The sequence below is a fragment of the Streptomyces sp. NPDC085932 genome (assembly GCF_044540525.1).
Lineage (GTDB): Bacteria > Actinomycetota > Actinomycetes > Streptomycetales > Streptomycetaceae > Streptomyces > Streptomyces levis.
In genome coordinates this window covers 54,752-148,431 of sequence record NZ_JBITSJ010000003.1, presented here as the reverse complement: position 1 = coordinate 148,431, position 93,680 = coordinate 54,752, and the positions used below count along the sequence as shown (strand labels likewise).

The following is a 93,680-nucleotide window of genomic DNA, read 5'->3' as shown; positions in this document are numbered from 1 at the left end:
CGGCGGTCTTGCGCGTCCGTCGCGGCTTGGCCTCCGTGGCCTCGGCCGTGTCGACCGCGGCCTCTGCCTCGGCGGCCGCGGTCTTGCGGGTGCGGCGGGGCTTGGCCTCGGTGGCTTCACCGTCCGCCTCCACGGCGGCGGTCTTGCGCGTCCGTCGCGGCTTGGCCTCCGTGGCCTCGGCCGTGTCGACGGCGGTCTCCGCCGCGGCAGCCGTCTTGCGGGTGCGGCGCGGCTCGGTCTCCGTGGCCTCGGCGGTGTCGACGGCGGCCTCGGCCGCGGGCGACGTGGCCTTGCGGGTGCGGCGGCGCGGCGTCGTGGCCTCGGGCTCCGGGGTCACCGGAGCTGCCTCCGTGACGACCGCGGGCTCCGTGGCCGACGGCGTCACCGCGGCCTCGGTCTCGACCGCCGGGGTCTGCGTCGCCGGGGTCTCCACGACCGCGGTCTCCGACCGGCGCGTACGGCGCCGGCGCGGCTTCGCGGCCGTCTCGGGCGCCTCCGTGGTGCCCTCGGCCGTCGCCACGGCGTCCTCCGCCGGTGCGGACGAGGACGTCTCGACGGCCGTGACCGGCGTGGCCTCGGCCGGCGCACCGCCGCGCGTACGGCGACGGCGACGCGGCGTGCGCGGAGCCGTGACGGCCTCCGCCTCGGCCGCACCACCGGCGACGGGAGCCGTGGCCCCGGTCTCCGGCGCGGTGACGCCGGCGGAACCCGGCGCGTCCAGCGGGGTCCCGCCCCGCGTGCGGCGACGGCGACGCGGCGTACGCGCGGAACGCTCGCGGTCGGCCGAGCGGGACTCGTCCCGGTCGTCGCCGCGGCCACCCCGGCCGCCACGTCCGCGCGGCCCGCGGCCGCCCGTCTCGCCCAGGTCCTCCAGCTCCTCCGCGTCCAGCCCGGCGCGGGTGCGCTCGGAGCGCGGCAGGATGCCCTTCGTGCCCTCGGGGATGCCGAGGTCGGAGAAGAGGTGCGGGGACGTGGAGTACGTCTCCGGCGGGTCGCTGAAGCCCAGGTCCAGCGCCTTGTTGATCAGCTGCCAGCGCGGGATGTCGTCCCAGTCGACGAGCGTGATCGCCGTACCCTTCGCGCCCGCGCGGCCCGTACGGCCGATGCGGTGCAGGTACGTCTTCTCCTCTTCCGGCGACTGGTAGTTGATGACGTGCGTGACGCCTTCGACGTCGATGCCGCGGGCGGCGACGTCGGTGCAGACGAGCACGTCCACCTTGCCGTTGCGGAAGGCGCGCAGGGCCTGCTCGCGGGCACCCTGGCCGAGGTCGCCGTGGACCGCGCCGGAGGCGAAGCCGCGCTGCTTGAGCTGGTCGGCGAGGTCGGCCGCGGTGCGCTTGGTACGGCAGAACACCATGACCAGGCCCCGGCCCTCGGCCTGCAGGATGCGCGCGACCATCTCGGGCTTGTCCATGTTGTGCGCGCGGTAGACGAACTGCTTCGTGTTCGCGACCGTCGCGCCCGCGTCGTCCGGGGAGGTGGCGCTGATGTGCGTGGGCTGCGACATGTAGCGGCGGGCCAGGCCGATGACCGCGCCCGGCATGGTGGCCGAGAACAGCATGGTCTGACGGCGCACCGGCAGCATGTTGATGATCTTCTCGACGTCGGGCAGGAAGCCCAGGTCGAGCATCTCGTCGGCCTCGTCGAGGACCAGGCACCGGACGTGCTTCAGGTTCAGCTTCTTCTGCCCGGCGAGGTCGAGCAGCCGGCCCGGGGTGCCGACGACCACGTCGACGCCCTTCTTGAGGGCCTCGACCTGGGGCTCGTAGGCCCGGCCGCCGTAGATCGCGAGGACGCGCACGTTGCGCACCTTGCCCGCGGTCAGCAGGTCGTTGGTGACCTGCGTGCACAGCTCACGCGTGGGGACGACGACGAGGGCCTGCGGGGCGTCGGTGAGGTCCTCGGGCTCGGCGCGTCCGGCCTCGACGTCGGCGGGGACGGTGACGCGCTCGAGGAGCGGGAGGCCGAAGCCCAGCGTCTTGCCGGTGCCGGTCTTGGCCTGGCCGATGACGTCGGAGCCCGACAGGGCCACCGGGAGCGTCATCTCCTGGATGGGGAAGGCGGTGGTGATGCCGACGGCTTCAAGGGCCTCGGCGGTCTCGGGAAGGATCCCGAGCTCTCGGAACGTCGTAGTCAGGGTGCTGCCTCTTCTGTGTGGGCGGCGCGAGGCGAGCGCGGGGGTCGTGTCGGACCGTGCCGGGGACGTCGGCTGCCTACGGGCGGGCCGTAGAGCACGGGACCGCGCCGACGCTCGAGCGCTCATGCCGCTGAGGGTGTCCCCTCCGGGTCTCGTACGCGTGGTGCCGTACGCCGGGGAGGGCTGTCGGGTCGGAGCCGATCGGGCCACCGACCGGGCATCCTCATACGTGCGGCCTGTCGAGGTACGTCGACGTACCAGCAGGCGCATTACCACCATACCCCGGAATCGCGCACACGCGATGGCCGATTTGGTCACGTAGTCGTCGTCACAGTGATTGACCAGGGCCTTACGCCCCCGGGCGGGCGGGCTATTGTGCGCTTCATGACGAGCTCTGACAAGCCTGAGAACGCCTCGGACACCGCCCCCGCCGCCCCCACCGGTGTCGCCGCCCGGGACTGGGCGACGGCCTCCGCCGACCCGCAGTACCGCGCCGCGGTGGTGGACCTGCTCGGTGCGCTCGCCTACGGGGAACTCGCGGCGTTCGAGCGGCTCGCGGAGGACGCCAAGCTGGCGCCGACGCTGGAGGACAAGGCGGAGCTGGCGAAGATGGCCTCGGCCGAGTTCCACCACTTCGAGCGGCTGCGCGACCGGCTCGCCGAGATCGGCGAGGAGCCGACGTCCGCGATGGAGCCGTTCGTCGCGGCGTACGACGGCTTCCACAAGCAGACGGCGCCGTCGGACTGGCTGGAGGGGCTCGTCAAGGCCTATGTCGGCGACTCCATCGCCAGCGACTTCTACCGGGAGGTCGCGGCCCGGCTGGACTCCGACACCCGCTCCCTGGTGCTGGCCGTGCTCGACGACACCGGGCACGGCGGCTTCGCCGTGGAGAAGGTGCGCGCGGCGATCGACGCGGACCCGCGGGTGGGCGGGCGGCTCGCGCTGTGGGCGCGGCGGCTGATGGGCGAGGCCCTGTCGCAGTCGCAGCGGGTGGTCGCCGACCGGGACGCGCTGTCGACCATGCTCGTCGGCGGTGTCGCGGACGGCTTCGACCTCGCGGAGGTCGGCAAGATGTTCTCCCGGATCACGGAGGCGCACACCAAGCGGATGGCCGCCCTGGGACTGGCCGCCTAGCCGGCGAGGCCGGCGGCCTCTGGCCGGGCTTTCAGGCCCCGGTCAGGGTCCGGGGCCGCCGCGCGGGCCTTCGCCCTGTCGTCTTGAGCGCCACCATCGGCGACCCCTCAGGCGGTCGCCGATCGGCGGCGCAGTCTTCCCGCGGGGCGCAGCAGCAGCGACAGCGAGGCCACCGAGACGATCACCGCGCCGAGCAGCACCACCAGCAGGTGCCCGGCGTCCAGGGCGCTGTGCATGACGAAGGCCCCGAAGAGGGCGCCGGCTACGCCGGTCGACAGGACCAGGTGGCGGGACGGCAGACGGTGCGCCAGCCGGTGCGTGGCCGCCCAGGCCAGAGCCAGGCCGAGGATCGCGGAACTCAGCGCTTCCAGGAGCATGTCGGGGGTCCCTCCCACATGGCCGGCCTGCCCAAATCGGTCGTAGCCCGTCTTACCCCTGACCTGCGGAATCCAATCCACTCCTGTGGGCGACTTGTGCTCCATCCGTGGCGGAACGCCGGTGCCGCAAGGGGAGGGGACACGCGGCGACACGCCGAGGGGGCGGTCCGGGAGACGCCGGGCAACGCCGAAGAGGGCGGGCCCGGAAACGCCGAGGGGCGGTCTGGGAGAAACGCCGAGGGGCGGGCCGGGAAACGCCGAGGGGGGCGGGCCGGCCGCAGCCGTCCCGCCCCCCTCGCACACGAGCGCCTACAGCGCGCCGAAGCCCACCTTGCGCGGGGCCGGCTCGCCGATCTCGACGTAGGCGAGACGGTCGGCCGGGACGAGGACCTTGCGGCCGTGCTCGTCCACGAGGCTCAGCAGCGGCGACTTCCCGGCCAGCGCCTCGGACACCGCCCGCTCGACCTCCTCGGCACTCTGACCGCTCTCCAGAACGATCTCGCGGGGCGCGTGCTGCACGCCGATCTTGACCTCCACGGCTATGTCCCTCCGACGGTCAGTGATGTGCGCGACCTTCCGCGCCGTACGCAGCACACATTAGCCCGGTGAGGGGACGTACAGGCTCCGCCCGAGAACGCCACGAGCGAACACCGGACGGGAACAACGCGCCCGTCAGTGGTGCTGCTGGTCCGTCCCGTGCAGCGGGAAGCCCGCGATGCCGCGCCACGCCAGCGAGGTCAGCAGCTGCACCGCCTGGTCGCGAGGCACGCTGCGGTCGCTGTGCAGCCACGACCGCGCCACCACCTGGGCGAGCCCGCCCAGGCCCGAGGCGAGCAGCATCGACTCCGCGCGGGACAGGCCCGTGTCCTCGGCGATCACGTCGCAGATCGCCTCGGCGCACTCGTTGGTGACCTTGTCGACGCGCTCGCGCACCGCCGGCTCGTTGGTCAGGTCCGACTCGAAGACGAGCCGGAAGGCGCCGCCGTCGTCCTCGACGTACGCGAAGTAGGCGTCCATCGTCGCCCGGACGCGCTGCTTGTTGTCGGTCGTCGACGCGAGCGCGTGCCGCACGGACTGGATCAGCGACTCGCAGTGCTGGTCCAGCAGGGCGAGGTAGAGGTCGAGCTTGCCCGGGAAGTGCTGGTAGAGCACCGGCTTGCTGACCCCGGCGCGCTCCGCGATGTCGTCCATCGCGGCCGCGTGGTAGCCCTGGGCCACGAAGACCTCCTGGGCGGCGCCCAGGAGCTGGTTGCGTCGGGCACGGCGCGGCAGGCGTGTGCCCCGCGGGCGAACCGCCTCTGTCTGCTCGATGGCTGTCACGCCGCCTCCCATAGTCGTCCACGTGCGGATCTGGCCGCGTCGCCATCGTACTTTTCGGTAACCGTGGTGTGCGCGGTGAGAGCGCAGAATTTCACGGACCGGACGGTTATGAAAGCGGTTGAGAAGGTTTCAAACAGGGTTAGAGCGGGCAAAATGCGGCTCCTTTCCTGCTCGGTGGCGCGCTCCGTCGCCCGCCGGGGGCGAGCGTCACCGGTAGTCGTCCTCGTCGAGGGAGACGATCCGGGCCTGCTCGACGAGGTCGGCCTCGTTGGCGCGGTCCGGGTCGACGCCGGTCAGCGGGTCGTCGCGGTCCGGCGCGAGGTCCGCCTGCTGCTCGGCCGCGTCGACCTCGGGCGCCTCCACGCCGAACTCCGGCGTCTCGGGCACGTCCTCGGCCTCGAAGGTCTCCGGGTCGGTGGGGTCTACGGCCATGCTGGGCTCCCTTCCTACGAACGTCCCTGGGATGACAGGGGCCACACGCGGGTGCCCTCTGTACGAGCCTAGGAGACACCCGATCCGGACGCTATGCGATCCGCGTCCGGGGCGTGACGCTGTGCGCATCCCTTCGACTGCTGCTTTCCATGGTGCTCCCGGGTGCCTCCTCCGTTCCCTTCCCAACGGGCTCGACCCTGTGACGGCGAACACAGGCGAACACATGAGTCACTGCGTGATCGTCTCGTAACATTGCCGCATGTCTTCGACCGAGCTGCCGTTCGTGCCGCCCGCCAATGTGCTGCCGAAGGTGGGGACCGTCCGCGTCGCGGAGGGGGAGCGGCTGAGGTCGGTCGAGCTGCCCGGGGTCACGCTGACGGTGCGGTCGAGGCCGCCCGCGCGCGAGGGCCTGCCCCCCGCTCTGTACGTGCACGGACTCGGCGGGTCCTCGCAGAACTGGTCGGCGCTGATGCCGCTGCTGGAGGACGTCGTCGACCCGGAGGCCCTCGACCTGCCGGGCTTCGGTGACTCCCCGCCCCCGGACGACGGCGACTACTCCGTCACCGGCCACGCGCGCGCGGTGATCCGCTACCTCGACGCCTCCGGCCGCGGGCCCGTGCACCTGTTCGGGAACTCGCTCGGCGGCGCCATCACCACCCGTGTCGCCGCGGTCCGGCCCGATCTCGTCCGTACGCTCACGCTTGTGTCACCCGCCCTGCCGGAAATCCGAGTGCAGCGCTCCGCCGTGCCGACGGGGCTGCTCGCCGTGCCCGGGATCGCGCCGCTCTTCACGCGCCTCACGCGCGAGTGGACCGCCGAGCAGCGGGTCCGCGGCGTGATGGCGCTGTGCTACGGGGACCCCGGGCGGGTCACGCCGGAAGGATTCCGCAACGCGGTGCAGGAGATGGAGCGGCGGCTGCGGCTGCCGTACTTCTGGGACGCGATGGCGCGCTCGGCGCGCGGGATCGTGAACGCGTACACCCTCGGTGGCCAGCACGGACTGTGGCGCCAGGCCGAGCGTGTCCTCGCACCGACCCTGCTGATCTACGGCGGCCGCGACCAGCTCGTCGGCTTCCGCATGGCCCAGAAGGCGGCCCGGGCTTTTCGCGACTCGCGGCTCGTGACGTTGCCGGACGCCGGACACGTGGCCATGATGGAGTACCCGGAGACGGTCGCCATGGCGTTCCGTGAACTGCTTGAAGACTCCGGAGAGTTGGGTACGCAGCGCGCGCGGCGGGCGCGGGGCGCGGCGGACAGTGGTGACTCGCGTGCCCGCGCGGACGACGCCGTCGACCGGGACACCACCGACGAGAGCATGGGGGGCTGAGGCGCGACGTGGGACGCCACAGCCGCCGAGGGTCCGCCGCCAAGGGCGACACCTCGGACAGCACCGCGGTACGGAACGGCCGCTCCGGATCGGCGCAGGCGCCGAGACCCGGGCAGGACCAGGCGCCGGACGAGAGCCGCGGTGCCCGGTCGGCGCCGCCCGGGTCCGGGCAGGGCGGCTGGCCGCCGCCCGGCGTGGGCCCGCGCCGGGTGCCGGGGCCGCGGCCCGCGCCGGGCCCGGGCGCGCCGCCCCGCGGGACGCCCCCGCGTACGACACCCCAGAACCTGACGCCCCCGCACATGACGCCCCCGTATGTGACGCGCCCTCAGGGGACGCCGCCGCACGGGATGCCGCGTCTGCCGGAGGGATGGATGCCGGACGGGACCCCGGCGCACGGAATCCCACGGCTGCCCGACGGCACGCCGGCCCGGGGTGTTCCGCGGCTGCCGGACGGTACGCCCGCGCAGGGAGTTCCCCGGCTGCCCGACGGCACTCCCGCGCACGGGGTGCCCCGCTTCGCCGATGGCACTCCGGCCCGTGGTGTGCGGCGGCTGCCGGACGGTACGCCTGCCCAGGGTGTTCCCGGACTGCCCGACGGCACTCCGGCCCGTGGTGTTCCGCGGCTGCCGGACGGGACTCCCGCGCGCGGCTTTCCGCGAGTCCGGGGTGGGCATCCCGAGCAGCGGGAGGCCGGGGGCGGCTGGGGTGAGCTGAAGGGCGGCGGGCCCGGGCGCTCGGGGGCCGGGGCCGCCATACCCCGGCAGCGCCGGGCCTCCGTGCCCGGGCCGCGGCAGGACTATCTCGACGCCTTTGACGAGGAGGACGACGTCTTCGCGCCCCGTACGCCCGCCTCCGCGCACGCGGCGGACGCCTACGCCTCCGTCGCGGACTGGAACGCGGGCACCCCGGCCGACAGCCGCTCCGGCGACCCCGACGGAGCGGCTCCCACCGGTGCGCCCGCGCCCGGCAAGGGAGGCAGGGGCCGCGCCTTCACGGGCATCGCGGCCGCCGCCGTCACCACCGTGCTGGCCGTGATCGTCGCCGGTCAGGTGACGGACGAGCAGGGCGGTGCCGACGTGCGGTCCCAGTCCGCCACCGACCGGGCCCGGGACGTCCGCGACCCCGCGTCCCGTGACGCCGGCCGGACCGACCCCGTGCCGGGAGCCCAGGCGGCGCCGCTGACGTACGACGCGAGGATGGCCCGGACGTACCCGCTCGGCGCCGAACTCAAGGGCTCGGGCAGGTTCGACGCCGTCCCCGGCATCGCCAAGGCGCCCGGCACGGGACAGAAGTTCACCTACCGCGTGGACGTGGAGCAGGGGCTCGGGCTCGACGCCGAACTGTTCGCCGAGGCCGTGCAGAAGACCCTCAACGACCAGCGCAGCTGGGCCCACAACGGCGCGCGCACCTTCGAGCGCATCCACTCCGGCCGGCCCGACTTCGTGATCACCCTCGCCAGCCCCGGCACCACCGCCGACTGGTGCGCCAGGTCCGGTCTGGACACCACCGTGGACAACGTCTCCTGCGACTCGGCCGCCACCGAACGCGTGATGATCAACGCCTACCGGTGGGCGCAGGGCTCCGAGACGTACGGCGACCGCAACATCCACGCCTACCGGCAGATGCTGATCAACCACGAGGTCGGACACCGCCTCGGGTACGGGCACGTCACCTGCGACAAGGACGGGGACCTCGCCCCGGTCATGCAGCAGCAGACCAAGTTCCTCGACCACGACGGTGTCCACTGCCGGGCCAACCCCTGGCCGTACCCGAAGAGTTGAGGCCGGAGCGGAGAGTGTGGCGGACCTCGCGTTGACATGCGCAGAGAGTTCGTACATATTTCTGGGCATGTCGTCCCGTCACGCCTCCGTTCGCGCCGCCATCGAGCTGGCGCTCATCGGCGTGACCCCGCTGTGCGTGGCCGACATCCACTGTTGCTGACGCCCGCCCGAGGCGCGCGTCGCGACATCCCACCTTCCTTGCCGTGATCCGGTCACGGCTTTCTCGACGACCCGGCGCCGGGCAGACGTCTGCGGTTCTCCGTCTCACCCTTCGTCTTTTCGTCTCGTGATCCGAGACGCCTTCCGAGAGGTCGTCATTCCGATGCGCCAACCGTCCGTCATAGCGCGCCGCGTGGCCGCGGCATCCGTGAGCCTGGTCCTGGCAGCGGGCGCCGCCGCCTGCGGCCCGGAGGACAACGATGCCAAGGGCGCCGGCGGCGACTCCACGCCCCACAGGGGCGGCACCCTGACGGTCCTGAACGCCAACCCCCAGCAGGACTTCGACCCGGCCCGCCTCTACACCTCCGGCGGCGGCAACGTCCCCTCCCTGGTCTTCCGCACCCTCACCACCCGCAACCGCGAGGACGGAGCCGCCGGCACGAAGGTCGTCCCCGACCTCGCCACCGACACCGGGCGCCCCGACAAGGACGCGACCGTGTGGACGTACACCCTGAAAAAGGGCCTGAAGTACGAGGACGGCACGCCGATCACCTCGGCCGACATCAAGTACGGCATCGAGCGCTCCTTCGCCCCGGAGCTGTCCGGCGGCGCGCCCTACCTGCGGGACTGGCTGGTCGGAGCCGCCGACTACCAGGGCCCCTACAAGGACGACAAGGGCCTCGACGCGATCGAGACGCCGGACGAGCGGACCATCGTCTTCCACCTGAACAAGCCCGAGGGCGAGTTCCCCTACCTCGCCACCCAGACGCAGTTCGCGCCCGTCCCGAAGGCCAAGGACACGGGCACCAAGTACGAGGAGCACCCGGTCTCGTCCGGGCCCTACAAGGTCGTGCGGAACGAGAACGACGGTGAGCGGCTGATCCTGGAGCGCAACCCGCACTGGTCCGCCGCGACCGACGCCGAGCGCAAGGCCTACCCGGACAAGGTCGACGTCCGGTCCGGTCTCGACTCGTCCGTGATCAACCAGCGGCTCTCGGCGTCCCAGGGGGCGGACGCCGCCGCGGTCACCACGGACACCAACCTCGGCCCCGCCGAGCTCGCCAAGGTGAGCGGCGACCGGGACCTCGCCTCCCGCGTCGGCACCGGCCACTTCGGCTACACCAACTACATCGCGTTCAACCCGAGGATCAAGCCGTTCGACGACGTCAAGGTGCGGCAGGCCATCTCGTACGCCATCGACCGGTCCTCCGTGGTCAACGCCGCGGGCGGGTCCGCCCTGGCCGAGCCCGCCACCACCTTCCTGCCGAACCAGAAGTCCTTCGGGTACACGCCCTACGACCACTTCCCGGCGGGCGAGGCCGGTGACCCGGCCAAGGCGAAGGAGTTGCTGAAGGAGGCCGGGCACCCGGACGGGCTGACCGTCACGCTGACCCACTCCAACGCCCGTGACTTCGAGACCAGCCCGGAGATCGCGACCGCCGTCCAGGACGCGCTCAAGAAGGCCGGCATCACGGTCAAGCTGCAGGGCCTGGAGGAGAACGACTACTCGGACAAGATCCACGACGTGAAGTCCGAGCCGGGCTTCTTCCTCGCCCACTGGGGCGCCGACTGGCCCTCCGGCGGTCCCTTCCTCGCCCCGATCTTCGACGGCCGGCAGATCGTCGAGGACGGCGCGAACTTCAACACCGGCCTGCTGAACGACAAGTCGGTCAACACCGAGATCGACGCGATCAACAAGCTGACCGACCTCGACCAGGCCGCCAAGAGGTGGGGCGCACTGGACAGGAGGATCGGCGAGAAGGCGCTGACCGTCCCGCTGTTCCACCCCGTCTACAAGCGTCTGTACGGCAAGGACGTCAAGAACATCGTGATCAGCGACTGGACCGGTGTGCTGGACGTCTCGCAGGTCGCGGTGAAGTGACGCCGTGAGCGAGGCACTCGTCACCGTCGAGGCGGCCGGGGCGGACACCTCCGTCCCGGCCGCCTCGGGGGCCCGTCAGTTCTGGCGGCGGCTGCGCACGCAGCGCGCCGCCCTCGCCGCGGCGGTCGTCGTCGCGCTGCTCGTCCTGGTCGCGCTCGCCGCGCCCCTGCTCACCGCGATCGAGGGCCAGGACCCGACCACCTACCACCCCTCCCTGGTGGACTCCGCGCGCGGCGGCGTGCCCATCGGATCGTTCGGCGGAGCGGGCGCCGACCACTGGCTCGGCGTCGAACCGCAGACCGGCCGGGACCTGTTCGCGCGGCTGGTGTACGGCGCCCGCGTGTCCCTCGGCGTCGCCCTCGCGGCCACGGTCGTGCAGCTCGCGCTGGGCGTCGTCGTCGGCGTCGCGGCCGGGCTCGGCAACCGCTGGGTCGACCTCGTGCTCACCCGGGTCGCCGACATCTTCGTCGCGATGCCGCTGATGGTCGTCGCGCTCGCCCTGCTCGCCGTCGTGCCCGCCGGCTTCCCGCGCCCCGTGCTGGTCGCGCTGGTCGTGGGCCTGGTCTCCGGTTGGGGGACCCTCGCCAAGATGGTGCGCGCGCAGACGCTGACCCTCAAACAGCTCGACTACGTCGCGGCCGCCCGGCTCAGCGGCTGGGGCGCCGTCCGGATCGCCCGGCGCGAACTGCTGCCCGGGCTCGCGGCCCCCGTCATCACCTTCGCGGCGATCCTCGTCCCGACGAACATCACCGTCGAGGCGGCCCTGTCCTTCCTCGGCGTGGGCGTGAAGCCGCCGACGCCCTCCTGGGGGCAGATGCTGACCTCCGCCGACGTCTGGTACCAGGCGGCGCCGCAGTACCTGCTGCTGCCCGCGGGCGCGCTGTTCCTGACCGTCCTCGCCCTCACCGTGCTCGGTGACGGCGTGCGCACCGCCCTCGACCCCCGGGCGTCCTCGCGCCTGCGCGTCGGAACGGGCCGCAGGAGGGAGGCCTCGTGACCGGCTTCGGCGGTTTCGTGCTGCGCCGCTCTGTCGGCGCCCTCGTCACCCTCCTCGTCCTCTCGGTGATCATCTACGTCGTCTTCTACGTCACCCCCGGCAACGTCGCCCAGATCACCTGCGGTCCGCGCTGCTCACCCGCCCAGGTGCAGCAGGTCGCCGAGCAACTGCGTCTCGACGACCCCCTGTACACGCGGTACTGGCACTTCCTGGAGGGCCTGGTCGCCGGCCAGGACTACTCCACCGGCACCGCGGTCCAGCACTGCCCGGCGCCCTGCCTCGGGCTGTCGTACCAGAGCGACCAGCAGGTCACCGCGCTGATCCTGGCCAAGCTGCCGGTCACGGCCTCCCTCGCGCTCGGCGCGATGGTGCTGTGGCTGGTCATCGGCGTCGGCACCGGCGTGCTGTCGGTGTGGCGGCGCGGGCGGCTCACCGAGCGGCTGCTGACCACCCTCACCCTCGCGGGCATGTCCACGCCCGTGTTCGTCATCGGGCTCTTCCTGATGATCGTCGTCTGCGGGCAGCTGGAGCTGCTGCCCTTCCCGCAGTACGTCGCCTTCACCGACGACCCCGAACAGTGGGCCTGGAACCTGCTGCTGCCCTGGCTGTCCCTCGCGCTCATCGAGTCCGCGACATACGCCCGGCTGACCCGGTCCGCGATGCTGGAGACCCTCGCCGAGGACCACGTCCGCACCTTCCGGGCCTACGGCGTCGGGGAGCGGGCGATCATCCGGCGGCACGCCCTGCGCGGCGCGGTGGCCCCGCTCATCGCCGTGAACGCCAACAACATCGGCGTCCTGTTCGGCGGCGCCGTGCTCACCGAGACGCTCTTCGGACTGCCCGGGATCGGCCGGGAGATGGTCGAGGCCGTCAAGGTCGTCGACCTGCCGGTGGTCGTCGGCATGGTCCTGGTGACCGGCTTCTTCGTGGTCCTGGCCAATGCCGTCGCGGACGTGCTGTACGCGGTGGCCGACCGACGGGTGGTGCTGACATGAGCCTGGTCGACGTGCGCGACCTGCGCGTGGACTTCGGCGGGCTGCGGGCCGTCGACGGACTCTCCTTCCGCCTGGCGCAGGGCGCCGCCCTGGCCCTGGTCGGCGAGTCCGGCTCCGGGAAGTCGACCGTGGCGTCCGCCCTGCTCGGCCTGCACCGCGGCACCGGAGCCCGGGTCGCCGGGACGGTCGAGGTGGCCGGCACCGATGTGCAGCACGCCTCCGAGGAGGAGCTGCGGCGCCTGCGCGGCGGCAAGGCCGCGATGGTCTTCCAGGACCCGCTGTCCTCCCTCGATCCGTACTACGCCGTCGGCGACCAGATCGCCGAGGTGTACCGCCTGCACGCGCGCGTGTCCCGGCGGGCGGCACGCGCGCGTGCCGTCGACGTCCTGGACCGCGTGGGCATCCCCGACGCGGCCCGCCGCTCCCGCTCGCGGCCGCACGAGTTCAGCGGCGGCATGCGCCAGCGCGCCCTGATCGCCATGGCGCTGGCGTGCGAGCCCGACCTGCTGATCGCCGACGAGCCGACAACCGCCCTGGACGTGACCGTGCAGGCCCAGGTCCTCGACCTGCTGCACACCCTGCGCCAGGAGACCGGCATGGGGCTGCTGCTCGTCACGCACGACGTGGGTGTCGCCGCCGAGAGCGTCGACGAGGTGCTCGTGATGCAGTACGGCCGGGCGGTCGAGCACGGCCCGGTCGCCGACGTGCTGGGCTCGCCGGCCCAGCCGTACACCCGCGAGCTCCTCGCTGCCGTCCCCCGGCTGGACGCGCCGGCCAAGGCCCCGGCACAGCCCACGGAGGTCGTCCTGGAGGCCAAGGGCCTGCGGCGCGAGTTCGGGCACGGGAAGGGGGCGGTCACGGCCGTGCGCGACGTGTCGCTGACCCTGCGCCGCGGCGAGACCCTCGGCGTCGTCGGGGAGAGCGGCAGCGGCAAGACGACCCTGGGCCGCATGCTCGTCGGGCTGCTGGAGCCGACGGCGGGGACGATCACCTTCGAGGGCCGCCCGCACCAGGGCGTGCACCCGGCCGTGCAGATGGTCTTCCAGGACCCGGTCTCCTCCCTCAACCCCCGCCGCAGCGTGGGCGAGTCCATCGCCGACCCGCTGCGCGCACGGGGCGAGCGGGACGAGGCACGCATCCGAAAGCGCGTCGGGGAACTGCTGGAGCGCGTGGGGCTGGCAGCGGCCCATCACGACCGCTACCCGCACGAGTTCAGCGGGGGCCAGCGCCAGCGCGTCGGCATCGCCCGGGCCCTCGCGGCGGACCCGCGCGTCATCGTCTGCGACGAGCCGGTCTCCGCCCTCGACGTCACCACCCAGGCCCATGTGGTCGCCCTGCTGGGCGAGTTGCAGCGCGAACTCGGGCTCGCGCTCGTGTTCGTCGCCCACGACCTGGCCGTCGTGCGGCAGGTCAGCGACCGGGTCGCGGTGATGCGGCAGGGCCGTGTGGTCGAGGAGGGGCCGGTCGGTGAGGTGTACGCCTCGCCGCGGGACCCGTACACCCGCAGGCTGCTGGCCGCCGTACCCGCGCTCGACCCCGAGGCCGCCGCGCGACGCCGGGCCGAACGACGGGAGTTGGCCGCGGCATGACGATCCGTGTCCACTTGATCTCCTAGCGCGACGGAACGCGACCCGCACGGGAAAGTTACGACCGTTCACCCCTTTTGGTGGTGCGACGGACAACCGTCCGTCGTACCACCGCCTTGTCCGCATACGTTCGTCCCGCTGCGAGCCGCCGGGCAACGGCGGCTCCTCATACGGGAGATCGGGGGTGCACTCGTGCGCATCGGACTGCTGACGGAGGCGGGCTATCCGTACGTGAGCGGGGACGCCAGGCTCTGGTGCGACCGGCTGGTGCACGGGCTCGCACAGCACGAGTTCGACGTCTACGCGCTCAGCCGCAGCCAGAGCCAGGAGGACGAGGGCTGGGTCCCGCTGCCGCCGAACGTGCGCAGGGTGCGGACCGCGCCGCTGTGGTTCGCCGAGGACGACGAGGTGGTGCTGGGGCGCCGGGCCCGGCGGCGGTTCGGCGAGTGCTTCGCGGAACTGGCGGCGGTGCTGTGCGGGGCGGCAGGCACCACGGTGGCGCCCGAGGGTGCGTCGACCTCCGAGGCGGACCGTTTCGCCAACGCCCTGTACGGACTCGCCGAACTGGCCCGCGAGACGGGCGGACTGGTGGGCGCGCTCCGCTCCGAGGCCGCCGTGCGCACGCTGGAGCGCGCCTGTCGCGCCCCCGGCGCGCAGCGCGCCGCCCGCGAGGCGCGCGTACCGGATCTGCTCGCCGTCGCCGGCTATCTGGAACGCGCCCTGCGCCCCCTCTCCCTCGACTGGTACGAGGACGACGGCCTCGGCGCGGTCGACCTGTGCCACGCGGCGTCCGGCGGCGCCGCCGTGCTGCCCGGACTGCTGGCCCGGCACTTCACCGGGGTGCCCCTGCTGGTGACCGAGTACGGCGTGCGCCTGCGGACGCACTACCTCACCACCCCCGACGCACCGCCCGCCGTGCGGTCCCTGCTTGCGGCGTTCCAGGGCCGTCTCGCCGCCGAGGCCTACCGGCAGGCCGAGGTCGTCACCGCCGGCAACGCGCACGCCCGCCGCTGGCAGGAGCGCTGCGGTGCCGACCGCGAGAAGCTCCGCACGGTCCACCCCGGTATGGACGCCCGGCCCTTCGCCGAGGCCGGCGAGTCCCCCGAGTGCGCGGACCCGGACACGCTCGTCTGGGTCGGCCGCGTCGAGCCCGCCAAGGACCTGGTCTCCCTGCTGCACGCCTTCGCCGAGATCCGCAAGCAGCGCCCGAAGACCCGCCTGCGCGTGGTCGGCGCCCCCGTCGGCCCCGAGGGCGCGGCCTACCTCCTGCACTGCCGGGCGCTCGCCGCCCAGCTCTTCCCCGACGAGGCCGAGGGCCCGCACATCCCGGGCGACAACCCGGTGTCCTTCGAGGAGATCGGCGGACCGGAACTCCCGCGCCCCGCCGACGCGTACGCCGCGGGCGCCGTGACCGTCCTGTCCAGCGTCGTCGAGGGCTTCCCGATCAGCCTGGTCGAAGCCATGCTCTCCGGGCGGGCGACCGTCTCGACGGACGTCGGCGCGGTCGTGGAGGTCATCGGCGGCACGGGGCTCGTCGTGCCGCCGCGCAATCCGCGGGCGCTCGCCGAGGCGTGCGTGGCGCTGCTGCGCGATCCGGCGCGCCGTGCGCGCCTGGGCGCGGCCGCGCGCGCCCGGGCCCTCGAACTGTTCACGGTCGAGCAGAACATCGAGGCATTTCACGGCATTTACCTGGAGATCGTCTCGCGCGCACCGGTCCGGCGCGTCCTCGACGGGGCGGGGGATCCGCTGCCCTTCGCGGTCCCCGCCGAGGCGCAGGTGCCGTTCCGCTGGTCCGCCCCGTCGCCCAGCCTCGCCACCCGCAACAGCCCCGGCTGGGCCACCGCCCGGCCCGTACGCGCCACCTCGCACGTCCCCGCCCCGGAGGGAGCGCGGTGAAGGACCTCGGAGAACTGGACCGCCCCGGCACGCCGACCAGCCCGGGGGCGTGGGACACGGACTCGGAGCGGGCCCTGCGCCCGGCGGGAGCGGAGCGGGACGCCGCCGGTACGACGACTGCGGCGCGAGGGGAGGCCGCCGCCGGGCGCGAACCGTCCGCGAGCGGCAGGCCCGAGGCGGACGCGGACGCCGACATCGCCGCCGACGGCAAGTCGTCCCTGGCCCGGAAGGCAGGCGGCGATGGCGCGGGCTGTGCGCCCGGGCAGGTGGCTGTGGACGGCGCGGCCCTCGCGTTCGGCGAAGCCGGTGCGGATGGCGTGGCCCCCGCGTCCGGGCAGGCCGGTGCCGGTGGCGTCGCCTCCGTGCCCGGGCAGGCCCGTGCCGGTGAGGGAGCGGCTGCGGGGCGGGCGGCTGTGGTCGGTCGTGAGCCGTCCGGGAGCCGGGAGGTCGCCGGAGCGGATCGTGAAGCACCGGCGAGCCGAGGCGGCGATGCCGGCGACAAACCGGCGTCCCCCCGCCGAGGCGCCGCCGACCCCGTCAAGGCGCTGATGCACCGTCACCGGGAGCTCTGCGAACGCGCCGTCGACCCCCTGGAGATCGCGGCGGGCCTGGAGGCCCACGGCATCACCGACCGCACCGCCGCACGCTTCCGCCACCGGGACGTCTTCTCCCTGGCGGAGGAGATGTACGCGCGGGCCTCCCGGGACGGGGACGCGCCCCCGCCCCCCGCTCCGGCCGCCCCCCGGGTACGCGCCGCCCGGGTCCTCCTGACGCTGCTGCCGGGAGCCCTGTGCGCCGCCGCCGTGACCGCCGCGCACCTCACCCACGGCCGCACCCGCCTGGTCGTGGCCGCCGCCGGTGCTCTCGCCGTCGCCCCGGCCCTCCGCGCCGCTCTGCGCCGGGGCCCCCTGAGCAGGACCGACGCGGGCCGCCCCGGCCCTCGGCCCGGCGCGGCTCCCGGACGCACCACCCCGTGGACCCTCTGGCTCGCCGCCTACGCCCTGCTCGGCAACGGCCTGCTGCTCAGCGCCCTCTCCGGCGGCCCCGACGCCCTGCCCACCGGAGCGGCCGACGGGCCCTGGCCCGTCACCGTCGCCCCCGTCCTCGCCCTCACCCTGGCCTGCGCACCGGCGGCCTGGACCGCCCACCTCCTCACCGCCCGCGCCCGCCGCCGACTGGCGTCGAGCAGGGGCCTGGAGGACTTCGCCGCGGCCGTGAGACCGCTCCTGCTCGGTTCCTTCGCCCTGTTCCTGGGCGTCCTGGCGGCCCTGCTCACCCTCTGCGCGGCGATCCTCGGCGAGAGCGCCGCCTACCCGGAGGCCCTCACCCTGGGCGCCCTCCTCTTCCTGGCCCGCCTCCTCACGGTCCACGGCTTCACCTACGCACCGGCCGTCGTCCTCACCGCGGCGGCCACCCTGCAGGCGTCCGCCCTCGCCCTGGTCTTCACCTCCCGCCTCCCCGGCTGCGGCTTCCTGGCCACACCGGTCGACACGCTCGTCACCGCCTGGGGCGCCGGCAGCGTCCCGGCCCTCGTCTGCGGAGCGGCGGCCCTCGCCCTCCTGGTCCATGCCACCCGCAAGCTGACCCGGGCCTCGGCCCACGCACCCGCGGAGCCCGACCGGTGACCGCCCCCGGCGGCGGCCCCCACCGCCGCAGGCCCTCGCCCCACCGTCCTACCGCCCCCTAGGAGAACGACATGACCACCCACCCAGGAGCCCCGGCCACCCCGGGAGCCGCGCGATGAGAGTCCTGCTGATCGGAGCCAACGGCTACATCGGGCGCTTCGTCGCCGACCGTCTGCTCGCCGACCCGGCCGTCCAGCTCACCGCCCTCGGCCGCGGCGACGACGCCGACGTCCGCTTCGACCTCGCGTCCGGCAGCCCCGGTGCCCTCACCCGCTTCCTCGACGCCGTCCACCCGGGCGTCGTCGTGAACTGCGCCGGTGCCACCCGCGGCGGCGCCCGCGAACTCACCCGCCACAACACCGTCGCCGTGGCCACCGTCTGCGAGGCCCTGCGCCGCAGCGGCTGCGGCGCCCGGCTGGTGCAGATCGGGTGCAGCGCGGAGTACGGCCCCAGCCAGCCCGGGTCCTCCACGGCCGAGGACGCCGTGCCCCGCCCCGGCGGCCCGTACGGCGTCAGCAAACTCGCCGCCACCGAACTCGTCCTCGGCTCCGGCCTGGACGCCGTCGTGCTGCGCGTCTTCTCACCGGCCGGACCCGGCACCCCCGCCGGCTCCCCGCTCGGCCGTCTCGCCGAGGCCATGCGCCGCGCCATGCAGTCCGGCGACGGCGAACTGAAACTCGGCGGGCTCGGCGTCCAGCGCGACTTCATCGACGTCCGCGACGTGGCCCGGGCCGTCCACGCCGCCTCGCTCTCCGCCGCGCAGGGCGTCATCAACATCGGCTCCGGCCGCGCCGTGCGCCTGCGCGACGCCGCCGCCGTCCTCGCCCGCGTCGCCGGATACGGCGGTGCCCTCCACGAACTCGACGGCCCGCCCGGCGCCCTGCGCTCGGCCATCGGGCACCCCCGGCCCGACCCCGACCACGCGCCCCCCGTCGCGTATCCGTACCCGGACGGCTGCGGCAGCTGGCAGCAGGCCGACGTGCGCACCGCGCGCGACCGGCTCGGCTGGCGTCCCCGGATCGGTCTGGAGGAGTCCCTGGCCGACATCTGGATGGAGGCGGCATGTCGCATCTGACCAGCACACGGCCCCGCTCGTCGAGCACGGAACTCCGCCCCGGCCTCGGCGTGCCCGGCTATGCGCACCCCCTGCTCGCCCCCACCGAATGGGGAGAACTCACCCGGCCCGGCATCCCGCTGCACTGGGTCGTCCTGAACGTGGCCGACGGCCCCGGCAGCCGCCCCGACCCGCACTGCCTGGAGGCGGCCGGGCGCCTGCGCAACGCGGGCGTCCGGGTCCTCGGCCGTCTCGACACCCGGTACGGCTTCCGGGCCTTCGGTGAACTCGTCTCGGACGCCCACCGCTTCGCCGACTGGTACCAGGTCGACGGCTACCTCCTGGACCGCTGCCCGGCCGACCGCGCCGAGCTGCCCGAGGTCCGCCGCACCGTCGCCACCCTCCGCGTGATCCGTGACGATCCCCACATCGTCCTCGGCCACGGCACCTATCCGCACCCCGGCTACGCCGAGCACGCCGACCAGCTGGTCACCTTCTCCGGCTCCTGGAGCGACTACCGCTGGTCCCAGGTGGCCGAGTGGACCGCCGCCCACCCGCCCGAGCGCTTCTGCCACTTCGTCCACGGCGTGCCCCGCCCCCACCTGGAGGAAGCCCTGCGCATCGCCCGCTGGCAGGGCGCGGCGACGGTGTGGTTCACCGACCGCACTGACCGAGGCGGACGCGTCGACCCCTGGGAGGCCATGCCCGGCTACTGGGACGAGTTCGTCTCGCGGATCGGAACAGGTGTCTCGGAATGAAAAAGCGCATGGCAGTGTTACGGGGAGAACAACCGTAGTGATTGACCGACCAACGGAGTCCCCGTGTCGTTGCCACCCCTGGTCGAGCCGGCTGCCGAGCTCACCGTAGACGAGGTTCGCAGGTACTCCCGCCACCTGATCATCCCCGACGTCGGGATGGACGGGCAGAAGCGGCTGAAGAACGCCAAGGTGCTGTGTGTGGGCGCCGGCGGCCTGGGCTCGCCGGCGCTGATGTACCTGGCCGCCGCGGGCGTGGGCACCCTCGGCATCGTGGAGTTCGACGAGGTCGACGAGTCGAACCTGCAGCGCCAGATCATCCACAGCCAGGCCGACATCGGCCGCTCCAAGGCCGAGTCCGCCCGCGACAGCGTCAAGGGCATCAACCCGTACGTGAACGTCGTCCTGCACGAAGAGCGGCTCGAGGCCGACAACGTGATGGACATCTTCAGCCAGTACGACCTGATCGTCGACGGCACGGACAACTTCGCGACCCGCTACCTGGTCAACGACGCCTGCGTGCTGCTGAACAAGCCGTACGTGTGGGGCTCGATCTACCGCTTCGACGGGCAGGCCTCCGTCTTCTGGTCCGAGCACGGCCCCTGCTACCGCTGCCTCTACCCGGAGCCCCCGCCCCCCGGCATGGTCCCCTCCTGCGCCGAGGGCGGCGTGCTGGGCGTGCTCTGCGCGTCTATCGGCTCCATCCAGGTCAACGAGGCCATCAAGCTCCTCGCCGGCATCGGCGAGCCCCTGGTCGGCCGACTGATGATCTACGACGCCCTGGAGATGCAGTACCGCCAGGTCAAGGTCCGCAAGGACCCGAACTGCGCGGTCTGCGGCGAGAACCCGACCGTCACCGAGCTCATCGACTACGAGGCCTTCTGCGGCGTCGTGTCCGAGGAGGCCCAGGCGGCGGCCGCCGACTCCACGATCACTCCCAAGCAGCTCAAGGAGTGGATCGACGACGGCGAGAGCATCGACATCATCGACGTCCGCGAGCCGAACGAGTACGAGATCGTCTCCATCCCGGGCGCCCGGCTCATCCCGAAGAACGAGTTCCTCATGGGCACCGCCCTGGAGAGCCTCCCGCAGGACAAGAAGATCGTCCTGCACTGCAAGACAGGTGTCCGCAGTGCGGAAGTCCTCGCGGTCCTGAAGTCCGCGGGCTTCTCGGACGCCGTCCACGTCGGCGGCGGCGTGATCGGCTGGGTCAACCAGATCGAGCCGAGCAAGCCGGTCTACTGAGCCGAGCCCGGCCGGCCTCTCCCCGCGGCGGGGGCTTCGCGCACCATGGGTGCCCGGAGCCCCCGCCGTCGTCATGAGCAGACCTTGCCGTCCTTCGGGACCGAGCCGTCCAGCAGATACGCGTCCACGGTCGAGTCGACGCAGTCGCTCCCACTGCCGTACGCACCGTGTCCCTCGCCCCGCCAGGTGAGCAGCACCCCGACACCCTTGCCCAGCTCGTCGGCCATCCGCCGCGCGCCCTCGTAGGGAGTGGCGGGGTCGCCCGTGTTGCCCACCACCAGGACCGGCGGGGCGCCCGGGGCGCTCACCTCCGGGGTGTCGTGCTGTCCGGGCACCGGCCAGTCGTGGCACCAACCGGCCGTGTCCCAGCCGAGGAACGACCCGAAGACCGGGGAGATCCTCTCGAACTCCGGCAGCAGCCTCTTCGTCTCGGCCGCGGTCGGCCGCTGCCGGTCGTCCAGGCACGATATGACCCGTTGGGCGTGCGTGGTCGTGCCGTAGCGGCCCGAGGGGTCGCGTTCGTTGTAGCCGTCGGCGAGGGCGAGCAGCTCCGAGCCGTCGCCGCGCTCGGCCGCCTCCAGGGCGCTGGTGAGCGTCGGCCAGCTGTCCTTGCTGTACAGCGGCAGGATGATGCCGGTGGCCGCGAGCGTCTGGGTGAGCTTGCGTCCCGGCGTGCCGGTCGGCAGGGGACGGGCGTCGAGTCGCCGCAGCAGGGCCGTGATCTTCCGGGAGCCCGCTCGGGGGTCCTGGCCCGTGGACTCCAGATAGCCGTTCAGCGCGCGCTGGAAGCCCTTGGCCTGGTTCTTGGCGTGGCCCACGGTGTCGGCGCCGGGGTCGACGACCGCGTCCAGCGTCATGCGTCCGACCTTCTTCGGGAACAGATGGGCGTAGGTGCCGCCGAGCTCCGTGCCGTAGGAGATGCCGAAGTAGTTCATCCTCTCGTCGCCGAGGGCTTGGCGGATGCGGTCCATGTCGCGGGCCGAGTCGGCGGTCGAGACATGTGCCATCAGCGCGCCGGCGTCCTTGCGGCAGCCCTGCCCGAAGTCGGCGGCGTCCGCGAAGTACGCCTTCTCTTCTGCGGGGGTGTCCGGGGTGACGTCCACCGACTCGGCCGCCTGGATCTCCTTGTCGCCGCGGCAGCGCACCCCCTCGCTGGCGCCCACTCCGCGAGGGTCCCAGCTCACCAGGTCGTACCGCTCACGCAGCCGGGAGACGGTCGGGGCGTACGACGGCATCATGGACACGCCCGAGGCACCCGGTCCGCCGAAGTTGAACAGGAGCGAGCCGGCGCGGTCGTCGCCGCGGGCCTTGGCGCGGATCAGGGCCAGCCCTATCGTCTCGCCGTCGGGCTTCGACCAGTCCAGCGGCACCTTGAGCGTGGCGCACTGCCATTCGCTGCTCGGCGCCGGGGCGTCCGCGGTGGCCTTGCAGCGGCCCCAGGACAGCCCGCCCTTGCCGTCGTCGGACGAGCCGCCGCCGCACCCGGCCGTCAGCAGTGCCGAGGCGGCCGCCAGAGCGGTCCACCGCAGGAAACGCGTCATGCGCCCATCCCCCCTCGCAAGCCGTCCGCGCCGTGCCGCGGATGGCGTTCGAGCCATGGTAGGCAGATCCCCGCGCCGCCCGCCCCGGCCTGTGGATAACCCTTTGACCTGGGGGTTCGACGGGATCGGGGGTGTGGATCAGCCGCAGACGGTCCTCGCCTGCGGCACCTTTCCGTCCAGCAGGTAGCCGTGCACCGCGTCCTGCACGCACTTGTTCTTGCTGTCGTAGGCGCCGTGTCCCTGCCCGCGGTAGGTCAGCTCGACGCCGACCCCCTCGCCCAGCGCGTTCACCATCGCCCGCGCCCCCTCGTAGGGGGTGGCGGGGTCGCCGGTGTTGCCGATGACCAGGATCGGCGGGGCGCCCGGAGCGCTCACGTCCGGGTGGTCGGCGGCGCCGGGCACGGCCCAGTCGGTGCAGCCGATCATGCCCCAGGCCAGGTAGTCGCCGAACAGGGGGGACGCAGCCCGGAACTCGGGCAGTCTGCCCTCCACGTAGGCGGTGTCGTAGCGCGCTTTGGTGTCGGCGCAGCTGATGGCCGTGTGGGCGGCGGTGGAGTTGTCGTACTCGCCGTTCTCGCTGCGCCCGTTCATCGAGTCGGACAGCAGCATCAGGATGCTGCCGTCACCGTCGTACGCCTGCTCCAGGCCTTCGGTGAGGTACTCCCAGAAGTCCTGCGAGTACAGCGCCTGCACGATGCCGTTGGTCGCCGCGGTCTGGGTCAGCTCCCGGGGGAAGACGCCCGGGATCGGCTTGCGGTCGAGGTCCCTGAGCAGCCTGGCGATCCGGTCCTTCACGTCCTGCGCGCTGTCTCCGACGGGGCACTCCTCGGTCTTCGACACGCAGTCCTCGGCGAAGTTGTCCAGCGCCAGCTGGAAGCCCTCGGCCTGCCCCAGCGAGCCCTGTTCGGCGTTCTGCGTCGGGTCGACCACGGCGTCGAACACGGCGCGGCCGACCGTGCGGGGGAACAGGTGGGCGTAGACGCCGCCGAGTTCCGTGCCGTAGGAGAAGCCGAAGTAGTGCAGCTTCTCGTCGCCGAGGACCTGGCGCATCAGGTCGAGGTCGCGGGCGGCGTCGGTGGTGCGCACGTTCGGCAGCATCTGCTCGGAGTTCTTCTCGCAGGCGTCGTTGAACTCCTTGGTGTTGTCCAGGAGCGCCCTGCGCTCCGTGGCGTCGTCAGGGGTCGCGTCCTGCTGGAAGTACGCGTCGAGCTGCTGATCGTTCTCGCAGATCACGGGCTCGCTGCGGCCGACCCCGCGCGGGTCGAAGCTGACCAGGTCGTAACGGGTGCGCAGGGTGCCGTAGTCCTCGGCGAAGGCGGGCAGCGTCTTGACGCCCGAGCCGCCGGGGCCGCCGAAGTTGAAGAGGAGCGAGCCGATGCGCTCGTTCGCGCTGCCGGTGGTCCTGACCCGGATCAGTTCGAGGCCGATCGTGTCGCCCTCGGGCTCGTCCCAGTCGAGGGGCGCCTTCATGGTGGCGCACTGCCACTCGCCGTCGTCCGGCAACGGGGAGGGCGCGGCGCCTCCGCCCTGCGCCTCGTCCGGAGCCGGGCAGGCCTTCCACTCCAGCTCCTGCCGTGTGAGGTCCTCGTCCTCGGCGTCGTCACCGCCGCAGCCCGCCAGCACGGTGGACAGCAGCACGGCGGTGGCGGTCAGGGCGGCGGCGCGCAGCCGGAGGAGGGTTGGCATGGTTCCATCCTGCGGCGGCCCGGAGCGGGGCGCGCGGGACGCGTGCCGTACGAGGTAAGAGGGGCAGGCGGGTCGCTGAGCCGGCCGCGAGCCCCGTCACCGGGCGGGAACGGACGCCGTCAGAGGGCCTGCTTGCGGGTCAGGTGGTTGAAGGCAAGCCAGCCCGGCAGCACGGGCAGCCACAGGGTCAGCAGCCGGAACAGCAGGACCGCGGGCGCCGCGACCTCCTTCGGCAGTCCGACGGCGATCAGGCCGACCGTCAGGGTCGCCTCGACCGCGCCGACACCGCCCGGGGTCGGCGCCGCGGACCCGAGGGCGTTGCCCGCGAGGAAGACGACGGCGACGCTGGCGAGGCTGATCGAGGTCGTCTCGTCGCCGAACGCGCGGATCGAGGCGTCCAGGCACATCACGAAGCAGGCGGTCAGCAGCAGCATGCCGCCGATGCCGGTGACCAGCTTCTGGGGCCGCTGGAGCACGTCCAGCATGCGCGGCACGACACCCGCGAACAGCGACCGCACGCGCGTGACGACGAATTTCCGCAGGAACGGCACCGACGTCACGACGAGCACGAGCACCGCCACGGTCAGCAGACCGGCGATGACCGTCCGGGACGGCGACAGCGACGGGGTCTTCTCGGTGCCGGTCAGGTAGCCGAAGGACAGCAGCATCAGGATGTGGCAGCCGAGCCCGAACAGCTGCGACGCGCCGACGCTCGCCACCGCGAGCCCGGGGCGCACCCCCGCGCGCTGCAGGAAGCGCGTGTTCAGCGCCACACCGCCCACGGCCGCCGGGGCGACGATCTTCACGAACGACCCGGCGACCTGCGCCGCGACCGTGCGCAGGAACGGCACCCGCTCGGGAACGAAGCCCAGCAGCGCCATCGCCGCCGCGAAGTAGCTCGCCATGGAGAACAGCACGGCCGCCGCGACCCAGCCCCATTCGGCGTGGGCGATGAGCGGCCCGAACTCGATGTGCGTGAGCTGCGTCAGCAGGAAGTACGCGCCGATCGCGCCCGCGATGAAACTGATCAGGGTGCGCGGCCGCACCCGCTCCAGCCGGGCCGGCTCGACCGGCGCCTGGGGCCTGATCCGCAGCACCTCGTGGCGGATCTGCGTGAGCAGGTCCTCCTCGCGGGCCTCCTCCAAGGCCTCGTCGATGGCCCGCTTCTCGGCCCGCTGCTCCGCCCGTACGGCCTTCTTGTCGGGCTTCTCCAGGACGGGCACGGCCTCGTCCGACTGCTCCTCCATGCGGGCCTGCTTGGCCTGCCGGGACGCCTCCAGGACCGCCTCGCGCTCGCGCTGCGCCCGTTCCCGGGCCAGCTTGCGCAGCGTCGCGCGCGTGGAGCGGCTGAGCGCGATGGGCTGGAGCATCGGCAGGCAGTCCGCCACGGCGTCCGGGCCGAGCACGCCCACCGCCGAGGCGACCGCCCGCTCGCCGCCCACCCGCAGCCCGAGCGTGACCAGCAGCTGGGAGATGTCCATCCGCAGCAGCAGATCGCCGGCGGCGATCTCGCCGACCCGCAGGTCGGTGAGGATCACCGTGCCGGAACGATCCACCAGAATCGCGTCGCCCACCAGCCTGCGGTGCGCGATGCGCCGGGACTGCAGCGCCTTCACCTGGTTCCAGGTGTCCCGCAGCAGGTCGTCGGTGATGTCCTCGTCCGGCAGGGAGTCCAGGGTGCGGCCGCCGCTGTGCTCGTAGACCAGCATCACCGCGTCGGGGCCGAGCTCCGAGGTGGCGATCAGCTTGGGCGCGTTGGCCCCGGCCGCGATCGCCGCGTACGCCAGCAGTGCCTCCTGCTCCAGGGCCTGCCGCAGCGACTGGAGGCTGCTGCGGGTGGCGAAGCCGCGCAGGGTGAGGTTGCGCCAGGCGCGGTAGAAGAAGCCCTGCGCCTGCTGTTCCCGGTCGACCACCGTCACGTCCAGCGGCGGGCCGTCCTCCAGGGTCACGAAGTAGCGCCGGCCCCGGTCGCCGGTGTCCGGGTTGTCCGAGTGGTCCTCACGGGAGGCGCTGACCGGGTGGAAACCGACGGTCCGCAGACCCGCCATGAGCGTCTGCCCGGTCGGCCGGACGTTGGGCGAGCCGACCGCGTACAGCGTGCCGTAGGCGACGGTCCAGCCGATCAGCACGGTCAGAATGATCGAGAACGGGGTGGTGTACCCGGTGACGAGCATCGAGAAGGCGTCGAGGAGCAGCACGACCCAGAGCACCGCGCGCCATCGCGGTCTGCGGGACATGCCGACGGCCGTCATGTAGGCGATGACGGGTGCCAGGTAGCCGTGCACCGGGTCGGTGAGGGCGTGGATGTCGCCGGGGGAGGGCTGGGTGAGCGCCTCCTGGATCGAGTCGGGGGCGGCCCGGGCGACCCACAGGTCGGTGGCGAGGGTCACGCCGTGCGCGAGGACGGCCGCGAGGACGCCGTCGGCGATCCGGAGGCCGTCCCGCTTGATCAGCCGTTCGATCGCGAAGGCGACCGGGACCAGCAGGATCGCGATGCTGGAGGCCAGCCCCGCGATCTTGATGAGCAGGTCGGGCGCCTGCCCGGTGCCCTTGTTGATGTCCTGTTCGAGACCGGAGGTGGTGCCGTGCGCGAACGCGGCGATCCCGATCAGCAGCGCCACGGCGAGCACGCCGACCAGCAGCCGCATCAGGTCCGACGGGCGGTGCACGCGCGCGGGGAGCAGCGGTTCGTCGCCCTCCACCTCGTCGATGTGCGCGACGTCCGGCTCGTCGGCGGGCGTCCGGGCCTTCTTGCCCGGGCCCTTCACGCCGCCGTCCCCGGTGCCCGGGCGCGACGAAGCGTCAGAGGTGCCCTCCGTGTCCTCGGGGTGCGCACCCTGCTGCTTCATCGTCTCTTCTTGGTCTCGTATCACCGGTCACCGCCCGCACGATGGTGGCATGCCACACCGACACACGGGGGCATCAGGGTGCACATGCGGGGGCGGACAGTCTGCCCGACGCGCTGTCGCGGGGCGAAGGAAACGCTCGGGAGCGCGCGCGTCCCGTTGTCGGTGGGGTGGGGCAGGATGGGACGGATGAGCGAGGAGAGCCTTCCGGAGGACACCCGTCCGCAGGATGCCGCAGCGGGGTACGACGGTGCCCCCGACGAGCCGGCGGAAGCCCTGCCGGCCTACGCCGAGCGGGTTCTCGACGTCGCGGAACTGATCCCGCCGGGGCGGGTCATGACCTACGGGGACGTGGCCGAGTGGCTGGAGGAGGGCGGTCCGCGCCAGGTGGGCCGGGTGATGGCGCTCTACGGGGGAGCCGTCCCGTGGTGGCGGGTCGTCCGCGCGGACGGCGCGCTGCTGCCGGGACACGAACAGCGGGCGCTCGGCCACTACCGCGCGGAGGGCACGCCGCTGAAGGAGGCGAGCCGTGCCGCCGAGGGTCACCTGCCGCGCATCGACATGAGACGGGCGCGGTGGGACGGCGGTGAACGCGCGGAGGGTCACACCTGACAGCTTCCGGCATCGCACGCCCTCCCGTGTGGCCCGTGATCCGGACGAGGGAATCGAGGCACATCGCGGGCATGACGTACGTTCGTGAGACGAGGGGCCTGTGCGCCGAGAGCGCCGTGAGTGACCGGCGGGAAGAAGGGGAAGCCCTGCTTCCGCCCCACTCGTCGGCGTAGCGTCGGCCGCACGCGTCCCCGTCACCTTGCGGTCACCGCCCGCCCCGCGCGCGGTGACCCGCCAACCAGTACATCCACCAGGACCGGCGAACCACGTGAGCTCCTCTTTCTCCACCAACGGCCTGTCGCACCCCCGGGTACGGCGGGGGAGCCATGGCGCTTACCGACTGGTTCGTACCCCTCCCGCCCGGGTGGACCCCCCTCTTTTGGACGCCGCGCAACGCTCCGTGGTTGACCACGCGGCCGGTCCGCTGCTCGTCCTCGCAGGTCCGGGCACCGGCAAGACCACCACGCTCGTCGAGTCCGTGGCCGAGCGGATCGCCCGGGGCGGCGACCCCGGGCGCGTCTTGGTGCTGACGTTCAGCCGCAGGGCCGCCGTCGAGCTGCGCGACCGCATGGCCCTGCGCACCGGGGCGGCGCACGCCCCGCAGGCGACCACGTTCCACTCGTTCTGCTACGCCCTGGTCCGCGCCCACCAGGACAGCGACCTGTTCGTGGAGCCGCTGCGGCTGCTGTCCGGGCCCGAGCAGGACGTCGCCGTGCGGGACCTGCTCGCGGGCCAGGTGGACCTGGAGCGTCTCGGACTCGCCCACGTGCGCTGGCCGGACGAGCTGCGCGCCTGCCTGACCACCCGCGGTTTCGCCGACGAGGTCCGCGCGGTCCTCGCCCGCAGCCGTGAACTGGGCCTCGGGCCCGACGCGCTGGACGCCTTCGCGCGCCGCACGGGCCGCCCCGACTGGCGCGCGGCGGCCGCCTTCCTCGCCGAGTACCTCGACGTGCTCGACCTGCACGGCGTGATCGACTACGCCGAACTCGTCCACCGCGCGGTGCTCCTCGCCCGGCGCCCCGAGGTCGCCGCGTGGCTCGCCGACCGGTACGACGCCGTCTACGTCGACGAGTACCAGGACACCGATCCGGCGCAGGTACGGCTGCTGGACGCGCTGGCCGGCGGGGGCCGCACGCTCGTCGCCTTCGGCGACCCCGACCAGTCGATCTACGCGTTCCGCGGGGCCGACGTGAACGGCATCCTCGACTTCCCGCACGCCTTCCCGCGCGCGGACGGCCGCCCGGCCCCGGTCGCTGTGCTGCGCACGTCCCGCCGCTCCGGCGCCGGGCTGCTCGCCGCGACCCGGCTGCTGACCCAGCGCATGCCGCTCACCCGCCTGCCCGCGGAGAAGGTGCGTGCCCACCGCGAACTCGCCCCCGTGCGGGACGGCGGCCGCGTCGAGGCCTACACGTACCCGACGTCCGGGACGGAGCTGGACAACATCGCCGACATCCTCCGCAGGGCCCACCTGGAGGACGGCGTCCCCTGGCGCGAGATGGCCGTCCTGGTGCGTGCCGGCTCCCGCACCATTCCGACGGTCCGGCGTGCGCTGACGGCGGCGGGCGTGCCGGTGGACGTCGACGGGGACGACGTGCCGCTGCGGCACGAACCGGCCGTGGCACCGCTGCTGACGGCACTGCGGGCGGTGGCGACGGCGGAGGCCGGGGGTTTCGGACCGGGGCCTTCCGGGGCCGGTGACGGTGCGGGGACGGCTGAGGGGGACGCCGGGGTGGTCTCCGGCGCGGTGGAGGCCTTCGGGGCTTCCGGCGCGGAGGAGGCCTCCGGTGCTGATCTGGTCTTCGACTCCGGGGTCGTCTCCGGCTCTGATGCGTTTTCCGGCTCCGGGGCGGTCTCCGGCACCGAGGCGATCGCCGACTCCGACTCCGGCGCGGTCACCGACCCTCACACGGCCTCCGCGTCCGATGCCGCCTCGGGCAGCGGTGACAACGCCGCCCCCGCGTCCCGCGCCTGCTGGCTCGACACCGAGACCGCCCTCACCCTGCTCACCTCGCCCCTCGCGGGCATGGACGCCGCCGACCTGCGCCGTCTCGGCCGCGCCCTGCGCGACGAGGAGCGGGCCGCGGGCAACCCGCTGCCACCGCCCTCCGACGTCCTGCTCGCGCAGGCGCTCGCCGAGCCGGAGCGGCTCGCCGTGCACGACCCCACGTACGCGCGCGGTGCCCAGCGCCTCGGCGCGCTGCTGCGCAAGGCGCGGGAGCGGCTGGCCGGCGGCGGCACGGCCGAGGAGGCGCTGTGGGACCTGTGGGAGGGCACACCGTGGCCCGGGCGTCTGGAGCGCGCCGCCCGGCGGGGCGGCGCGGCCGGACGCAACGCGGACCGCGATTTGGACGCCGTCTGCGCGCTGTTCGCCACGGCGGCCCGCGCCGAGGAGCGCACCGGCGGCCGGGGCGCCCTGAACTTCCTGGAGGAGATCGACGCCGAGGACATCGCCGCCGACACCCTCACGCGGCGTGCCGTGCGCCCCGACGCCGTCCGCCTGATGACCGCCCACCGCTCCAAGGGCCTGGAATGGCGCCTCGTGGTCGTCGCCGGCGTCCAGGAGGGCCTCTGGCCCGACCTGCGCCGCCGTGGCTCCCTCCTGGAGGCCGACCGCATCGGCCGCGACGGCCTGGCCGAACCCCTCACCCCCGGCGCGCTGCTCGCCGAGGAGCGACGCCTGTTCTACGTGGCCGCCACGCGCGCGCGTGAACGGCTCGTCGTCACCGCGGTCAAGGCCCCCGCCGACGACGGCGACCAGCCCTCGCGGTTCCTGACCGAACTCGGCGTCGAACCCAAGGACGTCACGGGACGCCCGCGCCGGCCGCTGTCCGTCGCCGCCCTCGTGGCCGAACTGCGCGCCACGACGGTCGACCCCCGGGTCTCCGGCGCGCTACGAGAGGCCGCCGCCCGCCGCCTGGCCCGGCTCGCCGCCCTCGCCGACGAGGACGGCCGCCCCCTGGTGCCGTCCGCCCACCCCTACCGCTGGTGGGGCATGTTCGAGCCGACCGCGTCCAAGGTGCCGCTGCGCGACCGCGACCAGCCCGTCGTACTGTCCGGCAGCGCCCTGGACCAGCTGGCCAACACCTGTGCCCTCCAGTGGTTCCTGGGCCGTGAGGTGAAGGCCGACGCACCCGCGACCGCCGCCCAGGGCTTCGGCAACGTCGTGCACGTCCTCGCCGACGAGGTCGCCTCCGGGCACACCCCGGCCGACCTCTCCGTCCTCATGGAACGCCTCGATTCCGTGTGGAACGCCCTCGCCTTCGACGCGCCCTGGAAGTCGGAGCAGGAGAAGGACAACGCGCGCGTGGCGCTCGAACGCTTCCTCCAGTGGCACGTCATGGACCGTGCCGGACGCACCCCGGTGGCCAGCGAGCACGACTTCGACGTCACCCTCGAAGCGGGCGACTACGAGGTGCGCATCCGCGGCCAGATGGACCGCGTCGAGGCGGACGGCGACGGTCGCGCCTACGTGGTCGACTTCAAGACCGGCAAGCAGGCGCCCACGTCCAAGGAGGTGGAGCGGCACCCGCAGCTCGCCGTCTACCAGCTCGCCGTCCGGGAGGGCGCCGTCGACGAGGTCTTCGACGGGGTGCGCCCCGAGCCGGGCGGCGCCGAACTCGTGCACCTGCGCCAGGGCGCCGCCCAGCGTGACGGCGGTGAAACCCTGCCCAAGGTGCAGGCCCAGGAGCCGCTGCAGGGCGAGTGGGTCGGCGACCTGCTGGCCACGGCCGCCGGCAAGGTCCTCGACGAGCGGTTCACACCGACGGCCGGGCAGCACTGCACGCACTGCGCGTTCCGGGCGTCGTGCAGCGCGCGCCAGGAGGGCCGCCACGTGGTGGAGTGACCCGGGCCCCGCAAGCAGGCCTGGTAGGAAGCCCCCGGGCTGTCGAGTGACCCACGCCCGGCGAGTGACCCACGCCCGGCGAGTGAGGCCCGCGCCGTCGAGTGACCCATCGCACCACCTGAGCTGACCTGCGGTTCTTCCGTCCCGATCGGCTGATCCGGCCGCTGCTGTCAGTGCCCGCCGCTAGCCTCTCCGATGTGCCAGCCCGACTCACCGACCCCGAACAGCTCAAAGAACTCCTCGGTATCCCCTTCACCCCGGAGCAGACGGCCTGCATCACCGCGCCGCCCGCTCCCCAGGTGATCGTCGCCGGAGCCGGCTCGGGCAAGACGACGGTGATGGCGGCACGCGTGGTGTGGCTGGTCGGCACCGGCCAGGTCGCCCCCGAGCAGGTGCTCGGCCTGACCTTCACCAACAAGGCCGCCGCCGAACTCGCCGAGCGCGTCCGGAAGGCGCTGATCAAGGCCGGCGTCACCGACCCGGACGTCATCGACCCGGACAACCCGCCGGGCGAGCCGGTGATCTCCACGTACCACGCCTTCGCGGGGCGTCTGCTGACCGACCACGGCCTGCGCATCGGCCTGGAGCCCACGTCCCGGCTGCTCGCCGACGCCACCCGCTTCCAGCTGGCCGCGCGCGTGCTGCGCGAGTCGCCCGGCCCGTATCCGGCCCTCACCCGCTCCTTCCCGGACCTCGTCGGCGACCTGCTCGCCCTGGACGCCGAACTCTCCGAGCACCTCGTACGCCCCGAGTCGCTGCGCGCGTACGACGCCGAGCTGCTGCTGACGCTGCGCGGCGCCAAGCTCACCAACGCCGATCTGCGCAAGGTGCCCGAGGCGGCCGCGGCACGCCGGGAGCTGGCCGAACTGGTGAGCCGCTACCGGGCCGCCAAGCGCGAGCGGGACCTGCTCGACTTCGGCGACCAGATCGCCCTGTCGGCCCGGCTCGCGAAGATCCCCGAGGTGGGCCGCGTCCTGCGCGACGAGTTCCGGGTGGTCCTCCTCGACGAGTACCAGGACACCTCGGTCGCCCAACGCGTCCTCCTTGCGGGCCTGTTCGGCGAGGGCACCGGTCACCCCGTCACCGCCGTCGGCGACCCCTGCCAGGCGATCTACGGCTGGCGCGGCGCCTCCGTCGCCAACCTCGACGACTTCCCCGAGCACTTCGCCCACGCCGACGGCCGCCCCGCGACCCGGCAGGCGCTCAGCGAGAACCGCCGCAGCGGCGGCCGCCTCCTGGACCTCGCCAACGGCCTCGCCGAGCCCCTGCGTGAGCTGCACGCGGGCGTGGAGGCCCTCCGCCCCGCCCCCGGCGCCGAACGCGACGGCATGGTCCGCTGCGCCCTGCTGCGCACCCACGCCGAGGAGATCGACTGGGCCGCCGACTCCGTCGCCCACCTCGTCCGCACCGGATCGGCACCCGGCGAGATCGCCGTCCTGTGCCGCACGGCGACCGACTTCGCCGAGATCCAGGGCGCCCTCGTCGCCCGGGACGTCCCGGTCGAGGTCGTCGGCCTGTCCGGACTGCTCCACCTGCCCGAGATCGCCGACCTGGTCGCCGTCTGCGAGGTGCTCCAGGACCCCGGTGCCAACGCCTCCCTGGTGCGCCTGCTGACCGGGCCGCGCTGGCGCATCGGCCCCCGTGACCTCGCCCTGCTGGGGCGGCGCGCCCGGCTGCTCGTCTCCCACGCGCGTGTGGAGGGCGACGACGACCCGGACCGGCGCCTCGCCGAGGCCGTCGAGGGGGTCGACCCCGCCGAGGTCATCTCGCTCGCGGACGCGCTCGACACGTTCCTGGAGACACCCCTCGACGGCCACGGGGACGACGACGGACTGCCCTTCTCGCCCGACGCACGCGTGCGCTTCGCCCGGCTCGCCACCGAACTGCGCGAACTGCGCCGCTCCCTGGCCGACCCGCTGATGGACGTCCTGCACCGGGTCCTCGCCGTCACCGGCCTGGAGGTCGAGCTGTCGGCGTCCCCGCACGCCCTGGCCGCCCGCCGCCGCGAGACCCTGTCCAACTTTCTGGACGTCGCCGCCTCCTTCGCCGCCGGCGACAACGAGGCCATCCTGCTGGCCTTCCTGGGCTTCCTGCGCACCGCCGCTCAGTACGAGAAGGGCCTCGACAACGCCCTGCCCGGCGGCGAGAACACCGTCAAGGTGCTCACCGCCCACAAGTCCAAGGGCCTGGAGTGGGACGTCGTGGTCGTCCCCGGACTGGTCACCGGCACCTTCCCCAGCAGCCAGGGCCGCGAGAAGTGGACCTCCCAGGGCAAGGTCCTGCCGCACGCGCTGCGCGGCGACGCCGACACGCTGCCCGACGTGCCCTCCTGGGACGCCCGGGGCCTGAAGGCCTTCCACGAGGCCATGAAGGACCACCAGCACACCGAGGAGCTCCGCCTCGGCTACGTCACCTTCACCCGCCCCCGGTCCCTGCTCCTGGGCTCCGGCCACTGGTGGGGCCCCACCCAGAAGAAGCGCCGCGGCCCGTCCGCGTTCCTCCACGCCCTCTACGAGCACTGCGAGGCCGGGTACGGCGAGATCGAGGCCTGGGCGGACGAGCCCGCCGAGGACGAGGAGAACCCGGCCCTGCATCAGGCGGCCGCCGACCAAGTGTGGCCCCTGCCCCTGGACGAGGCGGCCCTGGCCCGGCGCCGCGCCGCCGCCGAGATCGTCCTGGCCCACCTGGACGACCTCGCCTCCCGCCAGGACACGCACCCCACCGCGGTGCACGACCCCGACGCCCTCGACGACCCGGAGTGGCCCCCGCCGCCCGAGGACGACGAGCCCTCGTACGGCGAACCGGATCCTTTCGACGCACCGTATCCCTTCGACTCACCGGATCCCTTCGGCGCCTCGGACCCGTTCGACGATGCCTCCTTCGACGCGGATCCCTTCGACGCGGATCCCTTCGTCACGGACGCTCCGGCCACGGACGCCTCGGCCACGGATGCCTCGGACGAAGACGCACCTGCCGGCGACCGCCCTGCGGATTCCCGCCCCGCGGATTCCCGCCCCGGGGATCCGCGCCCCGCGGATCCTCGCCCCACCGTCCCCCACCAAGCGGCCCCGCCGGAGCCCCCGCACACCGGCGGCCATCCCCGCCTCACCCCCGAGGAGGCCCGCACCGTCGCCTCCTGGGACCGCGACCTCGACGCCCTCACCGGGGAGCTGCTGCGCGCCCGCGACAGCGTCACCGACGTGCCCCTCCCCGCGTCCCTCACGGCCTCCCAGCTGATGCACCTGGCCGCCGACCCGGACGGGTTCGCGCGGGAGCTGGCCCGCCCCATGCCGCGCCCGCCCCAGCCCGCCGCACGCCGCGGCACCCGCTTCCACGCCTGGGTCGAGGCACGCTTCGAAGAGCTCACCCTGCCGCTGCTGGAACCGGAGGAGCTGCCCGGCAGCGACGCCGAGATCGCCGATGAGCGGGATCTCGAAGCGCTCAAGGAGGCCTTCGAACGCACCGAGTACGCGCGCCGCACGCCCTACCGGGTGGAGGCCCCCTTCCAGCTGGCGATCGCCGGCCGCATCGTCCGGGGCCGGATCGACGCCGTCTACAAAGAAGGTGACGGACAGGACGCGACGTACGAGATCGTCGACTGGAAGACCAGCCGCTCCCGCACCGCCGACCCGCTGCAGCTGGCCGTCTACCGCCTCGCCTGGGCCGAGCAGCAGGGCGTGCCTCCCGAGAGGGTCACGGCGGCGTTCCTGTACGTGCGCGGCGGGGAGGTCGTGCGCCCACGGCACCTGCCCGGCCGGGCCGCGCTGGAGCGACTGCTGCTGGACGAGCCCTCGGGAGGGGAGTTCGGTGAGGAACCGCACTCCGAGGACGTCGGCGCGGGCCGATAGGCTCGTGACCATGAGCCAGACCCCGGACAGCGTCGTCCGTACGTACATCCAGCAGCACCGCGCCGCCTTCCTCGACGACCTCGCCGAGTGGCTGCGCATCCCGTCGGTGTCCGCCCAGCCCGACCACGCCGCCGACGTACGACGCAGCGCCGACTGGCTCGCCGCCAAGCTGACGGACACCGGCTTCCCGACGGCCGAGGTCTGGCCGACCCCGGGCGCGCCCGCGGTCTACGCCGAGTGGCCCTCCGACGACCCGCAGGCACCCACCGTGCTCGTCTACGGCCACCACGACGTGCAGCCCGCCGCCCGGGAGGACGGCTGGGACAGCGACCCCTTCGCGCCCGAGATCCGCGGAAACCGCCTCTACGCGCGCGGGGCGGCCGACGACAAGGGCCAGGTCTTCTTCCACACCCTCGGGGTCCGCGCCCACCTCGCCGCCACCGGCCGCACCGCTCCGGCCGTGCACCTCAAGCTGCTGATCGAGGGCGAGGAGGAGTCCGGCTCGCCGCACCTACGGGCCCTGGTCGAGCAGCACGCCGAGCGGCTCGCCGCCGACGCCGTGATCGTCTCCGACACCGGCATGTGGTCCGAGGACACCCCCACGGTGTGCACGGGCATGCGCGGCCTCGCCGAGTGCGAGATACGGCTGTACGGCCCCGACCAGGACATCCACTCCGGTTCCTTCGGCGGCGCGGTGCCCAACCCGGCGACCGCCGCCGCCCGCCTGGTCGCCGCGCTGCACGACGAGCACGCACGCGTGGCGATCCCCGGCTTCTACGACGGCGTCGTCGAACTGACCGACCGCGAGCGCGCCCTCTTCGCCGAGCTGCCCTTCGACGAGGAGCAGTGGCTGCGCACGGCCAGGTCGCACGCCACCCGGGGCGAGAGCGGCTTCACGACGCTGGAGCGCGTCTGGGCCCGCCCGACGGCCGAGGTCAACGGCATCGGCGGTGGCTACCAGGGGCCCGGCAGCAAGACGATCATCCCGGCCTCCGCCATGGTGAAGCTGTCCTTCCGGCTGGTCGCGGGCCAGGACCCCGACCACGTGGAGAAGGCCGTCCGTGCCTGGGCCGAGCGGCAGGTGCCCGCCGGGATCCGCTGTGAGCTCACGTTCAGCGGGGCCACGCGCCCGTGCCTGACGCCGCTGGACCACCCGGCGCTGCAGTCGGTGGTGCGCGCGATGGGCCGGGCCTTCGGCGAGACCGTGCGCTTCACCCGTGAGGGCGGCTCCGGACCCGCGGCCGACCTCCAGGACGTCCTCGGTGCCCCGGTGCTCTTCCTCGGCATCTCCGTCCCCTCCGACGGCTGGCACGCCCCGAACGAGAAAGTCGAACTCGACCTGCTCCTCAAGGGCGTCGAGACCACCGCGTACCTGTGGGGTGACCTCGCCGAGCACTGGCGTCACGCGCCCTGAGCGCCGACCGCCGTCCGTACCGGCCACGCGCGCGGGGCACACTGGAAGGGCCGCCCCGCACCGCACGAGCCCGCCGGAACCGGTCGTCTCCCACCGCACGTCCCGCTGAACAGCCGCCGAACCAACCGTTCCACCGGGGGAGTTGGAAGCACCCGTGACCACCTGGACCGACCACAACGCCGATCGTCCCATCTCGCTCACCGCCCCGAGCGGCATCGACCGGGCCGCGCACCACCGGCTCGACGAGGCCTGGCTCGCGGCGGCGTGGAGCCACCCCTCCACGCGCTGCTTCGTGGTCTCCGGCGGCCAGGTCCTCATCGACGAGACGGCGGACGGGCGCACCGAACTCGTCATGACCCCCTCCTTCGAGGCCCCTCTCACCGAGGCGCACCGCTACTTCCTCGGCATCGACGAGGACGGCGTCAGCTACTTCGCCCTGCAGAAGGACGCGCTGCCCGGGCGGATGGACCAGTCCGCGCGCCCCGCGGGCCTGCGCGAGGCGGGACTGCTGCTGTCGGCGCGCGACGTGGGCCTGATGGTGCACGCGGTCGGCCTGGAGAACTGGCAGCGCACCCACCGCTTCTGCTCGCGCTGCGGCGAGCGCACGGTGATCGCCGCGGCCGGCCACATCCGCCGCTGCCCCGCCTGCGGCGCCGAGCACTACCCGCGCACCGACCCGGCCGTGATCATGGCCGTGACCGACGAGGACGACCGCCTCCTGCTCGGCCGCCAGGTCCACTGGCCCGAGGGCCGCTTCTCGACGCTCGCCGGATTCGTCGAGCCCGGCGAGTCCATCGAGCAGTCGGTGCGCCGCGAGGTCCACGAGGAGGTCGGCGTCACCGTCGGGCAGGTCGAGTACGTCGCCAGCCAGCCCTGGCCGTTCCCGTCCAGCCTGATGCTGGGCTTCCTGGCCCGCGCCACCACGACCGAGATCGACGTCGACGGTGACGAGATCCACGAGGCCCGCTGGTTCTCCCGCGACGAGCTGCGCGCCGCGTTCGAGTCCGGCGAGGTGCTCCCGCCCTACGGCATCTCGATCGCGGCCCGCCTGATCGAGCTCTGGTACGGCAAGCCGCTCCCGACCCGCACGGCCGCCTGACGGGTCAACCGGCGCAGCCCGACCGCATGGCCGACCCGTACTGGAACCACAACGTCCACCACCACCCTGCCGTGCTCGCCGCGGTGCCGGACGGTTGCGGGACGGCCCTGGACGCCGGCTGCGGCGACGGCCTGCTGACCCGCAAGCTCGCGACGCGGGCGGCATCCGTCACGGGCGCGGACCGGTCACCGCGGATGATCGAGCTCGCCCGGAGCCACGCGCGCGTGCCGGGCGACGTCACGTACCTGGAGGCGGACTACCTCGACGCCGGGGCGTTGCCCGCGGGCGCGTACGACTTCGTCAGCGCGGTCGCCGTGGTCCACCACGCGCCGTTCGAGGAGGCCGTCACACGCCTCGCCCGGCTCACCGCCCCCGGCGGCCGCCTGGTGATCGTCGGCCTGGCCGCCGACCGGACGCCGCTGGACCGGTTCATCAGCGCGTGCGGCGTGCCCGTCGCCCTGCTGCTCGCCCGCCGGCACGGCGGCGAAGGCGGCCCGGCCGGCATGCCCATGGAGGACGCGCCCATGCCCTGGGCGGAGGTCCGCCGGGCGGCGCGGCGGCTGCTGCCCGGCTGCACGATCCGCCGCACGCTGCTGTGGCGCTACGTCCTGGTGTGGGACAGACCACGAGAAGGCGGCCCCTGAGCGCCCGCCCAGGAACCGCCTTCCCGTACCTCCGCGCGGCGACTACGCGCCGATCTTCTGCTTCACCTGAGCCAGCGACGGGTTGGTGAGGGTGGAGCCGTCCGGGAAGAGGACGGTGGGCACGGTCTGGTTGCCACCGTTGGCCTTCTCCACGAACGCGGCGGACTCCGGGTCCTGCTCGATGTTGATCTCGGTGTACGCGATGCCCTCGCGGTCCATCTGGCTCTTCAGCCGGCGGCAGTAGCCGCACCACGTGGTGCTGTACATCGTCACAGTGCCCAGCATGTCTCTGGCGCTCCTTCGGTGGCTCGGGGAACGGGTTCGCAGTCGGTGGAACGTATGTGAAACGTCCACCATTCCCGGGTCCCCGGCCCGGCCCGACGTGACGCCTGCCGCATTGGTACGACTATCAGGGCCCGCCTGTGGACAACCGGCACGGCCGTCTCGCGGGACCTGGCAGCATGGCGGTGTGACAGCAGCAACGCACTCCACCCTGTTCCCGCAGGTACCGGACTCGCCCGACGCGGTGCTCGACGGGCTCGACCCCGAGCAGCGCGAGGTGGCCACCGCCCTGCACGGTCCGGTGTGCGTCCTGGCGGGCGCGGGCACGGGCAAGACCCGGGCCATCACCCACCGCATCGCCTACGGGGTGCGCGCCGGCATCCTCCAGCCGTCCAGCGTGCTCGCCGTCACCTTCACCAACCGCGCCGCCGGAGAGATGCGCGGCCGGCTCCGCCAGCTCGGCGCCGCGGGCGTCCAGGCGCGCACGTTCCACTCGGCGGCCCTGCGCCAGCTCCAGTACTTCTGGCCCAAGGCCATCGGCGGATCCATGCCCCGGCTCGTCGACCGCAAGATTCAGCTCGTCGCCGACGCGGCCGCCGCCTGCCGCATCCGCCTCGACCGCGGCGAGCTGCGGGACGTCACCGCCGAGATCGAATGGTCCAAGGTCACCCAGACCGTCCCCGCCGACTACGCGCCCGCCGCCGCCAAGGCCGGCCGCGAGGCCCCCAGGGACCCGGCCGAGATCGCCCAGCTCTACGCCGCCTACGAGGACGTCAAGCGCGAGCGCTCCGTCATCGACTTCGAGGACGTGCTCCTGCTGACCGTGGCCGTCCTCCAGGACCGGCACGACATCGCCGAGCAGGTCCGCGCCCAGTACCAGCACTTCGTGGTCGACGAGTACCAGGACGTCAGCCCTCTCCAGCAGCGCCTGCTGGAGCTGTGGCTGGGCGAGCGGGACGACCTGTGCGTGGTGGGGGACGCCAGCCAGACGATCTACTCGTTCACCGGGGCGACCCCGGACCACCTGCTCGACTTCCGCACCCGCCACCCGGGAGCCACGGTCGTCAAGCTGGTCCGCGACTACCGCTCCACCCCCCAGGTCGTCCACCTCGCCAACGGCCTGCTCGCGCAGGCGAGAGGCCGTGCCGCCGACCACCGCCTGGAGCTCGTCTCGCAGCGTCCCGCGGGTCCCGAGCCGGTCTACACGGAGTACACCGACGAGCCCGCCGAGGCGGAGGGCGCCGCCCGCCGCATCCGCGAGCTCATGGACGCGGGCGTTCCGGCCGCCGAGATCGCCGTCCTGTTCCGCACGAACGCGCAGTCCGAGACCTACGAGCAGGCCCTCGCCGACGCCGGGGTGCCCTACCAGCTGCGCGGCGCCGAGCGGTTCTTCGACCGCCCGGAGGTGCGCAAGGCGGGTGTCGCCCTGCGCGGCGCGGCCCGCTTCGGCGGCAACGACTCCCTCCTGGACGACGCCGTCGACCTGCCCTCCCAGGTGCGCGCCGTGCTGTCGGGGGAGGGCTGGACGCCGCAGCCCCCGGCCGGCTCCGGCGCCGTGCGGGAGCGCTGGGAGTCCCTGGCCGCCCTGGTGAACCTCGCCCAGGACTTCGCGGCCGCCAAGCCGGGCGCCACCCTGGCGGACCTCGTCGCCGAGCTCGACGAGCGGGCCAACGCCCAGCACGCCCCCACCGTGCAGGGCGTCACCCTCGCCTCCCTGCACTCGGCCAAGGGCCTGGAGTGGGACGTGGTGTTCCTCGTCGGCGTCGCCGAGGGAATGATGCCGATCACCTACGCGAAGACCGACGAGCAGATCGAGGAGGAGCGCCGCCTGCTGTACGTCGGCGTCACCCGCGCGCGGGAACGCCTCCATCTCTCCTGGGCCCTCTCCCGCTCGCCCGGCGGCCGTCCCAGCCGCCGACCCAGCCGTTTCCTCGACGGCCTGCGCCCGGGCTCGACGGCCACCACCGGCCGTACGTCCGCGGGCGGTGCGGGCGGAATCGAGCGTGGCATCCCCGGAACCAGGGGCTCCGCCCCGAGACGAGTCCAGCGCACCCCCGCCCGCTGCCGCGTCTGCGGCCGCACGCTGACCGACGCGGGCGAGATGAAGCTGATGCGCTGTGACGACTGCCCCTCCGACATGAACGAGGGCCTCTACGAGAGGCTGCGCGAGTGGCGCGCCGACCAGGCACGGAACAGCGGCCAGCCGGCCTTCTGCGTGTTCACCGACAGGACCCTGATGGCGATCGCCGAGACCGCCCCCGGCGATGCACACGAGCTGGCGCGCATCCCGGGCGTCGGCATGCGCAAGCTCACCCGCTACGGAGCCGACGTTCTGGCCATCTGCGCAGGCCAGTACCCCGCGGGGGACACGAATCAGGACTGACACGAACTCGTCGAAAAAATAGTTTGCGCATGCCCCAGCAATCCCCATAGGTTCTTAGGCACGAGAGCAGCGGCCTTCTCGGAGGCCCTGATTCCGTGTTGTACTTGCATATCCGTCGGACTGGTTCACCCAGTCCCCCGAGACGCCGAGAGGAGGCGAGTCCAGTGATCAGCATCATCAGCAGCTCCATCAGCACCGTGAAAATGACCGATCGCTCGGCCGTCTCCACGTGCATGCTCGGCGTTTCGAACCTGGGCACCGGTCTGTCCGGCATTCGTGCCGTCCGTCCGGCGTCCTCCTCCGTTGCCCCCGCGGGCCTTCCCGTCCGTGAGCGCAACGAGCGACCGACCAAGGCACTGGAAGCGGCAGTAGCGGCACAGGCGCAGGCCTATGCCTTTACGGCGACCGGTGCCGGATTCCGGAAGCAGACGACGCAGCACCACCTGATGTGGGCCTTCCGTGGGCCAGAACCCTGGAGTGATCCAGCCTGATTCGATCAGGCCGGCGCCTTCAGGGCCGCGGAACCCCATCCGGGATCCGCGGCCCTTCTGTTTGTCCCTGAACAGGGACGACGGACCGAAGGACCTCGGGACAACGAAAGAACCCGGTACCAGCCGCCCCCGGCCCACAGGCCGGAACGACCAGACGAGGAAGACGACCGTGCAACTCGAAGCGCACGCACCGTCCGTACCGCCTTCGGAAACGATCCCCAAGCCCGGCTCCACGGAGGACCCGACCTTGACCCCGCTCACCGCGCTCACCGCGCTCGACGACGCCATCGAGAACCTCGGCGTACCCGTCCCGTGCCGCTCCTACGACCCGGAGGTCTTCTTCGCCGAGTCGCCCGCGGACGTCGAGTACGCCAAGTCCCTCTGCCGTACCTGCCCGCTGGTCGAGGCCTGCCTCGCCGGCGCCAAGGAGCGGCGTGAGCCCTGGGGCGTCTGGGGTGGCGAGCTGTTCGTCCAGGGTGTCGTCGTCGCCCGGAAGCGGCCGCGTGGCCGCCCGCGCAAGAACCCGGTCACAGCATGAACACCGCAGGAACGATCGACCGTCCCCTCACGCACGACCCCCAGAAGCAGGCCCCGATGAAGCCGTCCCCCGACGAGCCCGCAGGCTCCGCGACCCAAGACTTCACCACCAACGGCGCGATGGACTCGCGTCAGAACAGGACCCGAGAGATGCAACTCATTCCAGAAGCCCTGGCTCGCGCGCATATGCGCGAGCGACTGGACGAGGCGGAGCGGGACCGCCAGGCCGTGCGCCTGGTGGCCGCCCGCCGGATGCAGCGCAGGGCGGAGCGCGCCTCGCGGCGCGCCCGCCGGGCGCTCGCCATGGCGGTCATGCAGTAATCGTCCACACCTGAAGAGGTGGCCTCCCGCACCGGAGGCGACGCTTTCCCCGCGGGGGCCGGTCCGTGCCGAACGGACCGGCCCCCGCGGCGCGTTGCACCCTGGGGTGACGCACCGCGCCGGTCCCGAGGGGAGCGGGCCCCGTGACTCGGCCGGAAACGGAGCTATCGTCGCCGGGTGACCAGTCGGACTAACCCTCCCGGTGACGGTGACGGTGACGGTGACGGTGACGGTGACGGTGACGGTGACGGTGACGGTGACGGTGACGGGGACGACAACTCCGCCGCGGAGCCACCGCCCCTCGTGTGCGCCCGCTGCGGCACGTCGGCCGGGCCCCGGGCACGGCCCCGCCGCCCACCTGGACCTTCTCCGTGGAGCACGGAGCGAGCCACTACTTCTGCGCGGCCTGCTCCCGGGAGAACCTCAGGTCGATCGAAGGCCGCCTGGACTCCGACTGGTGGTGAGAGGCGGAACCCGGCTCACGCCTCCGCGACGGACTCCCCGCCGTCCACCGGGTCCTCCGGGACGAACCCCGGCAGCCACCCCTCCAGCTCCTCACGCAGCCGCACCGTGGCCCCCAGCTGGCACAGCACGCCGATCGTGCTCAGCGTCACGCGGTGGATCAGCAGGTACGACGGGGGCAGATTGAGCTGCTTGCCCAGCTGGTAGGCGGGGGAGCGCGGGTCGGCGACCCGGGCCGCCTGACTGCGCATCCAGCCGCGTGTGAACGTGAACTCCTCGACCTGGGCCGGCTCGATGATCGGCAGGAGATAGTCCATGACGGCGTCGGGGTCCAGCTCTATGGTCTCCTTCACGAAGCCCTCCGCGCACAGGAGCTCGTACACCGCCTCGGCCTCGCCGTCGAGCGTCATGCGCAGGGACTCGCCGATGGTGACCGGCAGGCCGCCCGGAAGGCGGTCGACCGTGCCGAAGTCCAGGACGCCCAGACGCCAGTCGTCCTCTCCGTCCGGGCCGCCGGGCAGCAGACGGAAGTTGCCGGGGTGCGGATCGGCGTGCAGCAGGCCGGTGCGGGCCGGTCCGGAGAACAGGAAGCGGGCCAGGAGCTGGCCGGCGCGGTCGCGCTGCTCCTGGGTGCCGTCCGAGATGATCTCCGACAGCGGGACGCCGTCGATCCACTCCGTGATCAGAACCTGCTCCGACTGGTGGACCACGTGCGGCACGAGGACGTCCGGGTCGTCCGCGAACTCCTCCGCGTGCGTCTGCTGGGCCTGGGCCTCCAGGCCGTAGTCGAGTTCCTCCGAGACCCGGTCCTTCAGCTCCGCGATCAGCGGCTTGATGTCCATGCCGGGGATCAGCGGGCCGAGCAGACGGGAGAAACGGCTCAGCTGGTTCAGGTCGGACAGCAGCGCCTCGCCCGCTCCGGGGTACTGCACCTTGACCGCCACCTCGCGGCCGTCGTGCCACACCGCACGGTGGACCTGGCCGATCGAGGCCGCCGCGGCGGGCTTGTCCTCGAACTCCAGGAACAGCTCCTGCCAGCTCTCGCCGAGCCGCTCCCGCAGCGCCCCGTGCACCGTGCGCGTGGGCATCGGGGGCGCGGCTTCCTGGAGCTTGGTCAGCGCGGCCCGGTAGGGGCCGGCCACCTCCTCGGGCAGCGCCGACTCGAAGACGGACAGGGCCTGGCCGAACTTCATCGCGCCGCCCTTGAGCTCGCCGAGCACCTTGAACAGCTGCTCGGCGGTGCGCTGCTGGAGCTCGCGGCCGACCAGCTCCGCCGACTCGCCGACGATCCGCTTGCCGAATCCCCAGGTCGCCCGCCCGGCGATGCCGAGCGGGAGCGCGGCGAGCTTGGCGGTCCGGGTGACCGCCTTCCGGGGAAGATCAGACATGCGCCCTCCAAGTCCCAGCCGGCCGCTCCGCCGCTGCCTCACGGCACTGCGCCGACGGCCGTTGCACCGCCATTGTCTCGTGTGACGCCCCGTCCTCCGAGGGGTGCTCCCCCTTTCCTTTCTCCGCGGCGCCGCAGGGGCACGCGGAATGGGCCCATACCGGCCGGGCGTGCCAGTGGAGCGAAGGGAGGGAGACCTCCCAGCGCGCGCCGGTGCTCGACGGCACCTGACCGTCCAGGAAGGCGAGCGCGTGCGCGGCGGCCAGTCCCGCCACGGTGGTGGCCAGCGTGAGGTCGCACGGCCGCACCTGCCGCTGCCTGCCCGAGCGCCACTGGGCGATCAGCCGCGGCCAGGTCGGGTCCCGGTCGGTGCGGTGCTCGTGCAGACAGCCCGCGCAGCCCGTCTCCCCGGGCAGCACGAGGGGGCCGACCACGCCGGTCCCCTCCACCACACCGGCGTACAGATGGGGTGTCCCGGAGAGCATCAGGGGTTCGGCGTGGGACGGGTCGGGCGCGTGCACCGCGACATCGTCCCGCGGGGCGAGGATCACCAGGGAGAAGCCGCAGTCGCCTTCGCCCGAGGGCGGCGGGACCTCGGCGCGGCGCGGCGGCCGGTCCGGAGCAGCCTGCCGTACGGCCCGGCGGGCGGACTCGGCCCTGCGGTCGCCGACGGCCTGTGCCGGATGCCCGCCCGGGGCGACGTCCCACGGCTCCACCCGGCCGCCGTCCCGCACCTCGACGTCGCCCACGCCGGCCCCCGCCAGCAGCGAGGCCAGGAGGGCACCCACCCGACCGGCACCACGCACCTGGACGCGCTGCGAGCGCCGGGCGGCCAGCCGTCCGATCGCCTCGCCCGGCTCGGCGGTGGTGAGGGACAGCGAGGCCAGGTCGGGCCGCAGCCGGTCGAGGACCTCCTTCTTCCCCCGCAGCGCGTCGGCGGCGGGGCCGCCGCCCCGGGCGTCGTCGAGGAGCCCGGCCCGCGAGAGCCGCCGCACCAGCCCGTCGACATGGCCGTCGGGCAGGTCCATCCGGCGACCCTCCTCGCGCAGCAGATCCATCCCGCGCGTGCCGTTCAGCAGGTCGAGGAAACTGCCCGTCGCCGTGTCCATCGGTCCGAGCGTCAGGGCGTGCGCCGGGGTCATTCCGAACTGCACGGTGTTCAGGTCGCGCCAGCCGCGCCGGAGCGCGGGTTTCACCATCGGATGCATGACAGGTCCCCCGTGTGTCATAGAACGTCCCCGTTTGTCGGGCGGGAGTGCGGGCGTGAGCCGAGCCGAGCCGGACGCGGACCGGGACATCCCGGCCGCGTGCCACCCCGGGGGCGCAGGCCGGACCACGGCGCCGGGCACGGTCGTAGCACCGGGCCCGGTCGCAGCCCCGGTCCCCGGGACCGGACCTGGACGTGGTCCCTGACCGGGCCCGCCCCTCGCTTCGCCGACGGGATCCAGCATGACCGAACCCGCCGCCCGCCGCCGAAAGTTGTCCACAGGCACGGGGATTCGTCGTACAAATCCGGCGGCCGGCGGCGGCATCGTCATGGGCATCGGCATCGAACCGTCCCGGAGTCGGGACTTCCCCGTGTGCAGCGGGTAACGTCGGGGCGTGCCCGCCGACCCACTGCACCGCGCCGGAAAGCCACAGCGCAGCACGACGAGCCAGCCGCCGAGCGGCTCGGGGGCGAGCGCGATCGAGGTCCGCAGGAGTCCCCGCCGACGCAGGACGGTCTCCGCGTACCGCGAGGGCGATCGCACCGTAGTGCTCATCCCCGCCCGCATGTCCGCGGCGGAGGAACAGCGCTGGGTGAACGTCATGCTCGACAAGCTGGCCGCCCAGGAGAGCAGGCGGGCCCTCGGGGACGCCGAGCTGTCCGAGCGGGCCCGGCGGCTCTCGGAGCAGTACTTCGACGGCCGGGCCCGGCCCGCCTCGGTGCGCTGGGTGACCAACCAGAACACCCGCTGGGGGTCCTGCACCCCGTCCGACGGCAGCATCAGGCTGTCCCACCGCCTGCAGGGCATGCCCGAGTACGTCGTCGACTACGTCCTCCTCCACGAGCTCGCCCATCTGCTCGTCCCCGGGCACGGCCCCCGCTTCTGGCAGCTGCTGAAGGCCTACCCGAGGACGGAGCGGGCCCGGGGCTACCTGGAGGGCGTCGTCGCCGCCGAGCGGTTGCCCCATGTGCCCGGGGCGCGTGGGGAGAGCCCCGCGGGGTGAGTGACCGCTTTGCGTGAGCGAGCAGCCGATACGGATGGGCGAGCGTTCTGTACCGGCTCTGTACCGACGTCTTCCGATGTCCGTATTTGCCGTTAGCCTGGCGCGACGCACTCACGTTCTGGATGGGGGACGGTCGTTACGCATGGCCAGGGAATTCCAACGCGGCCACAAGGCCAGGATCAGTGACCTCACCGCGGGCACGGATCTGTACGTAGGCGTGCAGATCTCCGGCCCCGGCCTGAGCTTCGACATCAGCTGCTTCGGCCTCGACGCCGACGAACGGCTCTCGGACGACCGGTACTTCGTCTTCTACAACCAGCCGAAGACCCCGGAGGAGTCCATTCAGCTCCTGGGCGCCCAGGCGGGCGACACGGAGTCCTTCAGGGTGACCCTGGACCGGATCCCGCCGCAGATCCAGAAGCTGTCCTTCACGGCGACGATCGACGGCGCCGGGCAGATGTCGCAGATCGCCCCCGGATACATCCGCATCGTCGCCGGTGGCGAGGAGGTGGCCCGGTACCCCTTCAGCGGCTCGGAGTTCTCCACCGAGCGGGCCGTGATGCTGGGCGACTTCTACCTGAAGGACGTGTGGCGGTTCGCCGCCGTCGGGCAGGGATTCGACGGCGGTCTCGACGCACTGCTGAAGAACTTCGGCGGCGAGGTGGCCGAGGAGGAGGCCCCCGCGCCCGCTCCGCAGCAGCCGGCGCAGGGCGGCGCCGCCCCGGGCTTCGCCCCGCCCGCCTTCGCGGCTCCCGCCGCCCCGGCTCCCGCGCCCACGCCCGCCCCGGCTCCCGCGCCCGCCGCACAGGGCTTTGCGCCCCCGCCCGGCGCCACCCCGCCCGCAGCCACACCCCCCGGCGCCACGCCGCCCGGCGCCACTCCGCCGCCGGCCCCGGCGCCCGCGCCCCAGGTGCACGCCGCGCCGACCATCGTCGCGCCCATGAACACCCCGCCCGCCGGCTCCCCGGTCCCGCCCCCGACGCCGGCGCCCGCGCCCTACGGCCAGCCGGGCCAGCAGCCGCCCCAGCCTCCGCAGTACGGCCAGGCCCCGGGCCAGACGGCCCCGCCGCCGCCCGGCTACGGCCAGCCCCAGGCGCACCCCGCGCCCCAGGCCCCCGCCCCGCCGCCCGGCTACGGCCAGCCCACCCCGCCTCCGGGCTACGGCCAGCAGCCGCCGTTCGGACAGGCCCCCTACGGTGCCCCGCAGCACGGCGTTCCCCAGCACGGCGTTCCTCAGCACGGAGTCCCGCCGCAGGGCGTTCCGCAGACCGGTGCCGGCCAGGGCCCCGGCGTGGCCGCCGCGCTCCAGCAGTTCAAGGAGACCCCCACCGGGCAGCGCTGGACGCAGCAGAACAAGAAGCTCGTCCGGGTCGACCTCGGCATCGGCGGGCAGCCCGTGCTGGCCCGCCAGGGCAGCATGGTGCTCTACCAGGGCAAGGTCGACTTCAGCTACAAGGGCGCGGGCTTCGCCGGCCGGATCGTGGGCAACGCGACCGGCCAGGAGATGCAGCTGATGCGCTGTACCGGCCAGGGGCAGGTCTTCCTCGCCGAGAACTCGACGATGCTGCACCCCATCGAGCTCCAGGGAGACGCCGTCTGCGTCTCCGCCGAGAACGTCCTCGCGTTCGACGAGAGCCTCCAGTACGAGGTCCGCCGCATCGAGGGCCACGGCATCCCCGGCGGCGCGCTGTTCACCATGCAGTTCCAGGGCACCGGCACGATCGTCGTGAAGACGCACGGCACGCCCGTGGTGCTGCCCGTCACGCCCACCACGTTCGCCGACTGCAACGCCGTGGTCGCCTGGTCGGCCGCCGCCCAGGTCGTCGTCTCCAGCCAGGTGCGGATGCGCCGCAACGCCTACCCGGGCGACACCGGGGAGAGCGTCAACCTCCAGTTCCGGGGAGCACCCGGCAACTTCATCGTCGTCCAACCGTACGAGGTCTGAGGGAGCCCGTCATGACACAGCAACTCGCGGGCCACGCCCCCGCACCCGTCACCGCCCGCATGGAGAACCACGGCAACCACATGCTGAAGGTCGCCATGCAGACGGGGAACGACCTCCTCGCGCGCGTGGGGTCGATGGTCGCCTACGAAGGGTTCGTCCAGTACGAGCCCAATCCGCCGGCCGTCCGCCAGATCGCCAAGGACTGGCTGACCGGCGAGGGCGCGCCCCTGATGAAGTGCTCCGGCGACGGCCTGCTCTACCTCGCCGACTACGGGGCGAACGTCGTCGTGATCAACCTCAACGGCGACGGCATCTCCGTCAACGCCACCAACCTGCTCGCCTTCGACGCCCACCTCACCTGGGGCGTGGAGCGGGTCAAGGGCCTGGCCAAGTTCGCCGGACAGGGGCTGTGGAACACCAAGATCTCCGGGCAGGGCTGGGTCGCGCTGACCTCCCGGGGCAAGCCGATCGTCGTCGACTGCGGCGGCGGCGAGGACGAGACGTACGTCGACCCCGACGCGCTGGTCGCCTGGTCCCCGAACCTCAAGGTGAAGGGCAAGCGCAGCTTCCGGGCGCAGTCGCTGATCGGCCGTGGCAGCGGCGAGGCCTACCAGATGGCCTTCTCCGGTCAGGGCATCGTCGTCGTCCAGCCCAGCGAGGACAGCACCGACCGTCTCCGGTTCCGGGGCTGAGGGGGAGCCAGAACGTCATGCAGAGCCCGATTTTCGCCTACAACGAGCAGCAGACCCAGGAACGCTGGAGTCTGCAGAACAAGCAGATGCTGCGCGTCGCCCTGGAGGGCCACGACGACATCCTGGCCCGCAAGGGCACCATGGTCGCCTACCAGGGGCTCGTCGAGTTCGACGCCGAGTACCAGAGCAACGACCAGGCACGCGCGCGTGCGCACACCGGTGAGGGACTCGACCTGATGCGCTGCCACGGGCAGGGCACGGTCTACCTCGCCAACCTCAAGCAGCACGTCCACGTGATGGACGTGGACCAGGACGGCCTCACCGTCGACAGCAGCTACGTGCTGGCGATGGACTCCTCCCTGCACCACGAGGTCATCGCCGTGGACAGCCTCTACGGCATCTCCGGCTCGGGGAAGTACCAGCTCAACATCTCCGGCCGGGGCAAGGTCGCGCTGATGACCTCGGGCATGCCGCTGCTGATGCAGGTGACGCCGGACAAGTACGTCAACTGCGACGCCGACGCGATCGTCGCCTGGTCGACCGGCCTGCGCGTGCAGATGCAGGCCCAGACGCACTCCTCCGGGGTGTGGCGGCGCCGCGGCAACACCGGCGAGGGCTGGGAGCTGAGCTTCATGGGCACGGGCTTCGCGCTGGTCCAGCCCAGCGAACTGCTGCCGCCGCAGAACGCCCAGGTCGGCTCGGGTCTCGCCGCGCAGTACGGCATGGGCCAGCAGGGGGCGCGGGGACAGAACCAGGGGAACGTCTGGAGCTGAGTGCTCCTGGGTTCGGCCGATCGGGTGCCGGGGGCGCGCGGAACGGTGTCGGCCGCGGGCCGGTCGTGGCGGGTCGCGCGGTTCCCACGCACCCGAGAGGGCGGCCGGCTTCGCGGCCGCCCTCTCGTCAGCTCACTTCGTGAGCCTCGCCCGTGTCGACTCCAGCAGCCGTACCACCGAGTCGTCCGCCACGTCCGCCACCTCGGCGTAGCCGAACCAGCGCACGTCGAGCGACTCGTCGCTGACCGCGTGCGCGGCGCCGGGCGGTGCCACGACGGCGTACTGGACGTCGAGGTGCCAGTGGCACGGCGCCGGGATCGGGTGCCGGTCCAGACGCACCGGGCCGCCCGGCAGCAGGGTCAGCCCCGATACGCCGGACTCCTCCGTCGCCTCGCGCAGGGCCGCTGCCGCCAGCGTGGCGTCACCGGGCTCGCAGTGGCCGCCCATCTGCAGCCACATCTTCAGCTTCTTGTGCAGGGTGAGCAGCACCCGGCCGCCCTCGGGGTCGATCACCAGGGCGCTGGCCGTGATGTGGCCCGCGTGGCAGGCCTTCCATAGGCCGTCCGGGTGATCGGCGAGGTGATCGAGGTAGGCCTGGCGCAGCTCCGGCTGGTCCTCGTAGCCCTTCAGCACGAGGACCGCGTCGTCGTACAGGCTCACCCGGCGTCGTCGTCCTTGCTCTTGTCCTCGCCCTCGTCCTTCTTGCGCAGGTCGGGCTGGTCCGCCGCCTCGCCGAGCATCTTGTCCAGCTCGGAGAAGTCGATCTGCTCGCGGTGCACGAAGCCGTCCGGGTCGTCCAGGTCGGTCGCCGTCGGCAGCATGTCCGGGTGGTGCCACAGGGCGTCCCGGCCGTCGACGCCGCGCGCGTCCGTGAGCGAGGCCCACAGACGGGAGGCGTCCCGCAGCCGGCGCGGGCGCAGCTCCAGGCCGATCAGCGTGGCGAACGTCTGCTCGGCCGGGCCGCCCGAGGCGCGGCGGCGGCGCAGCGTCTCCCGCAGCGCGTCCGCGGACCCCAGGCGGGGCTTGGCGGCCGCGTGGACCACCGCGTCGACCCAGCCCTCGACGAGCGCCAGCGCCGTCTCCAGACGGGCCAGAGCGGCCTTCTGCTCGGGCGTGTCCTCGGGCTGGAACATGCCCTGCTGGAGCGCTTCCTGCAGCTGCTCGGGGTTCTGCGGGTCGAACTGGCCGACCACGTCCTCCAGCTTGGCCGTGTCGACCTTGATGCCGCGGGCGTAGCCGTCGACCGCGCCGAACAGGTGCGAGCGCAGCCACGGCACGTGCGCGAAGAGGCGCTGGTGGGCGGCCTCGCGCAGAGCGAGGTACAGCCGCACCTCCTCCTGGGGGACGCTCAGGTCCTTGCCGAACGTCTCGATGTTCACCGGCAGCAGTGCGGCCTTGCCGGCCGGGCCGAGCGGCAGGCCGATGTCGGACGAGCCGACGACCTCGCCCGCGAGCACGCCGACGGCCTGCCCGATCTGCGTGCCGAACATGGCGCCGCCCATCGAGCGCATCATGCCGATCAGCGGGCCGGCCATGGCCTGCATCTCCTCCGGCAGGACGTCGCCCATGGCGGTGCCGACGCGCTCGGCGACCGGGTCGACGAGCTCCTTCCAGGCGGGCAGGGTGGCCTCGACCCACTCCGCGCGGCTCCAGGCCACGGCGGAGCCGGCGCCCGACGGCAGGGACGTGGCGTCGTCGAGCCACAGGTCCGCCAGGCGGACGGCCTCCTCGACGGCCCGGCGCTCGGCGGGGCCGACGCTGGTGTCCTTGGTGCCGTCGGGGGAGCCCTGGGAGACCGTCTGGCGGGCGATCTGCTTGGCCATGTCCCAGTTCACCGGGCCGCCCTCGTAGGAGAGCATCTGGCCCAGCTGCTGGAAGGCGGCGCCCAGGTCGTTGGGGTTCAGAGAGCCGAACATGGCTGCGAACGGATTGTCCGCACCGGGGCCACCGGGGCCGCCGCCAAAGCCTCCGGCTCCGGGCAGGCCGCCGAAGCCGAACGCGTTGGCCGGTCCCTGACCACCACCGCTCTGCTGGTCCTTCTTCTTGCCCTCGTCGCCGTCGTCCGGCTCCTCCGGCGGAAGGCCGAATCCGAATGGGGTGTCACTCACGGGATTCCTCGGCTGGTAGGGCCGCCGGTTCTTTCCGGCGGCACGGCTGCCCGACAACACCACCCAGCGTAGACACCTGGGGCGGATCGGGCCTCGGTGCTTCGCCGACTGACGGCCTGCGGCAGGATGGATGCCACCTGGTACGCACGCGTCGCTCGCGCTCGTACTGAAGACAACCGCTGGAGACGCCCGGTGAGTTCCCCAGATCCGCAGGTTCGCGCAGCGCGAAACCAGTCAACCAGTTCCGCGAGTCCCGCGGGGCGTGGCCCCGTGGTCGCGGTCACCGGCGCCGCGTACGGCGTCGGAGCGCTGCTGACCGAGCAGCTCGCCGCGTCCGACGAGGTCAGACAGGTCCTGGCCATCGACGAGCGGCGCGGTGAGTGCGCCGCCGCGCAGTGGCACATCCTGGACGTGCGGGATCCGGCCATCGCCGACAAGCTGCGCGGCGCCGACGTGGTGGTGCACCTGGCGCTGGACCTCGACCTGGAGACCGACGCGGCCGCCCGAACGGCCTACAACGTCCGGGGGACGCAGACCGTGCTGACCGCGGCCGCGGCGGCCGGAGTGCACCGGGTCGTGCTGTGCACCTCGTCGATGGTCTACGGGGCGCTGCCGGACAACGAGCTGCCGCTGTCGGAGGACGCGGAACTGCGCGCCACGGCGGAGGCCACGGGCGTCGGGGACCTGCTGGAGATCGAGCGGCTGGCCCGGCGGGCACCGCGGGCCCACCCGGGGCTGAACGTCACCGTGGTGCGGCCGGCCGTTCTGGTGGGCGGTACCGACACCGCGCTGACCAGGTACTTCGAGTCGCCTCGGCTGCTGGTCGTCGCCGGGTCGCGGCCCGCGTGGCAGTTCTGCCACGTCGAGGACCTGTGCAGCGCGCTGGAGTACGCCGTCCTGGAGAAGGTCGACGGGGAACTCGCCGTCGGGTGCGACGGGTGGCTGGAGCAGGAGGAGGTCGAGGAGCTCAGCGGCATCCGCCGGATGGAGCTGCCGTCGGCGGTCGCCCTGGGCGCGGCGGCCCGGCTGCACCGGATCGGCCTCACGCCCTCCCCGGCGGGGGACCTGGCCTACACGATGTACCCCTGGGTGGTCAGCGGCAGCCGGCTGCACGAAGCCGGGTGGCGGCCGCGCTACACGAACGAGGAAGTGCTCGCGGAACTCCTGGAGGAGGTCTCCGGGCGGCACACCGTCGCCGGACGGCGCCTGGGCCGCAAGGACGCGACGGCCGCGGGCGCCGCGGGCGCGACGGTGGCGCTGCTGGGCGCGGCGGCGGTCGTACGGCGGGCACGGAAGGCACGGCGGCGCATCTGAGGGACGCCGCGCCTTCGCACCGGGCCTGCGCGCCCGTAGGGCACTGCGACGCGCGCCCTGTAGGAGACTCCAAGCTCCACGCGCGCGTGCCGGTCGATAGCTCTATTTCGTGCTGCCGGTCCCGTGCGGCACGATGGGCCCATGGCATCCACCAGCGATCACCCCGGTGAACGGGCCGCGCAGGACCCCGTCAAGCTGATCGGGATCCGGGACACGCCCCTGTCCGTGGACGAGGTCTTCCGCGCCGTCGGGGACGACGCGTCCGGCGGCACGGCGCTCTTCGTGGGCACCGTGCGCAACCACGACGGCGGCGCCGACGTGGCGGAGCTCGGCTACTCGTGCCACCCCAGCGCCGAGGCCGAGATGCGGCGGATCGCCGAGAAGGTGGCCGCCGAGTTCCCCGTGCGGGCCCTGGCGGCCGTGCACCGTGTGGGGGATCTGCGGATCGGGGACCTCGCCGTGGTCGTCGCCGTCTCCTGCCCCCACCGCGGCGAGGCCTTCGAGGCCTGCCGCAAGCTCATCGACGACCTCAAGCACGAGGTGCCCATCTGGAAGCACCAGAGGTTCTCCGACGGCACCGAGGAGTGGGTCGGCGCCTGCTGATCCGGGGAGCCGTCCTCCGGTTGCGTAACCCCACCCCTGGCGTGAGCGTTGTCACTGCGGATGGTTAATCTGCTGATCAGTCAGTTTGCGGACGCTCGATGGGGTTGGAGGTCGGCATGGCGGCGCTCGCCTGGTTGCTGATTCCGCTTGTGGCTGCGATCGGCGCGGGGCTGTGGGGAAGTTGGGCCAACCGGACTCGCAAGGTCCGTAACGACGGCCCGGAACTCATCGGCTACGCCCGCTTCCGCGAGGCGATGGAAAAGCCCCGCCCGGGCAGCTGAGGACCGACGAAACAGCAGGTCACACGCGTGTGAGTGCACAGGGCCGCCCCGGACGGGCGGCCCTGACGGTGCGCTGACAGGACCGTCCCGTACTGTCGAGTCATGCCACGCCGCACCGCGACGATGCTCGCCTCCACCCTGATGCTGATCGCGCTTCTGTGCGCGGGAGTGTTCATCCCCGTGCCGTATTCGGAGATGTCCCCGGGGCCGACGGTGAACACGCTCGGCGATCACGACGGCGAGCCGGTGCTGCAGATCTCGGGACGCAAGACCTATGCCACCGATGGCCATCTGAACATGACCACGGTCCGGGTCACGAGCGCCGACTACCGGATGAACCTGGTCGAGGCCGTCTACGGCTGGCTCGCCCACGACAACAAGGTCGTGCCGCACGAGACGCTCTACCCGGACGGCAAGACCGAGGAGCAGTCCACCCAGGAGAACGCCGAGGAGTTCAGTCAGTCCCAGGAGAGCGCCAAGGTCGCCGCCCTGAAGGAACTCGACGTCCCGGTGAAGTCGTGGGTGATCGTCTCGACGGTCGTCAAGGGATCCCCGGCCGAGAACAAGCTGCACGCGGGAGACGTGATCAAGGCCGTCGACGGCACGGCCGTCAAGGAACCGGCCGACGTCGCGAAGCTGGTCACGAAGCACAAGCCCGGCGAGGACGTCCGCTTCACCATCGTGCCCGCCAAGGAACAGGCCGCGGCCGAGAAGGAGAAGCGGACGCCGAACAGGACCGAGGACATCACGATCACCACCACCACGTCCGACGACGCGGGTGAGAAGCGCGCCATCGTCGGGATCTCCGCCGGGACCGACCACACGTTCCCGTTCACCATCGACATCAAGCTGGCCGACGTCGGCGGACCGAGCGCCGGTCTGATGTTCGCGCTCGGCATCTACGACAAGCTCACGCCGGGCAGCCTGACCGGCGGAAAGTTCGTGGCCGGCACCGGCACGATCGACGACCAGGGCAAGGTCGGCCCGATCGGCGGCATCGAGATGAAGACCGTCGGCGCGCGGGCGAAGGGCGCCCAGTACTTCCTGACGCCCGCCGACAACTGCGCGGCCGCCGCCAAGGACACTCCCGAGGGACTCACCCTCGTGAAGGTGGACACCATCCAGGACGCCCTCGGCGCCCTGAAGGACATCCGCGGCGGCGACACCGCGGACCTTCCGCGGTGCGGTAGGTAAGCGACAGGGCCGGGGGCCCGGCGGACCGGGCCCCCGGCCTCGCGGCTACTCCTCCTCGAAGGTCGCCGACAGCGCCTCCGCCAGGCCCGGGACCAGGTCGGAGCCGGTCAGCACCTCGGTGGGCGTGTCCTTCTCGCGCAGCCGCAGAGCCGAGTCCCGGGTGCCGTCGCGCAGGACCCCGACCGTCATGCGGACCTCCTGGCGGTCCGGGTGCTCCGCCACCCACTTGGTCAGCGCAGCCCCGCTCAGGTCCTTCGGAACCTGGGCCTCTGCGGACGGGGGCAGCATCAGGCGCTCCACGGCGAGGGCGCAGCCGGCCACCGCGTCGGGCCAGGCGATGGTGGCGAGGAACTCGTCGAGCGGCTTGCCCGTTGGAATCTCGTCCTGCTCGATCGGGGTGAGGCCGGTGCTCTCCGGCTCCTCGCCCAGACCGAGGCGGTCCGCGAGCGAGGGCTGCTCGGCTCGCAGCCGTGCGGTGTCGACGAGGGCGAAGAGGCGGGCCGGCTGGTCCCAGCCGAGGCCGGAGACGTACTCGTCGATCTCGAGCACGGCCCGGGTGAGCGGGTTCGCAGCCATGGGAGTGTTGGACATGGTCACAATCCTCTCTCGTTCCCGGCCGGAATCGGGAACCGAGTAAACGGTGAGTAAGTTGCATAGGTGGGGGCCCACGATCACGGGGGCCACGGACGGTCCGTGAAGACGCGGGCCGACGAATCAACAGCGAACTTCGAGGTGCGCACCTTGGCTTTCCAGATGCCGGACCGCGGCGGAGGCCCGACAGGGCCGCGGATGAGAGTGGGCCGCCCGTCCCGGCGTGTCCGGACCCTGCTCATGACGCTGGGCGTCCTGGCCGTCCTCGGCATGGCGTTCACCATGTTCGCGGGCTTTTGGACGGACTGGCTCTGGTACCGGTCGGTGAACTACTCGTCGGTCTTCACCACCACCCTGTGGACCAAGATCGGTCTCTTCTTCGTCTTCGGTCTGCTGATGGCCGTCGCGGTCGGCGTCAACATCTGGCTGGCGCACCGGCTGCGTCCGCCGCTGAGCGCCATGTCGATGGAGCAGCAGAACCTCGACCGCTACCGCATGAGCATCGCGCCCTACAAGAAGTGGCTGCTCTTCGGGATCACCGCCCTGGTGGGCCTGATCGCCGGCGCCTCCGCGTCCGGCCAGTGGCGCACCTGGCTGATGTGGGTCAACGGCGTGCCCTTCGGGCAGAAGGACCCCCAGTTCCAGCTGGACGTCTCCTTCTACGCCTTCGACCTGCCCTGGTACCGGTTCCTGCTCGGCTTCGGCTTCGCCGCCGCGATCCTCTCCGTGATCGCCGCCGCGCTCACGCACTACCTCTACGGCGGGCTGCGCGTCACCAGCCCCGGCGCGCGCGCCACGGCCGCGGCCACGGGGCACCTGTCCGTGCTCATCGGGATCTTCGTGGCCCTGAAGGCGGTCGCCTACTGGCTCGACCGGTACGGCCTCGCGGTGAAGTCCAGCGACTTCCGGGCGACGGACAACTGGACCGGTCTGCGCTACGTCGACGCCAACGCCTACCTGCCGGCCAAGACGATCCTGTTCTGCATCGCCGTCATCTGCGCGCTGCTGTTCTTCGCCACCCTGTGGCGGCGCACCTGGCAGCTGCCCGTGATCGGCTTCGGCCTGATGGTGCTCTCCGCGATCCTCATTGGCGGCCTGTACCCGGCGATCGTGCAGAAGTTCCAGGTCCAGCCGAACGAGCAGGCCAAGGAGGCCCCGTACGTCGAGAAGAACCTGGAGGCGACGCGCAAGGCCTACGGGATCGACGGCACCAAGGTCACCGACTACACGGGCACGAGCACGACCGAGGACAAGACCAAGCTCCGCGACGACGTCGACGCCACGGCGAGCATCCGGATCATGGACCCGAACATCGTGTCGCCGACGTTCCAGCAGCTCCAGCAGATCAGGAACTACTACGCGTTCCCGAACAACCTGGACGTCGACCGCTACGCCAAGGACGGCAAGGACCAGGACACGGTCATCGGCCTGCGTGAGCTGAACCTCGCGGGCATCCCGAAGAAGAACTGGATCAACAACCACTTCCGCTACACCCACGGGTACGGAGTGGTGGCCGCCGAGGGCACCAGCGCCGACGCCCAGGGCCGTCCGAACTTCACGGAGTCGGACCTGCCCTCCGAGGGCGACCTCGGCACCTACGAGCAGCGGGTCTACTACGGCGAGAAGACCACCACGTACTCGATCGTCGGCGGTCCCCAGAAGGAGATTGACTACTCCGACGACAACGGCGAGAAGACCACCAGCTACAAGGGCGACAGCGGGGTCAACCTCTCCAACCCGGTCAACCGGGCCGCGTACGCGGTGGCGTTCGGCGAGCCGCAGATCCTCTACTCCGGTGCCATCGGCGACGGTTCGCGGATCCTGTACAACCGCACGCCCAAGGAGCGGGTCGAGGCGGTCGCCCCCTGGCTGACCATCGACGGCGACGCCTACCCGGCGGTCGTGGACGGCCGGATCCAGTGGATCGTCGACGCGTACACGACGACGAACGGCTACCCGTACTCCTCGCGCACGACCCTCGGGGACACGACGGCCGACTCGCTGACCGCCACCAACGACAACCGCGCGGTGGTGGCCCAGCAGAACCAGGTCAACTACATCCGCAACTCGGTGAAGGCGACCGTCGACGCGTACACCGGCGAGGTCAAGCTCTTCCAGTGGGACACGAAGGACCCGGTCCTCAAGACCTGGATGAAGGCCTTCCCGGACACGGTGGAGCCCAAGAGCGACATCTCCAAGTCGCTGATGGACCACCTGCGTTACCCCCAGGACCTGTTCAAGGTCCAGCGGGAGCTGCTCACGCGCTACCACGTGAAGGACGCGACGACGTTCCTCAGCGGCAGCGAGGTGTGGCAGGTGCCGGACGACCCGACGAACCGGTCGGGCAACGCGGTGCCGCCGTACTACCTGAGCATGAAGATGCCCGACCAGCAGGCGCAGGCGTTCTCCCTGACGACGACGTTCACGCCCAACGGCCGGGACAACCTCAGCGCGTTCATGGCGGTCGACGCCGAGGCGGGCACGAGTGACTACGGCAAGATCAGAATCCTGAAACTGCCGACCAACACCACGGTCAACGGACCCAAGCAGGTCCAGAGCCAGTTCAACTCGCAAGAGGACATCGCCGAGTCCATCAGGCTCCTCAGAGGCGGCGACTCCGAAGTCGAGTACGGCAACCTGCTGACGGTGCCGCTGGACGGCGGACTGCTCTACGTGGAGCCGGTCTACGTCCGCGGTGGCGGACTGAAGTACCCGCTGCTGCGCAAGGTGCTGGTCACCTACGGAGGCCAGACCGCCTTCGAGAACACGCTCGACGAGGCCCTCAACAAGGTCTTCGGAGCGGAGGGGCCGGCTCCCGAGCCGCCGGACGAGGGTGGTGACACGCCGCCACCGCCGACATCCGAGAACCCGACGGTCCAACAGGCCCTGGAGGACGCCCAGAAGGCGTTCGACGCCGGCCAGGAGGCCCTGAAGGAGAACGACTGGGAGGCGTACGGCCGGGCGCAGAAGGACCTGGAGGACGCGCTGCAGCGGGCCGAGGACGCGCAGGCCGAGGCGAGCCGCGGCGGCGCGGGAGCCGGGGGCGGCGAGAGCAAGCCCAGCGGCAGTCCGAGTCCCAAGCCGAGCAGTTAGGCCCTGGCCTGGTGAAATGCCCGTCCCGCGCCGTGATACGGTGGTGAACACAACGGCGCGGGGTGGAGCAGCTCGGTAGCTCGCTGGGCTCATAACCCAGAGGTCGCAGGTTCAAATCCTGTCCCCGCTACTGAAGTCGCGATGTCCGAGTGACGGAGCGGCGACGAAGGCCCGGATTCCACAGAGGAATCCGGGCCTTCGTCTGTGTGAACGGATGTATGGGCGCAGGTTGCGGCCGCGCCGCCGGGGGGAGTTGGGCGATCTGTGTTTGACTTGTCTCTCTGTGGGCATGTCGACAAAACGCTGTAGTGACCTCACTGGCTGCGGTATACCAGGTGTACCCAGGTTGCAGGTGGTGCGACGATGGACGTTATGGGGGACAAGGCAACTCTGTTCGAGACAGGGCGTTTTGTGCAGCCTTCCAGCCGGGAGGACACCGAGACCCCGGACGAGACCGGGGAACTCGCCGACGAGGCGGCCGAAGAGCTGCGTCAGCGGCTCGCCGCGGAGGCCGGCGACGTCGAGGCGATGAGTGTCCTCGGGGCCATGCTGCTGCGCCGTGGTGATCTCGACGGTGCCGAACCCCATCTGCGTGCCGCCACCGCGGCGGGCGACCGGGCCGCCGCCAACAATCTGGGCGTCCTGCTCCACCAGCGCGGCTACGCCGAGGAGGCCGCTGGCTGGTGGCGGATCGCCGCCGTCGCGGGATCGGCGGCGGCCGCGCACGCGCTCGGCCGGCACCACCGCGAGCGCGGTGACGAGCCCGCCGCCGAGTACTGGCTGCGCCAGTCCGCCGAACAGGGCCACACCCTGGGCGCGTACGCCCTCGCCGACCTGCTGGAGCACCGCGGTGACGCCGCGGCCGAGCAGTGGATGCGCGTGGCGGCCGAGCGCGGGCACCGCGAGGCCGCGTACCGGCTGGCCCGGGCTCTGGACCGGAAGCCGGCCCGGGAGACCGACGGCGACAACGGTGTCCAGGCGGCCGAGGAAGCCGAGCAGTGGTACCGCCAGGCCGCCGCGCGCGGCCACCGGCGGGCCGCGCTGCACCTCGGATCGATCCTGGAGCGGCGCGGCGAGCTCAAGGAGGCCGGGCGCTGGTACCTGACCTCCGCCAAGGACGGCGAGGCGCGGGCCGCCTGCGCGCTCGGGTTCCTGCTGCGCGACGCGGGCGACACGGAGAACGCCGCCGTCTGGTGGCTGCGGGCCGCGCAGGACGGCGACGGCAACGCGGCGAACGCGCTGGGCGCACTGCACGCCGAGCGGGGCGAGACCCAGACCGCCGAGCGGTGGTACCGGGCCGCGATGGACGCGGGCGACGTGAACGGCGCGTACAACCTCGGGCTGCTCTGCGCCGAACAGGGGCGCACCACGCAGGCCGAGCAGTGGTACCGGCGCGCGGCGTACGCCGGGCACCGGGAGGCCGCCAACGCGCTGGCGATCCTGCTGCTGCAGGGTGGGGACGAGACGGGTGCGGAGCCGTGGTTCTCCAAGGCCGCGGAGGCCGGGAGCGTGGACGCCGCGTTCAACCTCGGCATCCTGCACGCCGGGCGGGGCGAGGAGAAGGCAGCGCTGCGCTGGTACGAGCGGGCCGCTGCGGCCGGCCACACCGAGGCCGCGCTGCAGGTCGGCATCGCGCGGCTGCGGGACGGCGACGAGCAGGAGGCCGAGCGGCACCTGCGGTGTGCGGCCGGAGGCGGCAGCGCGGAGGCCGCGTACCGACTGGCGACCGTGCTCGACGCCCGGCGTCCGCCGGAGCCGGCCCACGAGCTCGGTGAGCCGGTGCACCGGCGCAGCGAGTGCGAGGAGTGGTACGAGCGGGCGGCCTCCCAGGGGCACCGGCGGGCCCAGGTGCGGGTCGGCATGCTGGCCGCGGCCCGGGGGGACGTCGTCGAGGCGGCCCGTTGGTACCGGGAGGCGGCCGAGGCCGGGTCCCGCAACGGCGCGTTCAATCTGGGGCTGCTGCTGGCCCGGGAGGGGAGCGAGCCGGAGGCGGCGGTGTGGTGGACGCGGGCGGCCGACGCGGGCCACGGACGGGCGGCGTTGCGGCTGGCCCTGGTCTACGCGCGTCGGGGAGAGCTGGCGGAGGGGCAGCGCTGGGCCGACCGCGCCGTGTCCCTGGGGCCGGACTCGGTGACGGAGCGCGCGGCACGCCTGCGCGACGCCCTGCGCCAGGAACTGTCGGCCTGAGCCCGGTCGGCCGGTGCCACCCCGGCCAGCCGGTCCCGGCTGTGCCGAGAGTTCGTGCGAGGCCTCGGGTGAGGGCTCACCGAGGGGCCGCTGTGAAGCGATTTGCATCCGTCCTCATGCTTGACGTAACGTTGCATTCACCGACGCGGGGTGGAGCAGCTCGGTAGCTCGCTGGGCTCATAACCCAGAGGTCGCAGGTTCAAATCCTGTCCCCGCTACTGAAGGCCGAGGGCCGGAATCCGAAAGGGTTCCGGCCCTCGGTGTTTCCCCGGCCCTCGCCGTCCGCGTGCGAGCAGCGAAAAGCCCCGGCACCAGGAGGGCCGGGGCTTCGACGTGGGGAGGGCTAGGCGGCCGCGCAGTTCGGGCAGACGCCGCGGTACGTCACCTCGACGTCCGAGACGGTGAACCCGAAGCGCTCCGAGGCGGGGAGGTCCGCCAGGGGGTTGCCGACCGGGTGGACGTCCCGGATCGCGCCGCACTGGGCGCAGACCAGGTGGTGGTGCGGCCGGTGGGCGTTCGGGTCGTACCGCTTGGCGCGCTGGTCCGTGGAGACCTCCAGCACCTCGCCGAGGGTGACGAGCTCACCGAGCGTGTTGTAGACGGTCGCCCGGGAGATCTCGGGCAGCTTGGCGACGGCCCGGGCGTGGACCTCGTCGGCCGTCAGATGGACGTGTTCGCCGTCGAGGACCTCGGCCACGACGCGCCGCTGCGCGGTCATCCGCCATCCGCGTCCGCGCAGGCGTTCCAGAAGGTCACTCATGGCCACCAGCCTAACAGCTAAGGGGACCAGGTCCCGAACAGGTGTGAGATTAGAGTCTCACTTGCTTTAGACAATGTCTATTGTAGGATCGAGAACGGCTTTGGCCAAGGGACAGGTTTGGCCAGGAATGGTGCAGGAGGCGCACGTGACGACGCAGGGACCGCTTACGACGGAGGCCGGGGCCCCGGTCGCCGACAACCAGAACAGCGAGACCGCGGGCGTCGGCGGCCCGGTGCTCGTCCAGGACCAGCTCCTGCTGGAGAAGCTCGCCCACTTCAACCGCGAGCGGATCCCGGAGCGCGTGGTGCACGCACGCGGTGCGGGCGCCTACGGCACCTTCACGGTGACCGCCGACGTCACGCCGTACACCCGCGCGGCCTTCCTCTCGGAGGTGGGCAAGCAGACCGAGGTCTTCCTGCGCTTCTCGACGGTGGCCGGCAACCTGGGCGCGGCGGACGCCGTCCGTGACCCGCGCGGCTTCGCGCTGAAGTTCTACACCGAGGAGGGCAACTACGACCTCGTCGGCAACAACACCCCGGTGTTCTTCATCAAGGACGCCGTCAAGTTCCCCGACTTCATCCACACCCAGAAGCGCGACCCGTACACCGGGTCCACCGAGGCGGACAACGTCTGGGACTTCTGGAGCCTGTCGCCCGAGTCCACGCACCAGGTGACCTGGCTCTTCGGCGACCGTGGCATCCCGGCCTCCTACCGCCACATGGACGGCTTCGGCTCGCACACCTTCCAGTGGAGCAACGCGGCCGGCGAGGCCTTCTGGGTCAAGTACCACTTCAAGACGGACCAGGGCATCAAGAACCTCACCAGCGCGGAGGCCGCCCGGCTCGCCGGTGAGGACCCCGACTCCCACCAGCGCGACCTGCGCGAGGCCATCGAGCGGGGCGAGTACCCGAGCTGGACCGTCGGCGTACAGATCATGCCGGTGGCCGAGGCGGCGACGTACCGCTTCAACCCGTTCGACCTGACCAAGGTCTGGCCGCACGCCGACTACCCGGTCGTCGAGATCGGCAAGCTGGAGCTCAACCGCAACCCGGAGAACATCTTCGCCGAGGTCGAGCAGTCGATCTTCAGCCCCGCCCACTTCGTGCCGGGCATCGGCCCCTCCCCGGACAAGATGCTCCAGGGCCGTCTCTTCGCGTACGGCGACGCCCACCGCTACCGCGTCGGCATCAACGCCGACCACCTGCCGGTGAACCGCCCGCACGCCACCGTGGCGCGCACCCACTCCCGTGACGGGCAGCTCTACGACGGCCGGCACGGAGGCGCGAAGAACTACGAGCCGAACAGCTTCGGCGGTCCGTTCCAGACGGACCGTCCGCTGTGGTCCGCCACGGCCGTGAGCGGCGCCACGGGCAACCACCCGGCCCCGGTGCACGCCGAGGACGACGACTTCGTCCAGGCGGGCAACCTCTACCGGCTCATGTCGGAGGACGAGAAGGAGCGCCTGATCGCGAACCTGGCGGGCTTCATCGCCAAGGTCTCGCGCGACGACATCGTCGAGCGGGCGATCGACAACTTCCGTCGGGCCGACGGTGACTACGGCAAGCGGCTGGAGGCCGCGGTCCAGGCCCTGCGCGGCTGAACTCCAGCACTGGACCGCTTGCGGTAGTGGACGGGCCGGGTCCCCTCGGGGGCCCGGCCCGTTCGTGTGCTCCCGTGCCGTCAGGCGGGCACCCGCTGACGTGCGGGTGCCCAGCAGCGGATGATGTCGCGGACCGAGACGACGCCGGCGGGCTCGTCGCGGTCCAGCACGATGAGATGGCGGAAACCGCCGTGCGCCATGGCGCCGGCCGCCTCCTCCAGCGTCCAGGTCGGGGCGGCGAAGACGACGTCGTTGGTGGTGTGGGCGTGGGCGCGTTCGGTGTCGGGGTCCTGGCCCCGGCCCACGGAGTTGAGGATGTCGCGTTCGGTGAGGATGCCGATGCCACCGGCGTCCGGGTCGAGGACGATGGCCGCGCCGACCTTGCGGGCGGACATCAGCGCGGCGGCCTGGCGCAGGGTGTGGGCCGGGCCGATGGTGAGGACGACGGTGCTCATGGCGTCACGGACGAGCATGGATGGAGCCACCTCCTGGGAGTGTCCCCGCCTTTGTTCCACTTTTCACAAGTTCACAAGTGGGGGGACTCTCAGGGTGGCAGGCAAAGGGAGGGTCAACAAGAGGGCGTTCAGTAACGCTGGTTGAGATACCCGAGCAACTCGTCGTGCAGCAGGCCGTTCGACGCGGCCGCGTTGCCGCTGTGCGGGCCCGGGCGGGCGTCCAGGCCCGTGAAGGTGCCCCCGGCCTCGGTGACGACGATCGCGGTGGCGGCCATGTCCCACAGGGACAGCTCCGGTTCGGCGCACATGTCGATCGAGCCCTCCGCGACCATCATGTACGGCCAGAAGTCGCCGTACGCGCGCGTGCGCCACACCGCCCGGGTCAGGTCCAGGAAGCCGTCGAGGCGGCCCTGCTCCTCCCAGCCGCTGAGCGAGGAGTACGCGAAGGAGGCGTCGGAGAGCCGGGAGACGCGGGAGACGTGCAGCCGGGAGGCCTTGGTGAGGGAGCGGCCGGTGAAGGCGCCGTGGCCCTTCGCGGCCCACCAGCGGCGGCCCAGGGCGGGGGCGGAGACGACCCCGACGACCGGCTGGAAGCCGCCCTCGCCGTCCTCCATGAGCGAGATGAGGGTGGCCCAGACGGGAACGCCGCGGACGTAGTTCTTGGTGCCGTCGATCGGGTCGATCACCCAGCGGCGGGGGCCGGTGCCCTCGACGCCGTACTCCTCGCCGAGGATCGCGTCCCGGGGCCGGGCGCGCTGGAGCTGGCCGCGAATGAGCTCTTCCGCGGCCTTGTCCGCCTCGCTCACCGGTGTCATGTCCGGTTTGGTCTCGACCTTGAGGTCGAGGGCCTTGAACCGGTCCGTCGTCGCGGCGTCCGCGGCGTCCGCGAGGACGTGAGCGAGACGCAGGTCGTCGAGGTAGTCGGGCATGTGACGAACCTATCTGCCGAGGTGGGGGTGGGGCCACCGGGGGTTTGCGAGGGGTTCGTCCGCACAGCCGGGGAACGCTTCAACGCCCCGCGCGACACGGCCGAAACGCGCCCCTGCGCGCGCTCGCGAACCCTTGACAGTGGTTCCGCGCGCGTCAAACCTGGGCGCAGAGCCGCTCGCCCCAAGGGGAGGCGATGATGCCTGCAGCGCGGGAATCTCTACTGGACGCCGCCTTCGCGGCGCTGGCGCGCCGGCCGTGGTCCGCCGTGCGGATGGTGGACGTGGCCGCGGCGGCCGGAGTGTCCCGGCAGACGCTGTACAACGAGTTCGGCAGCAAGGACGGCCTCGCCCGGGCGCTCGTGCGCCGGGAGGCCGACGGCTATCTCGCCGGGGTCGACCGCGCGCTGGCGGCGCACAGCGACCCGCGCGACCGGCTCACCGCCACCGCCGAGTGGGTCACGTCCGCGGCCCGGGACAACGCCCTCGTCCGCGCCATGCTCACCGGCTGCTGGAGCGAACGCCTGCCGTCGCCGACCCTGTCGGCCGTGCCGTCCACCTCCGCCGTGCCGGCCCAGCGCCGCGCCGACGGCCCCCTGCCCGCGCCCGGCGACTTCGTGGCTCTCGTGCGCGACCGTGCCGTGTCCGTCCTGGCCGGACCCGGTGCCCCCAAGACCGACACGGCCGACCTGGCCCGCTCCTGTGAACTCGCCGTCCGGCTGGCCCTGTCCTGCGTGGCCGCGCCCCCCGGCGAGGGGGGCGTCGCCGACCTCGTCCGCAGCGCCCTGCCCCGGCAGGCGGGCTGACCGGGCGTCAGTGCGCCGAACCCGACAACTGCAGCCCGATCACGCCGATGATGACGAGGCTGATCGACACGATCTTCAGCGTCGACACCAGGTCGCCCAGGAACACCATGCCGTAGATGGCCGTCCCCGCGGCCCCGATACCGGTCCACACGGCGTAGGCCGGGCCCACGTCGAGCTTCTTCAGCGACAGGGTGAGCAGACCGAAACTGCCGAGTGCGAAGACGCAGAACGCGACCGTCGGCCACAGCCGTGTGAAGCCGTGCGACAGCTTCAGGCAGACGGCGAAACCGGTCTCGAGCAACCCGGCCACGATGACCAGCAGCCACGCCATGTGTCGTCCTCCCGTAACCCACGTACAGTGACCGCTTCGCCTCGTTTTGCTCAGGCTTGCATCCGGCTTGGTGCGATTATGCACTTACCGTCCGCACGGCAGGACAAACAACGCGGAGGTCAGTCGCCTTCCGTGCGCTCCCGGGTGGCCAGCAGCCGGCGCAGCGAGTACAGCCGCGCCGGATCCGCGTGCCCCTCGGCCACCCAGGCGTCCAGCGCGCAGTCCGGCTCGTCGTGACTGCAGGCGCGCGGACAGCCCTCGGTGCCCGGCTCCAGGTCGGGGAAGGCGTGGATGACCCGGGACGGGTCGACGTGGTTGAGCCCGAAGGACCGCACGCCCGGCGTGTCGATCACCCAGCCGTCGCCGCCGGCCAGCGGCAGCGCCAGCGCCGAGGTGGTGGTGTGCCGGCCCCGGCCCGTCACCGCGTTCACATGCCCGGTCGAACGCCGTCGCTCCTCCGGCACCAGCGCGTTGACCAGGGTCGTCTTGCCGACCCCGGAATGCCCGACGAACGCGGTGATCCGGCCGTCGAGCTGCTCGCGCACCCGGGCGACGGCCGCGCCGCTCTCCAGTTCCGCGCGGCTCGTGACGACGTACGGGATGTCGAGGTCGCCGTAGAGCTCCAGCAGCTTCTCCGGCGGGGCGAGGTCCGACTTGGTCAGCACCAGCAGCGGTTCCAGGCCACCGTCGTAGGCCGCGACCAGACAGCGGTCGATCAGGCGAGGGCGCGGCTCCGGGTCGGCCAGGGCCGTGACGACGGCCAGCTGGTCCGCGTTGGCGACGACCACGCGCTCGTACGGATCGTCGTCGTCCGCCGTGCGGCGCAGCACGGACGTGCGCTCCTCGATGCGCACGATTCTCGCCAGCGTGTCCTTCTTCCCGGACATGTCGCCCACGAGCGCGACGCGGTCGCCGACGACCGCGGCCTTGCGACCCAGTTCGCGGGCCTTCATCGCCATGACGACGCGGTCCTCGACGAGGCAGGTCAGGCGGCCCCGGTCGACGGTGAGGACGAGGCCCTCGGCGGCGTCCTCGTGCTTGGGCCGGATGTTCGTCCGGGGCCGGGTGTTCCGGCGGCCCGGACGGGTGCGGATGTCGTCCTCGTCGGTGTGCTTGCCGTAGCGGCGCATGACCTGGTCCCCGCGTCCTACGCCCCGAGCATCCCGGTCCACAGGTCGGGGAAGTCGGGCAGGGTCTTGGCCGTCGTCGCCACGTTCTCGATCTGGACGCCCTCCACCGCCAGGCCGATGATCGCGCCGGCCGTGGCCATGCGGTGGTCGTCGTAGGTGTGGAAGATGCCGCCGTGCAGCCGGCGCGGGCGGATGTGCAGGCCGTCGGCCGTCTCGGTCACGTCACCGCCGAGCTCGTTGATCTCCTTGGTCAGCGCCGCCAGCCGGTCCGTCTCGTGCAGGCGCAGGTGGGCGACGCCCCGCAGGGTCGACGGGGAGTCGGCCAGGGCCGCCACGGCGGCGATGCCCGGCGTCAGCTCGCCGACCTCGCTCAGGTCGACGTCGATGCCGTGGATCGAGCCGGAGCCGGTGAACACCAGCCCGTACTCGGTCAGTTCGCAGGAGCCGCCCATCTCGGTGAAGATCTCGCGGAGCCGGTCACCGGGCTGGGTGGTGCGGGCCGGCCAGTCCGGGACGGTGACCTTGCCGCCCGTGACCAGGGCCGCCGCCAGGAACGGCTGGGCGTTGGACAGGTCGGGCTCGATCACCAGGTCCCGGCCGAGCAGGGCGCCCGGCGTGACCCGCCAGACGTTCGGCTCGCCGCCCGACTCGGGGGTGTCCACCTGGGCGCCGACCGCGCGCAGCATGTCCACCGTCATGCGGATGTGCGGCAGGGAGGGCAGCGTGGCACCGGTGTGGCGGACCTCGACGCCCTGGTTGAAGCGCGGGCCGGACAGCAGCAGGGCGCTGACGAACTGCGACGAGGAGGACGCGTCGATCGAGACCGTGCCACCGTCCAGGGCGCCGCCGCCGTGCACGGTCAGCGGGAGCGCGCCGCGGCCGTCGTCGTCGATCCGGGCGCCGAGCTGGCGCAGCGCGTCGATGACACCGTTCAGCGGGCGCTCGTAGGAGCGGGGGTCGCCGTCGAAGCGGACGGGGCCGTCGGCGAGCGCGGCGACGGGCGGCAGGAAGCGCATCACCGTGCCGGCGTTGCCGACGTCGACCGTGGCCGGGCCGCGCAGCCCCGTCGGCAGCACCCGCCAGGCCTCGCCGGTGCCGTCCGGGCCCACTCCCTCCTCGATCTCGATCCCCATCGCGCGCAGCGCGCCCGCCATCAGCAGCGTGTCGCGGGAGCGCAGCGGACGGCGCAGCCAGCCGGGCTCGGAGGCGAGGGCGGCGAGGACGAGGGCGCGGTTGGTGACCGACTTGGACCCGGGCACGTGGACCGTCGCGTCGACGGCTCCGCTCGCGTGCGGGGCGGGCCAAAGGGCGGTGTCTGCGGTGTTCGGGACCATGCCTTTACTTTATAAGCAGGCGGTGGTTCGGGGGCCGCCGCGTCGCGCCGCTCGCGCCCGGTCCGGCCGCGTTCACAGCCCCAGCAGCCAGCGCCCGCCCCCGATCAGCGAGCACAGCGACACGGCGTGGAACAGGAAGAACCACAGCCCCGCCGGTACGTGCGTCAGACGGGACAGCTGGTCCGCGTCCGAGTCGCCCGCCCCGCCCCGGGCCCGCTTCGCCTGCAGTTCGAAGGCCGGGCGCACCCCGCCCAGCAGCAGGAACCACACCACCACGTACGCGAACGCCGCCTGCACCTGAGGACCGGCCAGCCAGGACACCACCACGAACAGACCACCGGTGATGATCATCGTGAGGGCGCCGTAGGCGTTCCGGATCATCACGAGCATGGCGAGCAGCAGGGCCGTGGCCAGCCACAGCAGGAGCGTGATGCGGCCGGCGCCGAGCAGGGCCGCGCCGCCGAGGCCCAGCAGGGGAGGGGCGGTGTAGCCGGCGGCGGCCGTCAAAATCATGCCGATGCCGTGCGGCTTGCCGCGGCTGACGGTCAGGCCGCTGGTGTCCGAGTGCAGCCGTATGCCCGTGAGGGTGCGGCCGGTGAGCAGCGCCACGAGCCCGTGACCGCCCTCGTGCGCGATGGTGATGGCGTTGCGGGAGATGCGCCACAGCCCGTGCGGGATCACCACGGCCAGCGCCAGTCCCAGGGCCGCGATCACCACCCACAGATCGGGGTCGGGCTGCGTACCGGAGACCTCGTCCCAGAGGGAGGCGAGCGAGGCGGTTGCGGTGCTGTCCATGTGCGGCGTCGGCTCCCTGTGGGCGGATGGAATCTGGCAGTGTGGCACGTATGTGCGGACGGTATGCAGCGAGTCGTAGGCCCGAGGATCTCGCAGGAATCTTCGAGATCGAGAAGTGGGAGCCCGAGGAGACCCTCGAACCGGACTACAACGTGGCGCCCACCAAGGAGGTCTACGCCGTCCTCGACCGCCCTCTGAAAGACGCGGACGACCCGCGGCCGGTTCGGCAGCTGCGCACGCTCAAGTGGGGGCTCGTGCCGTCCTGGTCGAAGACGCCCGAGGGCGGTGCCCGGATGATCAACGCCCGCGCGGAGACCGTCCACGAGAAGCCGTCCTACCGCCGCGCCTTCACCTCCCGGCGCTGCATCCTGCCCGCCGACGGCTACTACGAGTGGGTCACCGGCTCCCAGGAGCGGGAGCTGGAGGTCGAGGGGAAGAAGAAGCGGCCCCGCAAGCAGCCCTACTTCGTGACCCCGGCGGACGGGTCGGTCTTCGCGATGGCCGGACTGTACGAGTTCTGGCGGGACAAGACGCTGCCGGACGACCACCCGCAGGCCTGGTGGGTCACCTGCTCCGTCATCACCACCGAGGCCGAGACGAGCCCGCTCGCGGTGGCCCCGGCCGAGGGCCCCCGGGCGCTCGCCGACATCCACCCCCGGATGCCGCTGATGCTGACGCCCGACCGCTGGGACGCCTGGCTGGACCCGTCCCGCACGGACGCCGACGGGCTGCGCGAGCTGCTCGCCCCGCCGCCGGCCGGGCTGATGCGCGCCTACCCGGTCGCCACGGCGGTCAGCAACGTCCGCAACAACGGACCGGAGCTGCTGAAGGAGCTGGAGGCGCCCGAGGAGGGCACACTCTTCTGACGTGAGCGATGCGAGCGGTGTGAGCGGTGTGAGCGGTGTGAATGACGGGATCGGCGCGGCACGTGAGACGACCGAGGCCGTCGAGACCGAGGCCGGGACCGCCCGCATCACCTGGCACCCGGCCCACGAGCCCCGGCTGGTGCTCGCCGTCAGCCACGGCGCGGGCGGCGGCATCGAGGCGCGTGACCTGAAGGCCCTGGCCGAGGTCCTGCCCGCGCACGGCGTGACCGTGGCCCGTGTGGAGCAGCCCTGGCGGGTGGCGGGCAAGAAGCTGGCGCCCGCGCCCAGGACCCTGGACACCGGCTGGCGCGGCATCTGGCCCGCGCTGGCCGCGCCCGGGCTGCCGGTGATCTCCGGCGGCCGCAGCGCCGGGGCCCGGGTCGCCTGCCGTACCGCCGGTGAGCTGGGCGCCCACGCGGTCCTCGCCCTGAGCTTCCCGCTCCACCCGCCCGGCAAGCCGGAGAAGTCCCGGGCCGCGGAACTGCTGGGCTCCGGCGTGCCCACCCTGGTCGTGCAGGGCGGGAACGACCCGTTCGGCAGGCCGGAGGAGTTCCCCGAGGGCGCCTACGCGCTCGTGGAGGTTCCGTACGGGGATCACGGCTTCGCCGTGCCCAAACGAGCGGAGATCTCGCAGGACGAGGCCGTGGCGGTCGTCACGGACGCGGTCGCCGGGTGGGCCGGGTCACTCGGGTAAAGCTTCGGGAATGCCGAGGCGGTGGTCACTGTTGTGCGGGACGTACGTGCTGGGGACCAGCACCGACGCCGTAGGAGAGGGAGTCCGCCGCATGGGTTCGACCATCTGCCCGAGCCGCAGCAGCCGCGCCGACCTGGACTGGACGGTGCTGCACGCGGCCAAGACCGCCCCGATTCGGGCGGCGGGCGGACCGGATCGTCGTCTATCCTCCGATTCGGGTGAGACCGGCCTCGGTCTCACGAGAGCATTCGAGGAGGTGGGTCCGGTCACTGGGACCGACGCAGGGACCGACAACGGCCAGGCGGAGCAGCCCGAGGGCCAGGGCGGCACGAGCACGGAGACCGCGACCGAACGCAGTGCGCGCTTCGAGCGGGACGCGCTCGAGTTCCTCGACCAGATGTACTCGGCCGCGCTGCGCATGACGCGCAACCCGGCCGACGCCGAGGACCTGGTGCAGGAGACGTACGCCAAGGCGTACGCGTCCTTCCACCAGTTCCGCGAGGGCACCAACCTCAAGGCGTGGCTGTACCGGATCCTCACCAACACCTTCATCAACTCGTACCGCAAGAAGCAGCGGGAACCGCAGCGCTCGGCGGCCGAGGAGATCGAGGACTGGCAGCTCGCCCGCGCCGAGTCGCACATGTCGACGGGCCTGCGCTCAGCGGAGTCGCAGGCGCTCGACCACCTGCCCGACTCGGACGTGAAGGAAGCGCTCCAGGCGATTCCCGAGGAGTTCCGCATCGCCGTCTACCTGGCGGATGTCGAGGGCTTTGCCTACAAGGAGATCGCCGACATCATGGGGACACCCATCGGAACGGTGATGTCCCGTCTGCACCGCGGCCGCCGTCAGCTGCGCGGCATGCTGGAGGACTACGCCCGTGAGCGGGGGATGGTTCCGGCCGGCGCCGGAGAGTCGAACGAAGCGAAAGGCTCGGGGTCATGAGCTGCGGAGAGCCGCACGAGACGGATTGCAGCGAAATCCTCGATCATCTCTACGAGTTCCTCGACCGTGAGATGCCGGACTCGGACTGCGTGAAGTTCGAGCACCACTTCGAGGAGTGCTCGCCGTGTCTGGAGAAGTACGGCCTGGAGCAGGCCGTGAAGAAGCTGGTCAAGCGCTGCTGCGGGCATGACGACGTGCCCGGGGACCTGCGCGCCAAGGTCATGGGGCGGATCGACCTCATCCGCTCCGGTCAGGCGGTCCCCGACCAGGACGTCACGGCCTCGCCGGCCACGCCGCAGGAGTCCTGAACCCGGTTCTGGGACTCGAACGCATCACTCGAACGTGCTAATCCGCGGGTTATCGGCCCGCGGAGCCCCCTCCCGCCGCCCTAGGCTCCGAGCTTGACGGACCTGGCCGGGGAGGGGCGCATGGAAGCGGTACCGGCACGGACACGCGTGTATGTCGCCTGTGTCGTCGTCGCCGCGGTCCTCTGTCTGCTGCCGCTGCCGGGCGTGCGGGCGCCCTGGTGGGCGGTCGCGCTGCTGGCCGCGCTGTACGCCGGCTGCGAGCGCGTCGCCCGTTCCCGGTTCGTGGGGATCTCGCACCCGGCCGGAACCTTCTGTCCCGTGCTGCTCGCCGGTGCGTTCCTGCTGCCCGCGCCCGCCGCGGCCCTCGTGGCCGTGCCGGGCGCGTTGCTGTCGCACGTGGCGCAGCGGCCCGTGACGCTGCGGCGGCTCTGGCGGGCCGCCCAGCTCGTCATCGGCGTGTGGGCGGCGGCCCGGGTGCACTGGCTGCTCGGCGGCCGGGACGCGGTCGTCGCGGGTGACGTCCCCTACGCGCTCGGACCGGCCGGGGCGGCCGTGCTGGCGTTCTGCCTGGTGCTGGCGGTGCTCGACGGCGGCATCCTGGCCGTGGCCGAGCGGGTGCCGGTACGGAGGGCCTGGCGGGGTCTGGTGGCGCGCTCGCTCGCGCCGATCGCCGTGCACGGACTGGCCGGACTGATGATGGCCGTGCTGTGGCGCAGTCCGTACGGGCCCGTGGCCGCGCTGCTCGTGCTGCTGCCGATGTGCGTCTCGTGGTGGGCGTTCGCCCAGTACCACCGGGAACGGGCGGCCCACCAGGCGACCATCCGGGCGCTGGTGCAGGCCGTCGACATCAAGGACGGCTACACGCGCGGGCACAGCGAGCGCGTCGGGCAGGCGTCGATGATGATCGCGCGCGAGCTGGGCATGGACGACGAGCGCGTCGAGGTGCTCCGGTTCGCCGGGATCCTGCACGACGTGGGCAAGCTGGGCGTGCCCACCCGGCTGCTCCGCAAGAACGGGCCGCTCACGCCCGAGGAGCGGCGGGTGATCGAGCTGCACCCCGAGTACGGGCACGAGATGGTGCGCGGCATCGGCTTCCTCGGCGAGGCCCGGGCCGCCGTGCTGCACCACCACGAGCGGCTGGACGGCAGCGGGTACCCGTACGGACTGGTGGGCCGTCAGATCCCGGAGTCCGCACGGGTGGTGGCGGTCGCGGACGCCTTCGACGCCATGACCTCCACGCGCTGCTACAGCCGGGCCCGGCCCGTGCCGGTGGCGCTTGCGGAGCTGGAGCGCTGCGCGGGCAGCCAGTTCGACCCGGAGATGGTCACGGCCCTGGTCGGGGCCGTGGAGCGAGCGGGGTGGCGGCCGGCGGTCACCGCGGACGACACGGAGGACCTGGGCGGCCAGGCGAACGGCAGCGGCCCGGGCGGCCGGCACGGTCAGGGCGACCGGACCGGTCGAGGAGGTCAGGGTCAGGGCGGCCAGAGCGACCGGCACGCCCAGGGTGACCGGGCCGGCCGGCAGGGCCAGGACGCAGAGGGCGGCCAGGGCAGTCAGGACGGCCGGAGTGGCCAGGGCGACCGCGCCGGCCGGCACGGTGAGGGCGGGCAGGGTGGTGATGGGGCCCGCGTGGTGCCGGGGCCGGGGTCCGGCCCGGGGGCGTCCGCGTCCGGGGTGCCGGGGGCGCGTCGATGAGTGCCTACCGGCCGCCCCCGCTCCTCACCCTCGTCCACGCCTGTGCCGCCGTCCTCGCCGCATGCTCCCTCGCCGTCACCCTCTACAGCGGCCTGGAGGAACGCCAGGTCGCCCTCGCCTTCGGGGTCCTCGTCGCCGTCGGCGAGCTCACCCGGCGCGACGACGCCCAGGTCAGGGAGCCGGCCCCGCTGGGGTCCGCGGCGGCCCTGTCGTACGCGCTGCTCGGGGAGGCCGGTGGGCGCGCCACGCACCACGGTCCCGCGCAGGTCGTCGCCGTCGTACTGGCCGCCTCACTGCTCGGCAGCGTGCCGCACGTGGCACGCGGGCAGGGCCCCACACTCGACCACCTCGCGCGCCGTGTGCTCACCGTCGGCTTCGTCGCCGTGTGCTTCCAGCCCCCGTACAACCGGGGCATGTTCGACGACTGGGGCGGGCCCGCCTACGCGCTGCTGCTCCTCGCACTGCTGTCGCTGACCGCGCTGTGCGACGCGGTGCTCGCGGCCGCGCTGGCGCACTCCCGCACCGGCTGGCCGTTCGGACCGGTGCTGCGGGACGAGCTGCGGGCCGTGCGCGGCATCGGCTCCGCCGTCATCGCCACCGGGGCGGTGATGGCCCTGGCGGTCGCCGTCGTGGGGCTCTGGGCGCTGCCCGTCTTCTCCGTGCCCCTGCTGCTCGCCCAGATGTCGTTCCGCCGCTACGCCGCCGTCCGGGCGACCTACCGGCAGACCATCGCCTCCCTCGCGCGGGCCACCGAGGTCGCCGGGTACACCCCCGCCGGTCACGCCCGCCGGGTCGCCGCGCTCAGCCTGGCCGTCGGGCGTGACCTGGGCCTCACCGAGCCCGAGCTGGCCGTGCTGGAGTACGCGGCGCTCATGCACGACATCGGCCAGCTCAGCCTCGTCGACCCCGTGCCGGCCGGCGCCACCGCCGCCCTGCCCGCCGCGGAACAGCGCCGGATCGCGCTCCTCGGCGGGGCCGTGGTCCGGCAGACGGGGGTCGACGAGGCCGTCGCCGTGGTCGTGGAGCGGCAGGCCGACCCGTACGCCGAGCAGCCGCCGGCCGCACGGATCGTCCGGGTCGTGAACGCGTACGAGGAGAAGTCCCGGGAAGGAGGGCCGGGCGGGCCGCTGACGGCGCTGGAGGAACTCCGGCTCGCCACAGCCGGGGAGTACGCGCCGGAGGTGGTGGAATCACTGGCCCGGGTACTGGCAAGGAGCAGTCTGACGCTGCCCGTGGCTGGGTAACCCATGGGTAATGAGCGCCCCCGAGGCCGTACGTGGTTGGATGCGAAGGAGAAGGTGTCCGGGGGCTCGAAACACAGCTACGGCCAGCCCACCGCACGGAACTGGCAGGCGGGAATCGTGAGGATCTTCGGCAAGGGACGGCACCGGCCCTCCGCCTCCTGGCGGCAGGCCACAGACCGGGCATTCACCCTCATCGGCGACGGCCGGTACGAGGACGCGGGCGCACTGCTGACACGTGCCGCCGATCTGGAGCCCTGGCTGTCGGAGTCCTGGTTCAACCTCGCCCTGCTGCACAAGTTCCGGCACGACTGGGAGCAGGCCAGAGCCGCCGGCCTGCGCGCCGTGGCCCTGCTCGACCGGGACACCGGCGCACCCGACTGGTGGAACGTCGGCATCGCCGCGACCGCCCTCCAGGACTGGCCGCTGGCCCGTCGCGCCTGGCAGGCCTACGGGCTGCGGGTGCCGGGCGCCGCCACCGACTCGGGGGAGCCCGTCGGCATGGACCTGGGCAGCGCGGCCGTACGGCTGTCGCCGGAGGGCGAGGCCGAGGTCGTGTGGGGACGGCGGCTGGATCCCGCGCGGATCGAGGTGCTGTCCATCCCGCTGCCTTCGTCGGGGCGGCGCTGGGGCGAGGTCGTCCTGCACGACGGGGTGCCGCACGGGGAGCGGACCACGGCCGCCGGGCACACCTACCCGGTCTTCGACGAGATCGAGCTGTGGGCGCCGTCGCCGGTGCCGACCTGGGTGGTGCTGCTGGAGGCGGCGACGGAGGCCGACCGGGACGCGCTGGAGCAGCTGGCCGCGGACGCCGGGTTCGCCGCGGAGGACTGGTCCTCCTCGGTGCGGCTGCTGTGCCGGATGTGCTCGGAGTCCCGGATGCCGTCGGACGAGGGCGACGGGGAGCACCTCGACCCGCACGACCACAGCGAGCCGGGCCATCCCGGGCCGCTGGGGCACCGCACGGACGGGCAGCTGTGGGTGCCGGAGCGGGAGTGCGGGCTGGCCGCGCCGGCTTCGCTCGTCCGGGGGTTGCTGGACGGGTGGGTGGCCGACAGTCCGGATTCCCGGGACTGGCGGGATCTGGAAGAGGTCTGCTAGCGCCGTCGTCACGTGCGGCGGCGTCGTGGTCGTTCACGCAGTCCCCCGCCCCCCTGATGCCCGTACCCTGTATCAGCATCCCTTGGATTTGTTCAGGAAGGCGTACGCAACGTCATGGCTCAGCAGGACACCGATCAGCAGCACGCGGGCGTGCTCCCCGTCGATGACGAGGGGTACGTGATCGACACGGAGGACTGCGAGGAGCGCGAGGCGGCCTGGCGGGAGCGCGGTACCTCGCGGCCGATCACGGTCGTCGGCAACCCGGTGCTGCACAAGGAGTGCAAGGACGTCACCGAGTTCGGCGAGGAGCTGCAGCAGCTCGTCGCGGACATGTTCGCCAGCCAGCGCACCGCCGAGGGTGTGGGCCTGGCCGCCAACCAGATCGGCGTCGACGCGAAGGTCTTCGTCTACGACTGCCCGGACGACGAGGGCGTCCGGCACACCGGTGTCGTCTGCAACCCCAAGCTCGTCGAACTGCCCGCCGAGAAGCGCCGGCTGGACGACAGCAACGAGGGCTGCCTGTCCGTGCCGACGGCGTACGCGCCGCTCGCCCGGCCCGACTACGCCGAGGTGACCGGGCAGGACGAGCAGGGCAACCCGATCAGGGTGCGCGGCACCGGATACTTCGCTCGGTGTTTGCAGCACGAGACGGACCACCTGTACGGCTACCTGTACATCGACCGGCTCTCCAAGCGCGAGCGCAAGGACGCGCTGCGGCAGATGGCCGAGAACGAGCCCCGCTACCCCGTGGTGGCCAACGACTGACACCTCGCACGCACCAGGCGAACGGCGCCTGTTCGGGTTTCCCACCCCGAACAGGCGCCGTTCGCCTGTGTCGTTCGCCTGTCCGTCGCACGTTCGATCGCTTCCGCTCTCCTGGTGATCCGGCACGCGTCACACAACGGGAGGATCCCGGCACTGTGGGGTAGTGAATGAAGCAAATACGTTCCCAGAACGGTCAGTTGTAGTGCTGAATGGGATGAGCGGGGTATGCAACGGCGCACGCCCGGCACGAAGGGAGGGGCGCCCGCGCCAACTGGCGGCTGAGAGGGGTTAGTTCGTGCATGCTTTGTCACACGGCACCACGTCGACACCGACCACCATCGCAGTTCCACCGTCGCTCTCCCTCCCTGTGATCGAGGCGGCGTTTCCCCGGCGACTCCACCCGTATTGGCCGAAGTGCCAGGAGAAGACGCGGGCATGGCTGCTCGAAAAGCGGCTCATGCCCGCCGAGAAGGTGGAGGAATATGCCGACGGCCTGTGCTACACGGACCTCATGGCCGGCTACTACATCGGCGCCTCCGACGAGGTGATGCAGGCCATCGCGGACTACAGTGCCTGGTTCTTCGTCTGGGACGACCGCCACGACCGCGACATCGTGCACGGGCGACCGCTCGCCTGGCGGACGCTGCGGGACCGGTTGCACACCGCCCTCGACTCCCCCGGGGAGCACCTGCACCACGAGGACCCACTGGTCGCCGGGTTCGCCGACAGCGTCCTGCGGCTGTACGGGTTCCTGCCGCAGACGTGGAACCTCCGGTTCGCCCGGCACTTCCACGCGGTGATCGAGGCCTACGACCGGGAGTTCCACAATCGCACGCACGGCATCGTGCCGACGGTCGAGGAATACCTCCGGTTGCGCCGGCTCACCTTCGCGCACTGGATATGGACGGACCTGCTGGAGCCGACCGCGGGGTGTGAACTCCCCGACGCCGTGCGAAAGCACCCGGCCTATCGGCGGGCGGCACTGCTGAGCCAGGAATTCGCCGCCTGGTACAACGACCTCTGCTCGCTGCCGAAGGAGATAGCGGGCGACGAGGTGCACAATCTCGGAATCAGTCTCATCACCCATGAGGGACTGACACTGGAAGAGGCGGTCGGGGAAGTGCGGCGCAGGGTCGAGGAATGCATCACCGAATTCCTCGACGTCGAGCAGGAGGCGTTGCGGTTCGCCGACGACCTCGCCGACGGCACCGTACGCGGAAAGGAACTGAGCGCCGCCGTGCGCCTCTGCCTGGGCGATATGCGGAACTGGTTCAGTTCCGTCTACTGGTTCCATCACGAATCCGGCCGTTACATGGTCGACAGCTGGGACGACCGGTCCACGCCCCCGTACGTCAACAACGAAGCGGCAGGTGAGAAATGACCGTCGAGTCTGTGAAGCCCGAAGCCGCCCTGGCTCCGGAGCTGCGCGAACCGCCCCGGGCCGGGGGCGGCGTCCCCCTCCTCGGGCACGGCTGGAAGCTCGTGCGCGACCCGCTGGCGTTCATGTCCCGGCTGCGCGACCACGGCGACGTGGTCCGTCTGAAGCTCGGCCCGAAGACGGTCTACGCCGTGACCACCCCGGCCCTCACGGGCGCGCTGGCCCTGAGCAACGACTTCATCATCGCCGGGCCGCTGTGGGAGTCCCTGGAGGGCCTGCTCGGCAAGGAGGGCGTGGCCACGGCGAACGGCCCGCGCCACCGCCGCCAGCGGCGCACCATCCAGCCCGCCTTCCGGCTCGACGCCATCCCCGCCTACGGGCCGATCATGGAGGAGGAGGCGCACGCGCTCACCGAGCGCTGGAAGCCCGGCGAGACCGTCGACTGCACCTCCGAGTCGTTCCGGGTGGCCGTGCGCATCGCGGCCCGCTGCCTGCTGCGCGGCGACTTCATGGACGAGCGGGCGGAGCGGCTGTGCGTCGCCCTGGCGACCGTCTTCCGCGGGATGTACCGGCGGATGGTGGTCCCGCTGGGACCGCTCTACAACCTTCCGCTCCCGGCCAACCGCGAATTCAACCGGGCCTTGGCCGATTTGCATCTCCTGGTCGACGAGATCGTCGCCGAGCGCCGCGCAAGCGGTCAAAAGCCGGACGATTTGCTGACGGCATTGCTGGAGGCGAAGGACGAGAATGGCGAACCCATCGGGGAACAGGAGATCCACGATCAGGTCGTCGCGATCCTCACCCCGGGCAGCGAAACCGTGGCATCCACGATCATGTGGCTGTTGCATATGCTCGCTGAGCACCCTGAACACGCCGACCGGGTGTGCGACGAAGTGCAAGCCGTCACCGGTGGGAGGCCGGTGGCATTCGCCGACGTCCGGGCACTGAGGCACACCAACAATGTCGTGGTCGAGTCCATGCGTTTGAGTCCGGCGGTGTGGATTCTGACGCGCCGGGCGGTACGGGACACGGAACTCGGCGGATACCGCATTCCGTCCGGGGCGGACATCGTCTACAGCCCGTACGCCATCCAGCGCGACGCGAAGTCCTATGAGCGGAACCTGGACTTCGACCCGGACCGCTGGCTGCCGGAGCGGGTCAAGGCGATCCCGAAGCACGCCATGAGCCCGTTCAGCACGGGCAACCGCAAGTGCCCCAGCGACCACTTCTCGATGGCCCAGCTGACGCTGATCACGGCGGCGCTGGCCACGAAGTACCGCTTCGAGCAGGTGGCCGGGTCCGACGACAGCACGCGCGTGGGCATCACGCTGCGGCCGCACGACCTGCGCGTACGGCCGGTGGCGAGGTGAGAACCGCGGGCCTCAGGCCGCCTCGGGGCCCCTGAACGTACGCCGGTAGGCGTGCGGCGTGGTCCCGACCGACCGGACGAAGTGGTGGCGCAGCGTGGCCGCGTTGCCGAACCCCGTCCGGCCGGCGATCGCGTCCATCGTCTCGTCCGTCGCCTCCAGCAGCCGCTGCGCCAGCAGCACGCGCTGGCGCAGCACCCAGCGGTAGGGGGTCGTGCCCGTCTCCTGCTGGAAGCGGCGGGCGAACGTGCGCGGGGACATCAGGGCGCGGGCGGCCAGCTGCTCGACGGTCACCTCCTCGTCGAGATGGCGCTCCATCCAGGCCAGCACCTCGCCGATCGTGTCGGCCTCGGAGTGCGGCAGCGGGCGCTCGATGTACTGCGCCTGGCCGCCGTCGCGGTGCGGCGGCACCACCATCCGGCGGGCGATCTTGTTGGCCACCTCGGAGCCCTGCTCCTTGCGGACCAGGTGCAGGCAGGCGTCGATGCCGGCGGCGGTGCCCGCGGAGGTGATCACCGGGTCCTCGTCGACGTAGAGCACGTCCGGCTCGACCACCACCCGGGGGTAGCGCACGGCGAGCTCCCGGGCGTGCTTCCAGTGCACCGTGCAGCGGCGGTCGTCCAGCAGTCCGGCCGCGGCCAGGACGAAGACGCCGGAGCAGACGCTGAGCACCCGGGCGCCGCGGTCCACACCGCGGCGCAGGGCCTCCAGCAGCTCCGGCGGGAACGTGCGGGTGGAGTAGCCGTCCCCGGCCGGGACGGCGATCAGGTCGGCCGTCTCCAGCCGCTCCAGGCCGTGCTCGACCCGCAGCGACAAGCCCGAGGCCATGCGCAGGGCGGGGCCCTCGGCCGAGGCCACGGCGAAGTCGTACACCGGCAGGCCGTCGTCACTGCGGTCGGTGCCGAAGACCTCGCACACCACACCGAGTTCGAAGGGGGTCACGCCGTCGAGCAGGGCGACGGCCACGTTCTGCAGCATGCCCCCAGTGTGCCTCGCCGGTGGCAGTAATTCGAGGGTCTGCGGCAGTACTGCCACTGACGGTAAGGAGCATTCGGAGCGACAGTGGTGTCCATGGACACGAACCAGACGCAGACACTCATCGCCATGATCTTCGTACTCGGGACGCTGGTCCTCCTGGTCCTCCCGTCCGTGCTCGGCCTGATGCACGACAGGCGCATCGACCGGCAGATCCGGGCGGCCCAGGAGACCCGCGACGGAGCGTCGGCTCAGAAGTCCTCGTCCAGGTCGACGGTGCCCTCCACCGCCACCTGGTACGCGGAGGGCCGCCGCTCGAAGAAGTTGGTCAGCTCCTGAACCCCCTGGAGCTCCATGAAGGAGAAGGGGTTCTCCGAGCCGTACACCGGAGCGAAGCCCAGGCGGGTCAGCCGCTGGTCGGCGACGCACTCCAGGTACTGCCGCATCGACTCGGTGTTCATGCCCGGGAGGCCGTCACCGCACAGGTCGCGCGCGAACTGCAGCTCGGCCTCGACGGCCTCGCGGAGCATGTCCGTCACCTCCTGCCGGAGCCGGTCGTCGAAGAGCTCCGGCTCCTCCTTGCGGACGGTGTCGACGACGTCGAACGCGAACGACATGTGCATGGTCTCGTCCCGGAACACCCAGTTGGTGCCGGTGGCCAGGCCGTGCAGCAGCCCCCGGCTGCGGAACCAGTACACGTAGGCGAAGGCGCCGTAGAAGAACAGGCCCTCGATGCAGGCCGCGAAGCAGATCAGGTTGAGTAGGAAGCGGCGCCGGTCCGCCTGTGACTCCAGCCGGTCCAGCTTCTCGACCGAGTCCATCCACCTGAAGCAGAACTCCGCCTTCTCGCGGATGGACGGGATGTTCTCCACCGCCGCGAAGGCCGCCGCGCGGTCCTCCGGGTCGGGCAGGTAGGTGTCGAGCAGCGTCAGATAGAACTGGACGTGCACGGCCTCCTCGAACAGCTGACGGCTCAGGTACAGCCGCGCCTCGGGGGAGTTGATGTGCTTGTACAGCGTCAGCACCAGGTTGTTCGCGACGATCGAGTCGCCCGTCGCGAAGAACGCCACCAGCCGGCCGATGAGGTGCTGCTCCGCGGGGGAGAGCTTGGCGAGGTCGGCGACGTCCGAGTGGAGGTCGACCTCCTCCACGGTCCAGGTGTTCTTGATGGCGTCCCGGTAGCGCTCGTAGAAGTCCGGGTAGCGCATGGGGCGCAGGGTCAGCTCGAAGCCGGGGTCGAGAAGGTTCTGGGTGCTGGGCATTACTGGCAGGCCTCGCAGGACTCGGGGTTTTCCAGGGAGCAGGCGACCGCTTCGGGGTCCGGGGTGGCCGGCACGGGGACGGTGGCCTGGGCGGCGCGGGCGATGCGGGTCGCCGGGCGCGAGCGCAGGTAGTACGTGGTCTTCAGCCCGGACTTCCAGGCGTAGGCGTACATCGAGGAGAGCTTTCCGATGGTCGGCGTCTCCAGGAAGAGGTTCAGCGACTGGGACTGGTCCAGGAACGGGGTCCTGGCCGCCGCCATGTCGATCAGGCCGCGCTGCGGGATCTCCCAGGCCGTGCGGTAGAGGGCGCGCACGTCCTCGGGGATCCAGGCGAAGCCCTGCACCGAGCCGTTGGCCTCGCGCAGGGCCTCGCGGGTGCGGGCGTCCCACACGCCGAGCCGCTTGAGCTCGTCCACCAGGTAGGAGTTGACCTGGAGGAACTCGCCGGACAGCGTCTCGCGCTTGAACAGGTTGGACACCTGCGGCTCGATGCACTCGTACACGCCCGCGATCGAGGCGATGGTGGCGGTGGGCGCGATGGCGAGCAGCAGGGAGTTGCGCAGGCCGGTCGTGGCGATCCGCTCGCGCAGGGCCGCCCAGCGCTCGGGCCAGGTCAGCTCCACATCGTAGTGGTCGGGGTGCAGCACGCCCCGGGCCGTGCGGGTCTTCTCCCAGGCCGGCAGCGGCCCGCTGCGCTCGGCGAGGTCGGCGGAGGCCTCGTAGGCGGCGAGCATGATGCGTTCGGCGATGCGGGTGGACAGGGCCTTCGCCTCGGGCGAGTCGAAGGGCAGGCGCAGCTGGAAGAAGACGTCCTGAAGGCCCATCGCGCCGAGGCCGACCGGGCGCCAGCGGGCGTTGGAGCGGCCCGCCTGCTCGGTCGGGTAGAAGTTGATGTCGACGACCCGGTCGAGGAACGTCACGGCCGTGCGGACGGTTTCGTCCAGGCGCTCCCAGTCGATGTCCCCGCCGGTCACGAACGCGCCGAGGTTGACCGAGCCGAGGTTGCAGACCGCCGTCTCGCCGTCGCTGGTGACCTCCAGGATCTCCGTGCAGAGGTTGGAGGAGTGCACGACGTGGCCCGGCTCGGCGGTCTGGTTGGCGGTGCGGTTGGCGGCGTCCTTGAAGGTCATCCAGCCGTTGCCGGTCTGCGCCAGGGTGCGCATCATGCGGCCGTACAGCTCGCGCGCGGGCAGCGTCTTTCGCGCCAGGCCCTTCGCCTCGGCCGCCCGGTAGGCGGTGTCGAACTCCTCGCCCCACAGGTCGACCAGCTCGGGCACGTCCGCGGGGGAGAACAGCGACCACTGCGCGTCGGCGTTCACGCGGCGCATGAACTCGTCGGGGATCCAGTGCGCGAGGTTGAGGTTGTGCGTGCGGCGGGCGTCCTCGCCGGTATTGTCGCGCAGTTCCAGGAACTCCTCGATGTCGGAGTGCCAGGTCTCCAGGTAGACCGCTGCGGCGCCCTTGCGGCGGCCGCCCTGGTTCACGGCGGCGACGGAGGCGTCGAGGGTCTTCAGGAACGGCACGATGCCGTTGGAGTGGCCGTTCGTGCCGCGGATCAGCGAACCGCGGGCCCGGATGCGGGAGTAGGCGATGCCGATGCCGCCGGCGTGCTTCGACAGCCGGGCCACCTGGTGGTAGCGGTCGTAGATGGAGTCCAGCTCGTCCTGGGGGGAGTCCAGGAGGTAGCAGGACGACATCTGGGGGTGCCGGGTGCCGGAGTTGAAGAGCGTGGGGGAGGAGGGCAGGTAGTCGAGGCGGCTCATCAGCCGGTAGAGGGCGGCGACTTCGTCCACGGCCCGTGCGGTGTCGTCCTCGGCGAGGCCGCTCGCCACGCGCAGCAGGAAGTGCTGGGGCGTCTCGATCACCTTGCGGGTGATCGGGTGCCGCAGCAGGTAGCGGCTGTGCAGCGTGCGCAGGCCGAAGTAGCCGAAGCGGTCGTCGGCGGCGGTGTCGATGAGGGCGTCCAGCCGGGCGGCGTGCCGCTGGACGAAGTCGGCGGTCCGGTCGGCGATGAGCCCTTCGCGGTGTCCCACGGCGACCGACTCCGTGAACGACGCGACGCCCTGGGAGGCGGCCTCCGCGCGGATGCCGATGGTCAGCAGCCGGGCGGCCAGGCGGGAGTAGGCGGGGTCCTCGGAGATGAGGCCGGCGGCCGCCTCGGTCGCCAGCTCGCGCAACTCCGTCTCGTCCGCCCGCGCGGACCGGCCGCGCAGCGCGGCGGCGGCGACCCGGCCGGGGTCGGCGTCGGGGAGGTCGGCGGTCAGCCCGGTCAGGGTCCGCAACAACGCGGCACCGGGAGCGTCGTGCGCTTCTTCCGCGGCTTCTTCGGCGGCTGAGACCGGATCGGCTGGCGCGATGGTCACGTGGGGCTCTCCCTCGCTCGGCACGGGGCCTCGCCGAGGGCAGGGGGCAGCACACGAGCGCACGCGGCGCCGCGTCCACCGGCCCATTCCACGAGGCCCGGACGTCAGGCACACCGGCCGGGTGGCCGGGTGCGCTGTCGGCAGGTCCTCGGACTGACGCCCATACCGCATCAAAGGGCATGGGTACACCGTTGCGGGACAGTTCCGGATTCGCACCGGATTCCCCTGCGGCGACAGCGAGCATGAGCATACATCTTGTGCCGGGTTCGAATGCCACCCCCAGATGTTGTGTCGCGCTGGTTTCGGAGGGTCAGCCGGCAGGTGTGCAGAGTGATCTTCACCGGCCGTGGGACCGGCGCCGGACGAGGGGCGGCGGGCGAACGACGGCGGGCCGCCGTGAGGTGTGCTCACGGCGGCCCGCTGCGGGTCGTTCGTCGTGCGGGGCGCGGTGCCGGGCGCCCCGGAGGTCAGTGCGAGGAACCGGCGGTGGCGGGCGGCAGTTCGACCTGCACCCCCGGGTCGCCCGCGTCGGCCGTGTAGTCCTCCGGCTTGGTCTCGTCGACGCCGTCGGGGGCCTTCAGGGCCTTGAGGACGAACGTCAGGACCACCGTCACCACCACGTTCAGCACGAACGCCGTGAGGCCGATGTAGCCGATCTCGCCGATGCCGGGGATCTCCTTGGAGGAGCCGCCGAAGTGCTTCTGCGTCGGCGAGGCGACCCCGTACGCGGCGACCGTGCCGTAGACCATGCCGACCGCCCAGCCCGCGAGCAGCGCCCAGCGGTGGAACCAGCGCGTGAACAGGCCGCCGACCAGGGCCGGGAAGGTCTGCAGGATCCAGATGCCGCCGAGCAGCTGGAAGTTGATGGCGACCGTCTTGTCCATGGTGAGGACGAAGGCCAGCGCGCCCACCTTCACCAGCAGGGACACCAGCTTGGAGACCTTGGTCTCCTGCGCGGGCGTGGCGTCCGGCTTGATGAAGTCCTTGTAGATGTTGCGCGTGAAGAGGTTCGCGGCCGCGATGGACATGATGGCCGCCGGCACCAGCGCGCCGATGCCGATCGCCGCGAACGCCACACCGGCGAACCAGTCCGGGAACATCGTCTCGAACAGCTGCGGGATCGCCAGCTGCCCGTTCTGCACCTTGATGCCCGCCGCGATCGCCATGAAGCCGAGCAGGGCGAGCAGGCCCAGCATCAACGAGTACAGCGGCAGGATCGTGGTGTTGCGGCGGATCACCTCACGGCTCTTGGAGGACAGCGTCGCCGTGATGGAGTGCGGGTACATGAACAGCGCCAGGGCCGAGCCCAACGCCAGCGTGGCGTAGGTCCACTGGCCCGCCTCCGGCGGCGTCAGCGCACCGCGCGGCGCGCCCGTCGCCGGGTTGGTCTGGCTGAACGCGTCGCCCGCCTTGGCGAAGATGTCGTCGAAGCCGCCCAGCTTGATCGGGATGTAGATGATCGCCACCGCGATGACGATGTAGATCAGCGTGTCCTTCACGAACGCGATGAGCGCGGGCGCCCGCAGACCCGACGAGTACGTGTAGGCCGCCAGCACGCCGAACGCGATCAGCAGCGGCAGGTCCTTGATGAACCAGTTGGTGTTCTCGCCGCCGCCGACGCCCATCACGTCCAGCACGGCCTGGATGCCGACCAGCTGGAGGGCGATGTAGGGCATCGTGGCGAGGATGCCGGTCAGCGCCACGGCCAGGGACAGGCCCTTGGAGCCGAAGCGGCCGCGCACGAAGTCGGAGGTCGTCACGTAGCCGTGCTTGTGGGAGACCGACCACAGGCGCGGCAGGAACGTGAAGATCAGCGGGTAGACCAGGATCGTGTAGGGCACCGCGAAGAAGCCCGCCGCGCCCGCCGCGTAGATCGCCGCCGGCACGGCCACGAAGGTGTACGCCGTGTACAGGTCGCCGCCCAGCAGGAACCAGGTGATCCAGGTGCCGAACGAGCGGCCGCCGAGGCCCCATTCGTCCAGGCTGTGCTCGTTCTCGGCCTTGCGCCAGCGCGCGGCCAGGAAGCCCATGACCGTGACGGCCAGGAAGAAGAAGATGAAGACGGCGAGTGCGACGCCGTTCACGCCGTCCTTCACTCCGACGCACCGCCCTTCGCGGCCGAGCGGGCGCGCTGGTCACGCTGCCACAGCTTGAAGGCGATCATCGTCAGTGCCGTGGAGATCAGCACCCAGGCCATCTGGTACCAGTAGAAGAACGGGATTCCGATGAAGGCCGGGTCGGTCTTCGCGTACGAGCCGACCCACAGCATGGCGATGAAGGGCGCGACGAGGCAGACGGCGATGACGACGCGCATCGGCGTCACCACCGGCCCTCTGCTGACTTCCGGGGGTTGCGACATCAGGCGGCTCCGTCCCCTCAAGTGATCACCTGTGCAATGCGCAGGCAATCTAGGTCAGGGTGCGCCGAGAGCGGAACCCCTCGTCCGCAATGCGGTACCCAAAAGAAACCGGAGATCCGTCGCCGCCCGGTGCCGTCGCCGGCCGGCTACTCCTGGGGGCGCTTCAGGCGGGCCACGAACTTGTACCGGTCGCCCCGGTAGACCGACCGCACCCACTCCACCGGCTGGCCGTCGCGGTCCAGCGAGTGCCGGGAGAGCATCAGCATCGGCAGGCCGACGTCCGTGCCGAGCAGGCCGGCCTCGCGCGGGGTGGCCAGGGACGTCTCGATGGTCTCCTCGGCCTCGGCGAGATGGACGTCGTAGACCTCGGCGAGCGCGGTGTAGAGGGACGTGTACTTCACCAGGGAGCGGCGCAGGGCGGGGAAGCGCTTCGCGCTGAGGTGCGTGGTCTCGATGGCCATGGGCTCGCCGTTGGCCATGCGCAGGCGCTCGATGCGCAGCACGCGCCCGCCCGGCGTGATGTCGAGCAGCCCGGCGAGCCGGTCGTCGGCGGTGATGTAGCCGATGTCCAGCAGCTGCGAGGTCGGCTCCAGGCCCTGGGCGCGCATGTCCTCGGTGTAGGAGGTCAGTTGCAGGGCCTGCGAGACCTTCGGCTTGGCGACGAAGGTGCCCTTGCCCTGGATGCGTTCCAGCCGGCCCTCGACGACCAGTTCCTGCAGCGCCTGGCGCACGGTCGTCCGGGAGGTGTCGAACTCCGCCGCGAGGGTGCGCTCGGGCGGGACGGGCGTGCCGGGCGCCTGGGTCTCCGTCATGTCGAGCAGGTGCTTCTTCAGGCGGTAGTACTTGGGCACACGTGCGGTACGGACGGGCACCCCGTTCTCGTTCTCCGCACTGCTGACGTCGGTGCTCATGCTCCGCCTTCCCGGCTCGGTCCGCCGACACGATCTCACTTGTATACCGTCGGCGTCTTGTTTGGTCTAGTCCACCACTGCAAGTGGTCTACCTGAAGTATGGCCCGTGCAAGCGGGTTTTCGCTGGCTTCTTACTTAAAGGTTCCTGCATATGTAGGTCGCATAACGGCTGGTCAGAGCCTTCTCGCCACCCTTGACAGGCTGGTTGGCCTGGGCCAAGCTCCCCGTACTGGTCTACACCAATGGTCCAGGCCCGGCCCACCGTTCACTGCGGGGAGCCAGGGGGGTTGTGGGATCCCTGAGGAGGGTGGCGTGAAGCGCAAGCTGACAGCCGCGATCGGTATCGCGGGCATGATGGTCTCCATCGCGGCGTGCGGCGGCGAGGGCGACGGGGGCTCGGACAAGGGCGGCGCGGACGCCAAGGAGCTGACCGTCTGGCTCACCGTCGACGCCCAGAACAACTGGCCGGAGCTGGTGAAGGCCGCCGACGACGCGGTGAAGAAGAAGCACCCGGGCCTGAAGATCAACCACGAGTACTACGGCTGGCCGGACAAGAACGCCAAGCTCGACGCCGTCCTGGCCACGGACAAGGCCCCCGACGTGGTCGAGATGGGCAACACCGAGATGCTCGGCTACATGGTCAAGGGCGCCTTCGCCCCCCTCGACCAGGGCAAGTTCGACAACTCCGACGCCTGGCTGGACGGCCTCAAGGCCTCGGTGACCTACGAGGGCAAGACCTACGGCGTCCCCTACTACGCCGGCGGCCGCGTCGCCAACTGGCGCAAGGACATCGCCGCCTCGGTCGGCGTCAAGACGGCTCCGAAGACGTACAAGGAGCTCACCGACGCCCTGGACAAGATCCAGAAGAAGCAGGGCGACAAGTTCAACGCCTGGTACCAGCCCACCCGCGACTGGTACGCCGCCATGTCCTTCGTCTACGACGCCGGCGGCGCCATCGCCACCGAGTCGGGCGGCCAGTGGAAGGCCTCGCTCTCCTCGCCCGAGTCCCTCAAGGGCCTGAACGAGTTCAAGAACGTCGTCGACAAGTACATGCACGGCGACAAGACCAAGGACGAGTCCGACCGCTACATCGTCTACGGCCAGGGCAAGTCCGCCATGATCTTCGCGGCCGCCTGGGAGGGCGCCACCGCCGAGGACCCGAAGAACGACAAGACCGGCAAGCTCAAGGGCAACCTCGAGAACTTCGTGATGCCCGGCCCGTCCGGCAAGAACATGCCCGTCTTCCTGGGCGGCTCCGACCTCGCCGTGCCGGTGAAGTCCGACGCGCAGGACCTGGCCGCCGAGTGGATCAACGCGTTCGCCGGCTCCTCCGGGCAGAAGGGCCTGATGGCCAAGGGCAACCTGCCCAACAACAAGACGGACCTCGCCACGCTCAAGAACGACCCCAAGACGGCGGTCCCTGCCACCGCGGCCGAGGCCAACTGGTTCGTCCCGATGGCACCCGGCTGGGGCCAGGTCGAGAAGGCGCAGATCCTGCAGACCATGCTGCAGAGCATCGGCACCGGCAAGAAGTCCGTCGAGGCCGCCGCCAAGGAGGCGGACGCCGCGATCGACAAGGTCATCAACACCAAGTGACCTACGGGCGGGGCTCCCTCACACGGAGCCCCGCCGTCGTCAGGACCTGAGGGACCGCCAAGGAGCGCGCGATGAGTGCCGCAGACACCACCACCCCCGCCAAGGTGCCGCCACCGCGGCCGGTACCTGTGCCGCCCCCCACCGGGCGGCGGCCCCGCGGGCAGCGCACCTCGGGCGGTGCCGCCGTCCCCTGGCTGCTGCTCGCGCCCTGCCTGCTGATCCTGGCCCTGGTCATGGGCTATCCGCTGGCCCGCCTGGTCACCCTGTCCTTCCAGAAGTTCGGGCAGTCCCAGCTGTGGGGTTTCCAGCCGGCCGAGTCCGTCGGCTTCGACAACTTCGCCAAGGTGCTCGGCGACGGAGAGTTCTGGGCCGTCGTGCTGCGCACCGTGATCTTCGCGGGCGGCGCGGTCGTCTTCACCATGGTGATCGGCATGGCGCTCGCGCTGCTGCTCCAGCGCGTCTCGGGCTGGCTGAAGATACTGATCAACATCGTGCTGGTGGCCAGCTGGGGCATGCCCGTGATCGTGGCGACCACGGTCTTCAAATGGCTCTTCGACTCGGACTACGGCGTCTTCAACGCCCTGCTGAGCAAGTTGCCCGGCGTCGACATGATCGGCCACAACTGGTTCGCGAGCGGCCCCGAGGGGCTGGCCGTGATCATGCTGCTGGTGGTGTGGGGAGCCGTGCCGTTCGTGGTCATCACGCTCAGCGCGGGCCTCACCCAGGTGCCGAAGGAACTGGAGGAGGCGGCCCGCCTGGACGGCGCCGGCTCCTGGGGCGTCTTCCGCTACGTCACCCTGCCCGTCCTCAAGCCGATCATCGTGATGCTCACGACCCTGTCGGTCATCTGGGACATGGGCGTCTTCCCGCAGGTGTTCGTCATGCGCAACGGCCACCCCGAGCCGGAGTTCCAGGTCCTCAACACCTACTCCTACGACCGTGCCTTCGTGGTCAACGACTACGCCCAGGGCTCGGCCATCGCGCTGATCACCGTCCTGCTGCTGCTCGGCGTGGTCGCCGTCTACATGCGGCAGATGCTGAAGATCGGAGAGGTCGAATGAGCAGCACCCTGACCGGCCGCCGGGCGCCGAGGCTGTGGTGGAACGTCCTCGGGCTCCTCGTCTTCGTCACCGCCGGCTTCCCGCTGTACTGGATGCTCAACACGGCGTTCAAGCCCGCGAAGGACGCCATCGACCCCGACCCGAGCCTGCTGCCCACCGGCCTGACCTTCGACAACTTCGGCCGGGCGCTGGACATCGCCGACTTCTGGGGCCCGGTCGGCCGCAGCATGGTGGTGTCGCTGGCCGTGGTCGTCATCGGCATGGTCGTCGGGCTGCTGGCCGCGCTCGCCATCTCCCGGTTCGCCTTCCGCGGCCGCAAGATCGTGATCGTGGGCATCCTCGCGGTCCAGATGGTGCCGCTGGTCGCCATGATCATCCCGGTCTTCCTGCTCCTGAACGACCTGGGCCAGTACGACCGGCTCACCGGCCTCGTCATCACGTACCTGACCTTCGTCCTGCCCTTCACGGTCTGGACGCTGCGCGGCTTCATCGTCAACATCCCGAAGGAACTGGAGGAGGCGGCCATGGTCGACGGCTGTTCCCGCACCAGCGCCTTCCTGCGGGTGGTCTTCCCGCTCCTGGCCCCGGGCATGGTCGCCACCTCGGTCTACGCCTTCATCCAGGCCTGGAACGAGTACCTCTACGCCCTGATGCTCCTCAGCCAGAAGAACCAGACCGCGACCGTCTGGCTCGGCAACTTCACCACCAAGCACGGCACCGAATACGCCCCGATGATGGCCGGAGCCACGATGATGGCCGTGCCGATCGTCGCCCTCTTCCTCCTCGTCCAGCGCAAGATGGCCGCGGGCCTGACCGCGGGCGCCGTGAAGGGATGACCTCACCCGATGACGACACTCGCCAGCGGCACCGACACGCTCACGCGCGACGCCCTGACCGTCCTGCAGCCCGGCTTCACCGGCACCACCGCCCCCGACTGGCTGCTGCGCCGGCTCGGTGAGGGGCTCGCCTCCGTCGGGCTCTTCGGCCGCAACATCGCCTCACCGGACCAACTGGCCGCCCTCACCGCCCAGCTGCGGGCCGAGCGCGACGACGTCCTCGTCGCGATCGACGAGGAGGGCGGCGACGTCACCCGGCTGGAGGTGCGCAGCGGCTCCTCCTTCCCGGGCAACCACGCCCTCGGCGCGGTCGACGACGTCGAGCTGACCCGGCAGGTCGCCCACGAACTGGGCCGCCGCCTCGCCGCCTGCGGCGTCAACCTCAACTGGGCCCCCTCCGCCGACGTCAACTCCGACCCCCGCAACCCGGTCATCGGCGTCCGCTCCTTCGGTGCCGACACCGCACTGGCCGCCCGGCACACCGCCGCCTACGTCACCGGCCTGCAGTCCGCCGGCGTCGCCGCCTGCACCAAGCACTTCCCCGGCCACGGCGACACCGCCGTCGACTCCCACCACGCCCTGCCGCGCATCGACGTCTCCGCCGAGGTGCTGGCCGAACGCGAACTGGCGCCCTTCCGCGCCGCCATCGCCGCCGGCAGCCGGGCCGTCATGAGCGCCCACATCCTGGTCCCGGCGCTCGACCCCGACCACCCGGCCACCCTCTCCCGCCGCATCCTGACCGGCCTGCTGCGCGGCGAACTCGGCTACGACGGCCTGATCGTCACCGACGGCATGGAGATGCGCGCCATCGCCGGCACCTACGGCATCGAACGCGGCAGCGTCCTCGCCATCGCCGCGGGCGCCGACGCGATCTGCGTCGGCGGCGGCCTGGCCGACGACGCGACCGTGCTCCGCCTGCGGGACGCCCTGGTCGGAGCCGTCCGCACCGGTGAACTGCCCGAGGCACGCCTCGCCGAGGCCGCCGACCGCGTCCGGTCCCTGGCCCGCTGGACCGGCACCGCCGGCCCGTCGGCCGAGGAGGCCCACGGCAGCGAGGTCGGCCTGCGCGCGGCCCGTCGCGCCCTGACGGTGACCCCCGCCCCGGGCCTCGGCAGCCCCCAGGCTTTCGAGCCCCTCACCGAGCCCCCCTACGTCGCCGCCCTCACCCCCGTCGCCAACATCGCCGTCGGCGACGAGACCCCCTGGGGCGTCGCCGCCGAACTGATCCACCTCCTGCCCGGCACGGTGACCGGCAGCTTCTCCGCCGGCGACGGCACGCAGAGCGAGGCCGGGCGGGACGCCGGCCGGGCGGCCCTGCAGGCGGCCGGCGCGCGCCGCATCGTCGCCGTGGTCCGCGACGAGCACCGCCATCCCTGGATGGCCTCCGCCCTCGACACCCTGCTGGCCGCCCGCCCCGACACGATCGTCGTCGAGATGGGCGTCCCGCAGGCCGCCCCGCGCGGCGCCCTGCACATCGCCACCCACGGCGCGGCCCGCGTCTGCGGCCGTGCGGCGGCCGAGGTGATCGCCGGAGCCGTGGGCCGCTGAGCCCTTCCTTGATGAACGTGGTTGTAAGCCTGCAAGCAAATGTAGTACTTCTTATACATGAGCGAGCAGGTGCACAACAGGTTGGCGATGGTGCGTGCCGAACGGAAGGTGTCGCGCCAGAGCCTGGCCGAGGCAGTGGGGGCCCACTACCAGACCATCGGCTACATCGAGCGGGGGCAGTACAACCCGAGCCTCGACCTGGCACTGAAGATCTCGAAGTTCTTCGGGCTGCCGGTCGAGGCGCTGTTCTCCCTCGAACCGTTCCGGCCGCTCACGGACGAGGTCTACGGGAGGAACCAGCCATGACGACGACACGCCTGACCCGCTACGACCGGACCATGCTGCGGCTGATGAACGACCGCCGCGGAGCGGCCTGGTACGCCACGGCGGCCCGTCGCCGGCTGGCCGTCGCCACCCATGTCACGCTCACGCTGGCCATCGGCGGCCTGATGACCCACCTGTTCCTCGCCGAGGGCGAACCACTGTGGACCGTCGTCGCGATGGCGGTGCTGCTGCTCCCCTGGATGGTCGCGACCGGCGTGATCAACGGCGCCACCCGGGGTCTGCTGGAGCTGCGCGCCCACGTCCTGGACGAGCGGCAGTCCGCCGAACGCAGCCGCGTCCTGGCCCGGGCCCACCGCGTGACGACCCTGCTGCTGGCCGCCGCCGCGGTCATCCTGCTGATCACGGGCGGCGTCGCCGGCGACGCCCCGAAGGCCTACGCGGCGCCGCTGCTCATCGCCGTCCTCGTCACCCACTGGGTGATGCCCCTGTGGGTGGCCGGCTGGCTGGCCGAGGACGAACCGGCCGACGACGACCTCTGACGACCGGCCCTAGATGCCCTGCCAGTCGGGCTTGTTGGCGTACGTGTGCCGGAAGTAGTCCGCCAGCTTCAGCTTCGACGCGGCGGCCTCGTCGACCACGACGGTCGCGTGCGGGTGGAGCTGGAGCGCGGACGCCGGGCACACCGCCGCGACCGGCCCCTCCACCGTCGCCGCCACCGCGTCCGCCTTGCCCTCGCCCGTGGCGAGCAGCACCAGGTGCCGGGCCTCCAGGATGGTGCCGATGCCCTGAGTGATCACGTGGTGCGGCACCTGGTCGATGTCGCCGTCGAAGAACCGGGCGTTGTCGATCCGGGTCTGCTCGGTCAGCGTCTTGATCCGCGTCCGCGAGGCCAGCGACG

The 93,680-nt window shown here is 72.1% G+C and carries 80 protein-coding genes, 2 tRNA genes, 1 pseudogene and 1 riboswitch (1 of these 84 cut by a window edge); of the genes and pseudogenes, 55 read left to right on the top strand and 28 right to left on the bottom strand.

Translation table 11 applies throughout. The annotated features are described in order from the left end of the window. Window positions 1-2,044 (bottom strand): DEAD/DEAH box helicase (locus tag ACIGAQ_RS16695; protein WP_399783402.1); only part of this gene is annotated, 2,044 nt, incomplete at its 3' end. A gap of 477 nt (window positions 2,045-2,521) precedes the next feature. Between ACIGAQ_RS16695 and ACIGAQ_RS16690 the strand changes: the two genes are divergently transcribed. Beyond that, window positions 2,522-3,271 (top strand): ferritin-like fold-containing protein, encoded by a 750-nt coding sequence (locus ACIGAQ_RS16690; RefSeq protein ID WP_094057728.1) that lies wholly within the window; start codon window positions 2,522-2,524, stop codon window positions 3,269-3,271. Window positions 3,272-3,378: 107 nt separating this feature from the next. Here ACIGAQ_RS16690 and ACIGAQ_RS16685 read toward each other — a convergent pair whose 3' ends face one another. The 4 genes from ACIGAQ_RS16685 to ACIGAQ_RS16670 form a co-directional block, all read right to left on the bottom strand. Next, window positions 3,379-3,648 carry a hypothetical protein gene (locus ACIGAQ_RS16685; RefSeq protein WP_309096966.1) on the bottom strand — a complete coding sequence of 90 codons (270 nt, stop codon included), beginning with the start codon at window positions 3,646-3,648 and terminating at the stop codon, window positions 3,379-3,381. A 309-nt stretch (window positions 3,649-3,957) separates the two neighbouring features. After that, window positions 3,958-4,185 (bottom strand): DUF3107 domain-containing protein, encoded by a 228-nt coding sequence (locus tag ACIGAQ_RS16680; RefSeq protein WP_086844348.1) that lies wholly within the window; start codon window positions 4,183-4,185, stop codon window positions 3,958-3,960. 135 nt (window positions 4,186-4,320) lie between these two features. Further along, on the bottom strand, window positions 4,321-4,968 hold the full coding sequence (locus ACIGAQ_RS16675; RefSeq protein ID WP_094057729.1) for a TetR/AcrR family transcriptional regulator: 648 nt from the start codon (window positions 4,966-4,968) through the stop codon (window positions 4,321-4,323). Window positions 4,969-5,175: 207 nt separating this feature from the next. Continuing rightward, window positions 5,176-5,400, bottom strand: a complete 225-nt coding sequence (locus ACIGAQ_RS16670) for a hypothetical protein (protein WP_311679572.1) — start codon at window positions 5,398-5,400, stop codon at window positions 5,176-5,178. Window positions 5,401-5,659: 259 nt separating this feature from the next. On the opposite strand from ACIGAQ_RS16670, the gene ACIGAQ_RS16665 reads away from it, so the two are divergent. The 12 genes from ACIGAQ_RS16665 (at window position 5,660) to moeZ (ending at window position 20,702) form a co-directional block, all read left to right on the top strand. After that, window positions 5,660-6,727, top strand: coding sequence for an alpha/beta hydrolase (locus ACIGAQ_RS16665; RefSeq protein WP_311679570.1), 1,068 nt, complete (start codon window positions 5,660-5,662; stop codon window positions 6,725-6,727). Between the two features lie 371 nt (window positions 6,728-7,098). Beyond that, the gene (locus ACIGAQ_RS16660) at window positions 7,099-8,508 is read left to right on the top strand and encodes a DUF3152 domain-containing protein (protein WP_399783396.1); all 1,410 of its coding nucleotides are present in this window, start codon (window positions 7,099-7,101) and stop codon (window positions 8,506-8,508) included. A 67-nt stretch (window positions 8,509-8,575) separates the two neighbouring features. Continuing rightward, entirely contained in the window at window positions 8,576-8,668 is a 93-nt protein-coding gene (locus ACIGAQ_RS16655; RefSeq protein WP_311679568.1) for an Ms4533A family Cys-rich leader peptide, read from the top strand. Between the two features lie 162 nt (window positions 8,669-8,830). Next, entirely contained in the window at window positions 8,831-10,549 is a 1,719-nt protein-coding gene (locus tag ACIGAQ_RS16650; protein ID WP_399783393.1) for an ABC transporter substrate-binding protein, read from the top strand. 4 nt (window positions 10,550-10,553) lie between these two features. Next, window positions 10,554-11,546, top strand: a complete 993-nt coding sequence (locus tag ACIGAQ_RS16645; RefSeq protein WP_311679564.1) for an ABC transporter permease — start codon at window positions 10,554-10,556, stop codon at window positions 11,544-11,546. Then, window positions 11,543-12,541, top strand: coding sequence for an ABC transporter permease (locus ACIGAQ_RS16640; RefSeq protein WP_399783389.1), 999 nt, complete (start codon window positions 11,543-11,545; stop codon window positions 12,539-12,541). Before ACIGAQ_RS16645 ends, ACIGAQ_RS16640 begins: the two co-directional genes overlap by 4 nt. Next, complete coding sequence (locus ACIGAQ_RS16635) at window positions 12,538-14,130, top strand: dipeptide ABC transporter ATP-binding protein (RefSeq protein ID WP_399783386.1); 1,593 nt, start codon at window positions 12,538-12,540, stop codon at window positions 14,128-14,130. The genes ACIGAQ_RS16640 and ACIGAQ_RS16635 overlap by 4 nt, the downstream gene beginning before the upstream one ends. 189 nt (window positions 14,131-14,319) lie before the next feature. Continuing rightward, entirely contained in the window at window positions 14,320-16,023 is a 1,704-nt protein-coding gene (locus ACIGAQ_RS16630; protein WP_399783383.1) for a DUF3492 domain-containing protein, read from the top strand. A gap of 266 nt (window positions 16,024-16,289) precedes the next feature. Next, the gene (locus ACIGAQ_RS16625; RefSeq protein WP_399784586.1) at window positions 16,290-17,648 is read left to right on the top strand and encodes a hypothetical protein; all 1,359 of its coding nucleotides are present in this window, start codon (window positions 16,290-16,292) and stop codon (window positions 17,646-17,648) included. 115 nt (window positions 17,649-17,763) lie between these two features. Further along, entirely contained in the window at window positions 17,764-18,723 is a 960-nt protein-coding gene (locus ACIGAQ_RS16620; protein WP_311679556.1) for an NAD-dependent epimerase/dehydratase family protein, read from the top strand. Further along, the gene (locus ACIGAQ_RS16615) at window positions 18,711-19,460 is read left to right on the top strand and encodes a spherulation-specific family 4 protein (RefSeq protein WP_399783379.1); all 750 of its coding nucleotides are present in this window, start codon (window positions 18,711-18,713) and stop codon (window positions 19,458-19,460) included. Before ACIGAQ_RS16620 ends, ACIGAQ_RS16615 begins: the two co-directional genes overlap by 13 nt. 63 nt (window positions 19,461-19,523) lie before the next feature. Next, window positions 19,524-20,702, top strand: coding sequence for an adenylyltransferase/sulfurtransferase MoeZ (moeZ, locus tag ACIGAQ_RS16610; RefSeq protein WP_344536406.1), 1,179 nt, complete (start codon window positions 19,524-19,526; stop codon window positions 20,700-20,702). A 71-nt stretch (window positions 20,703-20,773) separates the two neighbouring features. Here moeZ and ACIGAQ_RS16605 read toward each other — a convergent pair whose 3' ends face one another. The 3 genes from ACIGAQ_RS16605 to ACIGAQ_RS16595 all read right to left on the bottom strand — a co-directional run bounded on the left by ACIGAQ_RS16605 (window position 20,774) and on the right by ACIGAQ_RS16595 (window position 26,778). Then, complete coding sequence (locus ACIGAQ_RS16605; RefSeq protein WP_399783375.1) at window positions 20,774-22,243, bottom strand: alpha/beta hydrolase; 1,470 nt, start codon at window positions 22,241-22,243, stop codon at window positions 20,774-20,776. A 138-nt stretch (window positions 22,244-22,381) separates the two neighbouring features. Further along, window positions 22,382-23,929 (bottom strand): alpha/beta hydrolase, encoded by a 1,548-nt coding sequence (locus ACIGAQ_RS16600; RefSeq protein ID WP_399783372.1) that lies wholly within the window; start codon window positions 23,927-23,929, stop codon window positions 22,382-22,384. Between the two features lie 119 nt (window positions 23,930-24,048). Next, on the bottom strand, window positions 24,049-26,778 hold the full coding sequence (locus ACIGAQ_RS16595) for a lysylphosphatidylglycerol synthase domain-containing protein (RefSeq protein WP_399783369.1): 2,730 nt from the start codon (window positions 26,776-26,778) through the stop codon (window positions 24,049-24,051). A 186-nt stretch (window positions 26,779-26,964) separates the two neighbouring features. Here ACIGAQ_RS16595 and ACIGAQ_RS16590 point away from each other — a divergent pair, with 186 nt between their 5' ends. The 6 genes from ACIGAQ_RS16590 (at window position 26,965) to ACIGAQ_RS16565 (ending at window position 38,236) form a co-directional block, all read left to right on the top strand. Further along, on the top strand, window positions 26,965-27,387 hold the full coding sequence (locus ACIGAQ_RS16590) for an MGMT family protein (protein WP_311679543.1): 423 nt from the start codon (window positions 26,965-26,967) through the stop codon (window positions 27,385-27,387). Window positions 27,388-27,655: 268 nt separating this feature from the next. Continuing rightward, on the top strand, window positions 27,656-31,231 hold the full coding sequence (locus ACIGAQ_RS16585; RefSeq protein ID WP_399783366.1) for a UvrD-helicase domain-containing protein: 3,576 nt from the start codon (window positions 27,656-27,658) through the stop codon (window positions 31,229-31,231). A 197-nt stretch (window positions 31,232-31,428) separates the two neighbouring features. After that, entirely contained in the window at window positions 31,429-35,079 is a 3,651-nt protein-coding gene (locus tag ACIGAQ_RS16580) for a UvrD-helicase domain-containing protein (protein WP_399783363.1), read from the top strand. Between the two features lie 10 nt (window positions 35,080-35,089). Next, window positions 35,090-36,493: a dipeptidase gene (locus tag ACIGAQ_RS16575; RefSeq protein ID WP_399783360.1), complete on the top strand. Its 1,404-nt coding sequence runs from the start codon at window positions 35,090-35,092 to the stop codon at window positions 36,491-36,493. Window positions 36,494-36,647: 154 nt separating this feature from the next. Continuing rightward, a complete protein-coding gene (gene nudC / locus ACIGAQ_RS16570) occupies window positions 36,648-37,592 on the top strand; it encodes an NAD(+) diphosphatase (protein ID WP_399783357.1) in 945 nt (314 codons plus the stop codon). Window positions 37,593-37,618: 26 nt separating this feature from the next. Continuing rightward, window positions 37,619-38,236 (top strand): class I SAM-dependent methyltransferase, encoded by a 618-nt coding sequence (locus tag ACIGAQ_RS16565; RefSeq protein WP_399783353.1) that lies wholly within the window; start codon window positions 37,619-37,621, stop codon window positions 38,234-38,236. Between the two features lie 42 nt (window positions 38,237-38,278). On the opposite strand, the gene ACIGAQ_RS16560 is transcribed toward ACIGAQ_RS16565, so the two are convergent. Next, on the bottom strand, window positions 38,279-38,521 hold the full coding sequence (locus ACIGAQ_RS16560; RefSeq protein WP_003992805.1) for a mycoredoxin: 243 nt from the start codon (window positions 38,519-38,521) through the stop codon (window positions 38,279-38,281). Window positions 38,522-38,705: 184 nt separating this feature from the next. Here ACIGAQ_RS16560 and ACIGAQ_RS16555 point away from each other — a divergent pair, with 184 nt between their 5' ends. The 5 genes from ACIGAQ_RS16555 to ACIGAQ_RS16535 all read left to right on the top strand — a co-directional run bounded on the left by ACIGAQ_RS16555 (window position 38,706) and on the right by ACIGAQ_RS16535 (window position 42,714). Beyond that, a complete protein-coding gene (locus tag ACIGAQ_RS16555; protein ID WP_399783350.1) occupies window positions 38,706-40,901 on the top strand; it encodes an ATP-dependent DNA helicase UvrD2 in 2,196 nt (731 codons plus the stop codon). Window positions 40,902-41,065: 164 nt separating this feature from the next. Next, the gene (locus ACIGAQ_RS16550; protein WP_311679526.1) at window positions 41,066-41,392 is read left to right on the top strand and encodes a hypothetical protein; all 327 of its coding nucleotides are present in this window, start codon (window positions 41,066-41,068) and stop codon (window positions 41,390-41,392) included. A gap of 169 nt (window positions 41,393-41,561) precedes the next feature. Further along, window positions 41,562-41,930, top strand: a complete 369-nt coding sequence (locus tag ACIGAQ_RS16545) for a WhiB family transcriptional regulator (protein WP_311679524.1) — start codon at window positions 41,562-41,564, stop codon at window positions 41,928-41,930. Then, the gene (locus ACIGAQ_RS16540; RefSeq protein ID WP_094057723.1) at window positions 41,927-42,250 is read left to right on the top strand and encodes a hypothetical protein; all 324 of its coding nucleotides are present in this window, start codon (window positions 41,927-41,929) and stop codon (window positions 42,248-42,250) included. The genes ACIGAQ_RS16545 and ACIGAQ_RS16540 overlap by 4 nt, the downstream gene beginning before the upstream one ends. 305 nt (window positions 42,251-42,555) lie before the next feature. Beyond that, entirely contained in the window at window positions 42,556-42,714 is a 159-nt protein-coding gene (locus ACIGAQ_RS16535; RefSeq protein ID WP_399783345.1) for a hypothetical protein, read from the top strand. Between the two features lie 15 nt (window positions 42,715-42,729). Here ACIGAQ_RS16535 and ACIGAQ_RS16530 read toward each other — a convergent pair whose 3' ends face one another. Further along, entirely contained in the window at window positions 42,730-44,100 is a 1,371-nt protein-coding gene (locus ACIGAQ_RS16530; RefSeq protein ID WP_399783342.1) for an ABC1 kinase family protein, read from the bottom strand. Next, the gene (locus ACIGAQ_RS16525) at window positions 44,093-45,307 is read right to left on the bottom strand and encodes a TOMM precursor leader peptide-binding protein (protein WP_399783339.1); all 1,215 of its coding nucleotides are present in this window, start codon (window positions 45,305-45,307) and stop codon (window positions 44,093-44,095) included. Before ACIGAQ_RS16525 ends, ACIGAQ_RS16530 begins: the two co-directional genes overlap by 8 nt. A gap of 394 nt (window positions 45,308-45,701) precedes the next feature. Between ACIGAQ_RS16525 and ACIGAQ_RS16520 the strand changes: the two genes are divergently transcribed. From ACIGAQ_RS16520 to ACIGAQ_RS16505, 4 genes are all read left to right on the top strand, one after another. Further along, the gene (locus ACIGAQ_RS16520) at window positions 45,702-46,310 is read left to right on the top strand and encodes a M48 family metallopeptidase (RefSeq protein WP_311679514.1); all 609 of its coding nucleotides are present in this window, start codon (window positions 45,702-45,704) and stop codon (window positions 46,308-46,310) included. 142 nt (window positions 46,311-46,452) lie between these two features. Next, window positions 46,453-48,255, top strand: a complete 1,803-nt coding sequence (locus ACIGAQ_RS16515) for a TerD family protein (RefSeq protein WP_399783335.1) — start codon at window positions 46,453-46,455, stop codon at window positions 48,253-48,255. 11 nt (window positions 48,256-48,266) lie between these two features. Continuing rightward, the gene (locus ACIGAQ_RS16510) at window positions 48,267-48,947 is read left to right on the top strand and encodes an AIM24 family protein (protein ID WP_234845832.1); all 681 of its coding nucleotides are present in this window, start codon (window positions 48,267-48,269) and stop codon (window positions 48,945-48,947) included. Window positions 48,948-48,964: 17 nt separating this feature from the next. After that, window positions 48,965-49,720, top strand: coding sequence for an AIM24 family protein (locus tag ACIGAQ_RS16505; protein WP_362278552.1), 756 nt, complete (start codon window positions 48,965-48,967; stop codon window positions 49,718-49,720). A gap of 132 nt (window positions 49,721-49,852) precedes the next feature. Here the strand turns inward: ACIGAQ_RS16505 and ACIGAQ_RS16500 are convergent, their stop codons facing one another. Together ACIGAQ_RS16500 and ACIGAQ_RS16495 are read right to left on the bottom strand one after the other, a co-directional pair. Further along, window positions 49,853-50,380 (bottom strand): NUDIX hydrolase, encoded by a 528-nt coding sequence (locus ACIGAQ_RS16500; protein WP_311679507.1) that lies wholly within the window; start codon window positions 50,378-50,380, stop codon window positions 49,853-49,855. Further along, window positions 50,377-51,828, bottom strand: a complete 1,452-nt coding sequence (locus tag ACIGAQ_RS16495; RefSeq protein WP_399783330.1) for a zinc-dependent metalloprotease — start codon at window positions 51,826-51,828, stop codon at window positions 50,377-50,379. Before ACIGAQ_RS16495 ends, ACIGAQ_RS16500 begins: the two co-directional genes overlap by 4 nt. 192 nt (window positions 51,829-52,020) lie before the next feature. On the opposite strand from ACIGAQ_RS16495, the gene ACIGAQ_RS16490 reads away from it, so the two are divergent. The 4 genes from ACIGAQ_RS16490 (at window position 52,021) to ACIGAQ_RS16475 (ending at window position 55,220) form a co-directional block, all read left to right on the top strand. Beyond that, window positions 52,021-53,142, top strand: a complete 1,122-nt coding sequence (locus ACIGAQ_RS16490; protein ID WP_399783327.1) for an SDR family oxidoreductase — start codon at window positions 52,021-52,023, stop codon at window positions 53,140-53,142. A gap of 141 nt (window positions 53,143-53,283) precedes the next feature. Continuing rightward, window positions 53,284-53,745: a molybdenum cofactor biosynthesis protein MoaE gene (locus ACIGAQ_RS16485; RefSeq protein WP_094057152.1), complete on the top strand. Its 462-nt coding sequence runs from the start codon at window positions 53,284-53,286 to the stop codon at window positions 53,743-53,745. A 116-nt stretch (window positions 53,746-53,861) separates the two neighbouring features. Continuing rightward, window positions 53,862-54,026: a hypothetical protein gene (locus ACIGAQ_RS16480; RefSeq protein WP_179272620.1), complete on the top strand. Its 165-nt coding sequence runs from the start codon at window positions 53,862-53,864 to the stop codon at window positions 54,024-54,026. Window positions 54,027-54,128: 102 nt separating this feature from the next. After that, window positions 54,129-55,220 (top strand): PDZ domain-containing protein, encoded by a 1,092-nt coding sequence (locus ACIGAQ_RS16475; RefSeq protein ID WP_311679497.1) that lies wholly within the window; start codon window positions 54,129-54,131, stop codon window positions 55,218-55,220. A 45-nt stretch (window positions 55,221-55,265) separates the two neighbouring features. On the opposite strand, the gene ACIGAQ_RS16470 is transcribed toward ACIGAQ_RS16475, so the two are convergent. Further along, window positions 55,266-55,811, bottom strand: a complete 546-nt coding sequence (locus ACIGAQ_RS16470) for a PPA1309 family protein (protein ID WP_311679493.1) — start codon at window positions 55,809-55,811, stop codon at window positions 55,266-55,268. A 162-nt stretch (window positions 55,812-55,973) separates the two neighbouring features. Here ACIGAQ_RS16470 and ACIGAQ_RS16465 point away from each other — a divergent pair, with 162 nt between their 5' ends. From ACIGAQ_RS16465 to ACIGAQ_RS16450, 4 genes are all read left to right on the top strand, one after another. Then, window positions 55,974-58,904: a UPF0182 family protein gene (locus ACIGAQ_RS16465; RefSeq protein WP_399784583.1), complete on the top strand. Its 2,931-nt coding sequence runs from the start codon at window positions 55,974-55,976 to the stop codon at window positions 58,902-58,904. A gap of 56 nt (window positions 58,905-58,960) precedes the next feature. Beyond that, a tRNA-Met gene (locus tag ACIGAQ_RS16460) sits at window positions 58,961-59,034 on the top strand. A 233-nt stretch (window positions 59,035-59,267) separates the two neighbouring features. Beyond that, window positions 59,268-61,091 carry a tetratricopeptide repeat protein gene (locus ACIGAQ_RS16455; RefSeq protein WP_399783322.1) on the top strand — a complete coding sequence of 608 codons (1,824 nt, stop codon included), beginning with the start codon at window positions 59,268-59,270 and terminating at the stop codon, window positions 61,089-61,091. A gap of 144 nt (window positions 61,092-61,235) precedes the next feature. Beyond that, a tRNA-Met gene (locus ACIGAQ_RS16450) sits at window positions 61,236-61,309 on the top strand. A gap of 125 nt (window positions 61,310-61,434) precedes the next feature. Here the strand turns inward: ACIGAQ_RS16450 and ACIGAQ_RS16445 are convergent. Continuing rightward, window positions 61,435-61,851 (bottom strand): Fur family transcriptional regulator, encoded by a 417-nt coding sequence (locus tag ACIGAQ_RS16445; protein ID WP_311679489.1) that lies wholly within the window; start codon window positions 61,849-61,851, stop codon window positions 61,435-61,437. Between the two features lie 127 nt (window positions 61,852-61,978). Between ACIGAQ_RS16445 and ACIGAQ_RS16440 the strand changes: the two genes are divergently transcribed. Continuing rightward, window positions 61,979-63,451 carry a catalase gene (locus tag ACIGAQ_RS16440; protein WP_311679487.1) on the top strand — a complete coding sequence of 491 codons (1,473 nt, stop codon included), beginning with the start codon at window positions 61,979-61,981 and terminating at the stop codon, window positions 63,449-63,451. 80 nt (window positions 63,452-63,531) lie between these two features. Here ACIGAQ_RS16440 and ACIGAQ_RS16435 read toward each other — a convergent pair whose 3' ends face one another. Continuing rightward, on the bottom strand, window positions 63,532-63,924 hold the full coding sequence (locus tag ACIGAQ_RS16435; RefSeq protein ID WP_399783318.1) for a cyclic nucleotide-binding/CBS domain-containing protein: 393 nt from the start codon (window positions 63,922-63,924) through the stop codon (window positions 63,532-63,534). 110 nt (window positions 63,925-64,034) lie between these two features. Then, entirely contained in the window at window positions 64,035-64,835 is an 801-nt protein-coding gene (hisN, locus tag ACIGAQ_RS16430; RefSeq protein ID WP_399783315.1) for a histidinol-phosphatase, read from the bottom strand. A 194-nt stretch (window positions 64,836-65,029) separates the two neighbouring features. Between hisN and ACIGAQ_RS16425 the strand changes: the two genes are divergently transcribed. Further along, window positions 65,030-65,638: a TetR/AcrR family transcriptional regulator gene (locus ACIGAQ_RS16425; RefSeq protein ID WP_399783312.1), complete on the top strand. Its 609-nt coding sequence runs from the start codon at window positions 65,030-65,032 to the stop codon at window positions 65,636-65,638. A gap of 7 nt (window positions 65,639-65,645) precedes the next feature. Here the strand turns inward: ACIGAQ_RS16425 and ACIGAQ_RS16420 are convergent, their stop codons facing one another. The 4 genes from ACIGAQ_RS16420 to ACIGAQ_RS16405 form a co-directional block, all read right to left on the bottom strand. Beyond that, window positions 65,646-65,969, bottom strand: a complete 324-nt coding sequence (locus ACIGAQ_RS16420; protein ID WP_030232322.1) for a multidrug efflux SMR transporter — start codon at window positions 65,967-65,969, stop codon at window positions 65,646-65,648. 119 nt (window positions 65,970-66,088) lie between these two features. Next, window positions 66,089-67,099, bottom strand: coding sequence for a ribosome small subunit-dependent GTPase A (gene rsgA / locus ACIGAQ_RS16415; protein WP_094057141.1), 1,011 nt, complete (start codon window positions 67,097-67,099; stop codon window positions 66,089-66,091). A gap of 17 nt (window positions 67,100-67,116) precedes the next feature. Beyond that, complete coding sequence (gene aroA / locus ACIGAQ_RS16410) at window positions 67,117-68,433, bottom strand: 3-phosphoshikimate 1-carboxyvinyltransferase (protein ID WP_311679474.1); 1,317 nt, start codon at window positions 68,431-68,433, stop codon at window positions 67,117-67,119. Window positions 68,434-68,505: 72 nt separating this feature from the next. Further along, complete coding sequence (locus ACIGAQ_RS16405) at window positions 68,506-69,228, bottom strand: M50 family metallopeptidase (protein WP_311679472.1); 723 nt, start codon at window positions 69,226-69,228, stop codon at window positions 68,506-68,508. A gap of 50 nt (window positions 69,229-69,278) precedes the next feature. On the opposite strand from ACIGAQ_RS16405, the gene ACIGAQ_RS16400 reads away from it, so the two are divergent. The 10 genes and pseudogenes from ACIGAQ_RS16400 to ACIGAQ_RS16355 all read left to right on the top strand — a co-directional run bounded on the left by ACIGAQ_RS16400 (window position 69,279) and on the right by ACIGAQ_RS16355 (window position 79,589). Then, window positions 69,279-70,094, top strand: coding sequence for an SOS response-associated peptidase (locus tag ACIGAQ_RS16400; protein ID WP_399783308.1), 816 nt, complete (start codon window positions 69,279-69,281; stop codon window positions 70,092-70,094). Between the two features lie 49 nt (window positions 70,095-70,143). Beyond that, window positions 70,144-70,788 carry an alpha/beta family hydrolase gene (locus tag ACIGAQ_RS16395; RefSeq protein WP_399784581.1) on the top strand — a complete coding sequence of 215 codons (645 nt, stop codon included), beginning with the start codon at window positions 70,144-70,146 and terminating at the stop codon, window positions 70,786-70,788. Window positions 70,789-71,044: 256 nt separating this feature from the next. Beyond that, window positions 71,045-71,731, top strand: a complete 687-nt coding sequence (gene sigR, locus ACIGAQ_RS16390) for an RNA polymerase sigma factor SigR (protein WP_309095368.1) — start codon at window positions 71,045-71,047, stop codon at window positions 71,729-71,731. After that, on the top strand, window positions 71,728-72,039 hold the full coding sequence (gene rsrA / locus ACIGAQ_RS16385; protein ID WP_031103063.1) for a mycothiol system anti-sigma-R factor: 312 nt from the start codon (window positions 71,728-71,730) through the stop codon (window positions 72,037-72,039). Before sigR ends, rsrA begins: the two co-directional genes overlap by 4 nt. Window positions 72,040-72,159: 120 nt before the next feature. Next, window positions 72,160-73,431: pseudogene (locus tag ACIGAQ_RS16380) on the top strand (HD-GYP domain-containing protein); the annotation flags it as partial. A gap of 299 nt (window positions 73,432-73,730) precedes the next feature. Then, entirely contained in the window at window positions 73,731-74,978 is a 1,248-nt protein-coding gene (locus ACIGAQ_RS16375) for an HD-GYP domain-containing protein (RefSeq protein WP_399783304.1), read from the top strand. 117 nt (window positions 74,979-75,095) lie between these two features. Further along, window positions 75,096-76,076 (top strand): hypothetical protein, encoded by a 981-nt coding sequence (locus ACIGAQ_RS16370; protein WP_362278674.1) that lies wholly within the window; start codon window positions 75,096-75,098, stop codon window positions 76,074-76,076. Between the two features lie 114 nt (window positions 76,077-76,190). Then, the gene (gene def, locus ACIGAQ_RS16365) at window positions 76,191-76,841 is read left to right on the top strand and encodes a peptide deformylase (RefSeq protein WP_311679459.1); all 651 of its coding nucleotides are present in this window, start codon (window positions 76,191-76,193) and stop codon (window positions 76,839-76,841) included. 295 nt (window positions 76,842-77,136) lie between these two features. Next, on the top strand, window positions 77,137-78,222 hold the full coding sequence (gene cyc1 / locus ACIGAQ_RS16360; RefSeq protein WP_399783301.1) for an epi-isozizaene synthase: 1,086 nt from the start codon (window positions 77,137-77,139) through the stop codon (window positions 78,220-78,222). Next, window positions 78,219-79,589 carry a cytochrome P450 gene (locus ACIGAQ_RS16355; protein WP_399783298.1) on the top strand — a complete coding sequence of 457 codons (1,371 nt, stop codon included), beginning with the start codon at window positions 78,219-78,221 and terminating at the stop codon, window positions 79,587-79,589. The genes cyc1 and ACIGAQ_RS16355 overlap by 4 nt, the downstream gene beginning before the upstream one ends. Before the next feature lie 12 nt (window positions 79,590-79,601). Here the strand turns inward: ACIGAQ_RS16355 and ACIGAQ_RS16350 are convergent, their stop codons facing one another. Further along, a complete protein-coding gene (locus ACIGAQ_RS16350) occupies window positions 79,602-80,564 on the bottom strand; it encodes a helix-turn-helix domain-containing protein (RefSeq protein WP_311679453.1) in 963 nt (320 codons plus the stop codon). A gap of 93 nt (window positions 80,565-80,657) precedes the next feature. Between ACIGAQ_RS16350 and ACIGAQ_RS16345 the strand changes: the two genes are divergently transcribed. Then, on the top strand, window positions 80,658-80,900 hold the full coding sequence (locus ACIGAQ_RS16345) for a hypothetical protein (protein ID WP_399783295.1): 243 nt from the start codon (window positions 80,658-80,660) through the stop codon (window positions 80,898-80,900). Here the strand turns inward: ACIGAQ_RS16345 and ACIGAQ_RS16340 are convergent. The 5 genes from ACIGAQ_RS16340 to ACIGAQ_RS16320 all read right to left on the bottom strand — a co-directional run bounded on the left by ACIGAQ_RS16340 (window position 80,813) and on the right by ACIGAQ_RS16320 (window position 87,456). Next, window positions 80,813-81,823, bottom strand: a complete 1,011-nt coding sequence (locus tag ACIGAQ_RS16340) for a ribonucleotide-diphosphate reductase subunit beta (RefSeq protein ID WP_311679450.1) — start codon at window positions 81,821-81,823, stop codon at window positions 80,813-80,815. The genes ACIGAQ_RS16345 and ACIGAQ_RS16340 overlap by 88 nt on opposite strands. Beyond that, window positions 81,823-84,186, bottom strand: a complete 2,364-nt coding sequence (locus ACIGAQ_RS16335; protein ID WP_399783291.1) for a ribonucleoside-diphosphate reductase subunit alpha — start codon at window positions 84,184-84,186, stop codon at window positions 81,823-81,825. Before ACIGAQ_RS16335 ends, ACIGAQ_RS16340 begins: the two co-directional genes overlap by 1 nt. A gap of 121 nt (window positions 84,187-84,307) precedes the next feature. Then, window positions 84,308-84,443: riboswitch (cobalamin riboswitch) on the bottom strand. A gap of 210 nt (window positions 84,444-84,653) precedes the next feature. Then, window positions 84,654-86,282, bottom strand: coding sequence for a monocarboxylate uptake permease MctP (mctP, locus tag ACIGAQ_RS16330; protein ID WP_311679446.1), 1,629 nt, complete (start codon window positions 86,280-86,282; stop codon window positions 84,654-84,656). After that, window positions 86,279-86,545: a DUF3311 domain-containing protein gene (locus ACIGAQ_RS16325; RefSeq protein ID WP_311679444.1), complete on the bottom strand. Its 267-nt coding sequence runs from the start codon at window positions 86,543-86,545 to the stop codon at window positions 86,279-86,281. The genes mctP and ACIGAQ_RS16325 overlap by 4 nt, the downstream gene beginning before the upstream one ends. A 146-nt stretch (window positions 86,546-86,691) precedes the next feature. Next, window positions 86,692-87,456, bottom strand: coding sequence for a GntR family transcriptional regulator (locus ACIGAQ_RS16320; RefSeq protein ID WP_309097218.1), 765 nt, complete (start codon window positions 87,454-87,456; stop codon window positions 86,692-86,694). Between the two features lie 312 nt (window positions 87,457-87,768). Between ACIGAQ_RS16320 and ACIGAQ_RS16315 the strand changes: the two genes are divergently transcribed. The 6 genes from ACIGAQ_RS16315 to ACIGAQ_RS16290 all read left to right on the top strand — a co-directional run bounded on the left by ACIGAQ_RS16315 (window position 87,769) and on the right by ACIGAQ_RS16290 (window position 93,321). Beyond that, window positions 87,769-89,052, top strand: a complete 1,284-nt coding sequence (locus ACIGAQ_RS16315) for an extracellular solute-binding protein (RefSeq protein ID WP_311679442.1) — start codon at window positions 87,769-87,771, stop codon at window positions 89,050-89,052. A gap of 71 nt (window positions 89,053-89,123) precedes the next feature. Beyond that, a complete protein-coding gene (locus ACIGAQ_RS16310; protein WP_311679441.1) occupies window positions 89,124-90,113 on the top strand; it encodes a sugar ABC transporter permease in 990 nt (329 codons plus the stop codon). Continuing rightward, window positions 90,110-90,949 (top strand): carbohydrate ABC transporter permease, encoded by an 840-nt coding sequence (locus ACIGAQ_RS16305; RefSeq protein ID WP_399783285.1) that lies wholly within the window; start codon window positions 90,110-90,112, stop codon window positions 90,947-90,949. Before ACIGAQ_RS16310 ends, ACIGAQ_RS16305 begins: the two co-directional genes overlap by 4 nt. 9 nt (window positions 90,950-90,958) lie before the next feature. Then, complete coding sequence (locus ACIGAQ_RS16300) at window positions 90,959-92,497, top strand: glycoside hydrolase family 3 protein (protein ID WP_399783282.1); 1,539 nt, start codon at window positions 90,959-90,961, stop codon at window positions 92,495-92,497. 57 nt (window positions 92,498-92,554) lie between these two features. Next, a complete protein-coding gene (locus ACIGAQ_RS16295; protein ID WP_003992865.1) occupies window positions 92,555-92,803 on the top strand; it encodes a helix-turn-helix transcriptional regulator in 249 nt (82 codons plus the stop codon). Next, window positions 92,800-93,321, top strand: coding sequence for a hypothetical protein (locus tag ACIGAQ_RS16290; protein ID WP_311679438.1), 522 nt, complete (start codon window positions 92,800-92,802; stop codon window positions 93,319-93,321). Before ACIGAQ_RS16295 ends, ACIGAQ_RS16290 begins: the two co-directional genes overlap by 4 nt. A gap of 9 nt (window positions 93,322-93,330) precedes the next feature. Here the strand turns inward: ACIGAQ_RS16290 and nagB are convergent, their stop codons facing one another. Further along, window positions 93,331-93,680, bottom strand: partial view of a glucosamine-6-phosphate deaminase gene (gene nagB / locus ACIGAQ_RS16285; protein WP_311679437.1) — the 3' end only. The gene runs 436 nt beyond the window's last position; 350 of the gene's 786 nt are visible here — the last part of the coding sequence; the start codon falls outside the window, past its right edge — the gene reads right to left on this strand; it ends in the stop codon at window positions 93,331-93,333.

Coding starts and splice junctions, on each gene's coding strand:
- ACIGAQ_RS16455 (WP_399783322.1), top strand. CDS start 59,268: ATGGACGTTATGGGGGACAAGGCAACTCTGTTCGAGACAGGGCGTTTT.
- ACIGAQ_RS16445 (WP_311679489.1), bottom strand. CDS start 61,851: ATGAGTGACCTTCTGGAACGCCTGCGCGGACGCGGATGGCGGATGACC.
- ACIGAQ_RS16655 (WP_311679568.1), top strand. CDS start 8,576: ATGTCGTCCCGTCACGCCTCCGTTCGCGCCGCCATCGAGCTGGCGCTC.
- ACIGAQ_RS16590 (WP_311679543.1), top strand. CDS start 26,965: ATGAGCGAGGAGAGCCTTCCGGAGGACACCCGTCCGCAGGATGCCGCA.
- ACIGAQ_RS16485 (WP_094057152.1), top strand. CDS start 53,284: ATGGCATCCACCAGCGATCACCCCGGTGAACGGGCCGCGCAGGACCCC.
- rsgA (WP_094057141.1), bottom strand. CDS start 67,099: ATGCGCCGCTACGGCAAGCACACCGACGAGGACGACATCCGCACCCGT.
- aroA (WP_311679474.1), bottom strand. CDS start 68,433: ATGGTCCCGAACACCGCAGACACCGCCCTTTGGCCCGCCCCGCACGCG.
- ACIGAQ_RS16515 (WP_399783335.1), top strand. CDS start 46,453: ATGGCCAGGGAATTCCAACGCGGCCACAAGGCCAGGATCAGTGACCTC.
- ACIGAQ_RS16310 (WP_311679441.1), top strand. CDS start 89,124: ATGAGTGCCGCAGACACCACCACCCCCGCCAAGGTGCCGCCACCGCGG.
- ACIGAQ_RS16405 (WP_311679472.1), bottom strand. CDS start 69,228: ATGGACAGCACCGCAACCGCCTCGCTCGCCTCCCTCTGGGACGAGGTC.
- ACIGAQ_RS16615 (WP_399783379.1), top strand. CDS start 18,711: ATGTCGCATCTGACCAGCACACGGCCCCGCTCGTCGAGCACGGAACTC.
- ACIGAQ_RS16605 (WP_399783375.1), bottom strand. CDS start 22,243: ATGACGCGTTTCCTGCGGTGGACCGCTCTGGCGGCCGCCTCGGCACTG.
- ACIGAQ_RS16510 (WP_234845832.1), top strand. CDS start 48,267: ATGACACAGCAACTCGCGGGCCACGCCCCCGCACCCGTCACCGCCCGC.
- ACIGAQ_RS16475 (WP_311679497.1), top strand. CDS start 54,129: ATGCCACGCCGCACCGCGACGATGCTCGCCTCCACCCTGATGCTGATC.
- ACIGAQ_RS16305 (WP_399783285.1), top strand. CDS start 90,110: ATGAGCAGCACCCTGACCGGCCGCCGGGCGCCGAGGCTGTGGTGGAAC.
- ACIGAQ_RS16350 (WP_311679453.1), bottom strand. CDS start 80,564: ATGCTGCAGAACGTGGCCGTCGCCCTGCTCGACGGCGTGACCCCCTTC.
- ACIGAQ_RS16685 (WP_309096966.1), bottom strand. CDS start 3,648: ATGCTCCTGGAAGCGCTGAGTTCCGCGATCCTCGGCCTGGCTCTGGCC.
- ACIGAQ_RS16480 (WP_179272620.1), top strand. CDS start 53,862: ATGGCGGCGCTCGCCTGGTTGCTGATTCCGCTTGTGGCTGCGATCGGC.
- ACIGAQ_RS16300 (WP_399783282.1), top strand. CDS start 90,959: ATGACGACACTCGCCAGCGGCACCGACACGCTCACGCGCGACGCCCTG.
- ACIGAQ_RS16525 (WP_399783339.1), bottom strand. CDS start 45,307: ATGCATCCGATGGTGAAACCCGCGCTCCGGCGCGGCTGGCGCGACCTG.
- def (WP_311679459.1), top strand. CDS start 76,191: ATGGCTCAGCAGGACACCGATCAGCAGCACGCGGGCGTGCTCCCCGTC.
- ACIGAQ_RS16565 (WP_399783353.1), top strand. CDS start 37,619: ATGGCCGACCCGTACTGGAACCACAACGTCCACCACCACCCTGCCGTG.
- ACIGAQ_RS16505 (WP_362278552.1), top strand. CDS start 48,965: ATGCAGAGCCCGATTTTCGCCTACAACGAGCAGCAGACCCAGGAACGC.
- ACIGAQ_RS16670 (WP_311679572.1), bottom strand. CDS start 5,400: ATGGCCGTAGACCCCACCGACCCGGAGACCTTCGAGGCCGAGGACGTG.
- ACIGAQ_RS16320 (WP_309097218.1), bottom strand. CDS start 87,456: ATGAGCACCGACGTCAGCAGTGCGGAGAACGAGAACGGGGTGCCCGTC.
- ACIGAQ_RS16690 (WP_094057728.1), top strand. CDS start 2,522: ATGACGAGCTCTGACAAGCCTGAGAACGCCTCGGACACCGCCCCCGCC.
- ACIGAQ_RS16420 (WP_030232322.1), bottom strand. CDS start 65,969: ATGGCGTGGCTGCTGGTCATCGTGGCCGGGTTGCTCGAGACCGGTTTC.
- ACIGAQ_RS16325 (WP_311679444.1), bottom strand. CDS start 86,545: ATGTCGCAACCCCCGGAAGTCAGCAGAGGGCCGGTGGTGACGCCGATG.
- ACIGAQ_RS16650 (WP_399783393.1), top strand. CDS start 8,831: ATGCGCCAACCGTCCGTCATAGCGCGCCGCGTGGCCGCGGCATCCGTG.
- ACIGAQ_RS16375 (WP_399783304.1), top strand. CDS start 73,731: ATGAGTGCCTACCGGCCGCCCCCGCTCCTCACCCTCGTCCACGCCTGT.
- ACIGAQ_RS16595 (WP_399783369.1), bottom strand. CDS start 26,778: ATGAAGCAGCAGGGTGCGCACCCCGAGGACACGGAGGGCACCTCTGAC.
- ACIGAQ_RS16295 (WP_003992865.1), top strand. CDS start 92,555: ATGAGCGAGCAGGTGCACAACAGGTTGGCGATGGTGCGTGCCGAACGG.
- ACIGAQ_RS16400 (WP_399783308.1), top strand. CDS start 69,279: ATGTGCGGACGGTATGCAGCGAGTCGTAGGCCCGAGGATCTCGCAGGA.
- ACIGAQ_RS16340 (WP_311679450.1), bottom strand. CDS start 81,823: ATGCCCAGCACCCAGAACCTTCTCGACCCCGGCTTCGAGCTGACCCTG.
- ACIGAQ_RS16660 (WP_399783396.1), top strand. CDS start 7,099: ATGCCGGACGGGACCCCGGCGCACGGAATCCCACGGCTGCCCGACGGC.
- ACIGAQ_RS16440 (WP_311679487.1), top strand. CDS start 61,979: ATGGTGCAGGAGGCGCACGTGACGACGCAGGGACCGCTTACGACGGAG.
- ACIGAQ_RS16290 (WP_311679438.1), top strand. CDS start 92,800: ATGACGACGACACGCCTGACCCGCTACGACCGGACCATGCTGCGGCTG.
- ACIGAQ_RS16540 (WP_094057723.1), top strand. CDS start 41,927: ATGAACACCGCAGGAACGATCGACCGTCCCCTCACGCACGACCCCCAG.
- ACIGAQ_RS16465 (WP_399784583.1), top strand. CDS start 55,974: ATGCCGGACCGCGGCGGAGGCCCGACAGGGCCGCGGATGAGAGTGGGC.
- ACIGAQ_RS16425 (WP_399783312.1), top strand. CDS start 65,030: ATGATGCCTGCAGCGCGGGAATCTCTACTGGACGCCGCCTTCGCGGCG.
- ACIGAQ_RS16560 (WP_003992805.1), bottom strand. CDS start 38,521: ATGCTGGGCACTGTGACGATGTACAGCACCACGTGGTGCGGCTACTGC.
- ACIGAQ_RS16355 (WP_399783298.1), top strand. CDS start 78,219: ATGACCGTCGAGTCTGTGAAGCCCGAAGCCGCCCTGGCTCCGGAGCTG.
- ACIGAQ_RS16620 (WP_311679556.1), top strand. CDS start 17,764: ATGAGAGTCCTGCTGATCGGAGCCAACGGCTACATCGGGCGCTTCGTC.
- hisN (WP_399783315.1), bottom strand. CDS start 64,835: ATGCCCGACTACCTCGACGACCTGCGTCTCGCTCACGTCCTCGCGGAC.
- ACIGAQ_RS16470 (WP_311679493.1), bottom strand. CDS start 55,811: ATGTCCAACACTCCCATGGCTGCGAACCCGCTCACCCGGGCCGTGCTC.
- ACIGAQ_RS16575 (WP_399783360.1), top strand. CDS start 35,090: ATGAGCCAGACCCCGGACAGCGTCGTCCGTACGTACATCCAGCAGCAC.
- ACIGAQ_RS16345 (WP_399783295.1), top strand. CDS start 80,658: ATGGACACGAACCAGACGCAGACACTCATCGCCATGATCTTCGTACTC.
- rsrA (WP_031103063.1), top strand. CDS start 71,728: ATGAGCTGCGGAGAGCCGCACGAGACGGATTGCAGCGAAATCCTCGAT.
- ACIGAQ_RS16435 (WP_399783318.1), bottom strand. CDS start 63,924: ATGCTCGTCCGTGACGCCATGAGCACCGTCGTCCTCACCATCGGCCCG.
- ACIGAQ_RS16635 (WP_399783386.1), top strand. CDS start 12,538: ATGAGCCTGGTCGACGTGCGCGACCTGCGCGTGGACTTCGGCGGGCTG.
- ACIGAQ_RS16600 (WP_399783372.1), bottom strand. CDS start 23,929: ATGCCAACCCTCCTCCGGCTGCGCGCCGCCGCCCTGACCGCCACCGCC.
- ACIGAQ_RS16665 (WP_311679570.1), top strand. CDS start 5,660: ATGTCTTCGACCGAGCTGCCGTTCGTGCCGCCCGCCAATGTGCTGCCG.
- ACIGAQ_RS16530 (WP_399783342.1), bottom strand. CDS start 44,100: ATGTCTGATCTTCCCCGGAAGGCGGTCACCCGGACCGCCAAGCTCGCC.